This window comes from Klebsiella sp. CN_Kp066, from assembly GCF_040065135.1.
Lineage (GTDB): Bacteria > Pseudomonadota > Gammaproteobacteria > Enterobacterales > Enterobacteriaceae > Klebsiella > Klebsiella oxytoca.
Genome location: NZ_JBEAIU010000041.1, coordinates 1 through 115,343 on the forward strand (window position 1 = coordinate 1; position 115,343 = coordinate 115,343).

General features: G+C 53.7%; 106 protein-coding genes, 3 tRNA genes, 1 pseudogene and 1 other annotated feature (1 of these 111 running past the window's edge). Of the genes and pseudogenes, 32 read left to right on the forward strand and 78 right to left on the reverse strand.

Going from position 1 to position 115,343, the window contains the following annotated elements:
• The 3 genes from ABLV75_RS16660 to ABLV75_RS16670 all read left to right on the forward strand — a co-directional run.
• Positions 1-209: sodium ion-translocating decarboxylase subunit beta (locus tag ABLV75_RS16660; RefSeq protein ID WP_348855039.1), on the forward strand; the 209-nt coding region annotated here is incomplete at its 5' end.
• A gap of 323 nt (positions 210-532) precedes the next feature.
• Positions 533-2,161, forward strand: coding sequence for a sensor histidine kinase (locus tag ABLV75_RS16665; protein WP_004108293.1), 1,629 nt, complete (start codon positions 533-535; stop codon positions 2,159-2,161).
• Positions 2,154-2,852, forward strand: a complete 699-nt coding sequence (locus ABLV75_RS16670) for a response regulator (protein WP_004108295.1) — start codon at positions 2,154-2,156, stop codon at positions 2,850-2,852. The genes ABLV75_RS16665 and ABLV75_RS16670 overlap by 8 nt, the downstream gene beginning before the upstream one ends.
• 45 nt (positions 2,853-2,897) lie before the next feature.
• Here the strand turns inward: ABLV75_RS16670 and ABLV75_RS16675 are convergent, their stop codons facing one another.
• Positions 2,898-3,527, reverse strand: coding sequence for a hypothetical protein (locus ABLV75_RS16675; protein ID WP_004108297.1), 630 nt, complete (start codon positions 3,525-3,527; stop codon positions 2,898-2,900).
• A 92-nt stretch (positions 3,528-3,619) separates the two neighbouring features.
• Between ABLV75_RS16675 and ABLV75_RS16680 the strand changes: the two genes are divergently transcribed.
• Positions 3,620-4,573 carry a LysR family transcriptional regulator gene (locus tag ABLV75_RS16680; RefSeq protein WP_004108299.1) on the forward strand — a complete coding sequence of 318 codons (954 nt, stop codon included), beginning with the start codon at positions 3,620-3,622 and terminating at the stop codon, positions 4,571-4,573.
• Positions 4,574-4,628: 55 nt separating this feature from the next.
• Here ABLV75_RS16680 and ABLV75_RS16685 read toward each other — a convergent pair whose 3' ends face one another.
• The 4 genes from ABLV75_RS16685 to ABLV75_RS16700 all read right to left on the reverse strand — a co-directional run bounded on the left by ABLV75_RS16685 (position 4,629) and on the right by ABLV75_RS16700 (position 11,027).
• Entirely contained in the window at positions 4,629-6,917 is a 2,289-nt protein-coding gene (locus tag ABLV75_RS16685) for a hydratase (RefSeq protein ID WP_004108301.1), read from the reverse strand.
• A gap of 70 nt (positions 6,918-6,987) precedes the next feature.
• On the reverse strand, positions 6,988-8,247 hold the full coding sequence (locus ABLV75_RS16690) for an SLC13 family permease (RefSeq protein WP_004108304.1): 1,260 nt from the start codon (positions 8,245-8,247) through the stop codon (positions 6,988-6,990).
• 183 nt (positions 8,248-8,430) lie between these two features.
• Positions 8,431-9,864: an anion permease gene (locus ABLV75_RS16695; protein WP_004108306.1), complete on the reverse strand. Its 1,434-nt coding sequence runs from the start codon at positions 9,862-9,864 to the stop codon at positions 8,431-8,433.
• Between the two features lie 107 nt (positions 9,865-9,971).
• Complete coding sequence (locus ABLV75_RS16700) at positions 9,972-11,027, reverse strand: 4-oxalomesaconate tautomerase (protein WP_004108309.1); 1,056 nt, start codon at positions 11,025-11,027, stop codon at positions 9,972-9,974.
• A gap of 279 nt (positions 11,028-11,306) precedes the next feature.
• On the opposite strand from ABLV75_RS16700, the gene ABLV75_RS16705 reads away from it, so the two are divergent.
• Positions 11,307-12,242: a LysR family transcriptional regulator gene (locus ABLV75_RS16705; RefSeq protein ID WP_004108311.1), complete on the forward strand. Its 936-nt coding sequence runs from the start codon at positions 11,307-11,309 to the stop codon at positions 12,240-12,242.
• 28 nt (positions 12,243-12,270) lie between these two features.
• Here ABLV75_RS16705 and rihC read toward each other — a convergent pair whose 3' ends face one another.
• From rihC to ribF, 6 genes are all read right to left on the reverse strand, one after another.
• On the reverse strand, positions 12,271-13,185 hold the full coding sequence (gene rihC, locus ABLV75_RS16710) for a ribonucleoside hydrolase RihC (RefSeq protein WP_004108313.1): 915 nt from the start codon (positions 13,183-13,185) through the stop codon (positions 12,271-12,273).
• A 65-nt stretch (positions 13,186-13,250) separates the two neighbouring features.
• Positions 13,251-14,201 (reverse strand): 4-hydroxy-3-methylbut-2-enyl diphosphate reductase, encoded by a 951-nt coding sequence (ispH, locus tag ABLV75_RS16715; RefSeq protein ID WP_004108315.1) that lies wholly within the window; start codon positions 14,199-14,201, stop codon positions 13,251-13,253.
• Position 14,202: 1 nt separating this feature from the next.
• Positions 14,203-14,652, reverse strand: a complete 450-nt coding sequence (fkpB, locus tag ABLV75_RS16720) for an FKBP-type peptidyl-prolyl cis-trans isomerase (protein WP_004098486.1) — start codon at positions 14,650-14,652, stop codon at positions 14,203-14,205.
• A gap of 97 nt (positions 14,653-14,749) precedes the next feature.
• The gene (gene lspA / locus ABLV75_RS16725; protein WP_004108317.1) at positions 14,750-15,250 is read right to left on the reverse strand and encodes a signal peptidase II; all 501 of its coding nucleotides are present in this window, start codon (positions 15,248-15,250) and stop codon (positions 14,750-14,752) included.
• Positions 15,250-18,066, reverse strand: coding sequence for an isoleucine--tRNA ligase (ileS, locus tag ABLV75_RS16730; protein ID WP_348855043.1), 2,817 nt, complete (start codon positions 18,064-18,066; stop codon positions 15,250-15,252). The genes lspA and ileS overlap by 1 nt, the downstream gene beginning before the upstream one ends.
• 44 nt (positions 18,067-18,110) lie before the next feature.
• Positions 18,111-19,049 carry a bifunctional riboflavin kinase/FAD synthetase gene (gene ribF, locus ABLV75_RS16735; protein ID WP_004108323.1) on the reverse strand — a complete coding sequence of 313 codons (939 nt, stop codon included), beginning with the start codon at positions 19,047-19,049 and terminating at the stop codon, positions 18,111-18,113.
• Positions 19,050-19,379: 330 nt separating this feature from the next.
• Between ribF and rpsT the strand changes: the two genes are divergently transcribed.
• Positions 19,380-19,643, forward strand: coding sequence for a 30S ribosomal protein S20 (gene rpsT, locus ABLV75_RS16740; protein WP_003018940.1), 264 nt, complete (start codon positions 19,380-19,382; stop codon positions 19,641-19,643).
• A 99-nt stretch (positions 19,644-19,742) separates the two neighbouring features.
• On the opposite strand, the gene nhaR is transcribed toward rpsT, so the two are convergent.
• From nhaR to ABLV75_RS16820, 16 genes are all read right to left on the reverse strand, one after another.
• Positions 19,743-20,678, reverse strand: a complete 936-nt coding sequence (nhaR, locus tag ABLV75_RS16745) for a transcriptional activator NhaR (RefSeq protein ID WP_004108338.1) — start codon at positions 20,676-20,678, stop codon at positions 19,743-19,745.
• A 52-nt stretch (positions 20,679-20,730) separates the two neighbouring features.
• Positions 20,731-21,906: a Na+/H+ antiporter NhaA gene (gene nhaA / locus ABLV75_RS16750; RefSeq protein WP_004108340.1), complete on the reverse strand. Its 1,176-nt coding sequence runs from the start codon at positions 21,904-21,906 to the stop codon at positions 20,731-20,733.
• Positions 21,907-22,054: 148 nt separating this feature from the next.
• Positions 22,055-23,317: a hypothetical protein gene (locus ABLV75_RS16755; protein WP_032734482.1), complete on the reverse strand. Its 1,263-nt coding sequence runs from the start codon at positions 23,315-23,317 to the stop codon at positions 22,055-22,057.
• Between the two features lie 232 nt (positions 23,318-23,549).
• Complete coding sequence (locus tag ABLV75_RS16760; RefSeq protein WP_004108345.1) at positions 23,550-25,043, reverse strand: sulfatase-like hydrolase/transferase; 1,494 nt, start codon at positions 25,041-25,043, stop codon at positions 23,550-23,552.
• A 433-nt stretch (positions 25,044-25,476) separates the two neighbouring features.
• Positions 25,477-25,776 (reverse strand): hypothetical protein, encoded by a 300-nt coding sequence (locus ABLV75_RS16765; protein WP_004108350.1) that lies wholly within the window; start codon positions 25,774-25,776, stop codon positions 25,477-25,479.
• A 62-nt stretch (positions 25,777-25,838) separates the two neighbouring features.
• Complete coding sequence (locus ABLV75_RS16770) at positions 25,839-26,684, reverse strand: DsbA family protein (RefSeq protein ID WP_004108353.1); 846 nt, start codon at positions 26,682-26,684, stop codon at positions 25,839-25,841.
• A 29-nt stretch (positions 26,685-26,713) separates the two neighbouring features.
• A complete protein-coding gene (locus ABLV75_RS16775; protein WP_032704966.1) occupies positions 26,714-27,418 on the reverse strand; it encodes a pili/flagellar-assembly chaperone in 705 nt (234 codons plus the stop codon).
• Positions 27,411-27,908, reverse strand: coding sequence for a fimbrial protein BcfF (locus ABLV75_RS16780; RefSeq protein WP_049094734.1), 498 nt, complete (start codon positions 27,906-27,908; stop codon positions 27,411-27,413). Before ABLV75_RS16780 ends, ABLV75_RS16775 begins: the two co-directional genes overlap by 8 nt.
• A 35-nt stretch (positions 27,909-27,943) precedes the next feature.
• Positions 27,944-28,480, reverse strand: a complete 537-nt coding sequence (locus ABLV75_RS16785) for a fimbrial protein BcfE (RefSeq protein ID WP_004108360.1) — start codon at positions 28,478-28,480, stop codon at positions 27,944-27,946.
• Entirely contained in the window at positions 28,481-29,488 is a 1,008-nt protein-coding gene (locus ABLV75_RS16790; protein WP_004108362.1) for a fimbrial protein BcfD, read from the reverse strand.
• A complete protein-coding gene (locus ABLV75_RS16795) occupies positions 29,489-32,098 on the reverse strand; it encodes a fimbrial biogenesis usher protein (RefSeq protein WP_032704967.1) in 2,610 nt (869 codons plus the stop codon).
• Positions 32,099-32,108: 10 nt separating this feature from the next.
• Positions 32,109-32,792: a fimbria/pilus periplasmic chaperone gene (locus tag ABLV75_RS16800; protein WP_004108372.1), complete on the reverse strand. Its 684-nt coding sequence runs from the start codon at positions 32,790-32,792 to the stop codon at positions 32,109-32,111.
• An 84-nt stretch (positions 32,793-32,876) separates the two neighbouring features.
• On the reverse strand, positions 32,877-33,419 hold the full coding sequence (locus tag ABLV75_RS16805; RefSeq protein WP_004108376.1) for a fimbrial protein BcfA: 543 nt from the start codon (positions 33,417-33,419) through the stop codon (positions 32,877-32,879).
• Between the two features lie 417 nt (positions 33,420-33,836).
• Positions 33,837-34,529 carry a winged helix-turn-helix transcriptional regulator gene (locus ABLV75_RS16810; protein WP_004108379.1) on the reverse strand — a complete coding sequence of 231 codons (693 nt, stop codon included), beginning with the start codon at positions 34,527-34,529 and terminating at the stop codon, positions 33,837-33,839.
• 334 nt (positions 34,530-34,863) lie between these two features.
• A complete protein-coding gene (locus ABLV75_RS16815; RefSeq protein WP_004108383.1) occupies positions 34,864-37,923 on the reverse strand; it encodes a hypothetical protein in 3,060 nt (1,019 codons plus the stop codon).
• 91 nt (positions 37,924-38,014) lie between these two features.
• The gene (locus ABLV75_RS16820; RefSeq protein ID WP_004108386.1) at positions 38,015-40,129 is read right to left on the reverse strand and encodes a glycosyl hydrolase family 18 protein; all 2,115 of its coding nucleotides are present in this window, start codon (positions 40,127-40,129) and stop codon (positions 38,015-38,017) included.
• A 389-nt stretch (positions 40,130-40,518) separates the two neighbouring features.
• Between ABLV75_RS16820 and ABLV75_RS16825 the strand changes: the two genes are divergently transcribed.
• Complete coding sequence (locus ABLV75_RS16825) at positions 40,519-40,962, forward strand: transcriptional regulator (RefSeq protein WP_004108388.1); 444 nt, start codon at positions 40,519-40,521, stop codon at positions 40,960-40,962.
• A 16-nt stretch (positions 40,963-40,978) separates the two neighbouring features.
• Positions 40,979-41,512 carry a glycoside hydrolase family 108 protein gene (locus tag ABLV75_RS16830; protein ID WP_004108391.1) on the forward strand — a complete coding sequence of 178 codons (534 nt, stop codon included), beginning with the start codon at positions 40,979-40,981 and terminating at the stop codon, positions 41,510-41,512.
• A gap of 76 nt (positions 41,513-41,588) precedes the next feature.
• Here the strand turns inward: ABLV75_RS16830 and ABLV75_RS16835 are convergent, their stop codons facing one another.
• The 4 genes from ABLV75_RS16835 to dnaK all read right to left on the reverse strand — a co-directional run bounded on the left by ABLV75_RS16835 (position 41,589) and on the right by dnaK (position 46,313).
• A complete protein-coding gene (locus ABLV75_RS16835) occupies positions 41,589-41,936 on the reverse strand; it encodes a phage holin family protein (RefSeq protein ID WP_004108395.1) in 348 nt (115 codons plus the stop codon).
• A 124-nt stretch (positions 41,937-42,060) separates the two neighbouring features.
• Positions 42,061-43,008: a LysR family transcriptional regulator gene (locus ABLV75_RS16840; protein ID WP_004108397.1), complete on the reverse strand. Its 948-nt coding sequence runs from the start codon at positions 43,006-43,008 to the stop codon at positions 42,061-42,063.
• Positions 43,009-43,175: 167 nt separating this feature from the next.
• Entirely contained in the window at positions 43,176-44,309 is a 1,134-nt protein-coding gene (gene dnaJ, locus ABLV75_RS16845) for a molecular chaperone DnaJ (protein WP_004108399.1), read from the reverse strand.
• Between the two features lie 87 nt (positions 44,310-44,396).
• Positions 44,397-46,313 carry a molecular chaperone DnaK gene (dnaK, locus tag ABLV75_RS16850; protein WP_004108401.1) on the reverse strand — a complete coding sequence of 639 codons (1,917 nt, stop codon included), beginning with the start codon at positions 46,311-46,313 and terminating at the stop codon, positions 44,397-44,399.
• 385 nt (positions 46,314-46,698) lie between these two features.
• On the opposite strand from dnaK, the gene ABLV75_RS16855 reads away from it, so the two are divergent.
• The 3 genes from ABLV75_RS16855 (at position 46,699) to satP (ending at position 48,537) form a co-directional block, all read left to right on the forward strand.
• On the forward strand, positions 46,699-47,103 hold the full coding sequence (locus ABLV75_RS16855) for a DUF2541 family protein (RefSeq protein WP_004108403.1): 405 nt from the start codon (positions 46,699-46,701) through the stop codon (positions 47,101-47,103).
• Positions 47,104-47,131: 28 nt separating this feature from the next.
• Positions 47,132-47,881 (forward strand): acidic protein MsyB, encoded by a 750-nt coding sequence (gene msyB / locus ABLV75_RS16860; protein ID WP_004108405.1) that lies wholly within the window; start codon positions 47,132-47,134, stop codon positions 47,879-47,881.
• An 89-nt stretch (positions 47,882-47,970) separates the two neighbouring features.
• On the forward strand, positions 47,971-48,537 hold the full coding sequence (gene satP, locus ABLV75_RS16865) for an acetate uptake transporter (protein WP_004108407.1): 567 nt from the start codon (positions 47,971-47,973) through the stop codon (positions 48,535-48,537).
• 47 nt (positions 48,538-48,584) lie between these two features.
• On the opposite strand, the gene ABLV75_RS16870 is transcribed toward satP, so the two are convergent.
• The 3 genes from ABLV75_RS16870 to tal form a co-directional block, all read right to left on the reverse strand.
• Complete coding sequence (locus ABLV75_RS16870; protein ID WP_004108409.1) at positions 48,585-49,895, reverse strand: MFS transporter; 1,311 nt, start codon at positions 49,893-49,895, stop codon at positions 48,585-48,587.
• Between the two features lie 120 nt (positions 49,896-50,015).
• Entirely contained in the window at positions 50,016-50,603 is a 588-nt protein-coding gene (gene mog / locus ABLV75_RS16875) for a molybdopterin adenylyltransferase (protein ID WP_004108410.1), read from the reverse strand.
• A 99-nt stretch (positions 50,604-50,702) separates the two neighbouring features.
• Positions 50,703-51,656, reverse strand: coding sequence for a transaldolase (gene tal / locus ABLV75_RS16880; RefSeq protein ID WP_004108412.1), 954 nt, complete (start codon positions 51,654-51,656; stop codon positions 50,703-50,705).
• A 203-nt stretch (positions 51,657-51,859) separates the two neighbouring features.
• Here tal and ABLV75_RS16885 point away from each other — a divergent pair, with 203 nt between their 5' ends.
• Positions 51,860-53,290, forward strand: coding sequence for a sodium:alanine symporter family protein (locus ABLV75_RS16885; RefSeq protein WP_004108414.1), 1,431 nt, complete (start codon positions 51,860-51,862; stop codon positions 53,288-53,290).
• Positions 53,291-53,367: 77 nt separating this feature from the next.
• Positions 53,368-54,141: a peroxide stress protein YaaA gene (gene yaaA / locus ABLV75_RS16890; RefSeq protein ID WP_004108416.1), complete on the forward strand. Its 774-nt coding sequence runs from the start codon at positions 53,368-53,370 to the stop codon at positions 54,139-54,141.
• Between the two features lie 51 nt (positions 54,142-54,192).
• Here the strand turns inward: yaaA and thrC are convergent, their stop codons facing one another.
• From thrC to yjjY, 6 genes are all read right to left on the reverse strand, one after another.
• Positions 54,193-55,473: a threonine synthase gene (thrC, locus tag ABLV75_RS16895; RefSeq protein WP_004108418.1), complete on the reverse strand. Its 1,281-nt coding sequence runs from the start codon at positions 55,471-55,473 to the stop codon at positions 54,193-54,195.
• Between the two features lie 3 nt (positions 55,474-55,476).
• Positions 55,477-56,406, reverse strand: coding sequence for a homoserine kinase (gene thrB, locus ABLV75_RS16900; RefSeq protein ID WP_004108420.1), 930 nt, complete (start codon positions 56,404-56,406; stop codon positions 55,477-55,479).
• Between the two features lies 1 nt (position 56,407).
• Positions 56,408-58,870, reverse strand: coding sequence for a bifunctional aspartate kinase/homoserine dehydrogenase I (gene thrA, locus ABLV75_RS16905; RefSeq protein ID WP_004108422.1), 2,463 nt, complete (start codon positions 58,868-58,870; stop codon positions 56,408-56,410).
• A 25-nt stretch (positions 58,871-58,895) separates the two neighbouring features.
• Positions 58,896-59,013 (reverse strand) — a sequence feature (Thr leader region).
• The gene (gene thrL, locus ABLV75_RS16910; protein ID WP_004222578.1) at positions 58,952-59,020 is read right to left on the reverse strand and encodes a thr operon leader peptide; all 69 of its coding nucleotides are present in this window, start codon (positions 59,018-59,020) and stop codon (positions 58,952-58,954) included. Its footprint overlaps the feature before it by 62 nt.
• A 212-nt stretch (positions 59,021-59,232) precedes the next feature.
• The gene (locus tag ABLV75_RS16915; RefSeq protein ID WP_004108423.1) at positions 59,233-59,919 is read right to left on the reverse strand and encodes a tRNA/rRNA methyltransferase; all 687 of its coding nucleotides are present in this window, start codon (positions 59,917-59,919) and stop codon (positions 59,233-59,235) included.
• A gap of 398 nt (positions 59,920-60,317) precedes the next feature.
• Positions 60,318-60,458, reverse strand: coding sequence for a protein YjjY (yjjY, locus tag ABLV75_RS16920; protein WP_001541509.1), 141 nt, complete (start codon positions 60,456-60,458; stop codon positions 60,318-60,320).
• Between the two features lie 95 nt (positions 60,459-60,553).
• Between yjjY and arcA the strand changes: the two genes are divergently transcribed.
• A complete protein-coding gene (gene arcA, locus ABLV75_RS16925; RefSeq protein WP_002887843.1) occupies positions 60,554-61,270 on the forward strand; it encodes a two-component system response regulator ArcA in 717 nt (238 codons plus the stop codon).
• A gap of 53 nt (positions 61,271-61,323) precedes the next feature.
• Here the strand turns inward: arcA and creD are convergent, their stop codons facing one another.
• The 4 genes from creD to creA are packed head-to-tail and all read right to left on the reverse strand — an operon-like array spanning position 61,324 to position 65,351.
• The gene (gene creD, locus ABLV75_RS16930; RefSeq protein ID WP_004108425.1) at positions 61,324-62,694 is read right to left on the reverse strand and encodes a cell envelope integrity protein CreD; all 1,371 of its coding nucleotides are present in this window, start codon (positions 62,692-62,694) and stop codon (positions 61,324-61,326) included.
• A 57-nt stretch (positions 62,695-62,751) separates the two neighbouring features.
• The gene (creC, locus tag ABLV75_RS16935) at positions 62,752-64,176 is read right to left on the reverse strand and encodes a two-component system sensor histidine kinase CreC (RefSeq protein WP_004108427.1); all 1,425 of its coding nucleotides are present in this window, start codon (positions 64,174-64,176) and stop codon (positions 62,752-62,754) included.
• 2 nt (positions 64,177-64,178) lie between these two features.
• Positions 64,179-64,865 (reverse strand): two-component system response regulator CreB, encoded by a 687-nt coding sequence (creB, locus tag ABLV75_RS16940; RefSeq protein ID WP_004108429.1) that lies wholly within the window; start codon positions 64,863-64,865, stop codon positions 64,179-64,181.
• 12 nt (positions 64,866-64,877) lie between these two features.
• Positions 64,878-65,351, reverse strand: a complete 474-nt coding sequence (gene creA, locus ABLV75_RS16945) for a protein CreA (protein ID WP_004108431.1) — start codon at positions 65,349-65,351, stop codon at positions 64,878-64,880.
• A 209-nt stretch (positions 65,352-65,560) separates the two neighbouring features.
• On the opposite strand from creA, the gene robA reads away from it, so the two are divergent.
• A complete protein-coding gene (robA, locus tag ABLV75_RS16950; RefSeq protein WP_004108433.1) occupies positions 65,561-66,430 on the forward strand; it encodes an MDR efflux pump AcrAB transcriptional activator RobA in 870 nt (289 codons plus the stop codon).
• On the opposite strand, the gene gpmB is transcribed toward robA, so the two are convergent.
• Positions 66,427-67,074, reverse strand: a complete 648-nt coding sequence (gpmB, locus tag ABLV75_RS16955) for a 2,3-diphosphoglycerate-dependent phosphoglycerate mutase GpmB (RefSeq protein ID WP_004108435.1) — start codon at positions 67,072-67,074, stop codon at positions 66,427-66,429. The two genes, robA and gpmB, sit on opposite strands and share 4 nt — an antisense overlap.
• Positions 67,075-67,188: 114 nt before the next feature.
• Between gpmB and yjjX the strand changes: the two genes are divergently transcribed.
• On the forward strand, positions 67,189-67,710 hold the full coding sequence (gene yjjX / locus ABLV75_RS16960) for an inosine/xanthosine triphosphatase (protein WP_004108437.1): 522 nt from the start codon (positions 67,189-67,191) through the stop codon (positions 67,708-67,710).
• Here the strand turns inward: yjjX and trpR are convergent.
• Together trpR and sltY are read right to left on the reverse strand one after the other, a co-directional pair.
• Positions 67,691-68,023, reverse strand: a complete 333-nt coding sequence (gene trpR / locus ABLV75_RS16965; RefSeq protein ID WP_004108439.1) for a trp operon repressor — start codon at positions 68,021-68,023, stop codon at positions 67,691-67,693. The two genes, yjjX and trpR, sit on opposite strands and share 20 nt — an antisense overlap.
• Positions 68,024-68,140: 117 nt before the next feature.
• Positions 68,141-70,078, reverse strand: coding sequence for a murein transglycosylase (gene sltY, locus ABLV75_RS16970; protein ID WP_004108446.1), 1,938 nt, complete (start codon positions 70,076-70,078; stop codon positions 68,141-68,143).
• Positions 70,079-70,301: 223 nt separating this feature from the next.
• On the opposite strand from sltY, the gene ettA reads away from it, so the two are divergent.
• Entirely contained in the window at positions 70,302-71,969 is a 1,668-nt protein-coding gene (gene ettA / locus ABLV75_RS16975; RefSeq protein ID WP_004108448.1) for an energy-dependent translational throttle protein EttA, read from the forward strand.
• Positions 71,970-72,156: 187 nt separating this feature from the next.
• On the opposite strand, the gene nadR is transcribed toward ettA, so the two are convergent.
• From nadR to serB, 3 genes are read right to left on the reverse strand one after another with little or no spacing between them, the layout of a single operon-like run.
• Positions 72,157-73,389, reverse strand: a complete 1,233-nt coding sequence (nadR, locus tag ABLV75_RS16980) for a multifunctional transcriptional regulator/nicotinamide-nucleotide adenylyltransferase/ribosylnicotinamide kinase NadR (protein WP_004108450.1) — start codon at positions 73,387-73,389, stop codon at positions 72,157-72,159.
• Positions 73,390-73,410: 21 nt separating this feature from the next.
• Complete coding sequence (gene radA, locus ABLV75_RS16985) at positions 73,411-74,793, reverse strand: DNA repair protein RadA (RefSeq protein WP_004108452.1); 1,383 nt, start codon at positions 74,791-74,793, stop codon at positions 73,411-73,413.
• Between the two features lie 9 nt (positions 74,794-74,802).
• Positions 74,803-75,774 carry a phosphoserine phosphatase gene (serB, locus tag ABLV75_RS16990; RefSeq protein ID WP_004108454.1) on the reverse strand — a complete coding sequence of 324 codons (972 nt, stop codon included), beginning with the start codon at positions 75,772-75,774 and terminating at the stop codon, positions 74,803-74,805.
• A 104-nt stretch (positions 75,775-75,878) separates the two neighbouring features.
• On the opposite strand from serB, the gene ABLV75_RS16995 reads away from it, so the two are divergent.
• Together ABLV75_RS16995 and lplA are read left to right on the forward strand one after the other, a co-directional pair.
• Positions 75,879-76,520: a YtjB family periplasmic protein gene (locus ABLV75_RS16995; RefSeq protein WP_004108456.1), complete on the forward strand. Its 642-nt coding sequence runs from the start codon at positions 75,879-75,881 to the stop codon at positions 76,518-76,520.
• Between the two features lie 10 nt (positions 76,521-76,530).
• A complete protein-coding gene (gene lplA / locus ABLV75_RS17000) occupies positions 76,531-77,547 on the forward strand; it encodes a lipoate--protein ligase LplA (RefSeq protein WP_004108458.1) in 1,017 nt (338 codons plus the stop codon).
• Positions 77,548-77,601: 54 nt separating this feature from the next.
• On the opposite strand, the gene deoD is transcribed toward lplA, so the two are convergent.
• The 13 genes from deoD to ABLV75_RS17065 all read right to left on the reverse strand — a co-directional run bounded on the left by deoD (position 77,602) and on the right by ABLV75_RS17065 (position 89,999).
• Positions 77,602-78,324, reverse strand: coding sequence for a purine-nucleoside phosphorylase (gene deoD / locus ABLV75_RS17005; protein WP_004108460.1), 723 nt, complete (start codon positions 78,322-78,324; stop codon positions 77,602-77,604).
• Between the two features lie 93 nt (positions 78,325-78,417).
• Positions 78,418-79,641, reverse strand: a complete 1,224-nt coding sequence (gene deoB, locus ABLV75_RS17010) for a phosphopentomutase (RefSeq protein ID WP_004108462.1) — start codon at positions 79,639-79,641, stop codon at positions 78,418-78,420.
• A 52-nt stretch (positions 79,642-79,693) separates the two neighbouring features.
• Complete coding sequence (deoA, locus tag ABLV75_RS17015; protein ID WP_348855048.1) at positions 79,694-81,016, reverse strand: thymidine phosphorylase; 1,323 nt, start codon at positions 81,014-81,016, stop codon at positions 79,694-79,696.
• 78 nt (positions 81,017-81,094) lie between these two features.
• The gene (gene deoC / locus ABLV75_RS17020; protein WP_004098396.1) at positions 81,095-81,874 is read right to left on the reverse strand and encodes a deoxyribose-phosphate aldolase; all 780 of its coding nucleotides are present in this window, start codon (positions 81,872-81,874) and stop codon (positions 81,095-81,097) included.
• Between the two features lie 414 nt (positions 81,875-82,288).
• Positions 82,289-83,566, reverse strand: coding sequence for a NupC/NupG family nucleoside CNT transporter (locus tag ABLV75_RS17025; RefSeq protein ID WP_004108467.1), 1,278 nt, complete (start codon positions 83,564-83,566; stop codon positions 82,289-82,291).
• A 145-nt stretch (positions 83,567-83,711) separates the two neighbouring features.
• Complete coding sequence (locus ABLV75_RS17030) at positions 83,712-84,491, reverse strand: metal-dependent hydrolase (RefSeq protein ID WP_004108469.1); 780 nt, start codon at positions 84,489-84,491, stop codon at positions 83,712-83,714.
• Positions 84,488-85,561, reverse strand: a complete 1,074-nt coding sequence (locus ABLV75_RS17035; RefSeq protein WP_004108471.1) for a patatin family protein — start codon at positions 85,559-85,561, stop codon at positions 84,488-84,490. The genes ABLV75_RS17030 and ABLV75_RS17035 overlap by 4 nt, the downstream gene beginning before the upstream one ends.
• A 120-nt stretch (positions 85,562-85,681) precedes the next feature.
• Positions 85,682-85,843: a DUF1328 domain-containing protein gene (locus ABLV75_RS17040; protein ID WP_003856556.1), complete on the reverse strand. Its 162-nt coding sequence runs from the start codon at positions 85,841-85,843 to the stop codon at positions 85,682-85,684.
• 124 nt (positions 85,844-85,967) lie between these two features.
• Entirely contained in the window at positions 85,968-86,579 is a 612-nt protein-coding gene (gene osmY / locus ABLV75_RS17045; RefSeq protein ID WP_004108473.1) for a molecular chaperone OsmY, read from the reverse strand.
• Between the two features lie 217 nt (positions 86,580-86,796).
• A complete protein-coding gene (prfC, locus tag ABLV75_RS17050) occupies positions 86,797-88,386 on the reverse strand; it encodes a peptide chain release factor 3 (RefSeq protein WP_004108474.1) in 1,590 nt (529 codons plus the stop codon).
• A gap of 92 nt (positions 88,387-88,478) precedes the next feature.
• Positions 88,479-89,156 (reverse strand): pyrimidine 5'-nucleotidase, encoded by a 678-nt coding sequence (gene yjjG / locus ABLV75_RS17055; protein ID WP_004098385.1) that lies wholly within the window; start codon positions 89,154-89,156, stop codon positions 88,479-88,481.
• Between the two features lie 14 nt (positions 89,157-89,170).
• Complete coding sequence (gene rimI / locus ABLV75_RS17060; protein WP_004108475.1) at positions 89,171-89,617, reverse strand: ribosomal protein S18-alanine N-acetyltransferase; 447 nt, start codon at positions 89,615-89,617, stop codon at positions 89,171-89,173.
• On the reverse strand, positions 89,586-89,999 hold the full coding sequence (locus ABLV75_RS17065; protein WP_004108476.1) for a DNA polymerase III subunit psi: 414 nt from the start codon (positions 89,997-89,999) through the stop codon (positions 89,586-89,588). Before ABLV75_RS17065 ends, rimI begins: the two co-directional genes overlap by 32 nt.
• 158 nt (positions 90,000-90,157) lie before the next feature.
• Here ABLV75_RS17065 and rsmC point away from each other — a divergent pair, with 158 nt between their 5' ends.
• The 4 genes from rsmC to ABLV75_RS17085 all read left to right on the forward strand — a co-directional run bounded on the left by rsmC (position 90,158) and on the right by ABLV75_RS17085 (position 91,673).
• Entirely contained in the window at positions 90,158-91,186 is a 1,029-nt protein-coding gene (gene rsmC / locus ABLV75_RS17070; protein ID WP_004108477.1) for a 16S rRNA (guanine(1207)-N(2))-methyltransferase RsmC, read from the forward strand.
• 167 nt (positions 91,187-91,353) lie between these two features.
• Positions 91,354-91,440, forward strand: a tRNA-Leu gene (locus ABLV75_RS17075).
• 28 nt (positions 91,441-91,468) lie between these two features.
• Positions 91,469-91,555: transfer RNA gene (locus tag ABLV75_RS17080), tRNA-Leu, on the forward strand.
• A 31-nt stretch (positions 91,556-91,586) separates the two neighbouring features.
• Positions 91,587-91,673, forward strand: a tRNA-Leu gene (locus tag ABLV75_RS17085).
• 19 nt (positions 91,674-91,692) lie between these two features.
• Here ABLV75_RS17085 and ABLV75_RS17090 read toward each other — a convergent pair.
• Complete coding sequence (locus tag ABLV75_RS17090; RefSeq protein WP_004108478.1) at positions 91,693-91,932, reverse strand: DUF1435 domain-containing protein; 240 nt, start codon at positions 91,930-91,932, stop codon at positions 91,693-91,695.
• 262 nt (positions 91,933-92,194) lie between these two features.
• On the opposite strand from ABLV75_RS17090, the gene ABLV75_RS17095 reads away from it, so the two are divergent.
• Both ABLV75_RS17095 and fhuF read left to right on the forward strand, forming a co-directional pair.
• Positions 92,195-93,241: a GGDEF domain-containing protein gene (locus tag ABLV75_RS17095; protein ID WP_004108479.1), complete on the forward strand. Its 1,047-nt coding sequence runs from the start codon at positions 92,195-92,197 to the stop codon at positions 93,239-93,241.
• Between the two features lie 109 nt (positions 93,242-93,350).
• Positions 93,351-94,139 carry a siderophore-iron reductase FhuF gene (fhuF, locus tag ABLV75_RS17100; protein ID WP_004108480.1) on the forward strand — a complete coding sequence of 263 codons (789 nt, stop codon included), beginning with the start codon at positions 93,351-93,353 and terminating at the stop codon, positions 94,137-94,139.
• A 42-nt stretch (positions 94,140-94,181) separates the two neighbouring features.
• Here fhuF and ABLV75_RS17105 read toward each other — a convergent pair whose 3' ends face one another.
• Complete coding sequence (locus ABLV75_RS17105) at positions 94,182-95,525, reverse strand: PTS cellobiose transporter subunit IIC (protein WP_004108481.1); 1,344 nt, start codon at positions 95,523-95,525, stop codon at positions 94,182-94,184.
• Between the two features lie 341 nt (positions 95,526-95,866).
• On the opposite strand from ABLV75_RS17105, the gene ABLV75_RS17110 reads away from it, so the two are divergent.
• Positions 95,867-96,325 (forward strand): YbaK/EbsC family protein, encoded by a 459-nt coding sequence (locus tag ABLV75_RS17110; protein WP_004108482.1) that lies wholly within the window; start codon positions 95,867-95,869, stop codon positions 96,323-96,325.
• Positions 96,326-96,338: 13 nt separating this feature from the next.
• Here ABLV75_RS17110 and bglJ read toward each other — a convergent pair whose 3' ends face one another.
• The 4 genes from bglJ to pobA all read right to left on the reverse strand — a co-directional run bounded on the left by bglJ (position 96,339) and on the right by pobA (position 100,058).
• Positions 96,339-97,019, reverse strand: coding sequence for a DNA-binding transcriptional activator BglJ (gene bglJ, locus ABLV75_RS17115; RefSeq protein WP_004108483.1), 681 nt, complete (start codon positions 97,017-97,019; stop codon positions 96,339-96,341).
• Complete coding sequence (locus tag ABLV75_RS17120; protein ID WP_004108484.1) at positions 96,980-97,702, reverse strand: LuxR C-terminal-related transcriptional regulator; 723 nt, start codon at positions 97,700-97,702, stop codon at positions 96,980-96,982. The genes bglJ and ABLV75_RS17120 overlap by 40 nt, the downstream gene beginning before the upstream one ends.
• Positions 97,703-97,980: 278 nt before the next feature.
• Positions 97,981-98,850 (reverse strand): helix-turn-helix domain-containing protein, encoded by an 870-nt coding sequence (locus ABLV75_RS17125; protein ID WP_004108485.1) that lies wholly within the window; start codon positions 98,848-98,850, stop codon positions 97,981-97,983.
• Positions 98,851-98,873: 23 nt separating this feature from the next.
• On the reverse strand, positions 98,874-100,058 hold the full coding sequence (gene pobA / locus ABLV75_RS17130) for a 4-hydroxybenzoate 3-monooxygenase (protein ID WP_004108486.1): 1,185 nt from the start codon (positions 100,056-100,058) through the stop codon (positions 98,874-98,876).
• Between the two features lie 283 nt (positions 100,059-100,341).
• On the opposite strand from pobA, the gene ABLV75_RS17135 reads away from it, so the two are divergent.
• From ABLV75_RS17135 to opgB, 6 genes are all read left to right on the forward strand, one after another.
• A complete protein-coding gene (locus tag ABLV75_RS17135; RefSeq protein WP_004108487.1) occupies positions 100,342-101,118 on the forward strand; it encodes a threonine/serine exporter ThrE family protein in 777 nt (258 codons plus the stop codon).
• The gene (locus ABLV75_RS17140) at positions 101,109-101,582 is read left to right on the forward strand and encodes a threonine/serine exporter (RefSeq protein WP_004108488.1); all 474 of its coding nucleotides are present in this window, start codon (positions 101,109-101,111) and stop codon (positions 101,580-101,582) included. The genes ABLV75_RS17135 and ABLV75_RS17140 overlap by 10 nt, the downstream gene beginning before the upstream one ends.
• A gap of 108 nt (positions 101,583-101,690) precedes the next feature.
• Positions 101,691-102,230, forward strand: a complete 540-nt coding sequence (gene dnaT, locus ABLV75_RS17145) for a primosomal protein DnaT (RefSeq protein WP_004108490.1) — start codon at positions 101,691-101,693, stop codon at positions 102,228-102,230.
• Positions 102,231-102,232: 2 nt separating this feature from the next.
• Positions 102,233-102,970, forward strand: a complete 738-nt coding sequence (gene dnaC, locus ABLV75_RS17150) for a DNA replication protein DnaC (RefSeq protein ID WP_024273697.1) — start codon at positions 102,233-102,235, stop codon at positions 102,968-102,970.
• Positions 102,971-103,034: 64 nt separating this feature from the next.
• A complete protein-coding gene (locus ABLV75_RS17155; protein WP_004108494.1) occupies positions 103,035-103,529 on the forward strand; it encodes a DUF2501 domain-containing protein in 495 nt (164 codons plus the stop codon).
• A gap of 256 nt (positions 103,530-103,785) precedes the next feature.
• The gene (gene opgB / locus ABLV75_RS17160) at positions 103,786-106,077 is read left to right on the forward strand and encodes a phosphatidylglycerol--membrane-oligosaccharide glycerophosphotransferase (RefSeq protein WP_004108496.1); all 2,292 of its coding nucleotides are present in this window, start codon (positions 103,786-103,788) and stop codon (positions 106,075-106,077) included.
• Positions 106,078-106,129: 52 nt separating this feature from the next.
• Here the strand turns inward: opgB and ABLV75_RS17165 are convergent.
• From ABLV75_RS17165 to ABLV75_RS17205, 9 genes and pseudogenes are all read right to left on the reverse strand, one after another.
• Positions 106,130-107,056, reverse strand: a pseudogene (locus ABLV75_RS17165) (Rpn family recombination-promoting nuclease/putative transposase).
• 139 nt (positions 107,057-107,195) lie between these two features.
• Positions 107,196-108,206, reverse strand: coding sequence for an SIS domain-containing protein (locus tag ABLV75_RS17170; RefSeq protein WP_004108499.1), 1,011 nt, complete (start codon positions 108,204-108,206; stop codon positions 107,196-107,198).
• A gap of 17 nt (positions 108,207-108,223) precedes the next feature.
• Positions 108,224-109,285: an SIS domain-containing protein gene (locus ABLV75_RS17175; RefSeq protein WP_004108501.1), complete on the reverse strand. Its 1,062-nt coding sequence runs from the start codon at positions 109,283-109,285 to the stop codon at positions 108,224-108,226.
• Positions 109,286-109,297: 12 nt separating this feature from the next.
• Positions 109,298-110,149, reverse strand: coding sequence for a PTS system mannose/fructose/sorbose family transporter subunit IID (locus tag ABLV75_RS17180; RefSeq protein ID WP_004108503.1), 852 nt, complete (start codon positions 110,147-110,149; stop codon positions 109,298-109,300).
• Positions 110,127-110,906 carry a PTS mannose/fructose/sorbose/N-acetylgalactosamine transporter subunit IIC gene (locus tag ABLV75_RS17185; protein WP_004108505.1) on the reverse strand — a complete coding sequence of 260 codons (780 nt, stop codon included), beginning with the start codon at positions 110,904-110,906 and terminating at the stop codon, positions 110,127-110,129. Before ABLV75_RS17185 ends, ABLV75_RS17180 begins: the two co-directional genes overlap by 23 nt.
• 18 nt (positions 110,907-110,924) lie before the next feature.
• Positions 110,925-111,395 (reverse strand): PTS sugar transporter subunit IIB, encoded by a 471-nt coding sequence (locus ABLV75_RS17190; RefSeq protein ID WP_004108507.1) that lies wholly within the window; start codon positions 111,393-111,395, stop codon positions 110,925-110,927.
• A gap of 14 nt (positions 111,396-111,409) precedes the next feature.
• Complete coding sequence (locus ABLV75_RS17195; protein WP_004108510.1) at positions 111,410-111,832, reverse strand: PTS sugar transporter subunit IIA; 423 nt, start codon at positions 111,830-111,832, stop codon at positions 111,410-111,412.
• 99 nt (positions 111,833-111,931) lie between these two features.
• Positions 111,932-114,697, reverse strand: a complete 2,766-nt coding sequence (locus ABLV75_RS17200; RefSeq protein WP_017145047.1) for a sigma-54-dependent transcriptional regulator — start codon at positions 114,695-114,697, stop codon at positions 111,932-111,934.
• Positions 114,698-114,831: 134 nt separating this feature from the next.
• Positions 114,832-115,343, reverse strand: partial view of a tagaturonate reductase gene (locus ABLV75_RS17205; RefSeq protein ID WP_017145048.1) — the 3' portion only. It continues 934 nt past the right edge of the window; the window shows 512 of its 1,446 coding nt (coding positions 935-1,446); its start codon lies off the right edge, out of view; the stop codon is at positions 114,832-114,834.

The window sequence follows — 115,343 nt, forward strand, 5'->3', positions numbered from 1 at the left end:
ACCTGTGCAGCCGGCACAAAATCAACCCGCTGATTGGCTCCGCCGGGGTGTCGGCAGTGCCGATGGCGGCAAGGGTGTCGAATAAGGTGGGGCTGGAGTCGGACGCGCAGAACTTCCTGCTGATGCACGCGATGGGCCCGAACGTGGCGGGGGTGATTGGCTCGGCGATTGCCGCCGGGGTGATGCTCAAGTACGTGCTGGCGATGTGAATCGTTACCTTTCCCCGGATTGCGCCGTAAACGGCTTATCCGGGCTACCGGATCGCAGACGGCTGTAAACCCGTAGCCCGGGTAAGGCGTCAGCCGCGACCCGGGGATTCTCCCGGAGGCGGCGCTTAACGCGCCTTGTCCGGGCTACAGGATCGCAGACGGCTGTAAACCCGTAGCCCGGGTAAGGCGTCAGCCGCGACCCGGGGATACGTAAAACGTCGTATTCCATCTGGATGTGTTCTGAAATCCATAAAACTGTGGGCCGATTCCGCGCCGTCGGTCGCTAAAAAAGAGAAAATGGCCTTTTGATGTCAATTCGCCCAATGTTTAGCCGAAAAATCACGCACTGGTTTGCCCGACGTTCGTTCCAGAACCGCATCTTCCTGTTGATCCTGTTTACCTCGACAATAGTGATGCTGGCGATGTCATGGTATCTCACCAGCATCACGGAAGAGCGTCTGCATTATCAGGTCGGCCAGCGCGCGCTGATCCAGGCGATGCAGATCTCCGCCATGCCTGAGCTGGTAGAGGCGGTCGAAAAGCACGATCTGGCGCGAATTAAAGCGCTTATCGACCCCATGCGATCGTTTTCCGATGCCACCTACATCACCGTCGGTGATGCAAAAGGCCAGCGTCTGTATCACGTGAATCCGGATGAGATCGGCAAATATATGGAAGGCGGAGACAGCGACGAAGCGCTGTATAACGCTAAAAGCTACGTGTCGGTGCGTAAAGGATCGCTCGGCTCTTCATTGCGCGGTAAGTCGCCGATCCAGGACAGCACCGGGAAAGTGATCGGCATCGTCTCGGTGGGCTACACCATCGAACAGTTAGAGAACTGGCTGAGTCTGCAAATCGGATCGCTGATGATCCCGATGGCGATCATGCTGCTCCTGCTGCTCTACTGCGCCCGACGCTTCTCGCTGCATATCAAAAAACAGATGCTGAATATGGAGCCGCAGCAGCTATCACAGCTGCTTATCCAGCAAAGCGTCTTATTTGAATCGGTCTTCGAGGGACTGATAGCCATTGACTCTCACTACCGAATTACCGCCATCAACCAAACCGCAAGGAGATTATTAAACCTCAGCCAGCCGGAAACTATCCTGATTGGCAAAAGCATCAGCAGCGTGATCTCTCAGGAGACGTTCTTTTATGACGCGCCGCAGACAAATAAAAAAGACGAAATTGTCACCTTTAATCAGATCAAAGTGATCGCCAGCCGCATGGCCGTCACGCTCAATAGCGAGCCCCAGGGATGGGTCATTAGCTTTCGTAGTAAAGACGATATCAACACCCTGAGCCTGCAGCTCAGCCAGGTCCAGCAGTATGCGGATAACCTTCGCGCCGTGCAGCACGAGCACCGCAATTTGATCTCCACCATTGCCGGGCTACTGTTTTTGAAACGCTACGATAACGCGCTGGATCTCATTCAGCAGCAGTCTGAAAGCCACCAGAAAGTTCTCGATTTTATCGCCCGTAATTTTAAAGTGAACCATCTTGCCGGGCTGCTGATCGGCAAATATTACCGCGCCAAAGAGCTCGGATTAGAGCTGGTCTTCGATCCCGCCTGTCACGTGGAAACCCTCCCCTCATCGCTTTCGCATAATGAGTGGATCTCGATCGTCGGTAACCTGCTGGACAATGCCTACAATGCCGCCTTACGGCAGCCGGCAGGATCGAAGCAGATCGAGTGCCTGATCAACAGCGAGGGCGGCGAAGCGATCGTCGAGATCGCCGACCAGGGCTGCGGAATTGATGAATCGCTGCGCGATCGTATTTTCGAGCGCGGCGTCACCAGCAGCGACAGCGGCGATCACGGTATCGGGCTATGGCTGGTACGCAGCTACGTCGAGCAGGCGGGCGGCAATATCGTCGTCGACGACAACATCCCTTTTGGCACTATTTTTACTCTTTATATCCCCCTGACCCGAGATGAACACCATGGATAGCATCACAACTCTCATCGTTGAAGACGAACCTATGCTGGCGGAAATTCTGGTGGATACCATCAAGCAATTTCCCCAGTTCGAAGTCATTGGCATTGCGGATAAGCTGGAAAGCGCAAAAAAAATGCTTCGTCTCTATCAGCCCCAGCTGATTCTGTTGGATAACTTTTTGCCCGATGGCAAAGGCCTCGATTTGATCCGTCACGCCGTCAATATCAATTATAAAGGACGTATCATTTTCATCACCGCCGACAACCATATGGATACCATCAGCGAAGCCCTGCGGATGGGCGTTTTCGATTATCTGATTAAGCCGGTTCACTATCAGCGATTGCAGCATACGCTTGAGCGTTTTGCCCGCTATCGCAGCTCCCTGCGCTCGAGCGAGCAGGCGAGCCAGACCCACGTTGACGCCCTTTTCAATATCCAGGCCAAAGAGCACGCGGAAGCCGCCGGCACCGCCCTGCGCGGAATCGATGAAAGCACCTTTAACCGCGTATTACAGCTCTTCACCGACCCGGGGATCGTCCATACCGCAGACTCCCTTGCGCGTATCCTCGGCAGCAGCAAAACCACTGCCCGCCGCTACCTGGAGCAAGGGGTCAAAAACGATTTTCTTGAGGCCGAAATAAGCTACGGTAAAGTCGGCAGACCGGAGCGGATTTATCACGGCAAAAATAGTGAGCACGTTTAAGGATCGCGGAGATGCTTTGTTTAGCATGCATCTCCTTTTATTCGTTTACGCTATAGCGTAGCTAACAATCATCTGGCCTTTTTTCATCTTCACCTGGGTAATGACGACCTCTCCCAGTTCTGACAGGCTGGCCACGTGCGTGCCGCCGCAGGGATAGCTCGGCATATCGCCGAACCCGACCTTGCGCAGACCTTCGGCAAAAGAGATCCGACGCGGTAAATCCTCCGCCTGCCATCCTTCGATCTGCGCCAGCAGCGCGCTGGCTTCGGGCAGTGACGCGTTCGTCCCGGCGGCAAAGGTGATGCGCCCTTCTCCCGGCCAGTGATGCGCCTTAATCGGCCGCCAGCCAAAGCGCTCTCCGGCCTGGCCAATCAGGTGCCCGGCGGAATGTAGCCGAGCGTGCAGCCGTCTCGCGTCCGCGTCCACCCGGATCGCCACCTCGCCGGAGGGTAGCGGCTGCGCAACAATATGCACGATGCTCTCGCCGCGCGCGGCAACGCTCTCGACCGCAAGCTCGCCAATCCAGCCGCGATCCGCCGGCTGTCCTCCGCCCTGCGGATGAAACAGCGTGCGGTCCAGCTCAATGGCATAGCGGCCATCGGCTTCGCCCAGGCAGTTGACGACTCGCGCAGGGCATTCAGTGGCATCGCTGGTGTAATAAAGTCGTTCAGTCATGGTTGTCCTCCTCTCAGTCAGGACAGTATATTGATATTAACGACAGCGATAATCCCGCCGATCATCAATGCAATTTTGCTCTGGAAGCACAAATGAATCTGAACTTACTGCCCGATCTCGCCCTGTTCGTGCAGATTGTCGATCAGGGCAGCTTTTCCGCCGTCGCGCGCCAGACAGGCGCGACGCCTTCCGCCATTAGCCGCAGCGTCTCGCGGCTGGAGCAGGAAATGGGCTGCAAGCTGCTGCATCGCACCACGCGCAAACTGCGCCTTAGCGATGCCGGGAAAACGGTGTATGAACATGCGCTGGAGATGCTGGACTCGGCGCGTCTGGCCATGGATTCCGCCGGCAGCGCCCAGGCGGTGCCGCAGGGTAAGCTCACGCTAAGCGTGCCGAAAGCCGTGGGACGGTTTGTCATTCATCCGCTGATGCTGGAGTTTTTTAGCCGCTACCCGAAGATCGACGTCTGTCTGCGCCTTGAGGATCGGGTTCTCGATTTTATCGATGACGGTATCGATCTGGCGCTGCGCATCACCCATACGCCCTCGCCGGGGCTGCACGGTAAGCCTTTGCTGTCCGTCAGCCATATCGTCTGTGCGACGCCCGGCTACCTGGCGCAATATGGCAGACCGCGAACGCCGCAGGATCTGCGCGAACATAGCTGTATCAGCCTTGGGGAAACGCCCGCCGATTCGCGCTGGAAGTTTCGCCGCGACGGCAAAACGGAGACTATCCAGACCCACGGTCGTTACGCGGCAAACCACACCGCCGTACGCCTTGATGCCGTCAAGCAAAATCTGGGTATCGGTAGCCTGCCGTTGTTTACCGCCCGTGAGGCGCTGGCGAACGGCGAGATTGTGCAGGTTTTACCGGAATGGGAGTTTATCAGCCGCTATTCCGGCCAGCTCTGGCTACTGTGGTCGGGCAATAAGCACATGCCCGCCAGAATGCGGGCAATGATTGATTATCTTAGCGAGAAGATGAAGCCGACTGCAGGCAGCACAGCCATAGCGCAACGATCGAAAACCCCGGAAAAGCCGTTATGAATAAAAACGGGGATGCTATATCACCCCCGTTTATTACCTTAATGAGGACTATCGTTTACTGATGGTGGGAAGTTAAGCGTGATTTATTATAATTAATCAGGCTTCCTGCCTTAATAATCTCCCGCTCTGATGAGGTCAGGCCCTCCATGTAAAGCGCGATCTCTTTTATGGGGCGCTCGCGGCTAATGACAAACGCGGTAATATGACCCAGCTCGCTGTCTAAGGCGGATTTTATGCCCGGAATAAAGATAAAATCCCCCACTTCAAATTCGGGTAAGGCTTTCATTTGCAGCGGCAGCATTCCCCAGTTAATCACATTCGAACGATAACGTTTCGTGGCGTATTCCTGCGCAATATTTGCCAGCCCCCCCAGCACGCGCTGGCAGCTGGCCGCTTGTTCTCGTGCTGAACCATCGCCCGGTTTTATCGCATAAACCATACTACCTATTTCCGTCTGCTGCAGGGTGACGCTCTCCTGTCCCGGCAGCTGGCGGATTTGGGTAAAGATGTCCTCAAGTTCAGGATGCAGCCTGCAAGGATTGTCCCCCGCGACGCGCAATTGTTCCAGAGCGGCAATCTCCTTACTGCGGCCAACATAGCCCGGATCGCGCCGTGAGAGGGTAAACTCCGCCAGTCCTGAGGGGTTAGAGCGAAATGATGAGGTTTCTCCCGATGGGATAAGCTCGTCAGTAGTCGTCACCGGATCCATGATTTTAGAGGTAACGTTTAAGAGAATATTTTCCGTTAACTCACTCATTTCCGGCCAGTCTTTTATATTGGGTCCATAAATCAGCGATTGCTGGGATGCGCCTTTAATAAAGCCTTGATAGACACGGTTTTTATAAGGTGAAGCGTCAAATTCATATTGCGGTATGTTCTCCCAGCAATCGAGCTCTGACGCCGAGGTCAGAATACCACCGTTGGCAGCCGTCGCCGCAATTGAGCGGGCATCCATCAACGCGACAGCCGACATTTGCCCATTTCCGGGTTTTGAACCTTCCCGGTTTGGGAAATTGCGCGTTGTATGGCGAATGCTCAATCCATTATGCATAGGCGTGTCGCCTGCGCCAAAGCAGGGCCCACAAAATGCGGTACGCATAATCGCGCCAGCGCTTAATAAATCGGTCGTTATCCCTTTTTTGGTCAGATCCATCAGCACCGGCTGGGATGAGGGATATATCGAGAGAGAGAAAACGTTGTCGCCGCAGGAGTGATACTTTAAGGCATTTGCCGCTTCAACTACGTTGACGTAATTTCCGCCAGCACAACCGGCAATAATTCCTTGCTGGATCCGGAGCTTACCCTTTTCGACTTTATCCAGCAGGGAGAGTTTTGCGCGCCCAAGCGAAATTTTTTCGGATTCCATTTCGACATCATGCAAAATATCCGGCAAGTTCTCCTTCAGCGTATCAATTTCATAGACGTTGGCGGGATGAAAAGGTAAGGCGATCATCGGTTTGATAGCGCTTAAATTGACTTCTATACAACCATCGTAATAAGCCATATCGGATGCTGAGAGCGAACAATAGTCTTGCTCCCTGCCATGAACGCGCAAGTAGCTTCGAGTCTCTTCATCGGTTTGCCAGATAGACGATAAGCAGGTGGTCTCCGTCGTCATGACATCAACACTGTTGCGGAAATCGGTAGACATTGTCGCCACCCCCGGTCCCACAAACTCCATTATCTTGTTTTTCACATAACCGCGCCGGAACACCGCGCCAATTATCGCCAGGGCAATATCCTGAGGCCCCACGCCAGGGCTGGGTTTACCTGTCAAATACACCGCAACAACCTCGGGATAATCAATATCCCAGGTCCCTCCCAGCAGTTGCTTAACTAACTCGCCGCCCCCCTCGCCGACGGCCATCGTCCCTAAAGCGCCATAGCGGGTATGGCTGTCCGAGCCCAGCACCATCTTGCCACCGCCGGCCATCATCTCGCGCATATATTGATGAATAACGGAAATATGCGGCGGAACATAAATCCCGCCGTACTTTCTGGCCGAAGATAAACCGAATATATGATCATCACTATTAATGGTACCGCCGACGGCACATAGCGAATTATGACAATTAGTTAATACGTAAGGCAGTGGAAAACGCTGCATTCCAGACGCTTTAGCGGTTTGGATTATCCCCACAAATGTAATATCGTGTGAGGCCATACAATCAAATTTTATTTTTAACTTGCGGTGATCGCCTGAAGTATTATGGGCGGAGAGGATCGACCACGAAATCGTGCCTTTACGCGCCTCCTGCTTGTCCACCGGGAAGGAAGGATGACCAACAGGGATAATACCATGCTGGTGTGATATACATACTCCATGGCCATACAGTTTTATCATGACATATATCCTTATATAAAAAACAAGGTCTGACAGAATAGCAACGCTTTTTAATCACTACCGTTATCGGCTAATAAAATGGAAAAAACACAGGCAATAAAATAAAGCTGACGATTACCGATATAACAATAAGCGGCAATCCGGTTTTAACGTAATCAATAAACTTATAGCCGCCCGCAGAAAAAATCATCATATTGGCGGGCGTACCCACAGGGGTTGCATACGCACACGAGCAGCCAATAACTATAGCCATTAATACCGCCCGGGGATCGGCCCCCATCGAATGCGCAATAGATAGACCAATCGGCATTAATAAAGCGGCGGTTGCCGTATTGGACATGAAGTTTGTTAACACACAGGAGATGAGCAATACCGCGCTTAAAAGTAAGAAGGGGGAAGCGTGATTACCCAGTTGTTCAATCATTGCACGCGCCATGATCGCACCAGCGCCGGTGGTTTCCAGCGCTTTTGCTAGTGCCAGCGTTCCGCCGAACAGGAAAATGGTCTGTGAATCGATGGCCTGGTATGCCTGTTTTTCAGTAATCACCCTGGTGACAATCAGCGTTAAAGCGCCAATTGAGCCAACAATAGCAATCGGCAATCCAATCTGTTCTTCGAAAATCATGCCGGATACGGTTGCGATTAGTACCGACAGCGCAATCACCTGCTTGTATTTCGGGCACGCTATCTTGCGCATACTTTCAGTGCGTTGCTGGTGTAGCGTACTTTTTTGCGGTAATAGTCGGTAGCCTATCGTGACAAAATAGAGAATACCGCAAGCCAGCATCGGAATACCCAGCTTAGCATATTCAAAAAAACCAAAACGTTGGCCAACCTGCTCCAGCGCCGACTGTGCAATCAGATTTCCTGGGGAACCGATAAGCGACAAATTTCCCCCCAACGCAGAGGCAAAGGCCAGGGGCATAAGCAGACGTGACTGGGCATAACCTGATTTTATCGCTGCGCCGATCACAACAGGTATTAACACTGCAGCCGTTCCGGTATTCGATAAAAATCCAGAAAGGGTCCCACACACTAACATAATAATGACTATCAGCTGTTTTTCTGTACGCGCATAGCGTGTCACGATACCGCCAATTTTATCGGTTACGCCGGTTTCGAATAAAGCCCCGCCTACCACAAACATAGCCACAAATAAAATAACATTCTGATTAATAAAACCTGCAAAAGCAGTTTTGACATCGAAGACCCCGGTGACAACCAGAGTAATACAAACTATCATGGCAGTTACAGCTAATGGTATTTTTTCCCAAACGAACATGACGATCGAAAAAACCAATAGCGACAACGTAATCGTAACTGGAGACATAAATATATTGCACCTCACCTTGTTAAAGGTCATATAATAATATTTGCGATCATGTGAGTTTTTTCATACTTAAATCATTAAACTCCAGGTAAGATAATAACCACATGGCAATGGCATCATCTACAATTGTCCTGGGCATCAACCGATGCCCAGATATTCACGGCATTCTTTCTCAGTAACGACTTAAATCATCCCGGATGATATGAGTATTTCCCACCACCATACCCCGAGGGTGATGTGCAAGAGGAATGTCAGTACCGCCAGTATTCCACCTATAATCCACCAGGATTTGATATCGTTATAACCCACACCAAAAATAACTGGTCCCGCCGCGCCACCATAGTGAGTGACCATTCCGCCATAAGAATTGCTGAATAATAGCGCGAGTGCGGTGAGGGTTATCGGTGCACCAGATACATTCGCCAGCATGGCAAAGACCGGAACCATAGCGACGATATAAGCGCTTCCCGAGGCGAAGAAATAACGAACCAGTATGCTCAAGGCGACAATAACAATAAAGGCTATATTACCGTGACCATCAAATGAAATATTATTTTTTAATAAATCAGCCAGCCACACGAAAAAGCCAACTTTTGATAATAACGAGCTTAAGCCAATAATCCCACCGTACCAAATGAGCGTATTCCAGCCGCCTTTATTTTTTATCACATCATCCCAGGTTACGATTTTCAGCACTAACATCAAGGCCATGACGCAGATAGCAACGGTTGACTCATTAACCCCCAGGGCGCTGCTGAACACCCAACCGCCCAGTGCCAGAACAAAGAGGCAAGAGAGCATCTTTTCACGCAGGGTCATGGGTCCCAAAGCTTCGATGCCCGTTTTGGCGATCTTTTTATTATCAACCCGCTTTAATTCCGGCGGATAAAGCTTGTAGGTAATCAGCGGCGTCAGCAGCAGCATAATGATACCAGGTAATCCTGCGGCCAGCGCCCAGCCACCCCAGCTTAATTTGATGTGGCAGATATCTTCAATCATCTTCAGCGCAAGAATATTGCCGGCCATTGCGGTAAAGAACATATAGCTGGTTGTTTTCGTCACCATATAGATGTTCAACATAAGATAGTGACCAACTCGCTTTGCGCTGTGCTCCGGCTCCGAGCCAAGGGCGACTGCGACGCTATTAATGATCGGTAAAACAATCCCCCCAGCACGTGCTGTATTCGATGGCGTTGCGGGGGCCAGGATCAGGTCAAGGAAGGCGGTTACATAGCCAAGGCCCAACGTTGTACTACCAATTTTTCCGATAAGAAAATAAGCAATTCTTTTACCTAGCCCGGTAATAACAAAAGCTGCACTCAGAGTAAATGCGGAGAAAACTAACCAGGTGGTGCCGGATGAATATCCGCTTAATACGCTGGCGGCTTTTACCGAACCATCACCCAGATTGCCGGTGACCACCATTGATGCGGCGACGGCAATCAGCAGTACCACAGGCTCTGAAAAGGGTTTAATGACTAACCCCACAATGGCTGCCAGATAAATGCCTGATAAAACCCAGGCAAGTGTTGATAATCCTTGCGGCGCCGGGAATAAACTCATGAGTAACGGTATTGCTATTATAACCAGCAGCTTCCATAACTTATTCTTTTGCATTTCCATTCCTTAGCTGTACTCAATATTTAAGGATGCTTGTGGAACGCATTCACATAGCTCCCCGCCTCAATCCACGGTAATTTTTCGTTAAGGAGGGGACTCGGTATTTAGTCGGCAATATAAACCGAGCCGGAAAGAATCTTCCGTGCCGTGCGAATAACAGAGGCGCGGATCGCTTCAGGGGCTTCGGTCGTATTACTTAAGTCGACCGCAATACTCCCGCTGGGGTGCTCGATTTTAACGATGCCATCACCAGACAATTTCGTCAGTTCATTAGCAATCGTTCCCGGAATAATACATGCACTCGCCAGGCCGATAGCGCCGGTAATCGCCAACGATTTATGGCAACTGTGGGGCATAAAATATCGAACATTTAAATTTCCGCCGCTAAGCGCAGGAGAAATCAGAACCGGTTTCGGGATAACCATATTTGTCACATCGCCAAATCCCATCGCCTTTCCCGCTTGTCGCCGAATAGACTCCAGCGATTCTAAAAGCGCTGTGTCCCGGTCTAATTCGCAGGCAGATTCATAACCGGTTTTTCCCAGGCTCTGAGCTGGAATCACGACCATCGGCATTGCCATGTCAATACAGGTGACTTGCGCATTATCAAATACGTCCAGCCGATTCCCGGTAGGGAAAAGCTGGCCGGATTTTGCACCCGCAGAATTCAAAAAGGTTAATGCAACCGGTGCGGCACGGCCGGGAACGCCGTCTATCTGCGTATCGCCGTCGTAGATAACCTTTCCCTCAGGCGTTTGAATGTCAGCCTCAATAAAAGTATTGGTGTTCACATTCCTTATGCGCACTCTCGTGACCGGAGAATCCGCTTTAATTAACCCCTGTTCTATTGCGAATCCCCCTACAGCACACAGCATATTTCCGCAGTTCGGCGTGGTATCGACCCGCCGTTCGTTGACGATAACCTGAACAAACAGATAATCAATGTCCGCTTTTTCACTAACAGATCGACTAATAATGGCCACTTTGCTGGTTTGTGGGCTTCCACCGCCAATTCCGTCAATTTCCAGCTCATGGCCCGATCCCATGATGGATAACAGGAAGTCATTACGTTGGTTAATATCCTTTGGTAAATCATCCGCTAATAAAAAGGCGCCTTTGGATGTTCCACCACGCATTAATACACAGGGAATGCTCTTCATAGCAAGTTCCTCACCCGATAAAACATAGAAGAATTAAACGAAATGCCTTGTGAATTTAATTTGCTTTATGCTGTTTAAGTTTTTTATTTACTTAATTCACCTGCTACATCATTCACGTCAGGCATTTTACAAATTCATTCTACTTGCAAGATTTTTACCGGTTGATAAAATTTCGCCATAAGAGTTATTCCTGCCAGGAATTAATAAAAGTGCCATTACCGATTAATAATCACTTGTCATCTACTTAGAGAAACACTTATTAGGCCCTACGGAGCAATAATGAAAAATGAACTATCCGGGATGAAAGCCTTTGTCACAGTTGCAGAGCTAGGCTCTTTTAGTAAAGCCGCCGAACAATTAAATCTTACGCAACCGGCATTAACTAAGAAGATAAAAAAAATAGAGAGTAATCTGGATATTGCGCTGTTCGAACGAACGACGCGAAAGATTGCGCTGACGCAAGCCGGAAAAATGCTTCTCCCAAGAGCTAAATCTTTGATCTCCGGCCTTGATGCGGCAATATTTGACCTTAACGATTTAACGTCTCAATTGCATGATACGGTTACGCTATCCTGCATTCCTACTGCCGTATTTTATTTTTTACCGCGCGCTATCGTGCAATTTAATCAAAGTTACCCCAACATCAAAGTACGAATTTATGAACAAGGTATTGAAACCTGTATGGACTCGGTACGAAAAGGCGATGTTGATTTTGGTATAAACATGAACTTCATCACACATCCGGATATCGATTTCATTCCCCTGGTGAACGAGCCTTTTGTTCTGGCCTGCCGGCAAGATCATCCTCTGGCAACCAGGAAACTGGTCGAATGGCGGGAGCTTGTTAGCCAGACGTTAATCGGCGTCAGGAAATCAAGCGGCAATAGACAGTTGATCGAGAAATGCCTGGCGGATAAACCCTGGCAGCTGAGCTGGTTTTATGAAGTCAGACATTTGTCGACCTCGCTCGGCCTTGTCGAAGCAGGCCTCGGAGTCTCCGCACTCCCTTGTCTGGCAATGCCCCACGGAGAGAGCGCCGTGGTGAGCGTCCCGCTTGTGGAGCCGGTCATCAGACGCACGCTGGGTATGATTCGCGTAAAAAACAGGCCTCTTTCCGCAGCGGCAGAGCGCTTAGCTTCCCTGCTACTGATGATGTGGACGGATGAAGCGGGCACGCTCTGGCGCAACGTCGTGGATTCAACGCAGAAAACCTGAAAGCCATGCCGGCCGCTTCATCGCCAGATTAGGGCGCTAAAGCAATCACCTCCGCTGCCCAGCGCTGAAAACCTTCTACATCCAGACCCAGCGCCACCTGCACGTTTGCCGGTTGGCCCAGTTTGCCTTCGATATCGACCACCGTCGTTCCCGAGGTCCAGGTTCCCTGGGTTTCTACCGTCACAAAACAGGGCTTGAGGGTGAAGAGCTGCGGACGAACCAGCCAGGCAATCGCGCACAGGTCATGCATACGCAGGCCGCTGCTCATGCTCCCGCTCCGGTAGTGGCTAAATAGCGCATGCAGCATCTTCCCGGTCTGATTCAGCGTCGGTAGCGTAGCAAGGTAGTCCGGAGCCAGCATCGCCTCGTTGGTGACATCCAGCCCGCACATCACAATCTCCAGCCCGCTCTGGAAAACTTTCGCCGCCGCTTCCGGGTCGATGGCGATATTGAACTCCGCATTCGGCGTAAAGTTACCGCGCCCGGCGGAACCGCCCATGATAACCAGTCGACGGATATTAAAGCGGCATTCGGGATACTGGGTCAGCAGAAGCGCGATATTGGTTAGCGGGCCAATCGCCACCAGGGTCATCGGCTCCGGAGCGTGCATCAGCGCATCGCGGATCGCCTGAAATGCCGGTTTTGCCAGCGGCTGACGGTTATGTTCCACGAAATCGTAGCCTTCCATCCCGGACTCGCCGTGTACGGAGGCGGCGTCGCGCAGCGGGCGGACCAGCGGCATGGAAGCGCCCTGAGCCAACGGAACATCGGCGTTCCAGAAATGCAAAAGCTGCAGGGCGTTGCGGGTGGTTTTCTCCACGGATACGTTCCCCGCTACCGTGGTCATCAGCTGTAGGTCCAGTTCGGGAGCGAACAGCGCCGCGGCAATCGCTGCGGCGTCATCAATGCCGGGATCGGTATCCAGAATGATAGGTAAGCGCATAGTTTCTCCATAAAAAATGCCAGACGTTAAGCCTGGCATCTTCTCATACTGCGGGGAAAAAGAACTTACTCTACTTCACGGACGTCTACGCGCAGCTCTTTCGGCACTTCGAAAACAATGTTCTCTTCACGGCCTTCCAGCGGCACCGCTTCGCCGCCGCCCAGCTCCTGCAAACGCGAAATCACGTTCTGTACCAGAATATCCGGCGCCGATGCGCCTGCGGTTACGCCGACGCAGGTTGCGTCTTTCACCCAGGCTTCCTGGATATCGGTCGCATCATCGATCAGATAGGCAGCTTTCCCCATCCGCTGGGCCAGTTCGGCCAGACGGTTAGAGTTCGAGGAGTTCTTCGACCCCACCACCAGCACTACGTCAGCCTGCCCGGCCAGCGCGCGGACGGCCTCTTGCCGGTTTGTCGTCGCATAGCAGATATCATCTTTGCGCGGCCCGACGATTTTCGGGAAGCGCTCGCGCAGGGCGTCAATCACGTCGGAGGTATCATCAACGGAGAGCGTCGTCTGAGTCATAAACGACAGCTTAGCGTCGTTTTTCACATCCAGCTTCCAGACGTCATTCGGCGATTCCACCAGGTACATCCCCCCCTGCGGGTTACTGTACTGGCCCATGGTGCCTTCAACTTCCGGGTGACCGGCGTGACCAATCAGGATCGACTCTTCCCCCCGACGGCTGGCGCGAGCAACTTCCATATGGACTTTGGTCACCAGCGGGCAGGTAGCGTCAAAAACCGTCAGATCGCGGCTTTTCGCCTCGTTGCGTACGGCCTGAGAGACGCCGTGGGCGGAGAAAATCAGGATCGCGCCGTCCGGCACTTCGCTAATCTGCTCGATAAAAATAGCGCCGCGTTGACGCAGGCTATCGACAACATAGCGGTTGTGCACGACTTCATGACGCACGTAGATCGGCGCGCCATATAGCGTCAGCGCGTTTTCAACAATGCTGATAGCGCGGTCAACGCCTGCGCAGAAGCCGCGCGGGTTAGCCAACAGAATCTGCATGTTACCCCTCCAGCGCCGGATCGATCTCCAGCACTTCAACATCAAAATGAACGGTACGCCCGGCCAGCGGATGGTTGAAATCAACGGTAATCGAATCGCCGTTTACTTCACGGATCACGCCGGGCATTTCGCTGCCATCCATTGCGGTAAAGAGCATAATCGCGCCGACTTCCGGCTCGCCCGCATCGATAAATTCCCGACGCGAGAAATATTGGATCAGGTCCGGGCTCGGTACGCCAAACGCGGCGTCCGGCTCCAGCGAAAAGGTGGTTTTATCCCCCTCTTTTAGCCCCAGCAGATGCTGTTCCAGACCTTCAGACAGGGAAGTATCGCCCAGACGAAAGAGCGCCGGTTTACCGTTGTTGCGGGTTGACTCTGCGGTGGAGCCATCGTCGAGCTTTAAGGTGAAGTGCACCAGCACCGCACTGTTGCTCTGTACTGATTTAGACATGCAGGTTGCTCACTAGTTTTGTCCGGTGACGCTGGCGCTGAACGGGCCTACGGAGAACGTAGACCCGTGCAAACGTCGCGCCGCCCGGCGGGTATTGTTACGCCTGTTTCTTCGCAGCCGCGTTCGGCAAGAAGCCTTCCAGCACAATCAGCGCCGCGCCGATACAAATAGCGGTATCGGCAAGGTTGAAGGTGGCGAAATGCCAGTCCCCGACGTAGAAATCGATCATATCGACGACAAAACCATGCCAAAGCCTGTCGAATAAATTGCCCAACGCGCCGCCAATAATCAGCGCATAGGCAATATTATTCAGCTTTTGCGTCGCCTTAGAGCGATACATCAGCACCGCAAGGATCACGCAGATACCGATAGCGATACCGGCGAAGAACCAGCGCTGCCAGCCGCCACTGTCGGCGAGGAAGCTAAAGGCCGCGCCATAGTTACGCGCATAATGCAGATTAAGCGATGGGAACAGCGATACCGTATCCCCCAGAGCGAAGTTCTGGAGGATCAGGAATTTGCTGCCTAAATCGATAATCAGCACGGCTACGACGACCCAGAGCCAGCGTAGCCCCGTTGAACTAATCGGTTTACTCATCAGGCAAATTTACGTTTTTCGCCGTCACCGGCGATGTTGCTGACACAGCGTCCGCAGATATCCGCGTGTTCCGCCACCTTGCCGATGTCCGTCGTGTAATGCCAGCAGCGCGGGCACTTATCACCTTCGGCTTTGCTCAGCACGACTTTCAGGCCTTTCAGCAGCTCACTCTGCCATGCGTCGGCCGGAGCCTGCGCATAATCGGCAACTTTCGCCCCTGAGGTCAACAGGACAAATCGCAATTCATCGCCCAGCGCGTTGAGCTTCGCCGCGAGATCGGCATCGGCATACAGCGTTACCGCCGCTTCCAGAGAGCCACCCACCTGCTTGTCAGCACGCGCCTGTTCGATAACCTTGTTGACTTCGCCGCGCACTTTTAGCAGCTCGTCCCAGAAACCATCGTTCATCGCTTCGTCGTCGGCCAGGCCAAACAGACCGGTGTACCATTCGCCGGTAAAGACGTATTTCTCGCGGTCGCCCGGCAGGTAACCCCAGATTTCGTCAGCGGTAAAGGACATGATCGGCGCCATCCAGCGTACCAGCGCTTCGGCAATGTGGTACAGCGCGGTCTGGCAGCTACGGCGCGCGACGCTGTCCGCCTTGGTGGTGTACTGACGGTCTTTAATGATATCAAGCCAGAACGAACCCATTTCAATGGAGCAGAAGCGCATCAGACGCTGCACGACTTCGTGGAAATCGTAAGACTCATAGGCTTTGACGATATCGTCCTGCGCCGCTTGCGCGCAGCCTACTGCCCAGCGGTCCAGCACGACCATCTCTTCCGGTTTCACCATATCTTTAGCTGGATCGAAGCCATTGAGGTTCGCCAGCAGGAAGCGCGCGGTGTTACGGATACGACGATAGCTGTCGGCGGCGCGTTTAAGGATCTCGTCGGAGACCGCCATTTCGCCAGTGTAGTCGGTGGAAGCCACCCACAGACGCAGAATATCCGCGCCCAGTTTGTTCATCACATCCTGCGGAGAGACGGTGTTGCCGATAGACTTGGACATCTTGCGGCCCTGGCCATCAACGGTAAAGCCGTGGGTCAGCACCTGGCGGTAAGGCGCTTTGCCCTTCATCGCGGTAGAGATCATCAGGGATGACATGAACCAGCCGCGGTGCTGGTCAGAACCTTCGAGATACATATCGGCGGCGTGACCGGCAAATTCCGGACGCACGTCAACAACGGAGTAGTGGGTCGATCCGGAGTCAAACCACACGTCCAGCGTATCCGGCACCTTCTCATAGCTATCGGCCTCGGCGCCGAGGATGTCGCGGGAATCGAGATCCCACCACGCCTGAATGCCGTCGATCTCAACGCGTTTCGCCACTTCTTCCATCAGTTCGAGAGTACGCGGATGCAGCTCCTGCGTCTCTTTATGCACGAACAGCGACATCGGTACGCCCCAGGTACGCTGACGGGAAATACACCAGTCAGGACGGTTGGCGACCATCGATTCAATACGCGCCTGGCCCCAGTCAGGGATCCACTGCACGCCTTTGATTTCGGCAAGCGACTGCGCGCGCAGGCCTTTCTGATCCATGCTCACGAACCACTGCGGCGTGGCGCGGAAGATGATCGGCGTTTTGTGACGCCAGCAGCACGGGTAGCTGTGCTGCATTTTCTCTACGTGCAGCAGCGCGCCTTTTTCAGACAGCAGCGCAACGACAATATCGTTGGCTTTAAACACGTTTACGCCATCCAGCGTCGGGTAAGTTCCCGGCAGATAGGCGCCGTCCGGACCCACCGGGTTAGCGACTTCCAGGCCATATTTTTGACCGATAACATAGTCATCCGGGCCGTGGCCTGGCGCGGTATGTACCGCACCGGTACCCGCGTCCAGAGTGACGTGATCGCCCAGGATCGCCGGGACGTCGAAATCGAGGAACGGATGCTTAAAGCGCATCAGCTCCAGCTCGGCGCCGTTTACCACCGCAAGGATGGTGTAATCAGTAATGCCGGCGCGTTTCATGACGCTGTCGACCAGATCTTTCGCCAGGATCAGCGCCTGGCCGTCAACCTGCACCAGCGCATAGTCAAATTCCGGGGACAGGGAGATGGCGCGGTTCGCTGGCAGGGTCCACGGGGTGGTGGTCCAGATAACCAGAGAAACCGGACCGTTAACGTCGGCCACGCCGAATTTCGCCAGCACCGCCGCTTTATCGGTCGCGTGGAACGCCACGTCGATGGACGGAGAAGTTTTGTCGTAATACTCAACTTCCGCTTCCGCCAGCGCGGAACGGCAGTCTACGCACCAGTGCACCGGCTTAGCGCCTTTGTGCAGGTGGCCGTTGCCGATGATTTTACCCAGCGCGCGGATGATGTTGGCTTCCGTTTTGAAGTCCATGGTCAGGTACGGGTGCGACCAGTCGCCGAGCACGCCCAGACGGATAAAGTCTTTGCGCTGCCCGTCAACCTGAGTGGCGGCATATTCGCGGCACTTGGCGCGGAACTCGGCGGCGGTGAATTTCTCGCCCGGCTTGCCGTATTCCTGCTCTACCTTCAGCTCGATTGGCAGACCGTGACAGTCCCAGCCCGGTACGTACGGAGAGTCATAGCCCGCCAGCCCTTTGGACTTAACGATAATGTCTTTCAGAATCTTGTTAACCGAGTGACCAATATGAATGCTGCCATTCGCATAAGGAGGGCCATCATGCAGAATGAAGGTTTTTTTGCCTTTTTTGGCTGCACGAATGATGCCGTACAGGTCATCATCGGTCCAACGCGCCAGCATTCCCGGTTCACGCTTGGCGAGGTCGCCGCGCATCGGGAACCCTGTTTCCGGCAAATTCAGGGTCGATTTATAGTCACTCATCAGATTCTCGGTTCCGTATTTCGGTTTGATAAACACCGTCAGGGTTATGCCTGCCCGGTTAGCCCAAAGAAGTCGCGGGCCGTTAACTCATCACGTGCGATTTGCGCTTTTAGCTCATCAAGCGACGCAAATCGCTGCTCGTTACGTATTTTTTTACGCAGTATTACATCTATATGGCGACCGTAGAGGTCCATTACAACATCCAGGAGATGGACTTCCAGCTGCTGACGCACGCCGGACACCGTTGGACGAGTACCAATGTTGGCGACGCCCATAAAAGGTTTGTCGCCAAGCCCTGTCACTTCTACCGCATAGACCCCTTTAACCGGGGAAACCTGACGACGCAGCGGTAAATTCGCCGTCGGGAAACCTATTGTGCGCCCGAGTTCATCACCGTGCACAACGCGGCCGGAGATGGTAAACGGATGCCCCAGCAGCGTCTCCGCCAGGGGCAGATCGTCGTCTGCCAGCGCCTGGCGCACCGCGGTGCTGCTGATGCGCACGCCGCCTTCACAGAAGGTTTGGGTGCTGGTGACGTCAAAGCCGTACTCCACGCCGGCTTTTTGTAATAACAAGAAATCCCCCTGGCGACCTGCGCCAAAGCGGAAATCATCGCCAACGGCGAGGAACTGAACGCCCAGCTGGCGGACCAGCAGTTCGCTGATAAAGTCCTGGGCGGTCAATGCCGCAAAGCGCCGATCGAAACGCACGCACAGGACGTAATCGACGCCGCTTTCAGCCAGATAGTTCAGCTTCTCACGCAGGCGCGTTAAACGTGCCGGCGCTTTATCGGCGGCAAAAAGCTCAAGCGGCTGCGGCTCAAAAATCATCACCACCACCGGTAAGCCACGCTGGCGACCTTCTGCGCGCAAACGCTGCAATAATGCCTGGTGCCCGCGATGCACGCCGTCAAAATTTCCAATGGTCAGCACGCACCCGTGCGGGGCCTGACTGAGATTATGTATGCCGCGTATCAGCTTCATGTCTGGCTCAAAACAGTGAAAATCGTCCGAGTATACCTTGTACAACTGGCGACGTTAACCAGCGATTGCACCTCTTCACCGAAAGATCCCGGGAATTCATTCACTCAGCGCGAGATTGCGGGAAAATCTCTCCGGCGTCGTCGATTTTTATGGTTGAAAGGCTGTATTCGCCTGCAACAAGCTGGTAGAATCTTGCGCCATCACTACGTAATGAAGCGTTGTTCGTTTAAACGACGCTTATTTGCACAAATCCATTGACAAAAGAAGGCTAAACGGGCATTCTCCTCGGCCTTTGAATTGTCCATATAGAACACATTTGGGAGTTGGACCTTGGCTAATATCAAATCAGCTAAGAAGCGCGCCGTTCAGTCTGAAAAGGCCCGCAAGCACAACGCTAGCCGTCGCTCTATGATGCGTACTTTCATCAAGAAAGTATACGCAGCTATCGAAGCTGGCGACAAAGCTACTGCACTGAAAGCATTTAACGAAATGCAACCAATCGTGGACCGTCAGGCTGCTAAAGGTCTGATCCACAAAAACAAAGCTGCGCGTCATAAAGCAAACCTGACCGCTCAGATCAACAAACTGGCTTAATCGTCTGCTTGTTGTCGCTTTGTAAAAAAACCCGCGAAAGCGGGTTTTTTTATGTCTGTCGTCTATCGCTCAAAGCGTCAACCATCGCGCTTCTGGCGACTATTGCTTTGCCGAACCGCCAGAAACAGCGCTGTCCTGGGCCTGCGGCGGCGTAAAGAGCGCCGAATAGTCGCGATGACAAATACGCTGCACCGCCGGATGCTGGATCATTCGTTCAGCGAAGATCGCGTGATACTCTTCCATGACGTTGTCCATCCGTCCGATCTCAACTATCGACTCATCGCTATAGAAATCATGCGCATACAGCGTCGGGGCAACGAATATCGCATTATGCGCCGCGCCGAAGGCTTTCATCAACGCCGCATCGTCAAACTCGCCGAGGATTTCCACCTGCAATCCCTGCGAGTTAAACCAGTTGAGCAGCTTGCGCCCTAACATCGAACGACGGCCAGGGATCAGTAAGCGACGCTCTTCCAGACAGGCCGGGAACGGCTTTTTCGGCGGCGGATTCATGCACCAGAAGCTGACGCTGCATTCGCCAATTTTCACTGAAAACAGCCCTTCCTGCTGGGTTGAATCAATAGGGCAGTCGGAAATAATCATATCGAGCTTATGCTGGCTAAGCTGCTCCAGCAGCATTTCGTGGGTCGATTCGAAACAGCGTAAATGGATCTGTTCGTTATCGACAACGGCAGCATCCAGTACCCCGCTCACCAACCTTTTCGACAGCGCGTCCGCGACGCCGACGTCAAACAGCAGATTCGACTCTTTACGATAGTTAACGATATCGAGCATTTCCTGGCTCAGCGTAAACATGCGATCCGCATAGCGGAAAACCAACTCGCCTAATTCGCTGGGCTCCAGCCCTCTTCCTTTTCGCTTGAACAACTTCCCCTGCAGGCGCTCTTCCAGCGCCTTAATTTGCCCGGTAATGGTCTGCGGCGTCAGGAACAGCGCTTCCGCCGCGCCAACAACGGAGCCTTCTTTATAGACATGCCAGAAGTAGTACAGATGGTTGTAGTTGATATGCGACATGCTTCTCTCCCTGATAATGTCCAGGAGAGCCGTAGCGGCTCTCCGTGAGATGTTAAGCCGCGTAGCCCGAATCCGTTACGCGCTTACGCAGTATGATGTATCCCGTGACTGCCGATAATATCGATCCAATCAGGATGCCAAGCTTGGCCCAGTTGATCAATCCGGGGTCGACGCTGCCGAAGGCCAGGGTGGCAATAAAAATCGACATTGTGAAGCCAATCCCACATAGAATGCCGACCGCCATAATTTGCTTGCAGGTTGTCCCTTCCGGCAACGAGGCCCATTTCAGTTTCAGCGCCAGCCAGCAGAATACGCTAATTCCCAATGGCTTACCGATAAACAGCCCGGCAATAATACCTAACGGCAGCAGCGAGGTCAGCCCTTCTACCGTGACGCCCTGCAAAGAAACGCCCGCGTTAGCGAAGGCGAACAGCGGCAGGATCAGGAAGGCCACCCACGGATGCAGCACGTGCTCAAGCTGCTTCGCCGGCGATTTACCGTTCTGCTCTTTTAGCGGGATCATAAAGCCGACAATGACGCCAGCCAGCGTTGCGTGAACCCCCGACTTCAGCACCGCAGTCCAGAGTATGGCGCCGACCAGAATATAGATCCCGGTACGCCGTACGCCGCTCAGATTCAGCGCCGCCAGCACCATAATGGCGCCGGCAGCGACAACCAACGACACCACGGAAAGATCGTGCGTGTAGAACAGCGCAATGATAATAATGGCGCCCAGATCGTCGATGATGGCCAGCGCCATCAGAAAGATCTTCAGCGCAGCGGGAACCCGATTGCCCAGCAGCGCCAGTACGCCCAGCGCGAAGGCAATATCGGTCGCAGCCGGAATCGCCCACCCTTCTCTGGCAATCGCATCCTGGCCGTTAAATGCCAGATAGACTAACGCCGGAACCACCATGCCGCCCAACGCCGCGACGACCGGAAATACGGCCTGGCGACGGCTGGCCAACGCGCCCTGTTTCATCTCGCGCTTTACTTCCAGACCTATAAGCAGGAAAAATACCGCCATCAGCGCGTCGTTTATCCACAACAGCATGTTCTTGTTGATCTCTAACGCGCCTACGCGCAGCTGAACGGGCGTCTCCAGAAAAGAGTGATACAGGCCGCTGGTCAGGCCCGTATTGGCTAATAGCATCGCCATAGCGGCGGCGAAGATGAGGATTATCCCCCCGGATGCCTCGCTATGAAAAAAACGCTGTAGATGTTTCACTTTTACCTCACCTTATCGGCAAACAACTCGATAAAAGTATAATACAGACGCAAATACATCGAAAAAAGTAGGTTTAAATTGCCGTTAAGATCGTTTTTTACGAATGTACGCCCGTCAAATGCTGACCGGGTTAACCGGGCAGTGAAGTTTAAAAAGGCAGGCAGGAAAGACGGTTGTTATATTCATATTTCAAATGATTTAGCGCAGACGTCACGTTGGCAGGCGACATCCTGGTGAGCCAGGGAAGGAAAGGATGGCGATAAATATAGTCTATAAATTCGCTGGCGCTTCGCAGGGTCGCATGCCGTAACAGGCCGGTTTTCTTACTTCCGGTCAGGTTACAAACGGCCATGGCGTAGTCCCGCGTGGAGAATGTTCGCCAGACATTGTTGCGGATCCCGCCGCTGTAGAACAGTCGCGGTGGCATTTCGCCCTGAGGGGGGTTTACACCGCGTTCTCTGACGAATGAGATATGGCAGCGCCCCTGCCGGACCTGCGCCAGGTTTGCCATCATACATCCGCCAAGGATGAAACACTCATGATCGAGATAATGCTGCACATTTAGCGAACGCTCATCGGTTAACATTCGCACCAGTTCAAAATGTCGATAGGCCGGCAATACGGGTTTAACCAGCATACCTCGCACATGCCGGTGCAACGTTCCCGGCCCGTAATCAATATCAAACAGCGCGCCACGACGCCGCATAGTGAGCATTTCTTTGCGTTGCACGAGATACGCCAGCGTGCCTGGGGGCAGTCGTTCTTCATATTGCGATTGATACTGATACGCCGGCTCAACCGGGCGTGGAGTATAGTTCGTCGAGATAGCCACCACTTTACCGCTTTTTTCCTCAGCGGTGACCAGCACATACAGCCGATTCTCTCCACCGTTAAAACCAAGGCTAAACGCCCGGGTGGTGAGAACAATATCAAACGCCGGAAAGTCAAAAGCGCGCTCCGCCAGGTCCGCGCGATAAGAGAGGTTAGCTAATTCGCGGCCTAATGTAGTGTTATCGATTGCCAGTAGAGTGCGAATATCGTTAAGCGAGCTGCCTTGCTGGATGAAAGCGGCAAGCTCCTGCTGGCGAGGCGTGAGGGTCAGGCTGTCCGGTATCACGAAGGTCTTGCTGCAGTCGCGACATGCCATACGCCGCTCGCCCTGCGCCGAGTAGCCGTAGCGTTTTAGAGAAACGCTGCCGCATCCCGGACACTGCTTAACCAGCCCCTTCCATCCCTGGTTTACCGTGCGGCGAAAAGCGTTAAGGGAAATCGCCGAAATGGGCGGAAAGAGAAAGCCGCATTCCCGGCACAGGATATTTTCTCCCTGACGAAGATAATCAGGGCTATTAAGCACGCCAAGATTTTTACAACCGGGCGTTTTGCAACTATTAACATTAACGTCGTTAAACATATTCACTCACTGCGAATATTTCCCTCGGGCCTCGCTGATTTTATCACTATTATTTCTCCAGGGTAAAAGCGCGTTATCACCCTTTTTTTGATTATGAGTAACGGTTCAGGTTATTGCAGCCTCTGTCTATCCGCCGATGCGGGCCAATAAAAATACCTGATTCAACGTCAGAACGCTGAATCAGGCAGGTATGGCGCCTGGTAGCATACGATTATGATATGCTAATATTTCATCAGCCCCAGGTCACCGGCGTCGGTTTATCTCCGCGGGCTTTCATCAGTGAATCATTATCGATGTCATTTTTATATTTCAGAAACTCAGCGAACATCCGCTGCTCAATTTCGGGCTGCTTACCGATTTGATTTAGCGTTTCTGCGCGATCCTGCTTCAGATTATAGAGGTATTTAGCCTTACCTTCGCGATCAATAATCATTTTCCAGTCGCCGTCGCGAATCGCCCATTCATCGGTCGGATCGTCCTGGAACGGCATATCGATACCGAAAATCAGCGGTTTTTCCCGCTTGAACGCTTGCTTCTCCAGTACCGGTACGATTGACTGGCCGTCATAGGTACGGTCCTTCGGCAGAGGGAAGTTCATCATCTGCGCCAGCGTCGGCATCCAGTCCAGACCCGACATCGGCGTTTCTGAGACCATCCCCTGCGGAATATGGTGACCATATTTGATAATCGCCGGGACGCGAATTCCGCCTTCCCACAGGTTATCTTTACGACCCCGCAGCCCATCCGTTTCACCAGCAAGGTTCAGCTCATAAACTTTTCGCGCTTCGCGGGTAACCGGGCCGTTATCGCTGGTAAAAATTACGATCGTGTTATCTTCTTCACCCATTGCTTTAATCTTGTCGAGAACTTTCCCTACCTGAGCATCCATATAGCTGATGTTGGCATAGTACTCACCGGCGCCGCGCCAGGGCTTATCCGCCCAATCACCGTAGAACAGATCCGGGTGCTGCTTCGCATAAGCGCTGATATAAGGCGCGTACATATCGAGATATTTCTTCGGCGAGGCCAGCGGGCTATGCACTTCGGTAAAGGCGACGTAGAGGAAGAAGGGGTTGTTATCTTTCTTCTTATCCAGCCAGTTGACGACTTCCGAACTCACCAGCTCGCCGCTGAACGTCTTCGCGCGACCGATAGGTTTCTCGTTGCGGGTAAAACCGGTGGGATAGACCATGCCGTAGCGAGGACGCTCTTTGGCGTTATCCAGCGTCGAGTCGCTCACGAACCCGGCGGTATTGACCAGCCTGTAGTCAAAGCCCATGTCCTTCGCCTGCGGCTGGTCGGTACGATCGCCGCCGGCGTTGAGATGGAGTTTGCCCATAATCGCCGTATCGTAACCCTGCTGCTTCAGCAGATTCGCAATCGTCAGCTCGTTACGGCCTAAGGCAACATTTTTCCCCTCCGGGATCCACGATCTAATGCCCGTACGAAACGGCATGCGGCCGGTCAACAGGCCCGCCCGCGAAGGTGAGCAGAGCGGCGCCGGAGCATAATAATCGGTGAACTTCACCCCTTCCTGAGCCAGCTTATCAATATTGGGCGTTTTGACGATTTGATGCCCATAGGCGCCCAGGTCACCATAGCCTAAATCATCTGCCAGAATGATGACCAGATTGGGATGTTTAGCATCAGCGGCATAAACAGAATGCATGGCGCTACCTGCGCATAATGCCAGGCCAATCAGGCCGGCAACACATGTTTTTTTCATGTTAATCCCTCAGAAAAAAATTTAAAAATTGATAACGCAACATATAACGCATTTAATCCCATAAGCCCTCTGGCCAGATGTATTATTGCTTTCTCACCAGCCTATAATTGCAGATATTCATGGGAGTAAAATTGATGTATCCATAGCCAAACCGGCCAATCGGGAAAGAAGTATCAATCGAAAAGAAAATGATATTAGTGATTGAAATCTCACATAGCAACGGCATAAAAACTCATGCAAAAAGGGTGTCAATGAATGTTGTTAATAACCACATAAATGAATGTTTCTGTTGCAGAGAATATTCTCTTAACAATAATGAAAACGGCACTGACTCATTAAACAGATGCGCAAGAAATACCCTCTTCTCCGCCCCTTATCTTGCCTGAGGGACCGGGGCGATCGGATTATTGGCAATGACAGACGGGCGTGAGGATCAGTCATAGACCACGCGCAGCAGCGTTAGCTGTTTGTCCTCATCCAGGTAGGACTTTTCAATCGTGGCATAGGGGGAGGATATGGGCACAATGAGGTTTTCCACGGTGATATGACGCTCAAGACGATCCTGACGCTGGCATAAAATATCGGAGGTTCCCGTTTCGTTCCAGCAGGCGGCGGTTATCACGCTACCGGAAAACTGAAGCTGACCGCCGGAGGCGAGGCACGCGCAGCCGATAAACCATAGCGGCAAGACCAGCGCGGGCATCACACTATGTATGAGGGGCATTTTTTCCATGTTTCGACACTCCTGTGTTTGATTTCACCGGGGCGTGACCACCCCGGTAGAGAACGCCGTCCCTAGCCTTTCGCTTTCTGAATCGCCGTCTGCAGAGCGTCCTGCGAGGAGCTGCCGGGCATCACCGAGACGCGGTTAGCCTCCGGCGTTTTCGCCTGTGGCATCACGACAAACGCGGGGGTACCGGAAAAGTTCATATGCTGGGCCAGCGCCTGATTTGCCAGCAGAGCGTCATGAACCGCCCCGCTATCCTGCGCCTGCTTGACCTCCGCGATCTTCTCTTTCGACAGATAATGCTGCGCCAGGCCATAGACATCCTGTTCCGTGAGCGCGCCTTCCACTTTACCGGTGGCATAGAGCGCGTTATGCCAGTCAAGATATTTGGCGCCGCCGTCGCTTAACCACACCTGTTCGCCGATCCTTGCTGCCAGCCCCGATACCGGCCAGCGCGAAGAAAAAATAGGGAACTCTTTGAAAACAAAGCGCGTATCCGGGTTGGCTTTGATCAGCGCCTCGATAACCGGCGCCATTTTGCTGCACCATGAACACTGATAATCAAAGAACATGACCACTGCAGCTTTCGCATCTGCCGGGCCAACGGATGGGCTGGCGCTGCTCAACAGCCCGGCCTGATACTGCAGGGCCAGCTGTACGTAAGCCTGCTGTTGGGCGATCTGCTGCCGCTGATGTAGCGTTTCACTGGCGGCGATGAGAAATTCCGGGTGATTCGCCAGATACGTGGCTACGGCTTCGCCGACTTTATCCGGATGGCTGGCGATATAGGCCTCCGCCGCCGGACCAATCTGCGACGCCGGCTCGCCGTTCTCCGCCTGCGCCGGTAAAGAAATCGCGCCGCTAATCAGCGCCAGTGCCGCCAGGCAGCTCAGCTTTAAAGATGAATCGTGCATAAAACAAACTCTCATTCCAGGGATAAAAATCAGCGCGCCAGCAGTACGTTCGCCGCTATCGGCGGCAGCACGCGGCCATAATCATTAATGCTTTGCCAGCGCACCTCGCAGCGGGTCGCCCGCTGGCACCAGCCGGTTTTGCGCGTCGAAAAAGGGGCGACGACACCTGCGGTATCAATGGGCCGGCCGTTGGCCTTGAGCGAGAAGAGCGTGACGTAATAAGGGCCCGGGTTCTGTACCGACAGCCCCTCCGGGGTCAACGTCCAGCGCAGCCCCCGGTACGCCTGCTGGGGATTGCCTGCCAGGCCAGCAGGACGATAGATAAGCTTCAGCGCGGAACGAAAGGCCATCTGAACATGATGGTCGCCAGGCTTACCGGAGGGTATGGCGGCAATACTCAATGTGAACAGGCTTTCCCGGTCGGAGGGGAGCGCGTCGCCGGTCCAGGTCACGCGCAGCGTATTCTCCTGCTCTGCCGCAAGACGGAACAACGGCGGCGTAATGATAAAGGGGGGTCTGTTCCCTGCGGCAATAGCCGCGCCGGGCCATCGTCGCGCCGACTGAATGTGGCTATCAATAAGCCAGCTCTCAGAAGAGGTGTTGCTCACCGGCACGCTTAGGGTCGGCATCTGCGCATGATAGATAAACCGCGTCCCACCGATCACCACGCCCGCCTGAGCTACAGGGATCGGCAGCAGCCAGCTCATGACGATATAAAAAAGGAGTTTATTCATAGGCGAGGATAAACGTGGCTGAAGCATTCGCCTTTCCGGCCGTAACCGCGCTGCCGTCCGCGATATAGCGAGCATAGAACTGCAGATGCGCGGAAGTCTGCCCCGGAGAAAGCGCGATGACTTCGCTCGTCTGCCCTGGCGGAATAAGATGTTTATCCTGGTCATAGAGGCCAATGCCAATCCCTGTGGCATCGTCCGCCGCGTCGATAAGCGCCAGGAGATCCGTATTTCGCTGATTTGCCGTCCCGCTGAAGCTCACCGTAACGCCGCTGACGGTGCTGCCGCAGTTCTGCAAATCAATGGCGAAAGGCTGCCAGGCGGAACCATCGCCAGCCTGGTAAAACTGACGGTTCGATACGCTGCCCATCTCCACGTTAATGTTTTCTGAATCCGGCGACAGCGTGCAGGTATTGTCGGTAATCGTGCCGGTGACATAGACACGCCCGTCATGCGCGTCTGCCGTTGCTGTCGTCAGAAGGCAGCAAGCCATGCAGGCATAATAAGCATATTTATTCATCGCCGCGCCTATTCGTATTGCAGGTCGAAATACATCACCGCCGTCGCATTGCCGGAGGTGACCACTGGCCGTGTCGATTTGTAGCGAATGTAGAAGGAGAGCGTATTGCGCCCGGCCTTGAGGGGATAAACTACTGATTCACTATTATTCATACTGACATCATCTTGATCTTCATCAAGCAGCTCCACGCCGATGCCGCTGGCCAGCATATTTTCGTTACCCATGCCGGTATCGGTCAGCGCCAGCAGCGACGGATCATCACTGTCTGCCGTGCCGGTAAACCAGATTTTGGTTCCGGTAATTCCCCGGGAGCAGTTTTTCAGATTAATGTTAAACGGCTTAAATTTTGTCGTCGTTCCGGTTGCGGGAAAATCCTCAACCGAAAACTGCCCCAAATCGATACTCTGGCTGACGCTGGAAATCTCCACATCGCAGGTTTGCGCAACGATCGTGCCGGTAAATTCCAGGTTGTTGCCGGTATCACCGGCCTGGCAAAATGGGCTCCCGCAGAGGAGCGCTAAAAAGAGACCGCGTTTTAAGCTCATTTAGTCGAAGTCCACCCGCAGGTTAGCCAGCGCGGTAAATACGCCCTCTGCGGGGATTTCACCGGTCGTGCTAACCGGATAAGCCTGCAGCGCGATGTTGGCTTTGCCGGCATCGTCAGTGACGAAAGGCACCACGCTGCTGGCATCGTTTGGCGTCAATACCGCGCCATCGTTGGTCTCAACCACCACGCCGACGTCCGGGTTATCCGAGGCGATAGCCTGGTTAAGGTGAGTATCCGCTGTCGCAATCAGCCGCAGGCTTAAATTAACCTGCGAATTCACGCCGCTGCATTTCACCGGCACCCTGAATTTTTTATTTCTGACGCTCACCGGCTTTGCCCCGGCGCGGTTGAAGCCACCGCTATAAAGCGAGCCGAAATCCACAAGAATGGTCTGCCCTGCGTTGATTTCGCAGCTTTGTGGTACGGTTACCGTTCCGCTGTAAGCAATGTTGTAAACCACGTTGCTCAGGGGATCGCTCGTCCCTGTCGTCACGTAGACGTTGAACATGGTCTTCGGAGTGATAGTGACGGTCCCCACGAAAGGCCTGGCAATCTTGAGCTGAAACACCAGGTTCGAGTCGCGGATGTAGAACGGTTTGCCGGCGTTTACGCTGTCATCGGTGCCCATATAGGCGTAGTTGGTAGGGAGATAAAGGGTTCCTGCCGCGGAGTCGTCAATTCTCATCGCCCCCTCCAGATAGTCAGGGTCGAGCTTTAAATACTTCCATGGGCCGCTGGTTTCAACCACGGCGTAGGGTGAAACATAGGAACGATACGTCCGGTTCGAGAATGCCGACCCTGCGGGACACACGGCCTGAACGTTCACTTCCTGGTTTTTGGTCAACTGAACCGTATTCCCCGCCGCGTTTTGGGCCGCCGTGAGGGTGGTACTCAGATCGTAATCGACCGTAGTAGGCGCGCCGTTGACGTTTTGACAGACGGCAGCCTGAGCCGCATTGGCTAACAGCAGTCCCGCCAGCGGAATAAAAAATAAACCTGTCTTCATTTAGCGGCATTCCACGCGTTGTCGCACCAGGGCCTGCCGGGTTGCGGGAAGTTGATAATGCACCAGACACTGCCGGGAAGCTCCCCGGCCCCACTGCACTTTGAGCGTTCCCTGGGGGCTCAAACCGGCCAGGTAAACTTCGCCGCCATCGCCGACGATCGCCTCCTCCGCTGACGCATCGGTCGAGGCGGTCGCGCCGAACGGTACCGGCTGCCCGTCGTGCAGCAGCGTCAGGAGCGCACGTTCGCCGACGCGCGCTTTAAAGCTGGCCAGTACCAGCGCGCCCTGCGTAGGCACGACGTTCACGACGGCATCGTCGATATCCACGTCATCCGCCATCGAGTTCACATCCAGCGCCATGCGATTTTGGCGATAGGTCGTGGCGTAAGGCACCACCGCATAGCCCCGGCGATCGGTATGAATGCCCGGCTCGTCATCAATATTGACATTGCCTGCTCCCGGAGCGGCGATCAGCACGTTGGTCTCGCCCAGCGGCTGGCTCAGCGTTAAGCCGTGCGCATGCGCCACTATGCCGCCGCTCAGCCCGTAATTTATCTGCTGATAATCGCCGTTATTGCTGGTGTTATAGCCCACGTTGACATTGCCTTCGGCGCCATCATATTCGAGGCTGGCGGCGCCGCTTTTGCCAACGCCATGATTTTGATAACCCTGCTGTACGCTATAGCTGAGATTGTTTTGCGCCAGCGCGGTACCGCTTATTCCGGCATTTTGGCTGACGCCGCCGTGCCGATCGGTACTGGTGCTGAACGTGGCGTAGATATTGTGATGCTTGTGGGTAATATCATCGCTGTGATGTAGCCACTGGCTGAGCGGCAGCGAGAGATTCAGGGCAATAAGCTGGTCGCTCTTGTCCTCTCCCGGGGCACGGCTTTGGTTATAAGAGAGGCTCCATGACACGCCCGCCAGAGTATCGCTATAGCCCACTTGCAGCAGCGTGTTCTTCTCACCGGTATGCCAGTAGCTCTGCTGACTACCGGTTACATAAAGCGAACCAAAACGCCCAAGCTGCTGCGAGATATTCAGCTGAATCTTGCCGCGTTTGGTGTAATAGAGGTTGTAGTAATCGCTCCAGCTACGCTGGTCTTCGTTTTCGTCGGTTGGACCGTTATAGCCAGACATGCGCTTCCACGCCGTCTCGTCGAGGGTATAAAAACCCGATGTTGAGTAGCGATAGCCGAGCAGCTGAAAGTTAGTTCCCAGACTATTCAGCGATTTAGCGTAAAGAAAACGCGTGGATTGCCCCTGATGCTCGCTATCATCAGCCAGGGTGCTGCGCGCCTGGGTCAGGTCGACGGAAATCGCCCCCCAGTCGCCCAGATTGGCTCCCGTACCTAACGCCAGCGCGCGATAATGATCGGCAAACTGCGTCCCGCCGTAGACGGTAAAGCCGTGCGGCAGGCCCCATATCAGCGTCGCCTGGCCAAACTTAACGTCCTCTTTCTGGCTGCTGTCGCCGCGATAGCTCGCCGCCGTGGCCGCGTATTTCAACCGCCCTTCACGTTGCAGAATTGGCACAGCGGAATACGGCACGCTATAGCGAGTGATGCTGCCATCGGACTCTTTTATCTCAACGCTTAAATCACCGCTGCTGGCCGTGGAGTAAAGGTCGTCAATGGTAAATGCGCCGGGAGAGACGTAGCGCTGGTCGATGGTGTAGCCATTCTGCCGAATGGTCACCTGGGCATTGCTTTTAGCGATACCATGGATGGTCGGTGCGAAGCCTTTCATACTGTCAGGCAGCATGTTGTCATCGGAAGCCAGCTGAATGCCGCGAAAGGGCAAACTGTCGAAGATCGCGGAAGGCGTATAGCTATCTCCTGCGGTCAGTTCGCTTTTCAGAGCGCGCAGATCGCGCTCTACATACGTGCTGATATGCTGCCAGTCGCTTTTATTGCTCTCGCCGCCGCTGTTATCGTTCCAGGTGGAATAGTTACGCAAGCGCCAGGCGCCAAGGTTCAGGCCACTGTTAAGGCCAAGAAACAGGGTACGGGCATCAACGCCGCCCTCGCTGCGATCGCGGCTATTCGCACCGGTAAACGTGTAATTAAGCAATAGCGCGTTGATCCCTTCATCCCAGTATTCAGGTGCAATATAGCCCCTGGCGCTGTTCTTCATCGCCGCCTGGGGAATACTGATATTCAGGCGCTGCTGGGTGAAATCAAAGCGCGCGAAAGCCGCGGGAATGGCGGCGGCAATATCCACGCACCCTTGAGAAGAGGGCTTTAACAACCCCGGAAAGGCCTCAACGTTCACCTTCATCTCTTTGAGCATATCAGGCGTCAGACAAGCGCTTAGCCCGGAGTCGTCTGCGGCTGGCGTCCTGGCGGAGGGTTTCGCTTCGTAGAAGGTCATATCGCGGGTGGCAAGAAAGGCGCCATTCAGATAGACGTCGACCCGATAAACGCCAGGCGCCTGGCCGTTGCCTTCAAAACGTGAAAGATCGGCGATCCTGGACGGATCGTCCGATAAAAACGCGGGATTAAAATAGTTATCCGCCCAGCCCTTCGGCAGCGTTAACACGCTGACTAAAGTCAGGGTCATCAGCACCGGTTTACTGACAGACGGCGATTGACGCTTTATAGCAGCCATTTTCTGCACGCTAAGATTGGCTCTGGCAGGTTTGTACAGGCGTGGTCGCACCAAAATCATTGACGGTCTGGAAGGTTACCCGGCTTTCGCTGCTCTGCAACGTCAGCTCGCTTTTTGGCGCGACCATGGCATTCGGCAGTTTTCGGCTTCCAGCATGTATTTCAACCAGAGAGACATAGTAGGGCGACGGATTGGTAACGATTAATCGACCGTTTTGGCTATGGCAGCGCAGCATCGCGGGCGCATTTGTGGAAGGAACGGACAAATCCGCAGGACGAATAAAAAGTTTAATGACGCTTTGGGTCGCAATTTGCAATGAATTATTCGCCAGCCTGGTTTTATCGACCGAGGGGATCGCTTTGCTATTGAGATAGAACACGCTTTCCCGGTCGGTGGGCAAAGACGGACCGATGTACATAATTCGCAGGGTGTTCTCTTTTTTCGGCTGAATCACGAACAGCGGCGGGGTAATAATAAAATCAGCGCTCCGGCTACCATCAGCATTGGCAACCCAGGACTGAATCAGGAAAACGTTGTTCTCCGAGGAGTTAATAACCGGCAGAGAGACCTGCTTGCTTCCCTGCGGATAGATAACGCGGGTTGATCCCAGAGCGATACCGCCCGCGTGCGCCTGGTTTATTATTCCAGCGATAGCCAGCAACAGCGATAGAAATTGAATTGTTCTTTTAAGCATTTTCTAAGTAAATAAACGATTTTGGGCGCAACATAAATAGCGTTTCCTCCGTGCAAGATGCACGGAGGAATACCTGAAAAGAAATCAGGAGTACACCATACTAAAGGTGGCGGTAGCAGAGACGTTACCGGCAACTACAGCGCCGGTGGCGATATAATCGACGCTCAGCGGAACCACGTTTTCACCATCAATTAACGTTACGGTGCCAGAAGTATCGCCAATATTGAGCGGCTGGCCGTCCGGACCATACAGCTGCAGAGCGACGTTGGTAGCCGCACCAGCACCTGCGGTGTTGGCAAGGGAGCCGGCCAGCGTACCGTCCTGCTGACCGTTAAAAATAACTGCGGCTTCCTGGCTTACCGTGGTATCGCAATCTTCCAGTTTGATCGAGAAATCTTCTTTTTGATTCGCAACCATGCCGGCGGCCGTTAATTTGCTGGCACGAACCTGGCTTAAGGTGACCGTTTGATCAACGGAGTCAGCAGAAACAGAACAGGCGGCATTAACAACCTGGCCGACAAAATTAACAGTGCCACCAGAAACGGTCGCCGTATCCGCAAAAGCGGAAGTCATCATGCCGCCTGCAGAAATAGCAGTCACCATCATGGCTAATAGATGCTTTTTCATATAATCCCTTTTAAATTTAATAAAAACCCAGTGTTATAGTTTGATAAATATCAGACATTGGTGGACAAGGGCTTTCGCTCAGGCCAGCCTGACGATCCCTGGCTTTATATGCTACAGGAAGACACTCACGTCATTAATATGAGATAACTTACTGACCAGTAATCGCCTCACTCAAATAAACACTCTGACATTAGTTAATTATTATAAAAGGTATAAACAGTTGCAATCATCACCTGCTGTTTTTATAGGACTACAGATAACCTCATGTTTTAAAAGAACTATAGTCATGAGATACACCCTATGCCATCAGGACTATTGACTTTTTAATTAATACATGAACACACGAAAGACAATCGTTCGTAATACTTTTTAAAAGGTGTTTAATTGATGTAAAAAAACACCTTTTATGCAACATCGCTAATAGGCCGTCGGTAATTTCTTCATGTCTAATAAACGACCGCCATCGATACTAATATAACCCCCTTTCTTAAGTTCAGAGAGAAGTTTCATCGTACGGCTACGGGATATGCCCGTTCGTCTTTGAATAAAGTTAAGGACGTTAATGCTTTGTCGGTATTCGCTGGCATAAGCCCAAAGCTCGATTAATAATGCGCGCACCTTCAGATAAGAATCCACGCCAACCAACTCCCGATCCCGTACGCTCATCACCATCAGACGATAGGCAAGTATTCGTGCGACATCGTGCCACAGATCGCACTCATCGACGGTCTTAATAAAGTCGGGCAAAGAAACCGCACGTCCGCTGCACTCGGTTTCGGCCACCAGAAAGTGCTCCGGTCGGGTCGGAACATCGTAGGTTACCCCATAGCTATCGACGAGTCCGACAATAGAGGGCGCAAATGTAGAACTCACATGAAGTCCACTGCCGCAGCGGCAAAATGAAAAAATCCCGGACTGCAGAAGGACTATTTTATTCTCACCGCCAGAATTAAGTAAAAACTCATCACCAGGATTTAAATTAAAAGGCTTACCAAAAGACCATAATGCGGAGAAGAGCGCATCAAGCGCTGCATGTGGTTTAGCCTGCTGGGAAAATAAATATGAGTGCAAGGTATTCTCATTATCGTTTTCAGCAATGTCAACTTTCATTTTTCATTAAAAACCATAATCATAGGTCAACCCAACATATACTTAATGAAAGGTGTCTTCAATTAATTATAAATAAAACCACCTGGTAGTATATCTGTACCAAACCCGCACAAATACGCAATACTTAGCACGATGAGTAAATTCTTAATAAAAATATCAACAAGCTCAATTAAACCTCAAAACATAATATTAACAGGGAAATAAAATCACAAATGAAACTATTTCTCGGAAAATAAAAAACCTCATAAAAAATAGTGATTCAGAATATTAAACTCTCTGAATCACTATGAACAAGACGATTTTTCTTCACTAAACAGCAGGGAAAGAGGTGTTATTAACTAAAATATTTTGGCGCTGAGTAATATTCCACCATTTTTTCTGCCAGCCAACCGCCATCTTCACCGTTAGAGTGAATCGTCGTAATACTTACCGTTGAGCCTCCCCCCCAAAGTACTGAGAAAACGTTATAGTCAGGGAGATTTAACGCCTGCATCTGCCCCCAGTCGTAGCCATTATCCTGGCGTAAAAAGTCGCCGACTGTCGCTACGCCATAAGTTGCGCTATTCACCGCCGTATTTAACAGATCCGAAGCGATGGTATTGAGATCGCTGCCAATACGCGCATCGCCCATAAAGAAGCTTCCGCCCGACGCGTAGTGCGCGGCGGCAATTTTACTGTTGCCTTCGTCTACGGTTGGCATATGGCCCCCCGGGATTTGCCATAGCATAGCCGGTTTATGCAGGTCTTTAGCCGCTTGTTTTACCATCCCTAAATAATTAAACCAGCAGGTCGCGTTCCAGCCATAGTGCGCTAATGCATCCGGGCTAAAGCAATCGCGTTCAAATTTATCAAAGGCGATAAAATCTGGCGCATACTCACCGCTATACACTCCCAGCTCATTGATAAAGCTGGCTATCGCTGTCCCCTGGGCCACAGGATCGGCATTTGCTCTGAGTACCCAGTCTGCCGTTCCCGTCGCCCAGACGTTGGTCTGCCAGCCGAAGGCCACGTCCGGCGCAAACTGGCGCACAATATAGTTAATCGCCTGGACATAACCATAAAGATCGTTAGAAAACGTCGGCAACAGCGGCGCGCTGAATCCCGGAAGAGCAGGCAAAGCGTTAATCGCCGCCGCCAGCTGGACGTTAACCTGTACGCTATTCGCTTTACGTACCGCGGTATAGCCGTACGGCTCCTGCTGTATCGCGCCAAGGAAATCCGGATTCAGCACAAAGGTGGCGGGAACGGCGTGCTGGTCGTCCTTCCAGGACTGCGCCGCAAGACACTGGGTGATGAAGTTACCAAAGTGGTTACGTAACCGCTGTCCGTCCTGAAGATCCGAGAGCGCGCTGCCGCCGCTGGCGTTAGCGGTATAAACCACCATGACCGGCATCACGGAGCGTCCCGCTTCTTTTTCAATCTCACGCACCAGCGGAACGGTTTTGTGAATCGGCAGCGAGTCATAATCAAGGAAGCCGTCACCGTTTTTATCCACTTCCGCCGCCGGTATCGGGTCGCCGCCGCCGTCAAAACCATCATATTTAAACAGGGCGCTAAAAGGGACGTCGCGATATAGCGATACGGTATCCGCGGCATTCACCGTCACCCCGCCGTGGGCAAGATAGTCCGGCCAGCCTTTAACCTGCAGTGGAACGCCCTGCACAAACTCGAGCGTAATGTGATTGACGCTTTTCAGCAGCCGCAGCGGCGCATCCTGTTCACAGCGCCACGGTGTACCGGCGACGTAAACATCGGGAGTCTCAACGCTATACTGTCCGGGAGCCAGATGCATCGCCAGCGTTTGCAGACGGGCATCGCTCTCCAGCATCACGGTATATTGATATTGCCCGCAGCAGAACCGATAGCGCTGAGGCGATACGCCCTCAGGTAAACCTAGTATCGTCACCTGAACTTCGACAAAATCATGACTATCAACCCCGGTCTGCTGGAAGCCGATGCTCACCTCTTTCACCTGGCCCTGCTCAGGGGTAAAAATCGTCGGTCGGGCGGGATGGCTAATCATCTGGTTATTGATTACCGTCGACTGTAAGCCAATCTCGTAGCAGTGACCGGCGATAAGCCGATCCACCAGCTGTATTTGGTTGACGGGCATCGTCAGGGTTCTTTCGCATACCCCAGATTCCGACCACAGCTCAACCACCATTTCCGCGCCGGCAAACTCAGGGGCATCGACGATAAGACGTACTGAAGCAAACTGTACCGGCGCCTGATACGCGACCTGACAGGTCTGGCAGTCAGATCCGCCAGCCAGCTTCAGCCTGAACGTCGATTCAACGGGTACGATCTGCATATCATCATTACTCAGTTCCAGCACAGCGATCGTGTACTCACCCGCGCTAAGATCGCTGATGGTCAGCGTCTCTCCCCACTCGCCTGCAAAGCGTCGTGAAGTCGCATCCGGATAGTACAGGTCGATCGTCGGCTTCAGGGTGGTGTTTTGTTTTAACGAAGGGAACTGAATATTGATCTTGCCCTGACGGCCTGGGTCGTGCGCGAGGATTGCCGTTAAGCCGCTCATAGTGACCGGAGTTTGGGTAGCGGAAAGATAGAACTGCAGCTCAGCGCTTGCGCCTCCCTTTAGCCAGAATTGCCCATCATTATTTATCGTAATCGTGTTCTTTTCGATTGGCCAACCGCCGTCGCTGCCCAACGTTACGGGCTTGTTGCCGAGCAAAGATCCGCTGAACGCGCTGTAAGGATCGGGATGCGCGCTGGCGGTAAACTGCAGCTTAAGTTGGTTAAGATCGATAGCCTGGGCATAGAGGTTGGTCAGCGTCAGAGTCACCCGTTGATACCAGCTGGTCGTGCTCAGCGGGCTTGCGACAACAGTCATTCCCTCTCCTTCCACAACCGCATCATCGCCCTGCTCTTCAGGCTCAGGAGCCATCTCATCCGTACCCTCATCGTCAGGGATAATCTCTTCCGGTACAGGCGCGACATCATCAGTTTGATCATCGACGGGGGCTTCAGGTTCCGGCTGCCCCTCGTCCGCAGATTCATCAGCGCTATCATCTTGCGCAGATGAGGCCAGGGTTAAGCTAAAAGTTGAGATTTTGACCGGTACCTGAGTGGCGGCAAAGCTGAAGAATAACGTGCCGCTTTCACCGGGCTGCAGCAGCAGCGGTTGGCTGTTATTAATAATGATTTCATTGACGTCGAGGGCTCCCTGCGTTTTACCGCTTAAGGTGAGGGGCATATCCCCTTTAAGCGTACCGCCAAAATTGCCCCACGGATCCTGATGTCCGGACCCGGTAAAACCAATGGCCGCATGATTGATATCCACGGCGCTGTTATTTTCATTGGTGATGGTTAAGGTGATTTTTTGATACCAGCTGTTCACATCGATCTGGCTGTTTTTAATCGAGACCGTCATTGACAAAATTCCTCATTCCCTGGTGGAAAAAAGCCCCGGTAAACCGGGGCTTGCATTTTTTAGCCCACTATTTTTCGCTTAACGAAAAGGATCAGTAAGCACCAAGGTCAGTCCATGCCTGGCCCGCAGCGCAGTTCAGATCCGGCTGGTCGCCCTGAGACCACCATTTCACCTGGTAGTTATGGCCTTTCCAGCTGACGGTTTCAAAGGTACCCCAGTTGCCGCCATAAACGGTGCTGGCATCCCACAGCGGGTAAGGCGTCGTCGCGTCATCCGTGGAAGTGTCATCTTCCGCAGGCGTGGTGTCTTCTTCCGGTTCGACAGGCTCTACCGGAACCACGGTATCGTCCTCTTCCGGCTCAGGCTGCACCTGAGACGCCGACGGAACGGCAACCAGCACATAACGCTGCTGGGAAGAAGGCTCGCCCCAGGCATCACGAACGAACAGGGTGAACTGGAAGTTGGTGTTAACGGTCACTTCCGGAACGACGAACTCGATGACGGCACTGGTCTTGTCTGCCACGCTGATTTCAGAAGGAACGCCCCAGCTCCAGGTAATCTCGTCTTTATCTTCATCAGAGGAACCTTCACCAGAGAGCTGTACGGTAGAACCGCCCACAACGCGCAGTTCAATGGCAGCCTTCGGCGCGTGGTTGATCGCCGGTTCAGGCTGAACGCTATCGTCATCCTGTTCATCTGCCGGGTCGACGTTGATGCCTTCGAAATAGAACGGTTCCATATCGATAACTTCAGAGGCCATTTCATAGCCCAGACCTTCACGCGCGGCGTTCACCAGCACGCCGTTGTCCTGGTCGATAGTCCAGGTGAACATTCCTCCGAGCCCCAACTTCGCGGCGTACTCGCCCTTAGCTTTAACAGAACGCGGCGTGTCCAGAGACATGAACAGTTTGCTTTCCGGGTTGTAGAGGTAATCCGCATTGGCCACCTGGTCGGTATAGACGTTGAAACCGTTGCGGCCTTTCTGGTTTTCCAGGTCCAGGTAGTTATAAATAACGTCATACCATTCGGTGGTACCGGATTCGAAGGTACCGGTGGTAGTACCGGTACCCGGGTTATAGGAGCCTTTCAGCGGAGACAGAGATTCCAGCTCAACGCTGCGGCCATTGCGGGTATAACCGGCATAGCCAATGTTAATGCGGTCTGCCGGGAAGCCTTCGGCCAGCAGATGGTCGACGATGGTATTGACCGCCCAGCCGCCTTCTTCCAGCGCGTTCAGGTTGGTGTGATGGGTCAGGGTTTCCGCCCACGGCGTACCGAAGAAGTCATAGGTCATCACGTTGATGCCGTACAGACCGGCCTGCAGCAGCGCTTTCACGTTGGAGTAATCGAAGGTCTTCACTACCGCGGAGCTGGCAATGGAGATTTTGACGTTGCTCAGACCGGCTGAATCCAGCTGCTTACGCAGCTCGCCGATCAGCAGCGCATAGTTTTCGCCGTCTTCCGGGCCGTAAGGGTTGCCCGCGCCTTCCGCGTTCGGGTATTCCCAGTCGATATCCACTTCGCTGAACATCGGGAACTGTTTGAACAGTTTTACCACGCCTTTCGCGAAGGTTTTACGGGCGGAATCAGAAGCTGCGGTTTCGTGGAAGCCGTTACTCATGGTCCAGCCGCCGATGCTCATGGACAGCACCAGATCGTGACCCTGCTGCTTCGCTTTAGCCTGCAGATCGCGCAGGCCGCCGAGCAGACCTTTGGCATTCGCCTGAGTGACGGTTTTCGGATCGACGTCCCAGCCGCTGACGGAGTGGCCAACGTTAACGTAGGACTGGAAATCGCCCCACGGGTCGAGGAAGGTCGGCTCATATTTAACTTTTCCGCACTGCTCGGCGCCTTCGGCAACCACATCGCGGTACATCCCATCCACTTTATGGAAGCCGGTGACGCCGACGAAACCGACGATGATTTTGTCGTAAGCGGTAGGCGCAACGTTGGTCAGATCGTAACCGCGACCGCGGTTATCTTTCGAATCATCTCCCTGCAGGCGACCATCATACTGGGACCAGTCGGTGTAGTAGCCGAATACTTTGGGCTTAGCCGTGGAAGACTTGTACTGGTTATATACCGGCTTCGCGACGCGAGCAGAAGTATAGCTGTATGCGCTGACTTCTTTCGCTGGGTTAAAGCCGTCTGCGGCGTTGCTGGTTTCGGTCAGCGTATCGCCCTGAATCAGTTTGCTAGTAGCCATTATTAATTTCCTTTTAAGCTTGAAAAATTGTCGCAGTTCGTTCTGCCGGACCAATAATTCAATGCTTACGAGACAATGGCTAATCACATAACATCATGTTTTCAACATCTCATTCACGCTATTTTATGCGAGAAAAATGATGGCGGTAATTCTTAAATCATCAGCGGATATACGTATCTCAGCAAAATCATGGCGAAAACATCAGCAGCACATTAAATCTCATTTATCAGTGGGTTAAATATCATTTACTTTACATGAGATTATGTGATTAAGCTCTCATCATCAAATGACATTAGAATAATACGAATGACAAGTAATAGATTAAGCCAATTCTCGTACAATATATTGAACCCACGCAATCAGGATCTCTATATCTAAAGGACGACAACATGAAAACTTATCTCATCAATGATAATTGCGTTTACAACGAAGGAAAGTATGAGCTGAGAACCACCTCAAACTCACAGGTCATTAAAATGACGGCAATGAGGGCGAAGTGCCTGAGCTTCATCATCGAAAATGCAAATATGGATATTATTGAACGGCAAAAAATAACTTCAGAATTATGGGGAAGCCGTAGTCACTTTGTGAATGACGCAAATTTAACGCAAATACTCTACTTAATCAGAAGAGATCTGAAGTCCCTTGGGATAAATGACCTGTTTATCACCATTCCAAGACAGGGCATTCAGGTTAATAAAGAGATTCCTATTAAAGCCATGGAGAGCGAAAAGAAAGGAACAAAACGACAGGTGTTCAGAAAGACGCTGGCAGCATTAACCACCGTGTTTTCTGTCACCCTCGGCACGGTGATGTACCTGCACATTCATTAATTCAAGGAAATGAAAAATGAACCCGATTATTGATGGTATTTTAGTAATGGAAGGCGGCTATACCAACAATCCTAAAGATAAAGGTGGAGCCACCAACTGGGGGATCACTGAGGCAACGGCCCGAGCTCATGGTTATACAGGAGAGATGATCAACCTGACGCGAGCTGAAGCATTTTCTATCCTCGAAGAGGATTACTGGATCAAACCCGGATTTGAGCAGATCTCAACTATATCCTGGCCCATTTCTTTCGAACTCTGCGATGCCGCAGTCAATATTGGCCCCCACTATCCTTGCATCTGGCTACAGCGCTGGCTCAACGCGCTAAACCGGGAAGAAAAAAGTTACCAGGATATCAAAACCGATGGCAAAATTGGCCCTCGGACCCTCTCCGCTCTCAATCACTTTCTGGCCTTAAGGGGCAAACAGGGTGAAGAAGTGCTGATAAAAGCGCTCAACTGCAGCCAGGGAGCCTACTATCTGGATATCACAGAAAAAAACAAAGGTAATGAAGAGTTTATTTATGGCTGGATGAAGGCCAGAATCACCTAAGATCATCGTGGCAATACAGCTAATAAAAGACTCAGGGACGAGACTTTTATTAGCATAAATATAGACTGGACATCACTTAATGAATTTTTGCATTTTCCAGAGCCTTTTTAATCTTCTCGCCAAGAATTTTCAAAATCGGCCCTGCAAATACCCCGCCAAGCCCCGCGGCGAGCAACACCATATTAAAACTAAGCTCTTTTTCAATCGCCACGGCGCTGAGCAAAAAACTGGTAAAACAGGAAACCACAACCTGGGTTAAACAGTGCATGATGCCCTTATGGGAATGATCATCACCTTCTTGCTTATCACGCCGGATAAGGTAGCTAACAAACCCGCCCCAGGCTCCGATAGCAATAATGGTGATAAAAATTTCGACTTCCAGCAAAACGACTTCCGTTGTCGCCAAATGATTTGGAATAGACATAGAACACTCCTTGATGAAGGCGTACAAAATGGTACCCAATAAGTGTAAAGAGGTTAGCTATTTACCAGTAATCAAAGAGCATCAAACCAAACCATATTAACTATATCGTTTGAAGTGATACTCCTCAGCGACGAAATGATGACAGAGTGTGTAACATGGAAACAATTTCATTTATCACTGATATATTTTTACTGTTTCTGTTCCATGATGCATAAATCTGTATAGATTTAAAAGTAAGTTCCGGTGGCGGTTGCACAAACTTAATATCATATTTACGCTGATTCTTATAGAATAGCGCCAACTTCAATGGCATTAAGGCTATTAATGAAGTACGTTCAATCATACTCATTAAGCCATTAAGGGAGTCGCTACGATAGCCAATAATACGTGAGCCTTTATAATAAAGATCATCTTTAAAAAGACCCTTATCATTAATAATCATCGGGGAGTGCATGCCCGGCTGATACATCGCATGACGGGAGGAATAGAAATGATGTAATGAAAGATGAGGTAAGGTGCTTAAGATATGATTACTGGCAAAAATGCAGACAAAGCTTTTGAAGCTATCGATCAGTTGATTATCAATCCCGGGGACGTTCAACGGCTCGGTACCAATCAGAACATCACATTCTGCTGTAAGCAGTAGCTCCGTCATCATCTCACGAGAGAGATTTCTTGATGAATAATGGTTGAGTAATACCCGTTCAAAGATATCTCCGGCATAAAGCTGTGAGAGATAGTAAGCCTCAACGATATCACCGCCTAAAATAGTCAGCCGGGCATCACGACTCCCTTTATGCTCGGGAATAAAGGTACTATTTATCAGTTCCATAACCTGACGGAAATTTTGATGGATCTCGATCGCTTTAGCGGTGGGTAACAGGCCATCTTTACCACGGATAAACAATTCTTCCTGATAATAGCTCTGTAAACGGCGAAGCGCCAACGAGACCGCCGCCGGAGTGATACCAAGTTTTTTTGCTGCTTTGGCAGCATTTCCAGCTGAAATAACAGCGTCAAGGGTCTTGATTAAATTGTAATCAAAATCCTTGTTGGCACCTTTCGATCCCATCCGCTGTCAGCCTCTAAAAACGAAAAAAGCAATATAGATAATACTCAAAATAAATCAATTCTTAGCCCTTATAAATAATAGGTTAATTAAAAAGATAGGGGCTGCGGATAGAAAAAAGCCTGAGCGCGAAGGCCCAGGCTTAGTGGAAGACTGAAAATGAAATGCAATTAGCGGGTCAAATCATCGAAAAATTTCTTCACGCCATCGAAGAAACTTTTGGAGCGCGGGCTATTCTTTTCACCCGTTGGGCCACCAAAGCTTTCCTGCAGATCTTTCAGCAGCTGCTTTTGTTTATCGTTCAGACCAACCGGCGTTTCGACAACCACGCGGCACAGCAGATCGCCCTGCGCGCCGCCGCGAACGGACTTCACGCCTTTACCGCGCATCCGGAACAGCTTACCTGTCTGCGTCTCGCCCGGTATTTTAAGATTTACACGACCGTCCAGCGTCGGGACTTCGATTTCACCGCCGAGAGCAGCCATAGTGAAGTTGATCGGTACTTCACAGTACAGATTATTTCCTTCACGCTCGAAAATGGCGTGCTGCTTAACCTGAACCTGAACATACAGATCGCCTGCCGGTGCGCCATGCTCGCCGGCTTCACCTTCACCTGCCAGACGAATACGGTCGCCGGTATCAACGCCCGCCGGGATTTTAACCGACAGCGTTTTCGTTTTCTCGACGCGGCCATGACCGTGACATTTATTGCACGGATCTTTGATCAGCGTACCGCGTCCCTGACAGTGCGGACAGGTCTGCTGAACGGCGAAGAAGCCCTGGCGCATCTGAACCTGGCCTGCCCCGTGGCAGGTCGGACAGGTCTGCGGCTGGCTGCCCGCTTTGGCGCCGCTGCCGTGACAAACGTCGCACTCTTCCAGAGTCGGGATACGGATCTCTTTCGTTACACCGCGAACGGCTTCTTCGAGCGTAAGATCCATGTTATAGCGCAGGTCTGAACCGCGCGATGCGCGCTGACGACCACGTCCGCCGCCGAAAATATCGCCGAAAACATCGCCAAAGATATCGCTGAAATCCGCGCCGCCGCCAAAACCGCCGCCGCCGCCCATACCGCCCTGCTCAAACGCAGCATGGCCGTACTGATCGTAAGCTGCACGCTTCTGGGCATCAGTCAGGATTTCATACGCTTCTTTGATTTCTTTAAACTTTGATTCTGCCTCTTTATCGCCCTGGTTGCGGTCCGGGTGATACTTCATGGCCAGGCGCTTGTACGCCTTTTTGATTTCACGCTCTTCCGCTGTTTTGGAAACGCCTAAAATCTCGTAATAGTCTTGCTTTGCCATTGGTGTTTTTCAGCCCCTTAACATGCGTGCACGGGCGGAGAGGAAACCTCTTCGCCCGTGCCAGTGTTTTACCCGTTCAAAGGGCGATTATTTTTTGTCTTTCACTTCTTCGAACTCAGCGTCAACAACATCGTCGTCCTTCGCGTTGCTCTCGGAAGCGTCAGCGCCGCCAGCCTGCTGCTGGGCGTGCTGCTGCTGAGCGATTTCCATCAGCTTCTGGGAAGCCTGGGCCAGCGCCTGCATTTTCGCTTCAATATCGGCTTTATCTTCACCTTTCAGGGAAGTTTCCAGCGCGGTCAATGCAGACTCGATAGCGGTTTTATCGTCAGCCGGCAGTTTATCGCCCGCTTCTTCAACCTGCTTACGGGTGCTGTGCAGCAGATGGTCACCCTGGTTACGGGTCTGAACCAGTTCTTCAAACTTACGGTCAGATTCCGCGTTAGCTTCTGCTTCACGAACCATTTTCTGGATCTCTTCTTCGTTCAGGCCAGAAGAGGCTTTGATGGTGATCTTCTGCTCTTTACCGCTGTTTTTGTCTTTCGCGGAAACGTGCAGGATACCGTCGGCGTCAATATCGAAGGTGACTTCGATCTGCGGCATGCCGCGCGGCGCCGGGTTAATCCCATCCAGGTTGAACTGACCCAGAGATTTGTTATCAGATGCGCGTTTACGCTCACCCTGCAGCACATGGATGGTTACCGCAGACTGGTTGTCTTCCGCAGTAGAGAACACCTGGCTGTGCTTAGTCGGGATAGTGGTGTTCTTGTTGATCAGCGCAGTCATCACGCCGCCCATGGTTTCGATACCCAGAGAAAGCGGGGTAACGTCCAGCAGCAGTACGTCTTTTACTTCACCGGTCAGAACACCGCCCTGGACAGCTGCGCCAATGGCCACGGCTTCGTCCGGGTTAACGTCTTTACGCGGCTCTTTACCAAAGAACTCAGCAACTTTCTTCTGCACCATTGGCATACGAGTCTGGCCGCCAACGAGAATAACGTCGTTGATGTCAGACACGGACAGGCCAGCATCCTGCAGAGCAACTTTCAGCGGCTCGATGGAACGGTTAACCAGATCTTCTACCAGGCTTTCCAGTTTCGCACGGGTCACTTTAATGTTCATGTGTTTCGGACCGGTGGCATCTGCGGTGATGTACGGCAGATTCACGTCGGTCTGCTGAGCAGAAGAGAGTTCAATCTTCGCTTTCTCAGCGGCTTCTTTCAGGCGCTGCATCGCCAGCGGGTCGTTACGCAGGTCGATGCCCTGATCTTTCTTAAACTCGTCAACGAGGTAGTTGATCAGACGGGTGTCGAAGTCTTCGCCGCCCAGGTGGGTATCACCGTTGGTCGCCAGAACTTCGAAGGTTTTTTCACCGTCAACTTCGTCGATTTCGATAATGGAGATATCGAAAGTACCACCACCAAGGTCGTATACCGCAATAGTACGGTTGCCGACTTCTTTATCCAGACCGTAAGCCAGCGCAGCGGCTGTCGGTTCGTTGATGATACGTTTGACTTCCAGACCTGCGATACGGCCGGCGTCTTTGGTTGCCTGACGCTGAGCATCGTTGAAGTAAGCTGGTACGGTGATTACCGCTTCAGTTACCGGTTCGCCCAGGTAATCTTCAGCCGTTTTCTTCATTTTCTTCAGCACTTCAGCAGAGATCTGCGGCGGTGCGGTTTTGGTGCCTTTCACATCAAGCCATGCGTCGCCGTTATCTGCGGCCACGATTTTGTACGGCATGATAGAAACGTCACGCTGGACTTCTTCGTCCTGGAAGCGGCGGCCAATCAGGCGTTTAATCGCAAACAGGGTGTTTTGCGGGTTTGTCACTGCCTGACGTTTAGCCGGCTGACCAACCAGAGTTTCACCATCCTGGGTATAGGCAATGATAGAAGGCGTGGTGCGATCGCCTTCGGCGTTCTCCAGCACGCGTGCAGTAGTGCCATCCATAATCGCTACACAAGAGTTGGTAGTACCCAGGTCGATACCAATAATTTTACCCATCTAAACGTCTCCACTAAAAATTCAGTCAACATGTGGTTGTGAACCTGTAATAAGGGCGAAACGTGCGGTTTCAACTACCCAGACATCATTTTTTTTCAGGTTCATTCACTGCGGTTGACTACAAGATGGGGTCACCCGCGACTTCATCAAGGGGGGGATACAAAAAATTTTTACTCTGACCGCGTCGCCGGGTACATCCCGACAGCCGAAAACGCGCGAAATGCCGCGCTAAAAACGCCCATTACATAATTTAAAATTATAATTAAACCTAAATACATTCACACCGTAATTGACATAATCCGCAATCATTACGTGCTAAATACAATAAAGTTCCAGTGATAAAATGCGTCGTCCTAATAACCCATCTAATAATCAGGAAATCCTCATGAAATCACTGATTCATATATCAGCAGGATTATTTTTGAGCGCAACGTTAGTCGCGTCGGCGTCCGCTAACGATCATAAAATTTTAGGGGTTGTCGCCATGCCGCGAAATGAGACTAACGATCTCACCCTGAAGCTACCGATATGCAGGGTAATTAAGCGTATCCAGCTGACTGCCGATCGCGGCGATGTCCAGCTGTCCGGCGCAACGGTGTACTTCAAAGTCAGCAACAGCGCCAGCCAAAGCCTCAGCGTCCCGTCAACGATAAAAGAAGGGGAAACGACCGGCTGGATTAATATTAATAGCGACAACGACAACAAACGCTGCGTTAAAAAAATCGCTTTTTCTGGTCACACCATTAACTCTTCCGATATGGCCTCGCTAAAAATTATCGGCGACGATTAATATTCCGGTTCACATTATCAAAACGCTTATGAAGATTAATTATCTGGATGATGAAGACCTCTCTTTTCTGCATCGCTGTAGCGAAGAGCATCTGGAAACATTCACTCGAATTCTGACTCACAATGAGAATGGAAAACCCCGGCTTTCAAGTACGCTATTGCGTAATGAAACCTTTCAGGCGATGGAAGGACACCCTGAGCGCTATCGCCGCAACTGGCAGCTCATTGCCGGGGAACTCCAGCACTTTGGCGGTGATAGCATCGCCAACACGCTGCGTCGTCATGGCAAGTTCTATCGCGAAATTTTGCTGGACGTCTGCAAGAGACTAAAAATCAAAACCGATAAACAAGCCTCTACCCCGGAAATAGAACAACATCTCCTGGAACACTTTCTGGAGCATAGCTGGAAAAAGATGGATGAGCGGCAAAAAGCCGACTTCTTCAGTGCCGTTGAGTGTCGTGTCAAAGAGCAGAAAGAGCTGCTTCCCCATCTGCTTCAGACAAATAAGTTAGCGCAGGGAGTCTCGCATCTTCTTGAAACCCGACTGACGAAGATCCTCCGCACCCACGCCGCGGTGAGCGTCATCGGCCATGGGCTGGTACGCGGAGCAGGGCTTGGCGGACCGCTCGGCGCCGCGTTTAATGGGGTAAAAGCCGTGAGCGGCAGCGCATATCGGGTGACCATTCCAGCCGTGTTGCATATTGCCTGTTTAAGGCAAATGACCAGACTTCATCAGGGAAAAAATGAAATTGGCGAAAAATACCCCGCCAGATCATAGACAGTATCGTAACGCCTAATTATTATGCCGCGCCCCGACGCAGAGACGGCGGGGAATGCTTCCCTTTCTAATCATTATTTTGAGGAATTATGGGCAACACTAAGTTGGCTAATCCGGCACCGCTGGGCCTTATGGGCTTCGGCATGACCACTATTCTGCTTAACCTGGCAAATAGCGGCCTGTTCGCGTTTGATGTAGCTATCCTGGCGATGGGCATTTTTTATGGCGGCATTGCGCAGATTTTTGCCGGCCTGCTGGAATTTAAAAAAGGCAACACTTTTGGCTTAACCGCATTTACGTCTTACGGCGCTTTTTGGCTGACGCTGGTTGCCATTCTTCTGATGCCGAAAATGGGCCTTGCTGAAGCGCCTGATGCACACTTCCTCGGTATCTACCTTGGACTGTGGGGCGTTTTCACCCTGTTCATGTTCTTTGGCACTCTGAAAGCCGCACGTATGCTGCAGTTTGTTTTCCTCAGCCTGACCGTGTTGTTCGCTCTGCTGGCGATTGGCCACCTGGCTGATAACGAAGGCATTGTGAAGATCGCTGGCTGGGTGGGTCTGGTCTGCGGCGGCAGCGCCATCTATCTGGCGATGGGTGAAGTGCTGAACGAGCAGTTTGGCCGCACCGTTCTGCCAATCGGCGAAAAGCATTAATTCATTGTCGCCGCTCGTTCACGAGCGGCGACATGAGTCACCTTGATTTAAGGCAGACGCTGCAGTTCAGCTTTCGGCGCTGCAACCTGCTGATCCAGTCCCTGACGCAGCCAGATCCCCAACCCCAATCCCATAAACGACAGTGCCAGCACGTACCACGCGGGCGCCATCGGCGAAACGCCCATCAGCATGGTCACCGCAATCGGCGTCAGGCCGCCAAAGATGGCGTAAGAGACGTTATAAGAGAACGAAATACCGGTAAATCGGACCTCCGCCGGGAACGCGCGCACCATCACATACGGAACCGCCCCGACCACGCCAACGCATAACCCCACCGTACCGTAGAGCAGGAACAGGCGCTGCGGGCTATCACCGGAAAGATGATAGAAAGCCCAGCTTGCCGCAGCGAGGAATAAGCTGCCGACAATAAACGTGCGGCTGGCGCCAAAACGATCGGCGGCCAGGCCTGCCAGCAGGCAGCCGATACAGAGCATGATGGTAGCGATGCTGTTCGCCTGCAGGGTGATGGCGGGAGCAAAGCCGTAGTGTTTTTGTAGCCAGACCGGAGACATGAGGATCACCACCACCACGCCTGCGGATAACAGCCACGTCAGCAGCATTGAGACCACAACCGCCTTCTGATGCTTCAGCGCGACGGCTTTAACCGGCAGCTCCTGCGCTAATGCCTTACGCTGCTGCATTTCGAGGAAAATCGGCGTCTCCTGAAGCCAACGGCGCAGATACATGGCGACGAGGCCAAATGCGCCGCCTAACAGGAACGGGATACGCCAGCCGCCATCGTGGATACCCTGAGGGGTGAGGTGCGTATTAATCAGCGTCGCGACAACCGAACCAAGTAAAATACCCACCGTCAGACCGGCAGTCAGCGTACCGCAGGCGATACCTATTCTTTTTTCCGGTACATGCTCGGCAACGAAGACCCAGGCGCCGGGAACTTCACCGCCAATCGCTGCGCCCTGAAGAATGCGCATCAGCAACAGCAAAATCGGCGCCACGATGCCCATCGATGCGTAGGTAGGCAGTAGACCAATCGCCAGCGTAGGCAGCGCCATCAGTAGAATGCTCAAAGTAAACATTTTCTTACGCCCAACCAGATCGCCAAAGTGGGCCATAATGATGCCGCCAAGAGGACGCGCTAAATAGCCTGCCGCAAAAATGCCGAAGGTTTGTACCTGTCGCAGCCACTCAGGAATATCCGCCGGGAAAAACAGCTCGCCGACAACGGCGGCAAAGAAAACAAAGATGATGAAATCATAAAACTCCAGCGCGCCGCCAAGCGCGGCAAGCGTCAGGGTTTTATAATCCTGTCGGTTCAGGGGTCGGGTATAGTGTGACATAACGAGCAATCATCCAGAGGTGTGAAGAGATTCTACGCAGTGTGTAAAGTAAAAAACACTATATCGTAAATAAAACAACACACCACTGATGTTGCAGGTTATTTCAGGAATGCATTAAATTCAGGATAATGTTTCACGTCTCGCGCTTTTAGGGCGAAAAGCTGCTACAACATTGCCGTTTGTTTCGACATATGGCCCCTCAAGCAACTGTACACAATACGGTACACTTGCAAAAACTCCGTGCACCAGCACGTTACCCTCAGCATCTTTTACGCCTTCCAGGGTTTCTTCAATCGCTTTCGGCTGCCCGGGCAGGTTAAGGATCAGCGCCTGCTTGCGAATAACGCCAACCTGGCGAGAAAGAATGGCCGTCGGCACAAAGTGCAGGCTCACCTGGCGCATTTGCTCGCCAAAGCCTGGCATCACCCGATCGGCAATCGCCAGCGTCGCATCCGGGGTCACGTCACGGCGAGCCGGGCCCGTGCCACCGGTAGTCAGGACCAGATGACAGCCCATTTCATCAACCAGTTCGCACAGCGTTTGCTCGATAATAACCTGTTCATCCGGGATCAAGCGGGTTTGCAATTCGAAAGGCGTGGATAGCGCACGGGCCAGCCACTCTTCAAGCGCCGGGATGCCTTTATCCTGATAGACGCCGCTGGAGGCGCGATCGGAGATGGAAACTAAGCCGATTCGTAAGGTGTTCATGATTATTCCGTTCAAACAGTATTAATAGCCAGAATAATACACCGAGGGGAGCAAGGCAGACAGTTTAATGTGGCCGACGGGCGTCGGCCACATGGGGGATTACAGCAGATCGCCGATCATTTTTTCCAGTTTTTCCTGGTCGATCGCAAACTTACGGATACCTTCCGCCAGTTTGTCTACCGCCATCGGATCCTGATTGTGCTGCCACAGGAATTCGGATTCGGTGATGCGAGCCGGACGGGCTTTCACTTCGCCGCTGAAAGACAGTTTACGCTCAACCGCGCCTTCGCTTTCAGCCAGCTCTTTCAGCAGGGCCGGAGCGATGGTCAGGCGATCGCAGCCGGCCAGTTCCAGGATCTCACCAAGGTTACGGAAGCTTGCGCCCATAACCACAGTTTCGTAGCCGTGCTGTTTGTAGTATTCGTAGATTTCGCTCACAGACACCACGCCCGGATCTTCTGCCGGCGCGTATTCTTTCTTATCGGTGTTCGCTTTGTACCAGTCGAGGATACGGCCCACAAACGGAGAAATCAGGAATACGCCCGCTTCCGCACAAGCACGCGCCTGAGCGAAGGAGAACAGCAGAGTCAGGTTACAGTTGATGCCTTCTTTTTCCAGCTGCTCAGCGGCGCGAATGCCCTGCCAGGTAGAAGCCAGTTTGATCAGAATGCGATCGTTACTGATGCCGGCATCGTTATACAGCTTGATTAGGCGCTTAGCTTTGGCGATAGATGCATCGGTGTCATAGGACAGACGAGCATCAACTTCGGTGGAAATACGGCCAGGGATCAGCTTAAGGATTTCGAGACCAATGTTCACCGCCAGCTTATCGGAAGCATCGATAATCTGCTGCGCGCGATCGCTACTCTGGCCGCGAGCCCAGGCAACAGCGTCATCAATCAGCTTACGGTACTCAGGGATCTGAGCCGCGCCGAGAATCAAAGAAGGGTTAGTCGTGGCGTCCTGAGGCTGATACAGCTTCATTGCCGCGATATCTCCGGTATCAGCTACGACAGTGGTGTACTGACGCAGAGAAGTCAATTTATCCGTCATGATAGTGTTTCTCTTAAACAGCAGTTAAGGGGATGTAACCGGTCTGCCAAGATGATAACACGCTGCCGGGGCAGCGCAACCGCCTACAATGCATGAGCGCAGAGTGTGATAAACTGGGCCAATTAATTACCTGAACACTAAAGGATTGTCACTGGATTGGTAGCGCTTACACTCGCGCGCCGATATGGGCAAGAGGATGCTTGATGCCTGATTTTCTGTCGTTTATCAATGAAATACTTTGGGGCTCGGTAATGATCTACCTGTTACTGGGCGCTGGCGTCTGGTTTACCTGGCGAACAAAATATATTCAGTTCCGTTATATCCGCCAGTTCAGCAAAAGTCTGAAAAAGAGCCTTCAGCCGCAGCCCGGCGGCTTAACGTCTTTTCAGGCGCTGTGCATGAGCCTGGCGGCGCGCGTGGGCAGCGGCAATATGGCTGGGGTTGCGCTGGCCATTGCCGCTGGCGGCCCGGGCGCCGTTTTTTGGATGTGGATCTCGGCGCTGCTCGGCATGGCCAGCAGCTTCGCCGAATGCTCTCTGGCGCAGCTTTATAAAGAGCGCGACTCTCGCGGCCACTTTCGCGGCGGTCCGGCCTGGTATATGGCCCGGGGGCTCGGCATGCGCTGGATGGGCGTGCTGTTCTCTATTCTTCTCCTGCTGGCCTACGGTGTTATTTTTAACACCGTCCAGGCCAACTCCGTTGCCCATGCCATGGAGTATGCGTTTCGTTTACCTGATGTCATCACCGGCGGCGTGCTTGCGGCCCTGACCCTACTGGTCATCATTCGCGGTATTCGCGGCGTAGCGCGGTTGATGCAGTGGCTCGTGCCGGCTATGGCTTTGCTGTGGGTGATGGCCAGCCTGGTCATTGGCTTGTGGCATATCAGCGCCCTGCCGACGATTTTTGAAATTATTTTCCGCTGCGCTTTCGGTTGGCAGGAGGCCGCTGCAGGCGCGGTGGGCTATACCATCAGCCAGGCGCTCACCAGCGGCTTTCAGCGCGGGATGTTCTCCAATGAAGCGGGTATGGGTTCGACGCCAAATTCTGCCGCCGCCGCTGCCTCCTGGCCACCTCATCCCGCAGCGCAGGGGATCGTACAAATGATCGGCGTCTTTATTGATACCATCGTCATCTGTACCGCCAGCGCCGTGATCATTATGCTGGCGCCAAGAGACGGCAATGAAGGGGTGGCAAACGGTATTCAGGCTATCCAGCATTCGATGAACAATCTTGTCGGCGACTGGGGTGCCAGCTTTGTCGCTTGTATCGTGCTGCTGTTCGCCTTCAGTTCGATCGTCGCAAACTATATCTATGCCGAGAATAACCTCATCTTTCTGCGCATGGATAGCCTCCGCAACATCTGGCTGCTGCGTCTGCTGACGCTGTGCATGGTCATCACCGGAGCGGTAGTCAGCCTGCCGGTAGTCTGGCAGATGGCGGATATTATCATGGCGCTGATGGCGATAACTAACCTGACGGCTATCCTGCTGCTGTCGCCGACGGTGCGCATCATTGCCAGCGATTACCTGCGGCAGCGCAAGCTGGGCCAGCGGCCGGAATTTGACGTCACCCGCTACCCTGAAATCCATCAACAGCTGGTACCGGGAACCTGGGATAACCTGCCGCGCGAATAGCGCGGCAATCGCAGCTATCGATCCTCTCTTGAGGTTTTTTTGCTAAAGTCGTCAAAAATTTCCCGTAAGGACTGGATATGCTCATTCTGATTTCACCTGCCAAAACGCTTGATTATCAAAGTCCGCTGGCAACGACGCGTTATACTCAGCCAGAGCTGCTGGAACACTCTCAGGAGCTTATCGGCATTGCCCGCCAGCTGTCGGCACCACAGATTGCTAAACTGATGGGCATCAGCGACAAGCTGGCCGATCTGAACGCGACCCGCTTCCACGACTGGCAGCCAGACTTCACCCCGGACAATGCCCGTCAGGCGATCCTGGCGTTTAAGGGCGATGTCTATACCGGCCTGCAGGCAGAGACCTTTAGCGAAGCTGATTTCGATTTTGCCCAGCAGCATCTGCGGATGCTTTCCGGCCTGTATGGCGTTCTGCGCCCGCTGGATCTGATGCAGCCGTATCGCCTGGAAATGGGTATTAAGCTTGAGAATGCGAGGGGTAAAGACCTGTATCACTATTGGGGAGACGTCATCACCGATAAGCTGAATCAGGCACTGAAAGCCCAGGGCGACGATATCGTGGTCAACCTTGCCTCTGATGAATACTTCAGGTCGGTGAAAGCCAAACGGCTTGAGGGCCAGCTGATTAAGCCGGTATTCCTTGATGAGAAAAACGGCAAGTTTAAAGTGATCAGCTTCTACGCTAAAAAAGCGCGCGGCTTGATGAGTCGTTATATCATTGAGAATCGCTTAACGAAGCCTGAGCAGTTGACCCGCTTTGATAGTGAAGGCTATTTCTTTGACGCCGAGGCTTCGGATAACGGAGAACTGGTCTTTAAACGCCACGAGCAGTAAAAACACGCTCCCCTGCTGCAGATAATGCAGGAGGGGAGCGCTGAATCAGGCTTAACCCATCATCAGCTTACGCAGCGCGGCAAAATCAGCCGGCAGATCATGCGACAGCAGCGGCAAATCGGCACGATCGGCCAGCTCTTTCGGCAGCGGCAGCGTCTCCTGCAGAATCTCTTCCACGCTCTCTTTAAATTTCGCCGGATGCGCCGTGCCGAGGAACAGGCCATATTCGCCAGGCTGCAGCTGGTCGCGTAGCGCGCGATAGGCAATCGCCGCATGCGGTTCAGAGGTATAGCCGATGGCTTTCAGCTCACGCATGGTCTTTTTGGTGGTTTCATCATCCACCGCCGCGTAGCCCAGCTCGTTCAGACGCCAGATTTTACGACGGAACAGCTCTTCCACACGCGGCCAGTTGTTCGGCTGGCTGACGTCCATCGCGTTAGACAGCGTGGCCTGAGTCGCTTTTGGCGACCAGTTACCGTCCTGCAGGAAGCGCGGTACGGTATCATTGGCGTTAGTCGCCGCGATAAAACGCTTGATCGGCAGCCCCAGAGATTTAGCCAGCAGACCGGCGGTCAGATCGCCAAAGTTACCGCTGGGTACCGAGATAACCAGCTGATTACGGGCTTCCTGAGGCAGCTGAGCAACGGCTTCAAAGTAGTAGCAAATCTGCGCCAGCAGGCGGCTGATATTGATTGAGTTAGCCGAGTTAAGACCCAGCGCGGCTTTCAGCTCTTCATCATCAAATGCCTGCTTAACCAGCGCCTGGCAGGCATCAAAGTCACCGTCGATTGCTACGGTTTCAATGTTGCCGCCCAGGGTGCAGAACAGCTTTTCCTGCAGCGGGCTGATTTTGCCGCGCGGATAGAGAATGACGACTTTGACGTTTGGCAGACCATAGAACGCATGCGCAACCGCCGCGCCGGTATCACCCGAGGTGGCCGTCAGAATAGTGACCGGTTTGTCGCCTGCGATATGGGTCAGCATTTGCGCCATAAAGCGGCCGCCGAAGTCTTTAAACGCCAGAGTCGGACCGTGAAACAGTTCGAGGCAGCCGACGTCGTCCTGCACTTTACTTACCGGTGCCGGGAAGGTAAAGGCGGCGCCGATACGTTCTTGCAGAACCTCCTGCGGGATCTCGTCGCCGATAAATGCCGACAAAATTTTTGCGCTACGCGACACGAAGTCCTGCTGCAGCATTTCGTCGATTTCAGTCAGGCTGAATTCCGGCAGATCGTGCGGGAAGAACAGCCCCTGATGCTTGCCAAGCCCCTGCGTAACGGCCTGCGCAAAGCTGACCTGTTCGTTATGATCTTTTAAGTTATAGAGTTTCATTGGTTATCCCACTACTCGAGCGCCCGCCGTGTCCAGCCGGCAAATATGAACGAAGCCTTCCTTATTTTGCAGATAGTGCGTAGCCAGCCAGTCGGCGACGCGCTGCGCGGTTTCCGGTTTATCGCATAATGCAAACAACGTTGGACCGGAACCGGATATGCCGCACGCCTGCGCGCCAATTTCCATTGCTGCCTGACGCGCTTCGCTGAAGCCCGGCAGTAGTTTGGTACGATACGGTTCGGCAATGACATCTTTCATCAACTTCGCCGCCAGCTGAGGCTGACGGCTATAGCAGGCGTGAATAAAGCCCGCCAGATGGCGACCGTGGGCAATACAGTCCTGACGGCGATACTGCGCCGGGAGAATGGCCCGCGCTTCCGCAGTTGAGACTTTAATCCCCGGATAGGCCAGCACCCACAGCCATTCATCAAATGCCGGTATCTGCTGGCTGATGATGCCATTTTCCTCAAGCATCAGCTGAATCCCGCCCAGATAGCAAGGGGCGACGTTATCATAGTGAATGCTGCCGGAAATCCGCCCTTCCATCTCGCCCATCAGCGCCAGCATTCGGCTCTCATTGAGCGGCTTACCGCAGAATTCATTCATCGCCACCAACGCGGCAACCACGGAACAGGCGCTGGAGCCCAGGCCGGAACCAATCGGCATGTTTTTTTCCAGCGTCATCGCCACCGGTACCTGTTTGCCAATCTCCTGGCAAAAACGCTCCCAGCATTGATAGACGATATTCTCCTGCGCAGCCGTCGGCAGTTTACTGGCGAAGCGACCCACGTTTTGCAGGCTAAAGCTCGCCGCCGCTTCAACCGAGACGTTGTCCCCCAGCAGCGTGCCGTTGACCGGCGTTACCGCCGCGCCCAGCACGTCAAACCCGACGCTCATGTTGGCACTGGAAGCCGGGGCATATACTTTGACCATCTTAAACTCCTAACTTCCATGACAGGGTACGCAGCAGGTCGGCAAAAACGCCAGCCGCGGTGACATCATTCCCCGCGCCATAACCGCGCAGCACCAGCGGCAGTGGCTGATAATAGTGGCTGTAAAACGCCAGCGCATTCTCGCCGTTTTTCACTTTAAACAGCGGATCGTTGCCGTCTACCGCGGCAATTTTCACGCGGCAGGTGCCATCCTCTTCGATATTGCCAACATAACGCAAGACTTTACCTTCATCGCGCGCTTTAGCGACCCGTGAAGCAAACTCATCATCCAGTGACGGCAGACACGCCATAAAGCTGTCAACATCGCCGCTGGCATCAAAATCCGCCGGCAGCGCCGGCTCTACGATAATGTCAGACAGCTCCAGCTCTCGCCCGGTTTCACGAGCCAGAATCAGCAGCTTACGCGCGACATCAACGCCAGAAAGATCGTCGCGCGGATCCGGTTCGGTATAGCCCATCTCACGCGCCAGCTTCGTCGCGGCAGAGAAGCTTACGCCCTCATCCAGCTTGCCGAAGATAAATGACAGCGAGCCGGACAGAATACCGGAGAAGTGCAGCAGTTCATCACCGGCATTCAGCAAATTTTGCAGGTTTTCGATTACCGGCAGCCCCGCGCCGACGTTGGTGTCGTAGAGAAACTTGCGTCGTGAGCTGCTCGCGGCATGACGCAGCTGATGATAGTAATCCAGCGATGAGGTATTGGCCTTTTTGTTCGGCGTCACCACGTGGAAGCCTTCGCGCAGGAAATCGGCATACTGATCGGCCACCGCCTGGCTGGAGGTACAGTCGACAATCACCGGGTTCAGCAGATGGTACTCTTTCACCAGACGAATGAGTCGTCCCAGGTTGAACGCCTCTTTGGCTTCCGCCAGCTCATCGCGCCAGTGTTCCAGGTTCAGACCGTGTACGTTGGTCAGTAAAGCGCGAGAGTTGGCTACCCCGCAAACGCGCAGGTCAATATGTTTACTCTTCAACCAGCCCTGCTGGCGCTTAATCTGTTCGATCAACGCGCCGCCGACGCCGCCGATGCCAATCACAAACACTTCTATCACCTGATCGGTATTGAACAGCATCTGGTGCGTCACGCGAACGCCGGTAGTCGCATCATCGTTGCTGACGACAACGGAGATGGAGCGCTCGGAAGAGCCCTGTGCAATCGCCACAATGTTGATATTGGCGCGCGCCAGCGCAGCGAAGAATTTGGCGGAAATCCCGCGTAGCGTCCGCATGCCATCGCCGACAACCGAAATAATTGCCAGGCGTTCCATGATCGACAGCGGCTCAAGCAGCCCCTCTTTCAGCTCCAGATAAAATTCATCTTCCATTACCCGCTTCGCCCGAGCGCAGTCGCTCTGCGGCACGCAGAAGCTGATGCTGTATTCGGATGAGGATTGGGTGATAAGTACGACGGAAATTCCCGCGCGGGACATAGTGGCGAACACGCGCGCCGCCATGCCAACCATCCCCTTCATCCCCGGACCGGAGACGTTGAACATCGCCATGTTGTTGAGATTAGAGATACCTTTCACCGGCAGATCGTCTTCATCGCTGCTGCCGCCGATAAGGGTACCCGGCGCCTGCGGATTACCGGTATTTTTGATTAAACAGGGGATCTGGAACTGGGCGATGGGGGCGATAGTACGCGGGTGCAAAACTTTAGCACCGAAGTAGGAAAGCTCCATCGCTTCCTGATAGGACATCGACTTCAACAGACGCGCATCCGGGACCTGACGCGGGTCGCAGGTATAAACGCCGTCAACGTCGGTCCAGATCTCACAACAGTCGGCGCGCAGGCAGGCTGCCAGTACCGCTGCGGAGTAGTCAGAGCCGTTACGACCCAGCACCACCAGCTCACCCTTTTCGTTACCTGCGGTAAAGCCCGCCATCAGCACCATATGGTCAGCCGGGATCTGGCTGGCGGCAATGCGACGAGTCGACTCTGCGATATCTACGGTGGATTCAAGGTAATGGCCAACGGCAAGCAGTTTTTCAACCGGGTTAATCACCGTGACGTTATGACCGCGCGCTTCCAGCAAGCCGGCCATAATGGCGATTGAGAGCTTTTCACCCCGGCAAATAAGGGACGCGTTAACGCTATCCGGACACTGCCCAAGCAGGCTAATACCGTGCAGAACGTGTTTGATTTGCGCAAATTCCTGCTCGACAAAAACTTTCAGCTGAGCGTGTGGAAAGCCCGGCTGAGCATCGGCGAGCCCTTGCAGAAGTTCGGCGAAAATGCGTTCGGCATCAGCGATATTGGTCAACGCATCCTGCCCGCCGATCGTTTTTTCGATCATCGCAACCAGGTGGTTAGTGATCTTCGCCGGGGCAGACAGTACGGTCGCTACCTGCCCCTGCCTGGCATTACTTTCCAGAATATCGGCAACACGCAGAAAACGTTCTGCATTTGCCACTGATGTACCGCCGAACTTCAACACACGCATGGTTATGACCCCTTGATTTTTTATCGAAAAAAAAGCCCGCACTGTTCAGGTGCGGGCTTTTTTCTGTGTTTCCTGTACGCGTCAGCCCGCACCGTTACCTGTGGTAATAGTGGTGGTGATAATCGTGGTGATCATGCCGATGCGATTCATGGATGTTGTGTACTCTGTAATTTTTATCTGTCTGTGTCCTGTGCCTATATTGGTTAAAGTATCTGCCGACTTAAGTCAATGAATTTCTACTTTTAGCCGGTTTTTATGCACCTGGCCAATACGCCACAACGACCTGATACTTCATCCGTATTTACGCATTTCTGCGTTGTTTATTAGCATATAAAACCATGTGAAAAAAACATGGCAGAATTTTACTCTGGCAGGTTTTTTTCAATATCATGCAGTAAACGATGCAGCATGGCGGTGTCTCGCTGCTGCAGAAGACCTATTCGCTGCTGAAGCCAGTCGGTCAATTTTATATCGTCGCCGACGCCGAGGCGATTGAGCAGATCGAGCGTGCGTAGACGTAACGCCTGCAGCTGATTGTCATCGACGCCTGGGGCTACGGTCGTGGTTTTTTGCAGCAAAGAGGTCAGCTGATAGCAATATACCATCACCGACTGCCCCAGATTCAGCGAAGGATAGTCTGCCGCCATCGGCACGCCGGTCAGCACATCGGCAAGCGCCAGCTCTTCATTGGTCAGACCGGAATCTTCACGGCCAAATACCAGCGCGGCATGATTCATCCACTGCGCTTTCTCTTCCAGTAGCGGTAAAAGCTGCTGCGGCGTCGCGTAGTAGTGAAAACGAGCCCGGCTGCGGGCCGTCGTGGCGACGGTAAAATCGACATCGTGGAGCGCCTGCTCCAGAGTGGCATAAGTCTGAATATTATCGAGAATATCGCCGGAGCCGTGCGCGACCCAGCGCGCGGCAGGCTGCAAATGAGCCTCGCTATCGACGATCCTCATATCGCTAAACCCCATAGTTTTCATTGCCCTGGCTGCCGCACCCACGTTTTCTGCCCGCGCCGGGGACACTAATACTATTGATAAACGCATTCGTTCTCTCTTTTGCTTTTCCAGGCGTGGAAATGACAATTCACCCCTTCATTTTACGCGCCGTAAATTTACAAATTTGCAACAAAAATCACTAAATTTGAGCTTTATCACCCATAAAAAAAACTAAACTATTCCCAAGGCACCATGACACAGAGTATGTTAACAGAACAGCTTTATCCGTATGTTTGGCAATGAGATTTATGCCCGAATACGTTTTGAAGCTTTGGATTCACCACGTTTATTATTTTCTCATTGCAACTAATTGAGCAGGGTATGAATTGTGAGTGTGAATCCGGTTTAGATGCAATGATTTCACATGACTGTTAACGTGCTACAATTGAACTTGATATATGTCAACGAAGCGTAGTTTTATTGGGTGTCATGCCTCACTTAGCCTGTTATGTTGCTGTTAAAATGGTTAGGATGACAGCCGTTTTTGACACCGTCGGGTCCAGAGGGAAAGTACCCACGACCAAGCTAATGATGTTGTTGACGTTGATGGAAAGTGCATCAAGAACGCAATTACGTACTTTAGTCATGTTACGCCGGGCATGTTAATTTGCGACATGCACCAGGCAGGTCAGGGACTTTGGTACTTCCTGTTTCGATTTAGTTGGCAATTTAGGTAGCAAACATGCAGACCCCGCACATTCTTATCGTTGAAGACGAGTTGGTAACACGCAACACGTTAAAAAGTATTTTCGAAGCAGAAGGTTATGATGTATTCGAAGCGACCGATGGCGCGGAAATGCATCAGATCCTGTCTGAAAATGATATCAACCTGGTGATCATGGATATCAACCTGCCAGGCAAAAATGGTCTCCTGTTAGCACGCGAGCTGCGTGAGCAGGCGGACGTCGCGCTGATGTTCCTCACCGGTCGCGATAACGAAGTGGATAAAATCCTTGGCCTCGAAATCGGCGCCGATGACTATATCACTAAACCGTTCAACCCGCGTGAACTGACGATCCGCGCTCGCAACCTCCTCTCCCGTACCATGAACCTGGGTACCGTGAGCGAAGAACGCCGCAGCGTGGAAAGCTATAAGTTCAACGGCTGGGAGCTGGATATCAATAGCCGTTCGCTGGTAAGCCCAAATGGTGAGCAGTATAAGCTGCCGCGCAGTGAATTCCGCGCCATGCTGCACTTCTGCGAAAATCCGGGCAAAATCCAGTCGCGTGCAGAACTGCTGAAGAAAATGACCGGCCGTGAGCTGAAGCCGCACGACCGTACCGTGGACGTGACCATCCGTCGCATTCGTAAGCATTTTGAGTCCACTCCGGACACCCCGGAAATTATCGCCACCATTCATGGCGAGGGGTACCGCTTCTGTGGCGACCTGCAGGAATAACTCCGTTTTTCTTGCTGTCATAACGTAAAAACGGCGCTATTCGCGCCGTTTTTTTATTTCCAGATCCTGAGCTTATCGTCATCATCGCCAACATCATCGCCAACGCATGGCTGATTATCTTTGGCTTTCGGCAGAGATAACGCGTACCAGTCAACATGGCGAGTCAGGAACATAAGCGCACTTAACGCCAGCAGCAGCACACCGGTACCCAGCAATAATGCGCTATCTTCCGAACGCAGCAGCAGCCACATAATGCCATCCAGCAGCAGTAGCGCACAGACGAACAGGAAGCTATTCCGCCACCCTTTCAGCACCGCCTGAAGATACACGCCATTGATGAGCGCGCCGATCAAACTGGCGGCAATCCATGATGACGTAAAGCCGATATGTTCGGACAGCGCCAGCAGCACCAGATAGAACATAACCAGCGACAGCCCCACCAGCATATACTGCATGGGGTGCATACGATAAAGGGTTAAACTTTCAAACACAAAGAACGCCATAAATGTCAGTGCTATCAATAGAATGGCATATTTTGTCGCCCTGTCGGTCAGCTGATATTGATCGGCAGGCGTGGTGACATTCACGTTGAATGCAGGTAGCTGACGCCACTCAATTTCCCGGTCATCGACAAAAAACCTGGCCATATTGTTGGCAAACCAGGTGCTTTGCCACTGTGCGCTATAGCCTGTTGGGCTAACCTCACGCTTGCCGGGTAAAAAATCGCCAAGGAATCCCGGATGCGGCCAGTTGCTGGTTAGCTGTAGCGTGCTGTTGCGCCCAAGCGGTACCACCGAGAAGCTGCCGCTACCATTCAGATTAAGTGTGAATTCAATATCCAGCGCTTTTTGTTCAGGTAACAACAGCGGCATTGGCATATGAATGCCCTCTCCGCTCTCGCCAGTGCCGGGCCCTGGCTCAACGGACAGCGTCTCGCCGTTGACCTCAGGAGCCTTAATCTCGCCAATCCCGCGCGCATCGCTAACGCTAACGACCAGAAATGGCCTCCCCAGCGCAATCGTACTTTTCCTGAGCGCCGTGATTCGTGCCGGGTCAAAATGCGCCTTGATGCTGAGATTATTGTGCCAGATTTGCCCTTCATAGATACCGACCCGCCGGGATTCAACGTCCTGATTACCGTTAACCGCCAGCGTCTCCGGCAGCCAGTAATGCACCCATTGGTTCTGATATTCGACCGTTTTTTTGCCCTCAACCCGAGTCAACGTCTCGGTTACGGGAATGGCGATGAGCGGCCCGGCCAGCTTCTGCGCCCCGCTGGTGCTGCTCTCCAGAGCCTCAATGACGTCGCTACGATAATCCGCGCGTTCGTCGATCAGCTGTCTGACAATCATCAGCGGGATCGACAACAGTAAAATACATCCCAGCAGGGTGCTCATTTTCCAGAATAGTGGTGATTTCAACATAGCCCTCTCCTTAGTGATGCGCTCACCTTAATGAGGCTATGTGGGGAGAGTTTGAAGCTATGTGAAGTGAGCGTGAAGTCTCAGCAAAGCGCACGCCCCGCCTTCAGGGCGATTAATCAGCTGAATATCCCCCTGATGCAGGCGCGCAACCTCACGCACAAATGCCAGCCCCAGGCCGCTGCTTTTATGTCCATCGTCGCGCGGCAGTGAGTAGAAACGCTCAAAAATACGCCCCAGCGCATAGTCTGGAATACCGCTTCCCGTATCGCTTACGGTCAAGAGTACGCCGCCATCGTTTTCTTCCGCGCCAAGCAGGATCTCTCCTTCCACAGGAGTGAAATCGATAGCGTTATCAAGGAGATTGCCCAACGCCTGCGCCAAAAGTTCGCGATCGCCCTCAACCGTCAGGGTTGTCTCCTGCCAGCGTAGCCTGAGGTTTTTCGCCGCCAGCGCGATCTCTCGCTCCTCGGCAAGGCGGCGAAAAAGCGCCGCTACAGAGACGGGACGCCTGGCGATCTCCAGCCGATTCTCCAGTCGGGCCTGCTGGAGTAAATTTTCTACTAGCGACTGCATACGCGCATTCTGCGCCAGGATATTACGGGTAAAACGCGCGGCGATCTCAGGCGGAGGCGCTTCCTGGAGAATTTCTGCCGCGCCGCGAATCGCCGCCAGCGGGCTCTTCAGCTCATGGGTCAAGGCATACACGTAGTTTTCAATGGCGTTTTTTCCTTCCAGCTTAAGGCGCATACTCTCCAGCGCCTGCGCCAGCCTACGCAGTTCGCTGCCGCCGACATCCGGCAACGGAACCGGGCGGTCGGCGGTCACGGAGTCCGCGTAACGAACCAGCTTGCCGATGGAGAAATTAATCCACCACACCATCCCGGCGCCGATCAGTAGCGCGATACCCAGCAGCGCGCCTCCGGCCCACAGAATACGGCGCTCGCTGCGTTTGATTACCGGCGCCATGGCCAGATTGGGTTTTCCAACGCTCAGCACGCCAATGATCCGGCCATTGTCGCTCACCGGCGCGGCAATATACATCACCGAGCTGTCGTCGTCGTTCGGGTCGCTGCGGGTACTGCGCGCCCCGTATTGACCGCGTAAAGTGAGCCAGACATCGTTCCAGCGCGAATAGTCCTGTCCCACCGCTTTGCCCGCCGAATCAAATACCACTTTGCCCTGCACGTCAGTCAGATAGATATGATATTCGTTACGCACTTTATTAATGCCGGCGATATTGGCGTTAATCGGTTGTCGATGAAGCGACTGGAAAGCCTGGGCCAGCCGCCCATGCTGGGGATCGGCGGAGAGTAAATCCTCGCGGGCCAACTCGGCAAGCAAGGTGGCCGTATCAATCAGCGTACCTTCCGTTGCCCGCCGCACCCCGGGCTTAATCTCCTGGACAAAGATGGAAAGCACAAACCAGGCCGCGATAGCGACAATCAAAAAATAGCCCAGCAGCAGCCGCATTCCGATGCGCATCACTAACCTCCAAGGCTGTATCCCATGCCGCGATGCGTACTAATAGGGGAGATATTGGGGTTAACTTCTCGCAGCTTCGCGCGCAGCGTTTTGATATGGGTATCCACGGTGCGATCGAAGCTCTCGTTCGCGTCGCCCCAAACTTGCTCCATCAGCAGCTGGCGAGAAAAAATGCGGCCGGGAGAGTGAAGCAGCGTTTTTAATAATAAAAACTCATAGCGGGTCAGATTCAGGGGCTGTCCGCACCACGTAACCTGAGCTGCAGCGTCATGCAGAGTAAATTCCCCTACCCGTAGCAGCGGTGAAGGCGCGGCAAATTTTTGCAGCCGCCGCAGGACGGTGCGCACCCTGGCGCACACTTCACGAGGGGAAAAGGGCTTGGCGATATAATCATCGGCGCCGATTTCCAGGCCAAGCAGCTTATCCACCTCTTCGCTGCGGGCCGTCAGAAACAACACCGGCAACGCCGGATAGCGGGCCAGCAGACGACGGCATAGCTCAAAACCGCTGATATCCGGCAGCCCGACGTCGAGGATCGCCAGGTCGGGTATTTGATGATGGGCGGCATCCAGAGCGGGTAGCCCGCGCTCAAACGCCGTAACGATAAATCCTTCCTGTTGCAGCATGTAGACAAGCGTATCGGCAATGCTGAGCTCATCTTCCACCAACCAGATCCGCGGTTGTTGCATCGGCGTTCCCTGTTATTTATTCCATGGCATAATCGGCACGGCGCTAAGCGCATTCTTCGGCGAGCCATCAACGATTTTATCTGAATAAGTCAGATAGACCAGCGCATTGCGTTTCGCATCATAAAAACGCACGACCTGCAGCTTTTTAAAAACCAGCGAGGTGCGTTTCTGGAATACCACATCGCCCTGCTTTTTCCCGTTTTTAATTTTATCCGTCAGCTCAATGGGCCCCACCTGCTGACAGGAAATTGCGGCATCAGAGGTATCTTCCGCCAGGCCTAACCCGCCTTTAATTCCGCCGGTTTTCGCGCGACTGATGTAGCACGTCACGTTCTGGACATCCGGATCGTCAAAGGCCTCCACGACGATTTTATGATCCGGACCAAGAAACTTAAATACCGTATCCACGGAGCCGATTTGCTCCGCCTGGGCCACCTGACTGCCGGCCAGTAAAAACATTCCTGCAACTAACTTCTTGTATTTCATATTGTTACCATTCTTAAAAATTTAGCTGAGTGATTATCACTCATTATGAAGAAAAGTTTTATAGATCACAGCTTTACAAAATTACCACCGATACTTGTGGAATAATCGCATTTAAAAGCAAAAAAAACACTGAATGCTAAAACATCAAAAAATGCTATTATCCGCTACCTTTAGTATCAGGCACCTGAGTTTAAGGATGGGGATATTTTATGGATCAAGCAGGGATTATTCGCGATCTCCTTAGCTGGCTGGAAGGTCACCTGGATCAGCCACTCTCACTGGACAATGTGGCAGCGAAGGCAGGTTATTCCAAGTGGCATCTGCAAAGAATGTTCAAGGACGTCACCGGCCACGCCATCGGTGCCTATATTCGCGCCCGTCGCTTATCTAAGTCAGCGGTTGCCCTGCGCCTGACCGCACGTCCGATTCTCGATATCGCGCTGCAGTATCGTTTTGATTCGCAGCAGACGTTTACGCGTGCTTTCAAAAAGCAGTTTTCGCTGACGCCAGCCCTCTATCGACGCTCTCCAGACTGGAGTTCTTACGGTATGCGCCCTCCACTGCGTCTGGGCGAATTCACCATGCCGCAATATGAATTCGTCACGCTGAACACCACTCAGTTGGTTGGCGTCACTCAGAGCTATACCTGTAAGTTGGAAGAGATCTCCGATTTCCGTAATCAGATGCGCGTTCAGTTCTGGCGTGAATTCCTCGCCAATACGCCGTCAATTCCTCCGACGCTGTACGGCCTGCACGAACCGCGCCCCAGCATGGATAAAGACGATGAGCAGGAGGTGTTCTACACCACCGCGCTGACGCCGGAGCTGGCTAACGGTCACCTGCACAACGCCCATCCGGTGACGCTGGAAGGCGGCGAGTACGTGATGTTTACCTACGAAGGATTGGGTACCGGGTTACAGGAATTTATTCTGACGGTTTACGGCACCTGCATGCCGATGCTCAACCTCACCCGCCGTAAAGGTCTGGATATCGAACGTTTCTTTCCGGAAGATGAAAGCCGGAATCAGGAACCGCCCATTCAGCTACGCTGCGAATACCTGATCCCGATTCGTCGTTAACGCTGTAGTTCATCCATCGCGGGGGCATCAAGATGCGAAACATCCCCCGCGGTTTCCACTACCCATCCTGACGCCAGCCAGGGGCTCTGCTGATAGTCAACGCGGGAAATGGAGCAGTTGCGCAGACGCAGACGTCGCTCCGCGTATGCCGGCAAACCAAGAATCGTACTCACCAGACATCCCAGCGCCATGCCGTGGCTCACCAACAGCGGCCGGCTGCCTGCGGGCAGTTCCAGGCAAGATGCCAGCGCCGCATGCATACGCTCGCTCAGCTCCTGCATCGATTCCCCCTGCGGGATACGCCCATCGGGCGTGCCGTTGACCAGCTGGCGACGCCAGCCCTCTTCTTCTTCGCTTAGCGAGTCAATATGGCGCTTTTCCAGCACGCCCATATCCAGCTCACGCAAGCGTGAATCGGTTATGACGCTGCATCCGCAGGCTTCAGCGATGATTTCTGCGGTACGCCGCGTCCGACCTAAGTCGCTGGCAATTATATGCGTAATCCCCAGCGTTCTGGCGCGCTCGCCTACCTGCCAGGCCTGACGCTCACCGTGGGCGGTAAGCGGACTGTCGGACTGGCCCTGAATACGTCGCTCGGCGTTCCACTGCGTTTCACCGTGGCGAACAAGGTATACCTGTAACATGCTTTATTATCCGTTATGAGCTCTTAACCCTCTCGCTTCAAGCATAGCCGCCTGCAACAAGAAGGGTTTGGAGTATACTGCAATGATGTTAAGTCATTCTGAGTTATTTTGATTATGCACCATGTTGTCTCAGCTACCACTAATCCCGCCAAAATTCAGGCAATTCTGCAGGCTTTCAACGAGATCTTCGGCGAAGGATCCTGCCACATTGAGTCCGTCTCCGTCGAGAGCGGCGTGCCGGAACAGCCTTTTGGCAGCGACGAAACGCGCGCTGGCGCACGAAATCGCGTGGCTAACGCGCGTCTTGCGCAGCCAACTGCGGACTTCTGGGTCGCCATTGAAGCCGGAATCGACGAGGGCAGCACTTTTAGCTGGGTGATCATCGATAACGGTAGCCTGCGCGGCGAAGCGCGCTCGGCAACCCTACCGCTGCCGCAGGTCATTCTTGAAAAAGTTCAGGCAGGGGAAGCGCTGGGTCCAGTGATGTCTCAGCATACCGGCATCGATGAAATTGGCCGTAAAGAGGGCGCAATTGGCGTATTTACGGCCGGAAAACTGACCCGCAGCAGCGTTTATCATCAGGCCGTCGTGCTGGCGCTAAGTCCGTTTCATAACGCTATTTATCGCCAGCGTTAAACAACGACTGCTCCAGCCATAAACGCAGCTCCGGCGGCGCTGACTTGAGGCTGTTCGAACCGCGGGTGATGGTCGCGATGCCGGCGCCGAGTTCATTTTTTAGCTCGCGCTGGCTCATCTCACCGCGCAGCAGCTCTTCAATAATACGTACCCGCGTACCCAGCGCCTCGCGCTCGTCGGGGGTCAGCATAAGCTGTAAAAGCGGCAGATGAAGATCGTCGGCGTACGCCTGCTGTAAGAGCGCGACAAAACGCAGCCACTCCTGATGACGCTGTTCGGCTACCGCTGCTGAATAGGGGGATTGTTGGGTCATGTTACGCCACCTGTCGGATGTACTCACTAACGAGTACAAAGCATAACATACTTCTGTCCGGACTCTACGGATTTCGGGCAACATCGCCTTTTGCTATGTTGCCCGAAAACGACAGCGCTAGTAGCGCAGCTTCCACTCCGCATCGCTCAGCAGAGCATCTTTCTGGCCCATAAAATAGCGATAGTAGGCATCATAGGACAAAACGTTTTTGACGTAGCCGCGCGTTTCAGAGAACGGAATGCTCTCGACGAACGCCACCGCGTCAATACGGCCGCCGCTGTTGCCCCGCCACGTGCGCACCCGCCCTGGCCCGGCGTTATAGGCCGCTGAGGCGAAGATACGGTTATTGCCAAACTGCTGATAAACATACTGCAGATAGCTGGTACCAATGTTGATGTTCATTTCCGGATCCAGCAGCTGCGATGGACCGCTATAGCCAGGGATACTGAACATGCTCACCGTATGCGTCGCCGTACCCGGCATAATCTGCATCAGACCGCGGGCACCTACCGGTGAACCGGCTTTCGGGTTCCAGGCGCTCTCCTGACGCGCAATGGCCATCGCGTAGCTTTGCGGAATATCTTTCCCGCTGATGTAGCGTTTGAAAAGATCGTTATAGGCCAGCGGGAAACGCTCTTCCAGTTGATCCCACAGTTTCCCGGCGATCGTGGCCTGAACGCTGAGATCCCACCAGTTCTGATTAAACGCGTAACGCGCCAGCTGTGCCTGCTGATCTTTGGTCTTGCTGGTGACCAGATTGGCCCACTCGCTGCGGGCGGTATTGTCCATATTCCAGTACATGAGCTCGCGGACTCGCGCCATTTCCGGCCCGGAGGTCAGCGCCGGATCGAGATTAGCGGGAGCTTTATCAATACGGAAAGTGTACTCCTCGCCCAGGCGCTGGGCTGCGACCATCGGGTAGAAACCGCGCTGCTGCATCAGCGAGCGCAGAATATCTTTCGCTTCATCATCGCGCCCGCGCTCCAGCAGCAGATCGGCCTGCCAGTAGCGCCATTCATCCTTCTCTTTCGCTTCCATCGGCAAACGCGCCAGCCAGGTATTCAGGCCGCGACGATCGCCAAGACCAAGCGCCATACGTACCCGGCGCTCCACCAACGAAGTGGATTGGGAGCGCATGATAGCGTCGTCGCGCCAGATGGCCTGCTCTTCGGTCACGTCACTGCCCATCAGTCGCCAGGCGACGATGTCACGCAGCTCCTGGATTTGATCTTCATTAAGCTGCTGCGCCTGCGCTAATGAAGGGATCATCAGGCGCGCATTTTCCACGTCCTGCCGCGCAACGCTGGCAAAGGCGACCGCCGCCATCTGGCGGGTAAAATCCGTTGCGCCGGTTGTACGGGCAAAGGTCATAACGCTATTCGGATCGTTAGCCAGCGCGATAACCGCCGTCGCAATCGTTTGATAATCGGACGGCATCTGTTGAGCCAGAACCCTTACCAGGCTGGTATTTCCCGCCTTCATCGCCAGACGGATCCGTTCAAGATAGGCCAACGGATCCTGCTGACCTGAGGCCCGCCAGGCGCCAAATAGCCGATCGCAGGCGTTTGGCTGGCTTTTGCCGCTCAGCCACAGCGCTTTCGCCCCATCCCAGGCTTCCTGAGTCTGGCCGACGTTCCATTTCGCATAGTAGTAATTACACTGCGCTTCGGTGCCGGTCGGTTTCTCCGGGCTAAACGCCAGCAGGCCTCGCCAGTCGTCGCGACGCGCCAGTTCGTTAACAAAGCGGGATTTCAGCGATCGTGCGGGAGGCAGCGTAGGGTTAGCGGCGATAAAATTGGTGACCACCAGCGCCGGTTGGTTCATCAGATCGTCGGTTATCTGACGATACTGGAGATAAGGATAAAGCGGATAGGTCGTCAGGGTGGGCATCAGCTGATTGACGACATCCATCTGTCGGTTGTCCCATGCCTGTTTAGTTTGAGCATAGCGGCTGCGCTGTTCATCCAGTGAATCCGCATGCGCCAGTTGGCTTAACGTCAGCAGACTTACGCCGGCGGCCAGAAGACGCCACGTCACAGTTTTGGCTTTTTCCACAAGCTCTTCCTCTATTCAGGTACATCACAGCAGCATCATGCCGCGGGCAAAAATTTCAGGTATTACGTAGATATGCTAATCAGACAACGCGAATCGCGCCACGTCCCGGACATTTTTTTACTCTTTTGTGAAACCCATCGCCTCGCTGGGATTAAAGCGCGAAAAAGGCTACACTTCGCCTTTGAAAACTATCTATCATTATAAATGAGAGGCGAAGTCCAACGTGGCTCAATTCGTTTATACCATGCATCGTGTCGGCAAAGTGGTTCCGCCGAAACGTCATATTCTGAAAAATATCTCCCTGAGCTTCTTCCCTGGCGCAAAAATCGGTGTTCTCGGTCTGAACGGCGCCGGTAAGTCTACCCTGCTACGCATCATGGCCGGCATTGATACCGATATCGAAGGCGAAGCTCGTCCGCAGCCGGGCCTGAAAATCGGCTATCTGCCGCAGGAGCCGCAGCTCAATCCAGAGCAGACCGTACGTGAGTCGGTTGAAGAGGCGGTGGCCGAAGTGGTCAATGCGCTGAAAGGTCTGGACGAGGTGTACGCGAAGTACGCTGAGCCGGATGCCGACTTCGACAAGCTCGCCGCTCAGCAGGGCAAGTTTGAAGAGATTATCCAGGCGCACGACGGCCATAACCTGAACGTGCAGCTGGAGCGCGCCGCAGATGCCCTGCGTCTGCCGGACTGGGACGCGAAAATCGCCAATCTCTCCGGGGGTGAACGCCGCCGCGTCGCGCTGTGCCGTCTGCTGCTTGAAAAGCCAGACATGCTGCTGCTCGACGAACCGACTAACCACCTGGATGCGGAATCCGTAGCGTGGCTGGAACGTTTCCTTCACGACTTCGAAGGTACCGTGGTGGCGATTACCCACGACCGTTACTTCCTCGACAACGTGGCCGGCTGGATCCTTGAGCTTGACCGCGGCGAAGGTATTCCGTGGGAAGGTAACTACTCCTCCTGGCTGGAGCAGAAAGACCAGCGTCTGGCGCAGGAAGCTTCTCAGGAAGCGGCGCGTCGTAAGTCAATCGAGAAAGAGCTGGAGTGGGTCCGTCAGGGCGCGAAGGGCCGTCAGTCTAAGGGTAAGGCCCGTCTGGCGCGCTTTGAAGAGCTTAACAACGTCGAGTATCAGAAACGTAACGAAACCAACGAACTGTTTATTCCGCCAGGCCCGCGTCTGGGGGATAAAGTCGTGGAAGTCAGCAATCTGCGTAAGTCCTACGGCGACCGCGTGCTGATTGACGATCTGAGCTTCTCAGTACCGAAGGGCGCTATCGTCGGCATCATCGGTCCTAACGGCGCGGGTAAATCGACCCTGTTCCGCATGATGTCCGGTCAGGAACAGCCTGACGCCGGTTCTATCACCCTGGGTGAAACCGTCAAGCTGGCCTCCGTCGATCAGTTCCGCGACGCTATGGACAACAGCAAAACCGTGTGGGAAGAAGTTTCCGGCGGCCTGGATATCATGAAGATCGGCAACACCGAGATGCCGAGCCGCGCCTACGTGGGCCGCTTTAACTTCAAAGGCGTTGACCAGGGCAAGCGCGTTGGCGAACTGTCCGGCGGTGAGCGCGGTCGTCTGCACCTGGCGAAGCTGCTGCAGGTTGGCGGTAACGTCCTGCTGCTCGATGAACCGACCAACGACCTGGATATCGAAACCCTGCGCGCGCTGGAAAACGCCCTGCTGGAGTTCCCGGGCTGCGCGATGGTTATCTCGCACGACCGCTGGTTCCTCGACCGCATCGCGACCCACATTCTGGACTACCAGGATGAAGGTAAGGTGGAGTTCTTCGAAGGTAACTTTACCGAATACGAAGAGTATAAGAAACGCACCCTCGGCGCCGATGCGCTGGAGCCGAAGCGTATCAAGTACAAACGTATTGCGAAATAAGAGCATAAGGGCAACGCAGGTTGCCCTTTTTAGTATTTGTCTCTCCCGCCGGGAGAGTGTTGTAGCCCGGCTCAGGCATTCATGCCGCCAGCCGGGAAACCAACCGCAATACCGCTTCAGCCATTTCCCCGGCTCACGCTGCGCTTAGCCGGGCCAGGGATTCATGCGGCATCAGGCCGCAGAAGGCCTATCCCTGCTCGCCCATCATCTCTTTCACCAGCTCAACGCAGCGCAGGAAGCGGGCGTCGTAATCAGCCTCTTTCACATGCACAAAATCTATCTCGTTCTCCCTGAGCAGCGACACCAGCAGCGACTGGAACTCTTTGCGGTCTACGGAGCTGCCAAGGCTTCGCAAGCCATCGGCTACCCACGGCGTGTTGTTTTCCAGCAGAATGACCAGGTCGAAGCGATACTCATCGATCAGCGCCTGAACAAAGGGATGTTCCCGCCCTTCATACTTCAAACAAAACGCCTGAGTACTGACAAAGTCAGTATCGATAAATGCCACTTTGTTGGCATATTTTACTGCAAAATCAATATACTGCGCATGACCGAGAGCGATTTTGTCATAGTCGGAATATTGCAGCGCCATCTCATCGCCGCCGAGGTGCGAAAAGACGTAGTCGCGGCCATACTCCCAGGCGCTGGTGGTATTAAAGATATTGGAAAGCTTATTCACCAGCGTCGACTTCCCGCTCGACTCACCGCCGAGGATCGCCACCGTGCGTACGAAAAAGGGCTTCACTTCGGTAGGAATATATTCCCAGTAACGGAACGGATTCTCACGAATCTGCCCGCCGCTGATGTTCATAAAGGTGCGTTTAGGATCGATAAGAACGGTTTCAATCCCCAGATGATCCAGATACTGCGGCGCGTCGCCCTCTTCCGAAGTGTAGATCCAGTTAGGCTCAATGCCCTTCTCGCTCATAAAGGCGCGGATCCCGCGGCTCCAGACGTCCCAGCCGTGCGGATAAGGCTCCATTCCCTCTTCATTGAAGGCGTGGATGCGGATATTTTTTTGATATTTGAACGTTTGCAGCAGCCAGCGCAGGCGGTCAGGCACGGTTGGCTGCTGCGACATCGCGCTCTTTTCAAACAGCTCGCGATCGCGGGGATCGTCGTAGCCCATAATGATATGCAGCTCATCGACCTGGCTACAGGCGCGCTGAATCAAGTAGATGTGCCCGGTGTGCAGCGGGTAAAACTTACCAAATACCACGCCAACGCTTTTTTGCCGACGCGGAAACTCCAGCCCGAGAAACCGGTGCAACGCTTCCAGCTTTTGCGCGCTGGGGCTTTTAATTTTGGCGTTCAGCAGCTGGCTCAGGTAGCCTTTTGTCATTCCGCTGGCGTCCGCCACCTGCTGTAGCGTACAGCCCTTCTGCTTTATGGCGCTTTTTAAATAGTCAAATGACGACATGGCGAGTCTCCTTTTAACTTATTATAAGTCGTCAAAGACGCTTAGCGCGTCCGCAAGCTTTTTCACGCCAAAGATTTGCATCCCTTCCGGCACTTTTTTCGGCACATTCGCGGCCGGAACAATCGCCCGACGAAAACCATGCTTAGCCGCTTCGGAAATACGCTCCTGGCCGCTCGGCACCGGGCGAATTTCGCCCGCCAGACCCACTTCGCCGAAAACCACCAGGTCCTGCGGCAGAGGACGGTCGCGCAGGCTGGAAACCATCGCCAGCAGCAGCGCCAGGTCGGCGCTGGTTTCTGTGACCTTCACACCGCCAACAACGTTGACGAACACGTCCTGGTCAGCCATCTGCAGACCACCGTGACGATGCAGTACCGCCAGCAGGATCGCCAGACGGTTCTGCTCCAGCCCCACCGCCACGCGGCGCGGGTTGGACATCATCGAGTGATCGACCAGCGCCTGGATCTCCACCAGCAGCGGTCGGGTACCTTCCCAGACCACCATTACCGAACTGCCCGAAGTCACTTCGTCACCGCGGCTCAGGAAGATAGCCGAGGGGTTGCTCACTTCACGTAGCCCCTGCTCGGTCATAGCGAATACGCCCAGCTCGTTGACCGCGCCGAAGCGGTTTTTATGGCTGCGCAAGGTGCGAAAACGAGAATCGGCGTCGCCGTCGAGCAGCACGGAGCAGTCAATACAGTGCTCCAGCACTTTCGGCCCGGCCAGCGAGCCGTCTTTGGTCACGTGGCCGACCATGACGATCGCCACGCCGCGCGTCTTGGCAAAGCGCGTTAAATAGGCCGCCGTTTCGCGCACCTGAGCCACGCTGCCCGGCGACGACTGCACGTCGGCCATATGCATCACCTGGATGGAGTCGATAACCATCAGCTGCGGCTTTTCTTCGTCGGCAATCTGGCAAATCTGCTCAATGCTGGTTTCTGACAGCATATTCAGGTTGGCGGTGGGCAGACTTAAGCGGTGAGCGCGCATCGCCACCTGCTGAAGCGACTCTTCCCCGGTGACGTAGAGCGTTTTCATGCCTTCGGAGAGCTTACACAGGGTTTGCAGCAGCAGCGTCGACTTGCCCGCGCCGGGGTTACCGCCGATCAGAATCGCGCTTCCCGGCACCACGCCGCCGCCGAGCACGCGGTCAAATTCTTTAAATCCGGTCGAAAAGCGCGGCAGCGCTTCGAGGCTGATATCGGAGAGCTTTTGCACCTTCGATACGCCGGCATTACCGGCGTAACCTGACAGGCGTTCGTTTCTTGCCACCTGCGGCGAAGCGGCAATGCGCATCTCGGTTATGGTATTCCAGGCATGACAGGCGCTGCACTGCCCCTGCCAGCGCGGATAATCCGCACCGCATTCATTACAGACAAATGCGCGTTTTGGAGCTTTCGCCACGTTAACCTCTTACTTTTGATTCATGCTGCCGGAGAGAATACAGAATACCCCCATCAGGTCAGCGTGGCGGATTGTCACTTCCGCCAGTTCATTCACTTTGGGCTTAGCATGATAGGCGATGCCGAGTCCTGCCGCTTTAATCATCGGCAGATCGTTTGCGCCATCGCCAATAGCGACGGTTTGCGCTGGCGGGATTTCATACTTTTCCGCCAGTTTACGCAGCGTACTGGCTTTATATTTCGCATCGACGATATCGCCGATGACGTTGCCGGTCAGCTTACCGTCCATGATCTCCAGTTCGTTGGCGAACACCGCGTCGAGATGCAGCTTGTCGCGCAAATACTCGGCAAAGAAGGTGAAGCCGCCGGAGGCGATCGCCACCTTCCAGCCGAGCGTTTCCAGCTTCAGCACCAGCTGGGTCAGCCCCGGCATCAGCGGCAGCGTTTCACGCACCTGCAGAAGAATATTGGCATCGGCATCTTTCAGCGTCGCTACCCGCTGACGCAGGCTGGCGGTGAAATCAAGTTCGCCGCGCATCGCGCGCTCGGTCACTTCAGAGACCAGCTCGCCGGTACCGGCCAGTTTGGCGATTTCATCAATGCACTCGATCTGAATCGCCGTCGAGTCCATATCCATAACCAGCAGGCCCGGCGTGCGTAAATGCGGGATTTTCCCCAGCGGCGCGACGTCAAACCCGGCCTCATGGGCCAGACGGGTCGCTCGTAGCGTTAACGAACCAGCCAGACGAATCACCTGATAGTCGTCAACCGCCCAAGAGGCAACAATCACCAGGGCCGCCCCCAGCTCCCGCTGCCACTCTGTCAGACGACGCTTGTTAAGACCGCGACCATACAGCAGCCAGCCGCTACGTCCGGCATGATAATCCAACGGCATAACCTCATCACCGCTCAGGGAAAGCGGCAATCCAGGCCACTGGGAAACATCTTCAGGCAGGTCGCACCAGGTCAAACTGTTTGGCATCACGGCTCCACATAACTTCATTCAGGCGAGGAAAATAACGCATGAGGCTACCTTGTAACCAGCGCTTCTGGCAACATTAAGCTGCAAATTTTCAAAGGTGGAATATGGTACGCGCAAAACTTAAATTCCGGCTGCATCGCGCGGTGATAGTTCTGATCTGTCTCGCACTCCTCGTCGCCCTTATGCAGGGCGCTTCGTGGTTTAGCCAGAACAGTCAGAAGCAGCGCAATCCGCAGCTGGAAGAACTGGCCCGCACGCTCGCCCAGCAGGTCACGCTGAACCTGGCGCCGCTGATGCACAGCGAAACGCCCGACGAAAAGCGAATTAGCCAGCTGCTGGACCAGCTTACCCATAAAAGCCGGATCCTCGACGCCGGCGTGTATGACGAACAGGGTGACCTGGTGGCGCGTTCCGGCGAAAGCGTCGAGGTACGCGATCGGCTGGCGCTGGACGGGAAAAAAGCGGGCGGCTACTTCAACCAGCAAATCGTTGAGCCTGTTCAGGGTAAAAACGGGCCGCTCGGCTACCTGCGCCTGACGCTGGATACCCACACGTTAGCCACCGAAGCGCAGCAGGTCGATAATACCACCAATATCCTGCGTCTGATGCTGCTGCTATCTCTGGCCATCGGCGTCGTCCTGACGCGCACCCTGCTGCAGGGAAAACGTACCCGCTGGCAGCAATCGCCTTTCCTGCTCACCGCCAATAAGCCGGTGCAGGATGAAGATAAAGATGAATCAGAATAAGGAAATCGCTATGCCCACGCTGCGCCTGCTGCTCTCTGACTCTTACGACCCTTGGTTCAATCTGGCGGTTGAGGAGTCCATTTTTCGCCAGATGCCCGCAACTCAACGGGTGCTGTTTCTGTGGCGCAACGCCGATACGGTGGTCATTGGCCGCGCACAAAACCCGTGGAAAGAGTGCAACACCCGACGTATGGAAGAAGACAACGTGCGCCTGGCGCGTCGCAGCAGCGGCGGCGGCGCGGTATTCCACGATCTGGGCAATACCTGCTTTACCTTTATGGCCGGAAAGCCAGAGTACGATAAAACCGTTTCCACGAATATCGTCCTGACGGCGCTGAATTCGCTGGGCGTCACGGCGGAAGTCTCAGGCCGTAACGATCTGGTCGTAAAAACCGCTGAAGGCGACCGAAAAGTCTCCGGCTCCGCCTATCGCGAAACGATGGATCGCGGCTTTCATCACGGAACGCTGCTGCTGAACGCCGATTTAAGCCGTCTGGCCAACTACCTCAATCCCGATAAGAAAAAGCTGCAGGCTAAAGGCATTACCTCCGTACGCGGGCGCGTAGCCAATCTGGTCGAGCTGCTACCGGGCATTACCCATCAGCAGGTCTGCGAGGCTATACAGGAGGCGTTTTTCGCCCATTACGGCGAACGCGTCACTGCAGAAGTGATCTCCCCGGAGAAAATGCCGGACCTGCCGAATTTTGCCGCGACCTTTGCTCGCCAGAGCAGCTGGGAGTGGAACTTTGGCCAGGCACCGGCTTTCAGCCATCTGCTGGACGAACGTTTTACCTGGGGCGGCGTAGAGCTCCATTTCGACGTCGAAAAAGGCCATATCACGCGCACTCAGGTCTTTACCGACAGCCTTAACCCGGCACCGCTGGAAGCGCTTGCCGCCCGACTGCAGGGCTGCCTGTACCGCGCGGATATGCTGCAGCAGGAGTGCGAGGCTTTATTCGTTGATTTCCCGGAGCAGGAGAAAGAGCTGCGTGAGCTGTCGGCGTGGATTGCCGGCGCGGTACGCTAACGTGCGGTCAGATCACGTCGCCCCTCTCCCATAGGGAGAGGGAGGAAGAGATGATTACTCTTTATCGCCCAGCAGAACGGATTCCAGCGCGATTTTGATCATATCGTTGAAGGTCGTCTGGCGTTCAGCAGCCGTGGTCTGCTCGTGGGTACGGATGTGGTCAGATACGGTGCAGATGGTCAGCGCTTTCGCACCGAATTCCGCCGCGACGCCGTAGATCCCGGCCGCTTCCATTTCCACGCCCAGAATGCCGTATTTTTCCATTACGTCGAACATCTCACCGCCGTCCGGCGCATAAAACAGATCAGCAGAGAAGATGTTGCCCACGCGAGCGTCAACGCCCAGCGCTTTTGCCGCGTCAACCGCGTTACGCACCATGCCAAAGTCGGCAATCGCCGCAAAGTCGTGGTCTTTGAAACGCATACGGTTAACTTTAGAGTCGGTGCAGGCGCCCATGCCGATAACCACGTCGCGCAGTTTAACGTCCATACGCACCGCGCCGCAGGAGCCTACGCGAATGATTTTTTTGACGCCGAAGTCGGTGATCAGCTCTTTCGCATAAATGGAGCAGGAGGGGATACCCATACCGTGACCCATAACGGAAATTTTGCGGCCTTTATAGGTACCGGTGAAGCCCAGCATACCGCGGACGTTGTTTACTTCACGGATATCTTCAAGGAAAGTTTCGGCAATGTGCTTCGCGCGCAGCGGGTCGCCAGGCATCAGCACAACGTCAGCGAAATCGCCCATTTCTGCGTTAATGTGTGGAGTAGCCATCGTTAAATCCTTCTGAATGTTATACCTGATGGCGGCTACGCCTAATCAGGCTGACAAAAAAGGCCCGGTGAGCGTGACTCACCGGGCAAAAAATCACAGCATGTTTTTGCCGTATTCCATCGGAGACGTACCGAAGTACGTTGCCAGAGTCTGGCCGATATCGGCGAAGGTTTCGCGGTGACCCAGCGAACCCGGCTTCACTTTCGGGCCATAAATCAGTACCGGAATATGTTCGCGGGTATGGTCAGTACCGGTCCAGGTCGGGTCGCAGCCGTGGTCAGCGGTCAGGATCAGAATGTCATCTTCCCCTACCAGTTCCATCAGCTCCGGCAGACGGCGATCGAACAGCTCCAGGCCCGCAGCATAGCCAGCAACATCGCGGCGATGGCCCCAGGAAGAGTCGAAGTCCACGAAGTTGGTGAAGACGATGGTTTCGTCCCCCGCTTCTTTCATCTCTTTAATGGTGGCGTCAAACAGCGCATCCAGGCCGGTCGCCTTCACTTTTTTGGTAATGCCGCAGTTGGCATAGATGTCGGCGATTTTACCGACCGAAACCACCTGCCCTTTTTTCTCGTCAACCAGCTTCTGTAGCACCGTCGGTGCCGGCGGCTCAACGGCCAGATCGTGGCGGTTACCGGTGCGCTGGAAGTGACCGGCTTTGTCGCCGATAAACGGACGCGCAATAACGCGGCCGATGTTGTAGCCGCCTTCGGTCAGCTCTTCACGCGCGATTTCGCACAGTTCGTACAGCTTATCGAGACCAAAGGTCTCTTCATGGCAGGCAATCTGGAACACCGAGTCAGCAGAGGTATAGAAAATCGGCTTGCCGGTTTTCATATGCTCTTCGCCCAGTTGATCGAGGATAACGGTACCGGAAGAGTGGCAGTTGCCGAGGTAGCCCGGCAGATTTGCGCGCTTAACCAGTTTATCAAGCAGCTCCTGCGGGAAGCTGTTTTCATGCTCAGGGAAGTAGCCCCAGTCAAACAGAACCGGCACGCCGGCGATTTCCCAGTGGCCTGACGGGGTGTCTTTGCCGGAAGAGAGCTCATGCGCCCATGCGTAAGCGCCGATAACTTCCGCATTGCCGTCCATACCGGCTGCAACTTTACCGGTAGAACCTTCATGGGCCTTAACCAGCCCCAGGCGGGTCAGATTAGGCAAATTGAGCGGACCTTTACGGCCGTTGTCAGCCTCGCCTTTGGCACAAGCTTCTGCAATATGGCCCATGGTGTCTGAACCGACGTCGCCAAAGCGTTCAGCGTCTTCAGTCGCACCGATGCCGAATGAGTCCAGCACCATAATAAATGCACGTTTCATATTATTCTCCGTACCTTTTGCGCTGCAAAAAAGCGATCAGATCAGTATATAACTATTCGGTGATACGACGATAGACTGTCGGCGTAATTTCAGGCGCTTTATCGTCAAGTTTTATGGCCGCTTTCACTGCTTTGGCCGCTTCCTGCCAGCTGTTCTCATCTTTCGCATGGATAACCGCCAGCGGCTGCTGCGTATCAATGCGCGCGCCGAGGGGAACCATGTCGGTGAAGCCGACGCTGTAATCAATTAGATCTGCAGCCTGACGGCGACCGCCGCCCATAGAGACCACCGCCATGCCCAGAGCGCGAGTGTCCATTTCGGCAACAAATCCTTCGCCTTCGGCGTAGACCGCTTTGCTTAGCATCGCGCCCGGCAGGTATTTATCGTAGTTTTCCACGAAATCGCCAGGGCCTTTTTGCGCCGCCACCATCCGGCCAAAGACTTCTGCGGCTTTACCGTTATCCAGCACCGCCTGAAGCTTAGCCCGCGCATCGGCATCGTTCTCCGCCAGCTTGCCGGAAATCAGCATCTCAACGCAGAGCGCCATCGTCACCTCAAGCAACCGCGGATTGCGGTACTCGCCGGTGAGGAACAGCACGGCTTCCCGCACTTCCACCGCATTACCAGCGCTGGAAGCCAGCACCTGGTTCATATCGGTCAACAGGGCTGTCGTCCGCACGCCGGCGCCGTTAGCAACGCCGACGATCGCTTCGGCCAGCGCGGCGGAAAGCTCATAAGTAGGCATAAAGGCGCCGCTGCCGACTTTGACATCCATCACCAGCGCGTCCAGCCCTTCCGCCAGCTTCTTGGCGAGAATCGAGGCGGTGATCAGCGGGATAGAGTCCACCGTCGCGGTGATATCACGCGTGGCGTAAAAACGTTTGTCCGCCGGTGCCAGAGAGCTGGTCTGCCCGATAATCGCGACGCCGACATCTTTAATGATTTCACGGAAGCGGCTATCGTCCGGGAAGATATCGAAACCGGGGATCGCTTCCAGCTTGTCCAGCGTACCGCCGGTATGACCGAGTCCGCGCCCGGAGATCATCGGTACATAGCCGCCGCAGGCAGCGACCATCGGCCCCAGCATCAGGGAAGTCACATCGCCTACGCCGCCGGTAGAGTGTTTATCGACAATCGGGCCGTTAAGATTAAGGCTCTTCCAGTCGAGGACGGTTCCTGAATCCCGCATCGCCATGGTCAGCGAAACGCGTTCCGGCATAGACATATCGTGGAAAAAAATGGTCATCGCCAGCGCGGCGATCTGCCCTTCAGAGATGGTGTTATCGCGGATACCGTTAATGAAAAAACGAATTTCTTCATCGCTCAGCGCATGACCATCACGTTTTTTACGAATAATTTCTTGTGCGAGAAACAAGATTACCTCCCGAGGAAAGAGTCAAAGACCAACCTCAGGCCGGACGACATCCGGCCTTAAGGTCAGACAAATTACGTATTAGTAGCTGCTGGCGCTCTTACCATCGCCGTGACCCAACGCTTTCAGCAGGCTTGCCAGCAGGCTGGAAGCGCCGAAGCGATAGTGGCGAGAATCGGCCCAGTCGGCCCCGAACAGCTCATCAGCAATGGCGAGGAACTTTTGCGCGTCTTCCGCGCTGCGCACGCCGCCTGCCGGTTTGAAGCCAACGCTCTGCTGAACACCCATATCGCGGATGACTTCCAGCATAATGCGCGCGCTTTCCGGGGTCGCATTCACCGGAACTTTACCGGTCGACGTTTTGATAAAATCAGCGCCGGCTTTGATGGAAATTTCAGATGCTTTACGAATCAGCGCTTCTTCTTTCAGCTCGCCGGTTTCGATAATGACTTTCAGCAGCACGTTTGCTGCCGCGCAGGCTTCTTTACAGGCTTTGACCAGGTCAAAACCCACCTGTTCGTTGCCCGCAATCAGCGCGCGATAAGGGAACACGACGTCGACTTCATCCGCGCCGTAGGCAATCGCCGCGCGGGTTTCCGCCAGCGCAATATCGATATCATCGTTACCGTGCGGGAAGTTGGTCACCGTCGCAATGCGGATATCCGGGGTTCCCTGTTCGTTCAGCGTTTTGCGCGCGATCGGGATAAAGCGCGGGTAGATGCACACTGCGGCAGTATTCCCTACCGGTGTTTTGGCCTGATGACACAACGCGATCACTTTCTCATTAGTGTCGTCATCATTCAGGGTGGTCAGGTCCATCAGTTTCAACGCGCGCAGGCTGCTTGCAGTTAAATCAGTCATTTCATACTCCGACGGCGTATTGCCGGTTAAAAGTTTGTTCACCTTGCGAGTCTGTTACTATTGTAACATTGCCTCGCCGCCACACTTCGATATACATCACAGTTAATGAAAACTAATTGCCAATTTGCATTGCTGTGACGTGATTTAAATCACACTAAATAGCCAAGCCCGGGCTTCATGAGCGTACAGCACTTTATAAGCATAAACAGCAAGCTCCGGCCCGACGGAATGTTATTATTATAACATATCCGAACGCGACAACTCGATATCAGCAGGGTCATTTTGTGCGAACAACGGCGAAAAAGAGCACTAACGATGGAAAAACAGAGCGTTGCAGGATGATGGAATTTTAACAATTGTGGTAAAAATACCGGCGGCAGCGCCGCCGCCGGTATTTTCTCGCTGAAGCACGCGTTATAGCGCGAGGAAGACGCCTGCGATGGTGGCGCTCATCAGATTTGAGAGCGTACCCGCCGCCACCGCCCGCATGCCCAGCTGTGCGATTTCCTGGCGGCGATTGGGCGCCATACCGCCTAAACCGCCAATCAGAATGGCAATGGATGACAGGTTGGCAAAACCGCAAAGGGCAAAGGAGATAATGGCCTTAGTGTGGGTTGAAATGACCTGCAAACCTGCGGCAGCCACCTCGGCGTCGGCTTTCAGATATTCGCCGAAATTCATATAGGCTACAAACTCATTGATGATCAGCTTCTGGCCGATAAATGAGCCGGCCACGGTGGCTTCACTCCATGGAACGCCAATCACCCACGCCAGCGGCGAGAAGACCCAGCCGAGAATCATTTGCAGCGACAGATCCGGGTAGTTAAACCAGCCGCCCACGCCGGAGAGGATCCCGTTAACCAGCGCAATCAGCGCGATAAACGCCAGCAGCATCGCGCCAACGTTAAGCGCCAGCTGCATCCCCGAAGCTGCCCCGGATGCGGCAGCATCCAGTACGTTTGCCGGCGCTTCCGGATCGGCGTCATTTTTTTCCAGCGCCGGGCTATCTTGCGGCTGCTCGGTTTCCGGCACGATAATTTTCGCAAACAGCAGGCCGCCCGGTGCCGCCATAAATGAAGCGGCAATCAGATATTCCAACGGTACGCCCATCTGGGCATAACCGGCCAGAACGGAGCCTGCGACCGAAGCCAGGCCCCCGCACATCACCGCAAATAGCTCAGAGCGCGTCATGGTGGCGATGTAAGGACGCACGACCAGCGGCGCTTCGGTCTGGCCAACAAAAATATTCGCCGTGGCAGAGAGCGATTCCGTGCGCGAGGTTTTCAGTACCGCGCGCAGCGCCCCGCCGAGTATGCGGATCACAAACTGCATAATGCCCAGGTAATAAAGCACGGCGATCAGCGATGAGAAGAAGACAATGACCGGCAGGACGCGCAGGGCAAAAACAAACCCGCCGCCGCCGAAGACCTCAAACATCTTGTCGGAAACCAGACCGCCGAAAATAAAGCCGATTCCTTCATTGCCGTAAGCAATCACGTTGGCAACGCCGTTAGACATGGCCAGCAGCGCCGTGCGCCCGGCCGGCACGTAGAGAATTAACGCGCCGATCCCCACCTGGATAATCCAGGCGCCGAGGACGGTGCGCAGGTTGATGGCTTTTCGATTACTGGAGAGGAGCACTGCGATGGCTAACAGCACCACCATGCCGATAAGTCCCATGATAATTTGCATACAGAATCCCTGTGTATTGATAGTTCAGCGTAAAACCCCGCGATTATAACGGCATGGAACCATCACGCTCATCACAGCTCACACATTTTAGGCAAAACAATGAGATAAAAAGGCAGGAATGAGACACAAGTCACTCAATAAAAGGTTATAAAATAGCAAAAACCTCTTTTGTATTACAAAACATGGTATTAGCTATCTCTTCAGCAGGCTCAGAGCGTAGCTCACATAAGGCGGTGAAGACGCGAGCCGCTTGCTCAGGCCTGTTCGGCTGCCCCTGGAAACCGTTTAACGGCATATCCGGCGCATCGGTCTCCAGTAACAGCGCAGAAAGCGGTAGCTGCGCCATCACATCGCGGGTCTTGCTGGCGCGCGGGTAGGTAATGGTACCGCCAACGCCGATTTTATAGCCCAGCTGGACAAAACGTTCGGCTTGCTGAAGACTACCGGCAAAACCGTGCACCACGCCGGTACGCGGTAAAGCGTGCTTTTTTAGCAGCATCGCCAGCTTGTCATGAGTGCGTCTGGAGTGGAGGATGACCGGCAAGTCGTAGCGTTTCGCCAGACGCAACTGCGCCTCCAGGAGAGAAATCTGGCGCTCGAACTGCGGATCTTCGCGATAGAGATCGAGGCCAATTTCCCCAACCGCGATCAGCTTAGCATCGCGTTTCGCCAGGCAGGCTTCAAGCCGCACCAGACTCTCTTCTTCATGCCGCTCAATTACTATCGGATGAAGCCCCAGGGCCGCGTAGAGCGGAGCATACTGCGCCGCAAGCCCTAATACGCGGGCAAAGTTATCCGCTTCCGTCGCCGGTACGATGATTTGCCTCACGCCAGCCTGAGCCGCTCGGGCAATACTGGCAGTTTCGTCGCCGGTGAAAGGAGGGAAATCGAAGTGACAGTGGGTATCAATAAATCGCAAGGTCACGCGAGGTCCTCATTATCAAAGCTGGCATCATTGGCCTGCTCAGCCGCGATGACCGGAACCTGAGGGATCTCGTTGGCCACGGGCGCCGGCGGGATAACCACCGTTTTCGGTACCGCAATGCGTGGCGCATGACGCAGCAAAGGAGGCCTGTCGGCCAGCAGTTTACCGACCGTAGCGAGGAAATAGCGCCCGCACTGGCGCCCGGTTTTGTAGTCTTCAAGTAAAGCAGGAAGACGGCTGCCTAACGCCATACTTTTCAATGGCTTCTGTGGATATATTTCCAGAATTCTCAGCTTACCCGGCGGCTTCTCAATGAACTCTTGCGTGGAGCGATAGGTGGTTTCGTGGTGCTGTACCAGATTCACAAACGGCTGCAGGCTACTTTCGCCAAGCCAGCGCTCCATCCGTTTAAACCACTGCGGGGTGTAGTACATCTGCGAAGGCACGGTGCGGATCACTACGATTGTTTGCGCGCCCCGACGGGCGGCCTCCTGCACCGGGATCGCATCGCTGACGCCGCCGTCCAGATAGCTCACCCCATCCAGCATAACGCCGCTGCGGTAAAAACCGGGAATCGCGCTGGAGGCGCGAATCAGATCGAGCCAGGTTTGCTGGGTAGGGGAAAAGTAGTTGGGCGTATAATCATCGCCGCGGCAGGCGCACATCCAGAACTCTTTACCCTGAGCAAAACGGTCTTCAGCATAAGCCATCGCCAGCGGCATTTTTTTGGCGGTGCTGTCGACCAGCCAGTCGAGATCGATGAGGTTGCCTCCGCGGACAAAACGCATCGGATCGAAAAACTCGCGGGCGGTGGTGTAGCGCGTGATCACCTTGCGGGCATAGCCGGGCTGGTTGCACAGATAGGCCGAGAGATTTTGCGCCCCGGCAGAGGTGCCAAACAGCATATCGAACGGGTTAAATCCCGCGCGCATAAATTCGTCCAGCACCCCGGCGGTAAAAATGCCCCTCTGTCCCCCACCTTCGCACACCAGCGCAAGCCTGCCCGGCTGGAAGGGTTTAACAGATAACGGCGTAATGTTGCCCAACGTAACGGGAATTCGCTGCCCCACCCTGCTTTCCTGTCTGGCTTATTATAAAAACAAAGGTAACGCAATTTTTAACGCCCTGAAACAGAGAAAGCCAGTCTCATTGACTGGCTTTATGTAAGACGGTATTTCACTGATTAACGTCTAGGGACGTCGACGGCCGGTGAACAGGCTGACCAGGAACAGAATAATACCGACAACAAAGACAATTTTAGCAGCCCAGGCAGCGGTACCTGCCAGGCCACCAAAACCCAGAGCGGCGGCAATTAAAGCGATCACCAGAAAAATAATGCCCCATCTAAACATACGTCTCTCCTTACCATAGTTAATGACGGTCGATTTTCTGCGCACTCAGGCCGCGCATACACAACCCTGTGGTGCTACACATCCTGCGGAAAGACCGCAGAATAAATTCTTTTAATGAATGGATTTATTTAACGCTAAGATCGTTCTTCACGCTTTTGACGCCGGAAACGGCTTTAGCAATGCCTTCCGCACGTTCCGACTGCTTGCTGGACTCGACCGTGCCGGATAAATGTACGACGCCATCGGTGGTCTCAACTTTCACGTTACGCGACGGGACGATATCGTCAGCCAGTAATTTAGCTTTGATCTCGCTGGTCACCGCGGTATCGCCCGCGTAGCCCTTCAGCGACGCTGATTTTTCGTTCTGCACGCTAAGCTTGTCGTTTACCGAGCTCACGCCTTCAACGGCTTTAGCTACGCTAAGCGCTTGTTTATGCTGCTCTGAACTATCAACTGTACCGCTTAACGTGACGACTTTATTTTCCGTTTTCACCGAGATATCGGTGCTGCGAATATCCTTATGATCGATCAGCGCCGCTTTCACCCTGGCGGTGATGGTGCTGTCGTCCATAAAGTTTCCGACTTTGTTCATCGAATTATCAACGGCTTGACCGGCATTGCTGGCTGCAGATTTTGCGCTGTCTACGGTCGAGTTTTCTGCATACGCCGAAGCGCTGATTATTGCTGAGCCCAGGAAGAGGGCCAGGAGTGTCTTGCCGCTCTTAAGTCTTGTCATCGTCGTTCCTCGTTATATCTAAGCAGGTAAAGCAAAATAAGTAGTCTATTAAGCCAGGATTCCAAAAATTACTTATTAAATGTAGTAGATACACGGAAGAGTGCGGCATGAACGGGTAAAAAAGCAGGCAAAACGGTTAGAATTAAGAACTTTCCAGATAGGGGCTTCTGAAAGAAAAACGACGTGGAGCGCGGCGAAAACCGCGCTCCGGAGAGGATTAATGCTCGCGAGTTTTGCGGAACTGGACGTCAGGATAACGCTCCTGCGTCAGGTTCAGGTTAACCATGGTCGGGGCGATGTAGGTCAGATTATCGCCGCCATCGAGCGCCAGCTGAATTTCGTTCTTACGCTTAAACTCTTCGAATTTCTTCGCGTCGCTGCATTCCACCCAGCGGGCGGTGGCGACGTTGACCGACTCGTAGATCGCCTCAACGTTGTATTCGCTCTTCAGGCGAGCGACGACGACGTCAAACTGCAGTACCCCCACCGCGCCGACGATCAGATCGTTATTGGCGATCGGACGGAACACCTGCACCGCGCCTTCTTCAGAAAGCTGAACCAGCCCCTTCAGCAGCTGTTTCTGCTTGAGCGGATCTTTCAGGCGAATGCGGCGGAACAGTTCCGGGGCGAAGTTCGGGATACCGGTGAACTTCATCATTTCACCCTGGGTGAAGGTATCGCCAATCTGGATGGTGCCGTGGTTATGCAGACCCAGGATATCGCCCGGATACGCTTCTTCCACATGCGAACGGTCGCCGGCCATGAAGGTCAGCGCGTCGGAGATCACCACATCCTTGCCGATACGCACCTGGCGCATCTTCATGCCCTTCTCGTACTTACCGGAAACCACGCGCATAAAGGCCACGCGGTCGCGGTGTTTCGGGTCCATGTTGGCCTGAATTTTAAAGACAAAGCCGGTGAACTTCTCTTCCGAGGCTTCCACGGTGCGGGTATCGGTTTTACGCGGCATCGGCGCAGGCGCCCACTCCACTAAACCGTCCAGCATATGGTCAACGCCGAAGTTACCCAGCGCGGTTCCGAAGAATACCGGCGTAATTTCGCCCGCCAGGAACAGATCTTTATCGAATTCGTTAGACGCGCCCTGCACCAGCTCCAGCTCGTCGCGCAGCTGCTGCGCCAGGTCTTCACCCACCGCCGCGTCCAGATCCGGGTTATTTAACCCTTTAACGATGCGCACTTCCTGGATAGTGTGACCTTTACCGGTCTGGTAGAGATAGGTTTCATCTTTATAGAGGTGGTAAACGCCCTTGAACAGCTTGCCGCAGCCAATGGGCCAGGTGATCGGCGCGCAGCCGATTTTCAGCTCGTTTTCCACTTCATCCAGCAGCTCCATCGGGTCGCGGATGTCACGGTCAAGTTTGTTCATAAACGTCAGGATCGGCGTATCGCGCAGACGGGTGACTTCCATCAGCTTACGGGTACGATCCTCAACGCCTTTCGCGGCATCGATAACCATCAGACAGCAGTCCACCGCCGTCAGCGTACGATAGGTATCTTCGGAGAAGTCTTCGTGCCCCGGAGTATCCAGCAGATTGACCAGACAGTCGTGATACGGGAACTGCATTACGGAAGTGGTAATGGAGATACCGCGCTGCTTTTCCATTTCCATCCAGTCAGACTTCGCATGCTGACTGGAGCCGCGGCCTTTTACCGTACCGGCGGTCTGAATAGCCTGTCCGAATAACAGCACCTTTTCAGTAATGGTCGTTTTACCGGCATCCGGGTGAGAAATAATGGCAAAAGTGCGGCGCTTGGCCACCTCCTGCAAATAAGGAGACAACGTCATAATTCAATCTTCTTAGTAAACGCGGCAATGCGCCGCGCATGTTGAATACGAAAAAATTGCGGCTATTTTACCCATCAATGGGGGGGAGGCAATCAGTGTTTACACAGGAGTTGCTCCAGTTCGCTTAAAGAGGTGACCGTCCAGTCCGCGCGGAGGTCGGCGGGCAACTCGCGTTGATGAGGGTTAAACCAGCAGGTGGCCAGGCCGGCATTCACGCCGCCGCGAATATCAGATTCCGCCGTATCACCCACCATCAGCACCCGTGAACGATCGGGGTTGCCCGCCTGCGCCAGGGCATAATCAAAGATGCGCGCATCCGGTTTAGCGACCCCAACCTCTTCGGAAATAATCAGTAAATCAAAATGATCGCGTAACCCGGTACGTTCAAGACGCGTCTGCTGTAGCGAGGTAAAACCGTTGGTGATGATGCCCATTTTCACCTTACCCTGCAGCGAATCCAGCAGCGACACCGCGCCCGGCAGCGGCGAGCAGATCTCCGCCATCGCGTTCATAAACGCGGCGTTCAGCTCACCAGGAGGGACGTTCAGGCGCTCCGCCCAACCGTCAAAGCGCTGATGCTGCAGTTGAAGAGAAGTGATAGCGCCGTTCTGATAATCCACCCACAGCGGCTTATTCACGGCCTGGTAGTCCTGAAAATCCTCTGCGGAGAAGGTCACGCTATAGTCGAGAAACATCCGCTGTAGGCCGCTAAACGAGTCAAACGTAAATAACGTTTCATCGGCATCAAAGAAAATCCAGTCCCACTTCATCGTATCACCTTGTCTTACATACTGATTGGCAGTGCCATAATAATGGCGTCCTCACGTCCGTCGACCGTGGGGTAATAGTTGCGGCGAATCGTCGCCTCGTTAAAGCCTAAGCTTTCATAGAGCGCGATGGCGGCGACGTTAGACGCGCGCACCTCCAGCCACAGCGTGACGACGCCGCGTTTTTCTACTTCATCAATCACCTGCTCCAGCAGCGCTCTGCCCAGACCACGACGCTGAAAAGCGGGATCGACGGCGATATTAAACAACGTCGCCTCGTCGAGCACGATTTGCGTAATAGCAAAGGCCGCCATCTCCCCGTCTACGGACAGCTGAAGATTCAGATAGCGATCGCCCTGATTGCTGGCAAACGTCTGCTCGCTCCAGGGGAAAGCGTGGGCGCGCGTTTCAATTTGCCAGGCCCGAGGCAAATCAGCCGCGTTGAGGGTAGAAATCGTGTTCATGTGCGCAGATCTGTTGCCAGAGCGCCATGCGAGCAGGCGTACTGGTCTGAAGTTCATCGAAAGCGGGCGTGGATAGCTGCGCGCCCGCCAGCATCAGCGGCGTGTCCGTACCCAGCCGCCAGCTATTACAGCGTGCGTCCTGAGGCAACATCGCCACGCGCTCAGGCGTCAACTGCATTACCTGCTCCGGAGTCAGGGACAGCGTGCGCAGAATATCGCGGATAAGCGGTTCGGTCAGCGATGGCGGCTCTTCCGCCACCATCACCAGACGAATGTGTCCAGGAAGCGAGATAGCGATTTCACCCTGTAACGCCCCAGGACGACGCAGCGACCACTGGGTAATACCCAGCTGCTGTAATTGCCAGTCTCGTCGGGATGTCATAGCGAAACACTCCTGTTAATTAAGCGCGCAATATAGCAAATACGTCGTATTTGCGCCAACAAACTACGCGGCGGCCGGAGCGCATCCCGCCGCCAACAAAGAGGCAGGCTGAAAGATAACGTGTATAATCGGCGCCAGTCTTAATGAAGGAGTGTTTCATGTCCGCTTTTACCCCGGCAAGTGAAGTCTTGCTGCGCCACAGTGATGATTTCGAGTCCGCCCGCGTTCTGTTTGCCGGTGACCTGCAGGATGACCTGCCCGCTCGTCTGGATACGGCTGCCAGCCGCGCCCATACCCAGCAGTTTCACCACTGGCAGGTACTGAGCCGCCAGATGGGTGAAAACGCCCGTTTTAGCCTGGTCGCGGAAGCCAGCGATGTTGCCGATTGCGATACGCTGATCTACTACTGGCCAAAAAACAAACCCGAAGCTCAGTTTCAGCTGATGAATCTGCTTTCCCTGCTGCCGGTCGGTATTGATATTTTCGTGGTTGGCGAAAACCGCAGCGGCGTGCGCAGCGCCGAGCAGATGCTGGCGGAATATGCGCCGCTGACTAAAGTCGACAGCGCGCGCCGCTGTGGTCTCTATCACGGTCGTCTGGAAAAACAGCCGGCCTTCGATCCCGAGCAGTTCTGGGGCGAGTATCCGCTGGAAAATCTGACGATTAAAACGCTGCCGGGCGTCTTCAGCCGCGATGGCCTGGATATTGGTAGCCAGCTGCTTCTTTCAACCCTGACGCCGCACACCAAAGGTAAAGTATTGGACGTCGGCTGCGGCGCTGGCGTGCTGGCAACCGTGCTGGCCAGCCACTCGCCTAAAGTCCGCTTATCCTTATGCGACGTCAGCGCCCCGGCAGTTGAAGCCAGCCGCGCCACGCTCGCCGCTAACGGTATCGAAGGGGAAGTATTCGCCAGCAATGTATTTTCCGAAGTGAACGGCCGCTTCGATATGATTATCTCCAATCCGCCTTTCCACGATGGTCTGCAGACCAGCCTGGAAGCCGCTCAGACCCTGATTCGCGGCGCCGTTCGGCATTTGAACAGCGGCGGAGAGCTACGCATCGTCGCCAACGCCTTCTTGCCCTATCCGAATGTGCTGGATGAGATCTTCGGCTTCCATGAAGTGATTGCCCAGACGGGCCGCTTTAAGGTTTACCGGACGGTGATGACGCGTCAGGCCAGGAAATAGTCCCGCGTTTTTTCGGCGACAGCAGACGCTCGTCGCCGAACTTTACCCTCTCAGTCGCCCATTTTTGCAACAATCAATCCAACTGATACAATTAACTATTGACGAATAGCTGAAAACCACTAGAATGCGCCTCCGTGGTAACGATACTTTTATAGTGTCGATGGTATGCGAAGGTGGCGGAATTGGTAGACGCGCTAGCTTCAGGTGTTAGTGTCCTTACGGACGTGGGGGTTCAAGTCCCCCCCCTCGCACCATAATCCACGTTGATATTGCTCGCACTGGGCGAAGGTGGCGGAATTGGTAGACGCGCTAGCTTCAGGTGTTAGTGTTCTTACGGACGTGGGGGTTCAAGTCCCCCCCCTCGCACCAACGAGGCGATATCAAAAATTAAGAATACTGTGCGAAGGTGGCGGAATTGGTAGACGCGCTAGCTTCAGGTGTTAGTGTCCTTACGGACGTGGGGGTTCAAGTCCCCCCCCTCGCACCAATATTCTTACCCTTCTGCTTTATCCCATCAGCCTCAAATTCAGCAATATCAGCATTATTCCACCGATCAGCGCCACGCATGATGGCAGCAAAACAAAATGCCGTAGCTGCCGGTGCCAAATCATCATCGCTGACATCAGCATTCCCAAAGTGACCAATCCACGCCAGGCATCTACCGACAAATCGGCAAACCCGAGGGCGGCAAGCAATACGCCAGGGATCAACACGCCCCATCCACTCCCTAAAGTTCGCTGCAACATGATTTCGCCCCTCACAACGATAATGATAACCAATACCATATGATAATTTTTATCATTTGTCATCCAGGGAAAATAGCGCATCCTTATTCTTTACGTTTGCGGTAATGACATACATTCATGAAGGTGATAAATTAAACAAAATAATTTATATATTAAATTGTCTGATTATTTCGTAAAAACCTTATTTTACGCACTGTTTTTTATTATTCATTCCAACCTCACATCACTTTGAATTTTAACGATTAATAATGACAACTCCGACATGACTGCACAATCCTGGCGATCCCATTACGAACAGAAATATCAGTATTCCTTACGGCTATTTTTACTGCTTAATTTGGTTTCATCCTTTTTATCTCTGGTCAGCCCGCTCTTTACCGTCATTACATTTACCCCACCTTGCTTTTTGATCGTGGCCTGCAGCGCGGTTCTGCTGCTATGGCACTGGAAATTCGCCCAGCACAAAATAAATATTCCGCTTATTTCACTGATATTTGGTCTGCTGTGGGCATGGCATGTAGCCCTAAAAGCAATGGTGATGGGCCCTCCACATTTTAACTACCTGGTCATCGCGTTATTAAGCGTGTTATTTATCGGCACCATTGCTTTTTCCAGCAATATCATTGCCTTTACGTTGCACTCGTTACCCACCTACGTGACCTGCCTGTTCCTCGGCGGAGGCGAACAGTGGTTGCGCATGTCCTGGTGCTTTGTGTTGCCGATTGCAGGGATCGCCCTGCAAAGCCTGATGCAAAAACGCAGCGATGTTTTCACCCAGGGCCTCATGGATAAACTGTTGAAAGAACGTAATACCCTTAACGATCTCAGCATGTTGGATCCTCTCACCGGCTTGTATAACCGGCGGGGCTTACAAAATCGTCTGGACACCATTCTTTCTTTGGATAGTAGCGAGCATTACGTCCTGCTGCTGGATATTGATCATTTCAAAGCCTATAACGACCACTATGGGCATATGATGGGCGACCAGGCCTTAATTCAGGTCTCCGCGGCCATTCGTAACGCCGTTCGCTCGCGCGATATTGTGGCCCGCTTTGGCGGCGAAGAGTTTATGGTGCTATTGACCAGCAGTAGTGCGGAAAACGCCCTTCAGGCCGCGGAGCGAATCAGGCAGCGGGTCTACGATCTGAAAATCCCGCATATGTTCAATGAAAGCGTCGCGACCAATGTCACCATTAGTATCGGCATGACGCCGCTCGTAGATGCCGATATCGAGAGCGCCCTGAAACGAGCGGATAACGCGCTCTATGAAGCCAAAAATATGGGACGAAACATTATTCTCGCCAGCTAGCCCCTGTATCGCGCAGCGGGTGTCATCAGGCGGACAAATCGCTTGCCAAGCTGGCGTCCCGGCATTAACATCGAAAATCATTATCATTTAGATTTGTATCTGGCGCGCAATGGCTTACCGTTCACTTGCATTCAATAATGACCTCATCTGGCGGGCCCCGCTGCCTTCGGCTGAGCGCGAACTGGCGAATGCATTACATGACAAGATCGCTGCGCTACGTCCCCATCTGCTTGATTTTCTGCGACTAAATGAAGAAGCCCCCCATCATGCGCTGACGCTTACAGAGTGGTCGCAGCCCGCAATGCTAAGTTCCCTGTTGGCGACCTGGTCCGACCATATTTATCGTAACCAGCCGGGGAAACCCCGTGAGCAGAAACCGCTGCTTTCTCTGTGGGCACAGTGGTACATCGGTTTGCTGGTTCCGCCATTAATGCTGGCGCTGTTGAGTGAAGAGCGCGCCCTTAGCCTGGCGCCGGAGCATTTTCGCGTCGAGTTTCACGAAACCGGCCGTGCGGCCCGTTTCTGGATTGAGGTACATTCGGCGGGCGCCTCGCCGGAACAATCTGCGCAATCAAGGATGGAAAAGCTGATCGCTACGGCACTCCAACCTGTCGTTCAGGCGCTTGAAGCCACGGGTGATATCAATGGCAAACTTATCTGGAGCAATACGGGTTACCTGATCAACTGGTATCTGGGTGAAATGAAAACCCTGCTCGGAGATGAAAAAATTGCCGCTCTGCGTCAGCACTGCTTCTTCGAAAAACAGTTTTCTGATGGCCAGGATAATCCGCTCTGGCGTACGGTCGTTTTGCGGGAAGGGCAGCTCGTCCGTCGAACCTGCTGCCAGCGCTATCGCCTGCCGGATGTTCAGCAGTGCGGGGACTGCACGTTGAAATAAACAATTGTTAAAAACGGGCGGCTATTTTAGCCGCCCGTTTTTTTATGCCGTTTGTTGACTCTCTTCCGCCATGCGCTGTGCCTCTTCGGCCTCCTGCGCCAGCAGCTGTTTCTCATACACCTTGAAGAACGGGAAGTAGATAATCGCGGAAACGCAGGCGAGAACGACGACCAGAATCGCCGCCCGGAAATCCCATCCCAGCGCCCACGCGCCGCCGATCGGCGCCGGAGCCGTCCACGGAACAACCGAAATCACCCGGCCGATAAGATCCAGCTTCATTGCCGCCCACGCCAGTACGGCGTTAACCATCGGCGCCAGCAGAAAGGGAATAAAGAACACCGGGTTCATCACGATAGGTGTGCCAAAGATAACCGGTTCGTTGATGTTGAAAAGGCTTGGCACCACGCTAAGACGACCAATTGAACGCAGATGCGCCGAGCGGCTACGCAAATAGCAGAATACTAACCCCATCGTCGCCCCGGAACCGCCAATCACAATGAAGAATGTCCAGAACGCCTCCATAAAAATATGCGGCAGCGGAGCCCCCTGAGCCAGAGCCTGCTGGTTCATTCCAAGGTTAGTCAGCCAGAACATCTGCAGCATACCGGAAACAATAGCGGCGCCGTGGATCCCCGCAAACCATAGCAGGTGCCCCACCAGTACCGCCAATAAAATCGCCGGCAGCGAATCCGCTGCGGAAACCAGCGGTTTAAAAATAGCCATAATGGCCTGAGGGATCAGCATATCGAAATGATGCTGGATAAGCAGACTCAAAGGATAAAGCGTCAGGACGACCACCAGTACCGGGATCAACAGATCAAAAGAGTTTTTGATCATCGGCGGCACCTGATCCGGCAGGCGAATACCAATATTATGTGCTTTAAGAAAGCGCATCATCTCAACGCAGTAAACGGCAACCAGAATCGCGGTAAAAATCCCCGTTCCGCCCAGGCTATCTACCGGCAGGTTACCGTTCGTTTTTGGCGCCGCCACCAGCAGGAAGGCCATAATCGACAGCATGGCGCACATGAAGGGATCGAGCTGATTGCTTTTTTCGTAATGCTTTCCGAGGTTATAGGCGATCGCGGCGCAGATGTAGATAGACATGATGCCCATCGTCATATCGAACGGCGTCAGAATACGCCCTTCAAACTCTTTTGCCAGATCCAGCCAGGCGCGAGCAAATCCCCAGGTGGTATCCGGCGAAAACGGCGGGTAAGCAAATACCAGAAGAAATGAACCAACAATCATAAACGGCATCGCGGAGATGAAACCATCACGAATAGCCATCACGTGACGCTGGGACGAGATGCGTCCGGCGACAGGGCTGATGTAATTCTCTACAAAGCGAAATATCAGATTAAATGCAGCATGGTTAGCAGACATGGCAGCCCTCCTGACAGGCTAGATGAACAGGCCCAACAACGATTATTTTGCCGTTGTGATGAATGCGCTTCTGCGAAGAACCCATCCGTTTGGATAAGCTACCGCCTCTACAGCTCAAGACTTTTCGATTCATCCACGGCTCTTTTGTTATAGGTGAAGCAGGGAAGTTACCTTGTCAGTATTCATATCTAAATGAATAACCGCAACCGGTTACAGTAACCGGTTGCGGCGAATGTGAAGGAGATCCAGAAATTGGAAAGATTCTTGATTATCTATCAGGGATATTTACACTTTGCGAAGCTTGTGACAGATTTTTAACAAGCCTTAATCAGGAGATTCCAATGAGTCTGCAGTCCGTGCGGCAGTTTTTTGCTGACCGCGCCCCCGATATCGAAATCATCGAACTTAATCAGAGTACGGCCACAGTAGCGTTAGCCGCGGCGGCGCATAACGTTGAACCCGGACAAATAGCAAAAACCCTCTCTTTAAAAATAAAGGAAAGGGTCGTACTTGTTGTCGCAAAAGGCGATGCACGCCTGGATAATAAAAAACTCAAGGAAGCATTCGGCGCTAAAGCGCGCATGCTGAGTAGCGATGAGGTCATTACGTTAACCGGACACCCCATTGGCGGCGTTTGCCCTTTTGGCCTGGAAGTTCCGCTGGCAGTGTATTGCGATATTTCATTAAGACAGTATCCGGAAGTGCTTCCAGCAGCAGGTTCAATACATAGCGCCGTTCGCATTTCACCCGAGCGAATGGCGCAGCTGACGGATGCTACATGGATTGACGTTTGTCTTTAATAGACGATTAGCACTACTGGGCAAGGCGCATTACCCTGGCATCATCATTGTTTGCCGATAAGCGCATTAATATATCAGCCGCGCTCAGTAGTCCCATATCAGAACTGACGCCCAGCTTGGTCATGGCATTAAATTTATGCGCCCGAATCGTTTTAATATTGCGCTCCAGCTGTGTCGCAATCTCAGGCAACGAATAGCCATAAGACATATAGCGCAGGATGGTATGTTCCGTCGGGCTCAGAATTTGACTACACATGCCCTGCTTTTGGTTTAGCGAGCTTTCATTTGCCGGGCCGCTGCGTTCGAGAAGCTGCAGCAGATGTTCCTGCAGCTGTAGCCGACAGGCTGATTTATTCAAAATGCCGTGCAGGCGTGAAGGCGTCAGATGGCTAACCAGACGCATTTCAGCTTCATCATTGGCTAAGACAATTCTTTGCATTTCAGGGCAGTAGCGTGCAATCTCATGAAGAAAGAGTAAGCTTTCAAGCCGGGATCGGCGGTTACCTGAAAGAGAAAAAATAATCGCCGAAAAATCTTTAGACTGGAACTCCCGCTTTAATGCCTGAGTATCTTTAAAGAATTGAATGCGATAATTCTTACCACTTTCATTAATTAAAATGTGGCGAAGGGCCACTTCCGTCATCGCACATTTCTCTACGATAGCGACATATCGTGCTGTGAGGTCTTTTTCCATTCAGTTTGATCTCCATAGGCTGAATAAATATTCAGCTCCTTCATTCCCTGTGCACTATTAATCCAGGCATACATCTCTGCATTGCTACGCAAAGACAAGCGGCGCATAGCACTATTTTTCTGCGCACTTATGGTTTTATTGCTCTTCTTCAATAAAGCAGCAATTTGATTAATTCCCCATCCTTTAGCGAGAAGCCGCAACACTTTTCGCTCAGAAAGCGTCAGAATGACCATTTTTTGCTGTTCGTCACCGATGTGTTCCACTTCAGGAGAGAACAATGTCTGGCTGATTCGCTCGGCGGCAAGCCCACCCGCGCGAACCACTTCGATGAGACGTTTTACCGGCTCACTGTCTGAAATTAATGTGCTTTCAGGCCGCATTAATAATTCAACCGCTAATGGGAAACAGGCACTTCCTACCATAAAGACCCAGTGTATATCCCTGTATTGCGTCATTAAGGAGTAGTAGTGTTCACAAATATTTCTTGGATTCTCTATTTCACCGGATAAATCTGCAATAACCAGTACTGCGCGCCGCAGTTGCAGCAGGGTGAGCTCATCCTGAGAACGGCAAAAACTCAGTTCATAATCGGGTAGATGCTCCCCAACAATGGCCTTCAAGCCGGACTGCATAACCGGTATTCTGCTGATAATAATGCCGAACTTACCCTGTCCTGGTAACATAAACCCTCCGCTTCCTGTCGAAGATTCACGACCGGCAGAAAAACAATTGGATGAATAACTTAATAGCCATCATATTATTTTGCCAAAATGAATCTTTATCGTCCCTGGCGAACACGCGGTACCGCGCTCTAAAGCCAATTTATATTATAGGGAGTAACATATTGCTGTTATCCCCGCCAATGATTAACATTAACACAGGTAGTTGTCAGCAATAAATTAGAAATGATTAAAAGCTTCGTTAGATACGCTAACTTAAGATATATTTAATAAATCTTTTTTCATTTTATTTTGTTCCTAAATGCTTTAGGAGATTCGCCGTTATAACGACGAAAGAAACGAGAAAAATAGGCTGCATCAGTAAATCCTAAATAATCAGAAAGTTGTGCAATCGTCATACTGGTGTATTGCAGATTGCGACGCGCCTCAAGCATCAATCTTTGATGTAATACTCCCAGCGCGCTGCAGCCGTAGAATTCATGGCATAAATAATTCAGATGCGTTGCAGAAACGCCCGCCAGCTTTGCATAAGCGGCTAAGGGCATATGTTCGCGATAATGACTTTCTATTAGTCGAGAAAAATGACGCATGACGCTACGCTTGCGCTCAGCTTTGTCTGCCGTTATCGGCTGCGGGCGATGCTGCCGGTTCAACCACACCAGCAGCGCTCCCAGCAGGGAATGCAGCATCATTTCACGCGCGTCATACTCTTCGCGATACTCTTCGCGCAAAGCGGTGAACAGCGCCCGAATATGGCTCCGCGACGCCTTGACCGGCACGCATCGCGGCTGGCCGAGTACATCCAACTGACTGGCAAACTGACTTTCGAGACTTCCGAGCAGCGGCAGCGCCAGCGACAAGACGTAGCCTTCCGTACCCGGGGAAAAACGAAAACCATGAATACACAGCGCCGGAACGATCTGAATACAGGACTCCCTCATCACGGTCGTCGTACCTTCGATTTCAATTTCCGCCTGCCCTTTGTGCAGATATAGCAGCTGCACCAGCTCTGCGTGCTGATGCAGGCGGATATGCCATTCATAAAGATGGCTTCGCTGGAGTATCGACTCGCAGTGCAGCAGATCGGGCGTCGGCCAGCCCTGCTCTTCGCCATACAGTTTGAAAACGGGAATGGTACTCACTGCCTGCATCGGGACTCCTGAACGGTTTCTCTTTATGCCACGCGCTCCATCGGCAAACCGACATAGTTTTCAGCGATCGTGGTTAATCCGGCGCGTGAGCCAAGATAATAACGCCGATCCGCCGCCTGCATTTTTCTATCGAACTCGCTTTGTTGCGGGAAATCATGCAGCAGACGGGTCATAAACCAGCTGAATCTTTCGCCTTTCCATACCCTATCCAGCGCAAAACGAGAGTAGCTCGCCAGCAGGTCAACGCGACCATGGTGATAATATTCACGGAGGATGCGCCATAAATAGTTCACATCGGACGCCGCGAGATTCAATCCTTTTGCCCCGGTAGGCGGTACGATATGCGCCGCATCCCCCACCAGAAACAATCTGCCGTACTGCATCGGCTCCACCACATAGCTGCGCAGCGGCGCGATGCTCTTCTCGAGTGAGTGACCAGTCACTAACTTGCTGGACAGCTCTTCAGGGAGGCGGCGTTTGAGTTCATTCCAGAAACGCTCATCAGACCATGCCTCAACCTTTTCACTGAGTGGGACCTGGAGGTAATAACGGCTTCGAGTTAGTGAGCGCTGACTACAAAGAACAAACCCGCGTTCGTGGTGCGCGTAAATAAGCTCCGGGTTCACCGGCGGCGTATCGGCCAGCAGCCCCAGCCAGCCAAACGGCCAGACGCTTTCGTACTCTTTCAGCCCCCCAGGAGGAATACTTTGACGGGACACGCCGTGAAAGCCATCGCAGCCGGCGATAAAGTCGCACTCTAAGCGGCAGTGTTCGCCATTGCTGATAAAAGAGACCGATGGTCGATCGCTCTTTGCCTCATTAATCGTGACTTCGCTGACGCCATAAATCGTCGCCGCCCCGCATTCCGCCCGCGCGGCCATCAAATCCCGCGTCACTTCAGTCTGGCCATAAACCATCACGCTTTTGCCCGCCGTCAGTTCCGTCAGCGCAACCGGTACCCGCTTGCCCTCAAACAAAAATTCGACGCCATGATGCACCAGGCCTTCAGCCTCCATTCGCCGGGCGGCGCCGGCTTCGCGCAGCAGCTCTACCGTTCCGCTTTCCAGAATGCCCGCGCGGATCCTCCCCAGCACGTACTCAGGAGTCTGTCGCTCAAGGATGACGGTTTGAATCCCGGCGTGATGTAACAACTGCCCCAGCAGGAGTCCGGATGGGCCAGCCCCGATAATCGCCACCTGTGTTTTCATAGCATCGCCTCAGTATGGTTAATTATTTGTTTGTTTTTTGTTTATTAAAAGTTTGAATTTGCATTTTTGATAAGTCTGGCGGGAAAAAGAAGGGAGAAATTGGTGCAAAAATTGTACTTTTCACCAATCTTGCGGAAGTGTGGCGGAGTTCAAATTTCAGCGCCCCTCTGGATGCGGCGGTTTTTTACACATTGTTTGATCCGGACCGCTCAGATAAAACGCAACTTCAGGTAAAAGTATCGCCAGACACTACGGCATCGGGCATCACGGACAGCAGGTATCTATGCAAGCAGATCGGGCAACTCAGCGCGCAATCACGCGATTGTGCATTCAATGTGGTCTTTTCTTATTACAACACGGAGCGGAAAGCGCGCTGGTAGAGGAGCTTTCAACCCGCCTGGGCCTGGCGCTGGGGATGGATAGCGTGGAAAGCGCCATCTCTTCTAATGCGATTGTTCTCACCACCATCAAAGATGGCGAGTGTCTGACGTCGACGCGGAAAAACAGCGATCGCGGCATCAACATGCACGTCGTCACGGAAGTTCAGCATATTGTGATTATGGCGGAACATAAACTGCTGGATTATAAAGACGTCGAAAAACGCTTCGCCCAGATCAAGCCGCTGCGCTATCCACGCTGGCTGCTGGTTTTAATGGTCGGCCTCTCCTGCGCCTGCTTTTGCAAGCTTAACAACGGCGGCTGGGACGGCGCGCTGGTCACTTTCTGCGCCAGCACGGTAGCGATGTATATTCGCCAGGTCCTGACTCATCGCTCCATGCATCCGCAAATCAACTTCTGCCTCACCGCCTTTGTCGCAACCACCATCTCCGGGCTGATGCTGCGCCTGCCGGCTTTCGCCAGCACGCCGACGATCGCGATGGCCGCCAGCGTGCTGCTGCTGGTACCCGGCTTTCCGCTGATCAATGCGGTTGCCGACATGTTTAAGGGACATATCAACACCGGCCTGGCGCGCTGGGCAATCGCCAGCCTGTTAACCCTCGCGACCTGTATTGGCGTGGTGATGGCGATGACAATGTGGGGGCTACGCGGATGGGCATAATCATTTATCTCTACGAACTGGCGCTGGATATGGTGCTGGCCGCCATCCCTGCCGTTGGGTTTGCGATGGTATTCAACGTTCCGCAGCGAGCGCTGCGCTGGTGCGCCCTGTTGGGGGCTATCGGCCACGGCTCGCGCATGGTTATGATGACGGCAGGTTTTAATATTGAATGGGCGACGTTTATGGCCGCCCTGGTGGTTGGCAGCATCGGCATCCAGTGGTCGCGCTGGTATCTGGCTCACCCGAAGATTTTCACCGTTGCTGCGGTAATCCCGATGTTCCCGGGCATCTCCGCCTATACCGCGATGATCTCTGCGGTGAAAATCAGCCATTTTGGTTACTCGGAAGAGATGATGATTATGCTGTTAAGCAATTTTCTTAAGGCTTCGTCTATCGTTGGCGCATTATCCATCGGGCTTTCTATTCCGGGACTTTGGCTGTATCGCAAGCGTCCGCGCGTCTAGCTAACCGCGCCGCCGGTTCGCCCGCGGCGCTCCTTCCTGAGCGACCTCTATGCTACTATGTGTGCAGCTACCCCTCTCTTTTTAGTTGTTCAGAGTTGAGATTGATTTATGTCTTCACGAATATTAACTACCGATTTTAGCGGTCTGGATGACTTCATGCAGGATCACGCGGCGGTGCTGGCAAAATCCACCGCCGGCGCCGTCGCCGTATTTGCCAACAACGCGCCCGCATTCTATGCGCTGACGCCGGAGCGTCTGGCGCAGCTGCTGGAGCTGGAAGCCAAATTATCGCGCCCTAATAGCGATATTGCGCTGGATGCGCAGTTTTTTGACGAGCCGACAGCGGCCCCCGTTGCGGTACCGATGGGTAAATTTCCGATGTATGCCGACTGGCAGCCGGATGCCGATTTCCAGCGTCTGGCCGCGCTGTGGGGCATCGCCCTCAGCCAGCCCGTCACGCCGGAAGAGCTGGCGGCATTTGTCGCTTACTGGCAGGCGGAAGGTAAAGTTTTTCATCATGTCCAGTGGCAGCAGAAGCTGGCGCGCAGCGTGCAGATTGGCCGGGCCAGCAACGGCGGCCAGCCGCGACGGGATGTCAACGCGATTAGCGAACCCGATAACCATATTCCACGAGGATTCCGAGGATGAGCATGAAAAATGTCGGCGATTTAATGAAGCGCCTGCAAAAGATGATGCCAGCCCATGTCGAACCCGCGTTCAAGACAGGTGAAGAGCTGCTGGCGTGGCAAAAAGAACAGGGCAAGCTGCGCTCTGAGGCGCTGGAACGCGAAAACCGCGCCATGAAAATGCAGCGTACCTTTAACCGCTCCGGCATTCGCCCGCTGCACCAGAACTGTTCGCTGGATAACTACCGGGTTGAGTGCGAGGGCCAGATGATTGCGCTGTCCAGAGCGCGCCAGTACGTTGAGGAGTTCGACGGCAATATCGCCAGCTTTATCTTCTCCGGAAAGCCGGGTACCGGAAAAAACCACCTTGCCGCCGCTATCTGCAACGAGCTGCTGCTGCGGGGGAAATCGGTATTGATTATCACCGTCGCCGATATTATGTCAGCGATGAAAGATACCTTCGGCAACCGGGAAACCAGCGAAGAGCAGCTACTCACCGATTTGAGCAAGGTCGACCTGCTGGTAATAGACGAAATCGGTATGCAAACGGAATCACGCTACGAGAAGGTCATCATTAATCAGATTGTCGATCGCCGCTCTTCGTCAAAGCGCCCAACCGGTATGCTGACGAACAGCACCATGGACGAGATGAACAAACTACTTGGCGAGCGCGTAATGGACCGTATGCGGCTTGGCAATAGCCTGTGGGTCAATTTTAACTGGGAAAGCTACCGCGATCGCGTAACCGGAAAAGAGTATTAAGATATTTCTGAACACCGCCAGCGTTATAATCTTTGCATGTTCAGCCACGGCGAAGAGTACGTCTATGAAATCTGCAAAAACGTTGTTCCGCACGGCGATAGTGGCCGGCGCTTTATTCACCTTCGGCGCCCACGCCACCTCCTGGCAGGATTCTCTCTCCAGCGCCGCAAACCAGCTCAGCAGCCAGAACGGTAGCCAGCAAAGCGGCGGGATGTCCCTCTCTTCGCTGACCGGTTTGCTCAACGGCGGCAACCAGTCGTTGACCTCCAGCAGCATGAATAATGCCGCAGGGATTATGTCTTATTGCGCGAAACAGAAGCTGGCTTCAGTCACCAATACTGAAAACATCAAAAATCAGGTGCTGGATAAACTGGGTCTCAGCACACCGGAAAAACAAAAAGAAGACACCAGCTATCTTGAGGGTCTTCAGGGTTTGCTGACCAGCAAAGATGGCCAGCAGCTGAATCTGAACAACCTTGGCAGCAGCCCGCTGGCGGAAAAAGTCAAAACCAAAGCCTGCGACCTGGTCTTAAAACAGGGCGTGAGCTTCCTCTCCTGATTTATCCTCTTAATGCCGCGTTTGGCAGGTTACCCTGGCCAACGCGGCGGCAACGTCTGTTTTTTAACATCTTTGCCCGGAATCTCCTGTCTGACAGGATGTGAGGCAGATCAAAAACGGCGATTTCTAAACCAATTCTGAACCACAGCACAAATTCATGACGTTACAATTGCGGCAATATTGCGCTGCAATTACAGTGTAGCGTGGAAAAAGATCTATCTGGCCAGCAGACAACTGGCGTGAATGAGGATGAGCTGTGTCAGAGTTGTTATCCATCGCCCTGTTTCTTGCTTCGGTGATGATTTATGCATTAAAAGCCGGTCGTAATACCTGGTGGTTCGCCGCCACGCTCACGGTGCTGGGCCTGTTCGTTATTCTGAATATTACCCTCTACGCCAGCAATTACTTCACCGGCGATGGTATCAATGACGCGGTACTTTATACGTTGACCAACAGCCTGACGGGCGCTGGCGTGGGCAAATATATCCTGCCTGGCGTTGGGCTGGTCGTGGCGCTGGTCGCGGTATTTGGCGCACTCGGCTGGGTGCTCCGCCGCCGCCGGCATCACCCTCATCATTTTGGCTACAGCCTCGTGGCGCTGGTTCTGGCGCTGGCTTCAGTGGATGCCAGCCCCGCTTTTCGCCAGATTAGCGAGTTGGTTAAATCCCAGTCCCGCGATGGCGATCCTGACTTCGTGGCTTACTACAAAGAGCCATCAAAAAGCATTGCCAATCCGCAACTGAACCTGGTGTACATCTACGGCGAAAGTCTGGAGCGCACTTATTTTGATAACGACGCCTTCCCGGACCTGACGCCGGAGCTCGGTAAACTCAAAAGCGAGGGGCTGGATTTCAGCAATACCGCCCAGCTGCCCGGTACCGACTACACGATTGCCGGAATGGTCGCCTCTCAGTGCGGGATCCCGCTGTTTGCGCCGTTTGAAGGCAACGCCTCAGCCTCAGTTTCCAGCTTTTTCCCGCAGAATATCTGCCTTGGGGATATCCTGAAAAACTCGGGTTATGAGAACTACTTCGTACAGGGCGCGAATCTGCGCTTCGCCGGAAAAGATGTCTTCCTGAAGTCTCACGGCTTCGATCATCTGTACGGCGCGGAAGAGCTAAAAACCACGGTTGCCGATCCGGCCTATCGTAACGACTGGGGCTTCTACGATGATACGGTGCTTGATGAAACCTGGAAAAAATTCGAAGCGCTTTCGCAGTCCGGTAAACGCTTCTCGCTGTTTGCTTTGACGGTCGATACCCATCATCCGGATGGTTTCATCTCCCGAACCTGCCAGCGCAAAAGCTACGACATGGACGGCAAAAAGAACCTCTCCTTTAGCGCCGTCTCCTGCAGTCAGGAGCACATTGCGGCGTTAATCGAGAAGATTAAAGCTTCTCCGTGGTTCAAAAATACGGTCATCGTAGTGTCATCCGATCACCTGGCGATGAAAAACAGCGCCTGGGATTATCTGAATAAGCAGGATCGCAGCAATCTGTTTTTCGTCCTGCGCGGCGATCAACCCCAGCAGGATACGCTGGCCGTCAAACGTAATACCATGGATAACGGCGCGACAGTGCTCGATATTCTCGGCGGCGATAACTTTATTGGCCTTGGCCGCAGCAGCCTTTCCGGAGAGTCGCTCTCCACCGTGTTCCTCAATATGAAAGAGAAAGTGCTGGCGTGGAAGCCGGATATCATCCGCCTGTGGAATTTCCCCAAAGAGATGAAGAACTTCACCGTTGATGCGCAGAAAAATATGATCTCCTTCTCCGGCAGCCATTTCCGCCTGCCGCTGCTGCTGCGCATCTCCGACAAACGCGTTGAGCCGCTGCCGGAAAGCGAATACTCCGCACCGTTGCGCTTCCAGCTGGCCGATTTCGCGCCGCGTGATAATTTCGTCTGGGTCGACCGCTGCTACAAGATGGGTCAGCTGTGGTCGCCGGAAGTGGCGCTCTCCACCGACTGGTGCGTATCGCAGGGCCAGCTGGGAGGCGAACAGAAAGTCCAGCGCGTCGACAAAGCCCAGTGGCAGGGTAAAACCGCGTTCAAAGATACCCTTATCGATATGGAGCGTTATAAGGGCAACGTCGATACGCTGAAGATTGTCGATAACGACATTCGCTATAAAGCCGACAGCTTCCTGTTCAACGTTGCCGGCGCGCCGGAAGAGGTGAAGCAATTTAGCGGTATCTCTCGACCGGAAACATGGGGACGATGGTCTAACGCTCAGCTCGGCAGCGAAGTGAAAATTGAATATAAGGAGCCGCTGCCGGAGAAATTCGATCTGGTGATTACCGCCAAAGCCTACGGGCCGAATGCCAATAAGCCGATTCCGGTACGGGTAGGCAACAGCGAACAAACGATCGTCCTGGCTAATGATGTCACCACCACTACCCTACATTTCGATAATCCGTCGCGTAGCAGTACGTTGACGATTGCGCCGCCGGACCCGCAGTCCACGAACGAGGGCAATATTCTCGGCCACTCCCCGCGTCAGTTGGGCATCGGTATGGTTGAAATCAAAGTGGTGAAAAGCGAAGGGTAGCCCCTTCCACCCGGCGGCTTTTGCGCCGGGTCGCGGTGACTGGGTGCGGATATTAGCTATGCAGCGGCTTTAACTCATCCGCTGAGAGCCCGGTAATCCGCTGAACCGTCTCGGTATCTAAACCGTTTTGCAGCATACTGCCGGCAATGCGCAACGCTTCCCGCCGGCTACCTTCCTGCAGACCTTCCAGGCGCCCTTCTTGCCGGCCTTCCTGTATCCCTTCCTGCTTGAGTTTTTGAGCGATAGACATCAACCTCTCCTAATATTGTGGCAGACGGCGGGCCAACCGGCGGAGAAACACGCTCGGATCGGCGGTGTTGCCGTACTGCAGCATATAATGAAACAGCACTCTCAACTGCCTGCGGTTAGTGTATCCCAGCATGACAAGGGTCGCCAACGACTCCGTAATCCCGCTGAGATCGCGCTGGCGAATATGCTTTTGCATCAGTTCCAGCAGCGCGACCCGCCGGTGCTGAACAATTTCATCGTCCGGTATCACCGTCACATCAACCAGCGGAAACGGACAGGCATACAGCGTCCTCGCCATCTGCGGGTCGGCAAATTCGTCCAGCCAGTTCAGGGAAAAGGGATAGGGGCTGGTCGCACCGTGATAAAAAAGCATCGGCACCACCAGCGGTAGCGTTTTGTGCCCGGCGTCGAGATGACGCTGCATGGCGGCAATCGCATAGCGCATCAGGCGAAAAGCCATATGGTTATCCGGCGAGCTCTGATGCTCTATCACCACATACACATATCCCAGGCCGCAGGGGGTTTGTACCGACCATAGTACGTCCGAGTACCAGGCGCGCAGATCTTCATCGACAAAGCTCGCCGGTTCCAGCCGCAGGGTAGAAAAATCACACTGCTGACGGATCGCTTCCGGCAGGTGCAGCGTGAGAAAATCATTCGCCGTTTCCGGGTGGCGAAGAAATCGCTTAAAAACCGCATCATGCGGCGTTGAGGTCATCCGTTTTTTCATGGCCGTCCGCTTGCCAGAAAGAGAAGGAAAGCCGGACTCTACCATCAGTTTTTGACCCGTTGGGTTTGACGATAATTTTCTGGGAAGCGCCTCGGAGAATAGCGCGGCGGCCAGCCGGGCTGGCCGCCATCAGCATAGCTTAGTAATCAAACTGACGATAATAACGACGGATATTAAGGTCGTGTCCGGTATGATGTTCGAAGTGGGCCGCCAGCCGGTCCACCAGCAGAGTAGAAACGACACACGGCGCCATGATCCAGCGGAAAGCATCATCAATACCGTTCAGCGGATAGTCACGCGGGTCGATAACCACCAGGTGGTCGGTGATCTTCGCAGCAAAGCGCTCAACGCGCTCATCCAGCGCCCGACATTTACCCTCGCCTTTCACCAGGAACAGGGGGACCTCTTTTTCCAGTAACTCCAGGGTGCCGTGGAAAAACTCAGCCGAACTCACCGACTTGGTCCGCTTCCACTGCATCTCTTCGAGAATACACATCGAGAACAGATAGACCTCGCCCCACATTTCCGCCCCGCCGATCCACATCATATAGTCGCAGCCGTGATACTGAGCGGCAATTTTATCCGCCTGCGGATCGAACTGGCGTTTGGCCTGCAGAAGATTTTCCGGCAGCAACTCCAGCTGGCTGGCAAAACGATCGTAATGGGCGAAATCGCCGTGACGATAAATGACGCGGAAGAATAACCAGTAGAGCAGCATATATTCATATTCCACGCCGTTCTTGTGGCACATCGGAATATGCCAGCTCGCCGCCTCAGCTAATGGCGAATCGGCATTACGGGTAATGGCCACGACGCGAATCCCCTGCGCTTTGCACCATTCGGCAATGGCCACCGACTCTTTGGTATCGCCGGATTTGGATAACGTCACCACCACCGCATCTTTATTTAATTTTTTATGCCCGCGATGGATTAATTCCGCCGCCTGCTCAAGATAAACCGGCACGCCGGTTAATTCTTTAGCAAACTCATTAATTGCCATCATCGGAGCTAAAGAACCGCCTACCGAGGCGAAAAATAAGGCGCTGCAGCCGCTGTGATAAATATCGTCGGCGACGGCTTCCGCCTGTTTGCGCGCAGCGATGATTTCGCGAGCACTGGTCAGGTACTCGTCCTGATTAAAACCCAACATAGTTTTCTCCTGAATAATCAGATTTTACTTTTTAAGACGCGATCAAAATCGTCAAAAATACGTTTAGCCAGATCGATGCCTTTCAGTCCGGCGGTATGCCAGGCCAGCATCTGGACGGGAACAATCAGCAGCAGCGGCGCCAGGTGATGTTCACACGGGCAGTTTAGCGCCAGCGTCTGCGCATCCTCTTCGTCGCTCAGCGTCAGCGTAAAGGCGCGGGCAATGGACGGCGCCATATAGTCCCGCAGCGCCCGGGTCCGCCCATCCGGCGCATCTTCAATAAACAGCATCACATGGCGGCAATTCGCCTCCAGATAGGGACCATGCATATAAGCTTCCAGCTCAAAGCCGCTGGAAGGCACGCGCACCGTTTCGGTAAATTTAGTTTCAAACTCTTTCGCAACCCCAACCAGAGCACCATAGCCGGTGGCGACAAAGCGCTCGCCGCCCCGCAGCGCTTCGCCATGCCTGTCGATAAACCGCGAGGTGCGGTCAATGACATCCGGGATCGCCGCCGCCAGCCGCTGCAGTTCGGCAAGATAGCGCTGCTCCTCGGCCTCGCTGGCTTTTCCCTGGCTACGGGCGATGGTCAGCGCCATCAGCAGCAAATTCAGCACCGTCGCGCTAAACCCTCTGGTGACAAACCCCACGCTCTCAATCCCGGTGTTGATATCCAGTATCCCGTCGCAGGCCCGGGCTATCGGGCTTTGCGGATCGGAGGTCAGAGCAAAAACCGGCAGGCTCAATGCCTGTACCTTACGCATCGCCTCCAGCGTTGAGGCGCTTTTACCGCTCTGCGAAATCGCCACCACCAGATCGGTATGCGGATCGACCGCCTCGTAGTGCGTAAAGTTGTACGGCTCTTTAATCTCAACCAGGACGCCGAAGCGCTGCTCAAAGAAATAGCGCGCGCACAGGGCGGCGTTCAGCGACGACCCGGTCGCCAACAGCAGAATGCGGCGCACCGGGTGCTGGCGGGCAAAAGTCTCAATCGCCGCCAGCTTTTGCCGGTAGTCGCGCAGGATCTGCGTCAGACAGGCCGACTCCTCGCTGATATAGGTCATCATCGTTGCTACCATTTTCGACTCCTGTTAAAACAAGCCAATCCACGAACCCAGAATGCCCACCAGCGCCATCCCCCCGATAATAGAGAGCGGTTTAACCTTGCGCCCCAGCAGCCAGTAAACGATGCCGAAACTTACCAGCGGCAGCATGCAGGGCAGAATGTCGTTGATAATGTCCTGCACCTGGGTTTTCGCCTCTCCGGCGCCGAATGCGATGGGGATGGTGATATCAATCATTGAAGCGGTCATCGCCCCGACCACCATCAGGCCAATAATCGACGCGCCGTAGGTCAGGCTCTCCATCATTCCGCTCTTCTGGATGCGCTGCAGTACCCCGGTGCCCAGCACATAGCCCCAGCGGGTAAAGAACCAGCGCACCAGGATGTGCGGCACGTTAAACACCAGCAGAAACAGGATGGGACCGAGAATATTACCTTTCAGGGCCAGGCTGGTGCCGATGCCGGTGGCGATCAGGCGCAGCGTGCCCCAGAAGAAGGAGTCCCCCAGCCCGGCCAGCGGCCCCATCAGCGACGCTTTGACGTTATCAATCGCGTTGGCGTCCATGTTCTTCTGCTGGCTATTCTTCTCCTCCATCGCCGCGGTGATCCCCAGCAGCAGGGTGACGATATGCGGCGTGGTATTGAAAAACACCAGATGTCGCTTTAACGCCCCGGCCAGCTCCTCTTTGCGCGGATAGAGCTTTTTCAGCACCGGAATCAACGCGTAAACAAAGGCAAGATTCATCTGCCGCTCATAGTTCCAGGAGAACTCCATCTGGAAGGAGCGCCAGAAGACCCGGCGTAGATCGCGCGGCGTAATACGGGCCTCTTCCTGCGCCTGCGGCTGCAGAGTTTCTTCAGAAATCATCTTCGTCGTCATCGCTGACTCCTTGTTCTGTCGTCGTACGAGGTGAGCTCAACGCGGTGACGTTAACCATGACCACCGCCACAATAGCGCCGAGAATGGCGATGCCGGTTACCGGAATTTTCAGGTAGGCCATCAGCACGAAACCGAGGAAAAAGTACGGCGCAACTTTCTTATTAATCAGTAGCCTGGCGAGCATTGCGAAGCCGAGGGCCGGAATGATGCCGGTGGCGACGCTGAGCCCGTGTTTGATAAATTCCGGGATCGTGTCAAGCAGGGATTTCACCGCATTGCTGCCGACCAGGAATGACACGGTGACCACCGTGGCGAGCATCAGCGACAGCCCGAAGCCAGCAATCAAATGCATACGTTCAATGCCGCGGGTATCCGCCCGCTCCGCATAGCCGTCAGCCTTCTGGCTGAGCATCGGAATAAACATCCCCAGATAGACGTTTTTCAGGATCAGCGTCAGGGTGGCGATGGGCAGTCCAAGCAGCAGCGCCGTTTCCGTTCCCGCGCCGGAGGTAATGGCGAACGCCACGCCGAGAATACCGCCGGTTACTACATCAGGCGGAATCGATGCGCCGACCGAGAAAGAGCCAATAAAGGCCAGCTCAAGCGTCGCGCCCATGATGACGCCGGTTTGTACATCCCCCAGCACCAGCCCGGTCAGCAGCCCGGTCACGATAGGCCGCGAAATCAGCGACGTTCCTAATGCATATTCCGATTGCGCGATAAACGCCACCAGCCCCAGTAAGAGAGCCTCTACCATAATCTGTCCTCCGCGGAATTAAACGCATTCCGCAAAAAGCTGTTTGCGGTCGTTAGGGACCTGGCGAATCTCAACTTCGACGCCTTTCCCAACCAGTTGCTGCAGTTGCTCTATTTCCTCCGGGAGTAAATTAATCGCCTTAGAGATATTTTTACTGCCCTCTTTGGCTTTAATTCCGCCGAGATTAATACTTTTAATTTCCTCGACGGCGCTGGCAATCCGCCAGGCATCATTTACCGATTCCACGACGATAAACAGATTATATTTGTCGGTCACGCCGCTTTTTATCGATTCAATAGAGTCGTTAATATTTTTAATCACCAGTTTGACTGAAGGGGGTTTAGCGAGCTTAATCGTCGTTTTCCGTAGCTCATCATCTGGGACATTATCGTTGGCAATTAAAATGCAATCAGCGCCGACATACTGCGTCCAGGAAAAGGCAACCTGGCCGTGAAGTAATCGATGGTCAACCCTTAATAGCGTAATCATAGTGTTCCCTCATTTCAGAAGTCTTTATCAATAGTCATCGCACTGGCAATCGTCTGATTGCAGTACTGAATGCTCTCTTTGGCGCTTATTAATGCTTCAGAAATTAATTTTTCGGTATTCTCTTCGCCAGCTGAAATGAGCAAATCAATAATCAACGGCAGATTTAAGCCGGACAATAAATGAAAGTGCGGGCGCGATAGAAAGCGCACAAATTCATTATTGACGCTACCGGCGAAAATATCCGTAATCACAATCAGCTCATCCTGGGCGGGAAAACGCGCCAGCAGCGTCTCCACCTGCTGCGTGAGGTCGGCCTCCTCCTCGACGTAGGCGCACAGGGTATGAATATCCGGCTGTTTACCGAGGATCAGCTCCACGGAGTTCAGCAAACCGTTAGCAAAGGTGCCATGGCTGGCAAAAATATAGTGTCGTTTCATCCTTACCTCGAAAGCGCATTCCACTGCTTTCTTGATTGCAACCGGCGTGCCAGAAACAGTGGCGCGCCGGCTAGCGCAAGGATCAACTAATGAAGGGGATTAAAACTCTTGATCTTCCTGAATAAATTCAGTTTCCCGCGTCAGAATATCGTGAATGTAGTACAGCTCTACGGCGGGGATTTTGACACTATATCCACTCTCTATGACACTAAAAGCCTCGCGGAGCGTCGCCAGCTCGCTCTGCGGACACTGCCTTCCGGAATAATGGGATGGCGAGGCGTTGCGGATCAGGCGCTCTATCAGACAGCTGATATGCACATACAGCGCTACCTTGCGATCGTTAGGCACATCGCAGCCGGCCAGATGCTCATAGCGCAGTAAAAACTGCTCAACCTGATTGATCACTTTACCGGTATCGAGGATCGTCACCGACTCGATCACCCGGCGCAGCGAGAAATTCTTCAGGATCAGGTTATTGATTTCGCTGACCTGCTCAGCGGTGGCCAGCTCGCCGAAGATGCGCATCAGCGGGCGGCTCCCTTCGCCGGAGATTAACGAATCCAGCGAAATCCACGGCAGATCGGCAAGCTGCGGGTCCAGGGTTCCGACGATCGCCAGCACCTCATAGCGGCTCAGCATCGGCTGCCGCCGCGCGGGATCGGCGAGCGTCTCCACATCGCATGCCACAATATCGATCCCCAGCGCTTCAGGGATGCTGGCTTTTAACAGCGCCGACAGATTCGCCGCCGCTCCCAGGCCGGTGGCGCAGGTCGTAAGAATCGCCCGCGGTTTGTCCGCTTGCGGGTAATAGAGCTGATGCTCGATCGCGAGGTCACCGCGGATCTCCCGGACGATATCTTCCAGCATGTCGCCCAGCAAAATTCGCTCGCCGACGTACATCGCCATCCCGGTCGAGACGTTATTAATTATCGCCATCGGCGTCGTCAGCCGACGGTTAAAATGGCTATGAATGGCGTTCAGCGAACCCATATCGACCAGGATGACCAGTCCGGAGGCCAGCGCGTGACTCTCAATATAGGCCATCACCTGGTTAGCAATAGCCTCCGGCGTGACATCAAGCGGCATATCGAATGACTCAAACAGCTGGCTTTTCAGCAACCGGTTCGCCACGTTAGCGATACTGCTGGCGGTGGCGTAACCGTGGGCGAGGATAATTGCCCGGGTCACCTGCTGCTGGCTAATGGCGCCATTTTTCTGTAACCACAGCACCAGTAACAACAGGTCAATACGTCGGGGTTCAATGTCCAGCTTCAGCGCCAGCGCGGCGAGGATCTCTTCACAAAAGCGATACAGCAACGGATATTTTTGCGCCAGGAAATCCTCCAGCTGGCGGCTTTTCTCGTTGCTCATCGTCGACTGCGCCTGGCGGGAACGATGAATCAGGTAGTGGCTTAGAGCATAAATACAGTTGCCGTTAAACTGGATATTGAAGCGCTTTTCAAGGCGATAAAATTCCTCCCGCACCTGATGCGTTATCAGCAGCAGCATATGCGAACTCTGGGTATCGTGATTATCAAATATCAGCCGATCGAAGAGGGTTTCAATCTCCTCGCCCATGCTTTTTTGCGCTTCTTCCCAGAGCCTTTTTTTGCTCAGCACCGCCTCATACAGCGCGAGAACGCGGCACTGAGTATCATAAATCAGCCCCTGAACCGGGTCGCGCGCGCGCAGCAGCCAGACCAGGCTGGTCTGCGGTTCGATAAGCAGCGGCTCTTCATGGCCCATCGGTTCACTAAGCGCCGGCGTCGCGGCCATGATATTTTCCGGCAGATCGTGCAGCGTGACGTTCAGCTTCTCGCTGCCCGGAGCCCTGGCCCAGGCTGACGCAACGGCGTACTTAATCACGTTTTTTAGCTCACCGACGTTACCGCGATATACGTAGTGCGTCAGCACCTGCAAAAGCCGGGGCGTCAGCTGCAGCCGGGCGGCGAGCGTGCGCGCCTCCTGCCAGAAAAACTGCAGCGTGAGCGCTTCTTTCTCGTGGCGGCTGCGGGTCTGTAAATCAGGCAGGCTAACGAGGATCGGGATACGACGAATAAAGGTGGTCAGAAACGTGCTGTGAATATCTTCGGTAGTGGCAAACACCAGCCGCAGGGATATCGGCATCCCCTGCGCCGTTTCTCCCAGCCGATAGATCTCTTTGCGATCCAGCCAGGTGAAGAGCTTCTCCTGTCCCTGCGCATCCAGGCGGTGGACTTCATCGAGAAACAGCACGCCGCCGTTTGCCGCTTCAAACGCCCCGGCTTTATCGCCCTGCGCGCCGGTAAACGCGCCTTTCACGTAGCCAAACAGGTTGGCGGCCAGCAGCTCCGGGTTGCTGGCATACTGGGCGCAGTTGAAGCTGACAAAGGGCGCATCGGGCGGCAGCAGTCCCTGGGCGATGGCAAACTCATGCATCAGCTCCGCCATATAGCTTTTGCCAGTTCCGCTGTCGCCGACGATCAGTAGCGGCAGGCCACCGTTGGGATAAAACAGCGCGGTTTTCATCTGTTCGATCGGCTTGCGCAGGCTACCGTCATGGCCGGTAAGCAATGAAAAATGATCCGCCTGCTCCGGCTGTCGATCGCTCTCCGCGAGCAGCTCCACCATGCTGGCGTACTCGCTGCGGGAAAGGGGGAAAAACTGCTGGCAGAAGGCGGCTTTATGGAGAAAATAGACCGGACGGGTATTAATCTTTACCAGCACATCCTGGGCCACCAGCTGATTCAGATAGTGGCTGGCGGTATTTCTTTGCATGGCAAAACGCCGGGCCAGGTAGCCGGCGGTGAAGACCTCGCTCAGGTTATCCGGATCAAAAAAATCGGTCTGATTTTGCAGAAAAGCCAATAGTTCCGTTTTACGCATCGCATCCCCCTCTTCACCTTACAGGGGCTTATGATGCGGGAAATCCGCCAACCATTGGCGCTTAATTTATTTTTTGCGGTTCAGAGCACAAAAAAAACGGCGCCCAAATCCGCGGACGCCGCACAACAAACCGACTACAGCCGCCTCAGGGCCTCCCGCATCCCCGCGCTCAAAATCATTTCCAGATACCGCGTAACCTGATCGGCAAGCCCCGGAACGGTCGTCAGATCTTCACCCCAGTGCGCTGCATCCTGCAGGACTTCCGTGACCAGTTCATGCAGCGGGCGGCCGCGCGCCACCTGCGCCCATCCTTCGGCAAAACGGGTTAGCCAGACGTCATCATCCTGCAGCGGATAGGTCTGTCCCTCGCGCTGGCCGCGATAGAAGGCGATGAGCGCCGCCAGGGCAAACGTTAGCCGCGGCGGGATCGCGCCGTGCCGGCGAATATTCGTCAGCAGCTGCGGCAGGATCCGGGTACGAAACTTAGTCATGCCGTTCAGGGCGATGGAGAGCAGCTGATGGCGAATCCAGGGATTAAGAAAGCGCCCGGTCACGGCATCGGCAAACTGCCGTAGCTCATCGGCGGGTAAATCCAGCGCCGGGATAATCTCCTCGTCGATAGTTTGCTGCACATAATGGCGTATGG

Excerpts from the sequence above, each read along its gene's own strand:
- ABLV75_RS16665 (WP_004108293.1), top strand. The coding sequence starts at position 533 with ATGTTTAGCCGAAAAATCACGCACTGGTTTGCCCGACGTTCGTTCCAG.
- ABLV75_RS16670 (WP_004108295.1), top strand. The coding sequence starts at position 2,154 with ATGGATAGCATCACAACTCTCATCGTTGAAGACGAACCTATGCTGGCG.
- ABLV75_RS16675 (WP_004108297.1), bottom strand. The coding sequence starts at position 3,527 with ATGACTGAACGACTTTATTACACCAGCGATGCCACTGAATGCCCTGCG.
- ABLV75_RS16680 (WP_004108299.1), top strand. The coding sequence starts at position 3,620 with ATGAATCTGAACTTACTGCCCGATCTCGCCCTGTTCGTGCAGATTGTC.
- ABLV75_RS16685 (WP_004108301.1), bottom strand. The coding sequence starts at position 6,917 with ATGATAAAACTGTATGGCCATGGAGTATGTATATCACACCAGCATGGT.
- ABLV75_RS16690 (WP_004108304.1), bottom strand. The coding sequence starts at position 8,247 with ATGTCTCCAGTTACGATTACGTTGTCGCTATTGGTTTTTTCGATCGTC.
- ABLV75_RS16695 (WP_004108306.1), bottom strand. The coding sequence starts at position 9,864 with ATGCAAAAGAATAAGTTATGGAAGCTGCTGGTTATAATAGCAATACCG.
- ABLV75_RS16700 (WP_004108309.1), bottom strand. The coding sequence starts at position 11,027 with ATGAAGAGCATTCCCTGTGTATTAATGCGTGGTGGAACATCCAAAGGC.
- ABLV75_RS16705 (WP_004108311.1), top strand. The coding sequence starts at position 11,307 with ATGAAAAATGAACTATCCGGGATGAAAGCCTTTGTCACAGTTGCAGAG.
- rihC (WP_004108313.1), bottom strand. The coding sequence starts at position 13,185 with ATGCGCTTACCTATCATTCTGGATACCGATCCCGGCATTGATGACGCC.
- ispH (WP_004108315.1), bottom strand. The coding sequence starts at position 14,201 with ATGCAGATTCTGTTGGCTAACCCGCGCGGCTTCTGCGCAGGCGTTGAC.
- fkpB (WP_004098486.1), bottom strand. The coding sequence starts at position 14,652 with ATGTCTAAATCAGTACAGAGCAACAGTGCGGTGCTGGTGCACTTCACC.
- lspA (WP_004108317.1), bottom strand. The coding sequence starts at position 15,250 with ATGAGTAAACCGATTAGTTCAACGGGGCTACGCTGGCTCTGGGTCGTC.
- ileS (WP_348855043.1), bottom strand. The coding sequence starts at position 18,066 with ATGAGTGACTATAAATCGACCCTGAATTTGCCGGAAACAGGGTTCCCG.
- ribF (WP_004108323.1), bottom strand. The coding sequence starts at position 19,049 with ATGAAGCTGATACGCGGCATACATAATCTCAGTCAGGCCCCGCACGGG.
- nhaR (WP_004108338.1), bottom strand. The coding sequence starts at position 20,678 with ATGTCGCATATCAACTACAACCATCTGTACTACTTCTGGCATGTCTAT.
- ABLV75_RS16755 (WP_032734482.1), bottom strand. The coding sequence starts at position 23,317 with ATGTTTAACGACGTTAATGTTAATAGTTGCAAAACGCCCGGTTGTAAA.
- ABLV75_RS16760 (WP_004108345.1), bottom strand. The coding sequence starts at position 25,043 with ATGAAAAAAACATGTGTTGCCGGCCTGATTGGCCTGGCATTATGCGCA.
- ABLV75_RS16765 (WP_004108350.1), bottom strand. The coding sequence starts at position 25,776 with ATGGAAAAAATGCCCCTCATACATAGTGTGATGCCCGCGCTGGTCTTG.
- ABLV75_RS16770 (WP_004108353.1), bottom strand. The coding sequence starts at position 26,684 with ATGCACGATTCATCTTTAAAGCTGAGCTGCCTGGCGGCACTGGCGCTG.
- ABLV75_RS16775 (WP_032704966.1), bottom strand. The coding sequence starts at position 27,418 with ATGAATAAACTCCTTTTTTATATCGTCATGAGCTGGCTGCTGCCGATC.
- ABLV75_RS16780 (WP_049094734.1), bottom strand. The coding sequence starts at position 27,908 with ATGGCTTGCTGCCTTCTGACGACAGCAACGGCAGACGCGCATGACGGG.
- ABLV75_RS16785 (WP_004108360.1), bottom strand. The coding sequence starts at position 28,480 with ATGAGCTTAAAACGCGGTCTCTTTTTAGCGCTCCTCTGCGGGAGCCCA.
- ABLV75_RS16790 (WP_004108362.1), bottom strand. The coding sequence starts at position 29,488 with ATGAAGACAGGTTTATTTTTTATTCCGCTGGCGGGACTGCTGTTAGCC.
- ABLV75_RS16795 (WP_032704967.1), bottom strand. The coding sequence starts at position 32,098 with ATGGCTGCTATAAAGCGTCAATCGCCGTCTGTCAGTAAACCGGTGCTG.
- ABLV75_RS16800 (WP_004108372.1), bottom strand. The coding sequence starts at position 32,792 with ATGCTTAAAAGAACAATTCAATTTCTATCGCTGTTGCTGGCTATCGCT.
- ABLV75_RS16805 (WP_004108376.1), bottom strand. The coding sequence starts at position 33,419 with ATGAAAAAGCATCTATTAGCCATGATGGTGACTGCTATTTCTGCAGGC.
- ABLV75_RS16810 (WP_004108379.1), bottom strand. The coding sequence starts at position 34,529 with ATGAAAGTTGACATTGCTGAAAACGATAATGAGAATACCTTGCACTCA.
- ABLV75_RS16815 (WP_004108383.1), bottom strand. The coding sequence starts at position 37,923 with ATGACGGTCTCGATTAAAAACAGCCAGATCGATGTGAACAGCTGGTAT.
- ABLV75_RS16820 (WP_004108386.1), bottom strand. The coding sequence starts at position 40,129 with ATGGCTACTAGCAAACTGATTCAGGGCGATACGCTGACCGAAACCAGC.
- ABLV75_RS16825 (WP_004108388.1), top strand. The coding sequence starts at position 40,519 with ATGAAAACTTATCTCATCAATGATAATTGCGTTTACAACGAAGGAAAG.
- ABLV75_RS16830 (WP_004108391.1), top strand. The coding sequence starts at position 40,979 with ATGAACCCGATTATTGATGGTATTTTAGTAATGGAAGGCGGCTATACC.
- ABLV75_RS16835 (WP_004108395.1), bottom strand. The coding sequence starts at position 41,936 with ATGTCTATTCCAAATCATTTGGCGACAACGGAAGTCGTTTTGCTGGAA.
- ABLV75_RS16840 (WP_004108397.1), bottom strand. The coding sequence starts at position 43,008 with ATGGGATCGAAAGGTGCCAACAAGGATTTTGATTACAATTTAATCAAG.
- dnaJ (WP_004108399.1), bottom strand. The coding sequence starts at position 44,309 with ATGGCAAAGCAAGACTATTACGAGATTTTAGGCGTTTCCAAAACAGCG.
- dnaK (WP_004108401.1), bottom strand. The coding sequence starts at position 46,313 with ATGGGTAAAATTATTGGTATCGACCTGGGTACTACCAACTCTTGTGTA.
- ABLV75_RS16855 (WP_004108403.1), top strand. The coding sequence starts at position 46,699 with ATGAAATCACTGATTCATATATCAGCAGGATTATTTTTGAGCGCAACG.
- msyB (WP_004108405.1), top strand. The coding sequence starts at position 47,132 with ATGAAGATTAATTATCTGGATGATGAAGACCTCTCTTTTCTGCATCGC.
- satP (WP_004108407.1), top strand. The coding sequence starts at position 47,971 with ATGGGCAACACTAAGTTGGCTAATCCGGCACCGCTGGGCCTTATGGGC.
- ABLV75_RS16870 (WP_004108409.1), bottom strand. The coding sequence starts at position 49,895 with ATGTCACACTATACCCGACCCCTGAACCGACAGGATTATAAAACCCTG.
- mog (WP_004108410.1), bottom strand. The coding sequence starts at position 50,603 with ATGAACACCTTACGAATCGGCTTAGTTTCCATCTCCGATCGCGCCTCC.
- tal (WP_004108412.1), bottom strand. The coding sequence starts at position 51,656 with ATGACGGATAAATTGACTTCTCTGCGTCAGTACACCACTGTCGTAGCT.
- ABLV75_RS16885 (WP_004108414.1), top strand. The coding sequence starts at position 51,860 with ATGCCTGATTTTCTGTCGTTTATCAATGAAATACTTTGGGGCTCGGTA.
- yaaA (WP_004108416.1), top strand. The coding sequence starts at position 53,368 with ATGCTCATTCTGATTTCACCTGCCAAAACGCTTGATTATCAAAGTCCG.
- thrC (WP_004108418.1), bottom strand. The coding sequence starts at position 55,473 with ATGAAACTCTATAACTTAAAAGATCATAACGAACAGGTCAGCTTTGCG.
- thrB (WP_004108420.1), bottom strand. The coding sequence starts at position 56,406 with ATGGTCAAAGTATATGCCCCGGCTTCCAGTGCCAACATGAGCGTCGGG.
- thrA (WP_004108422.1), bottom strand. The coding sequence starts at position 58,870 with ATGCGTGTGTTGAAGTTCGGCGGTACATCAGTGGCAAATGCAGAACGT.
- ABLV75_RS16915 (WP_004108423.1), bottom strand. The coding sequence starts at position 59,919 with ATGCGTTTATCAATAGTATTAGTGTCCCCGGCGCGGGCAGAAAACGTG.
- yjjY (WP_001541509.1), bottom strand. The coding sequence starts at position 60,458 with ATGACTAAAGTACGTAATTGCGTTCTTGATGCACTTTCCATCAACGTC.
- arcA (WP_002887843.1), top strand. The coding sequence starts at position 60,554 with ATGCAGACCCCGCACATTCTTATCGTTGAAGACGAGTTGGTAACACGC.
- creD (WP_004108425.1), bottom strand. The coding sequence starts at position 62,694 with ATGTTGAAATCACCACTATTCTGGAAAATGAGCACCCTGCTGGGATGT.
- creC (WP_004108427.1), bottom strand. The coding sequence starts at position 64,176 with ATGCGCATCGGAATGCGGCTGCTGCTGGGCTATTTTTTGATTGTCGCT.
- creB (WP_004108429.1), bottom strand. The coding sequence starts at position 64,865 with ATGCAACAACCGCGGATCTGGTTGGTGGAAGATGAGCTCAGCATTGCC.
- creA (WP_004108431.1), bottom strand. The coding sequence starts at position 65,351 with ATGAAATACAAGAAGTTAGTTGCAGGAATGTTTTTACTGGCCGGCAGT.
- robA (WP_004108433.1), top strand. The coding sequence starts at position 65,561 with ATGGATCAAGCAGGGATTATTCGCGATCTCCTTAGCTGGCTGGAAGGT.
- gpmB (WP_004108435.1), bottom strand. The coding sequence starts at position 67,074 with ATGTTACAGGTATACCTTGTTCGCCACGGTGAAACGCAGTGGAACGCC.
- yjjX (WP_004108437.1), top strand. The coding sequence starts at position 67,189 with ATGCACCATGTTGTCTCAGCTACCACTAATCCCGCCAAAATTCAGGCA.
- trpR (WP_004108439.1), bottom strand. The coding sequence starts at position 68,023 with ATGACCCAACAATCCCCCTATTCAGCAGCGGTAGCCGAACAGCGTCAT.
- nadR (WP_004108450.1), bottom strand. The coding sequence starts at position 73,389 with ATGTCGTCATTTGACTATTTAAAAAGCGCCATAAAGCAGAAGGGCTGT.
- serB (WP_004108454.1), bottom strand. The coding sequence starts at position 75,774 with ATGCCAAACAGTTTGACCTGGTGCGACCTGCCTGAAGATGTTTCCCAG.
- ABLV75_RS16995 (WP_004108456.1), top strand. The coding sequence starts at position 75,879 with ATGGTACGCGCAAAACTTAAATTCCGGCTGCATCGCGCGGTGATAGTT.
- lplA (WP_004108458.1), top strand. The coding sequence starts at position 76,531 with ATGCCCACGCTGCGCCTGCTGCTCTCTGACTCTTACGACCCTTGGTTC.
- deoD (WP_004108460.1), bottom strand. The coding sequence starts at position 78,324 with ATGGCTACTCCACACATTAACGCAGAAATGGGCGATTTCGCTGACGTT.
- deoB (WP_004108462.1), bottom strand. The coding sequence starts at position 79,641 with ATGAAACGTGCATTTATTATGGTGCTGGACTCATTCGGCATCGGTGCG.
- deoC (WP_004098396.1), bottom strand. The coding sequence starts at position 81,874 with ATGACTGATTTAACTGCAAGCAGCCTGCGCGCGTTGAAACTGATGGAC.
- ABLV75_RS17025 (WP_004108467.1), bottom strand. The coding sequence starts at position 83,566 with ATGCAAATTATCATGGGACTTATCGGCATGGTGGTGCTGTTAGCCATC.
- ABLV75_RS17040 (WP_003856556.1), bottom strand. The coding sequence starts at position 85,843 with ATGTTTAGATGGGGCATTATTTTTCTGGTGATCGCTTTAATTGCCGCC.
- osmY (WP_004108473.1), bottom strand. The coding sequence starts at position 86,579 with ATGACAAGACTTAAGAGCGGCAAGACACTCCTGGCCCTCTTCCTGGGC.
- prfC (WP_004108474.1), bottom strand. The coding sequence starts at position 88,386 with ATGACGTTGTCTCCTTATTTGCAGGAGGTGGCCAAGCGCCGCACTTTT.
- yjjG (WP_004098385.1), bottom strand. The coding sequence starts at position 89,156 with ATGAAGTGGGACTGGATTTTCTTTGATGCCGATGAAACGTTATTTACG.
- rimI (WP_004108475.1), bottom strand. The coding sequence starts at position 89,617 with ATGAACACGATTTCTACCCTCAACGCGGCTGATTTGCCTCGGGCCTGG.
- ABLV75_RS17065 (WP_004108476.1), bottom strand. The coding sequence starts at position 89,999 with ATGACATCCCGACGAGACTGGCAATTACAGCAGCTGGGTATTACCCAG.
- rsmC (WP_004108477.1), top strand. The coding sequence starts at position 90,158 with ATGTCCGCTTTTACCCCGGCAAGTGAAGTCTTGCTGCGCCACAGTGAT.
- ABLV75_RS17090 (WP_004108478.1), bottom strand. The coding sequence starts at position 91,932 with ATGTTGCAGCGAACTTTAGGGAGTGGATGGGGCGTGTTGATCCCTGGC.
- ABLV75_RS17095 (WP_004108479.1), top strand. The coding sequence starts at position 92,195 with ATGACTGCACAATCCTGGCGATCCCATTACGAACAGAAATATCAGTAT.
- fhuF (WP_004108480.1), top strand. The coding sequence starts at position 93,351 with ATGGCTTACCGTTCACTTGCATTCAATAATGACCTCATCTGGCGGGCC.
- ABLV75_RS17105 (WP_004108481.1), bottom strand. The coding sequence starts at position 95,525 with ATGTCTGCTAACCATGCTGCATTTAATCTGATATTTCGCTTTGTAGAG.
- ABLV75_RS17110 (WP_004108482.1), top strand. The coding sequence starts at position 95,867 with ATGAGTCTGCAGTCCGTGCGGCAGTTTTTTGCTGACCGCGCCCCCGAT.
- bglJ (WP_004108483.1), bottom strand. The coding sequence starts at position 97,019 with ATGGAAAAAGACCTCACAGCACGATATGTCGCTATCGTAGAGAAATGT.
- ABLV75_RS17120 (WP_004108484.1), bottom strand. The coding sequence starts at position 97,702 with ATGTTACCAGGACAGGGTAAGTTCGGCATTATTATCAGCAGAATACCG.
- ABLV75_RS17125 (WP_004108485.1), bottom strand. The coding sequence starts at position 98,850 with ATGCAGGCAGTGAGTACCATTCCCGTTTTCAAACTGTATGGCGAAGAG.
- pobA (WP_004108486.1), bottom strand. The coding sequence starts at position 100,058 with ATGAAAACACAGGTGGCGATTATCGGGGCTGGCCCATCCGGACTCCTG.
- ABLV75_RS17135 (WP_004108487.1), top strand. The coding sequence starts at position 100,342 with ATGCAAGCAGATCGGGCAACTCAGCGCGCAATCACGCGATTGTGCATT.
- ABLV75_RS17140 (WP_004108488.1), top strand. The coding sequence starts at position 101,109 with ATGGGCATAATCATTTATCTCTACGAACTGGCGCTGGATATGGTGCTG.
- dnaT (WP_004108490.1), top strand. The coding sequence starts at position 101,691 with ATGTCTTCACGAATATTAACTACCGATTTTAGCGGTCTGGATGACTTC.
- dnaC (WP_024273697.1), top strand. The coding sequence starts at position 102,233 with ATGAAAAATGTCGGCGATTTAATGAAGCGCCTGCAAAAGATGATGCCA.
- ABLV75_RS17155 (WP_004108494.1), top strand. The coding sequence starts at position 103,035 with ATGAAATCTGCAAAAACGTTGTTCCGCACGGCGATAGTGGCCGGCGCT.
- ABLV75_RS17170 (WP_004108499.1), bottom strand. The coding sequence starts at position 108,206 with ATGTTGGGTTTTAATCAGGACGAGTACCTGACCAGTGCTCGCGAAATC.
- ABLV75_RS17175 (WP_004108501.1), bottom strand. The coding sequence starts at position 109,285 with ATGGTAGCAACGATGATGACCTATATCAGCGAGGAGTCGGCCTGTCTG.
- ABLV75_RS17180 (WP_004108503.1), bottom strand. The coding sequence starts at position 110,149 with ATGACGACGAAGATGATTTCTGAAGAAACTCTGCAGCCGCAGGCGCAG.
- ABLV75_RS17185 (WP_004108505.1), bottom strand. The coding sequence starts at position 110,906 with ATGGTAGAGGCTCTCTTACTGGGGCTGGTGGCGTTTATCGCGCAATCG.
- ABLV75_RS17190 (WP_004108507.1), bottom strand. The coding sequence starts at position 111,395 with ATGATTACGCTATTAAGGGTTGACCATCGATTACTTCACGGCCAGGTT.
- ABLV75_RS17195 (WP_004108510.1), bottom strand. The coding sequence starts at position 111,832 with ATGAAACGACACTATATTTTTGCCAGCCATGGCACCTTTGCTAACGGT.
- ABLV75_RS17200 (WP_017145047.1), bottom strand. The coding sequence starts at position 114,697 with ATGCGTAAAACGGAACTATTGGCTTTTCTGCAAAATCAGACCGATTTT.